The sequence below is a fragment of the Streptomyces sp. NPDC093094 genome, assembly GCF_044754345.1.
GTDB lineage: Bacteria > Actinomycetota > Actinomycetes > Streptomycetales > Streptomycetaceae > Streptomyces.
The window spans coordinates 1-115,019 of record NZ_JBIVOX010000006.1 but is presented as its reverse complement, the minus strand read 5'-3'; the positions used below and the strand labels follow the sequence as shown (position 1 = coordinate 115,019).

General features: G+C 73.3%; 95 protein-coding genes and 7 pseudogenes (1 of these 102 running past the window's edge). 65 read left to right on the top strand and 37 right to left on the bottom strand.

The genetic code is table 11. The features are described 5' to 3' along the window. Positions 1–679 carry the 5' portion of a long-chain fatty acid--CoA ligase gene (locus tag ACIQGV_RS14070; RefSeq protein ID WP_402494294.1) on the bottom strand. Its footprint begins 809 nt before the window's first position, so 679 of the gene's 1,488 nt are visible here — the first part of the coding sequence; it begins with the start codon at positions 677–679; its stop codon lies beyond the left edge, outside the window. A 150-nt stretch (positions 680–829) separates the two neighbouring features. Between ACIQGV_RS14070 and ACIQGV_RS14065 the strand changes: the two genes are divergently transcribed. Further along, complete coding sequence (locus ACIQGV_RS14065; protein WP_402494292.1) at positions 830–1,999, top strand: PucR family transcriptional regulator; 1,170 nt, start codon at positions 830–832, stop codon at positions 1,997–1,999. A gap of 51 nt (positions 2,000–2,050) precedes the next feature. After that, positions 2,051–2,920, top strand: coding sequence for a GNAT family N-acetyltransferase (locus tag ACIQGV_RS14060; RefSeq protein WP_402494290.1), 870 nt, complete (start codon positions 2,051–2,053; stop codon positions 2,918–2,920). 31 nt (positions 2,921–2,951) lie between these two features. On the opposite strand, the gene ACIQGV_RS14055 is transcribed toward ACIQGV_RS14060, so the two are convergent. After that, complete coding sequence (locus ACIQGV_RS14055) at positions 2,952–3,386, bottom strand: cyclic nucleotide-binding domain-containing protein (protein WP_402494288.1); 435 nt, start codon at positions 3,384–3,386, stop codon at positions 2,952–2,954. A 165-nt stretch (positions 3,387–3,551) separates the two neighbouring features. On the opposite strand from ACIQGV_RS14055, the gene ACIQGV_RS14050 reads away from it, so the two are divergent. From ACIQGV_RS14050 to ACIQGV_RS13940, 23 genes are all read left to right on the top strand, one after another. Next, positions 3,552–4,457, top strand: a complete 906-nt coding sequence (locus ACIQGV_RS14050) for a universal stress protein (protein ID WP_402494286.1) — start codon at positions 3,552–3,554, stop codon at positions 4,455–4,457. Between the two features lie 18 nt (positions 4,458–4,475). Next, positions 4,476–4,982 (top strand): flavodoxin domain-containing protein, encoded by a 507-nt coding sequence (locus tag ACIQGV_RS14045; protein ID WP_402494284.1) that lies wholly within the window; start codon positions 4,476–4,478, stop codon positions 4,980–4,982. A 118-nt stretch (positions 4,983–5,100) separates the two neighbouring features. Then, a complete protein-coding gene (ppdK, locus tag ACIQGV_RS14040; RefSeq protein WP_402494282.1) occupies positions 5,101–7,776 on the top strand; it encodes a pyruvate, phosphate dikinase in 2,676 nt (891 codons plus the stop codon). 93 nt (positions 7,777–7,869) lie between these two features. Beyond that, positions 7,870–8,115 (top strand): DUF6400 family protein, encoded by a 246-nt coding sequence (locus ACIQGV_RS14035; protein WP_402494280.1) that lies wholly within the window; start codon positions 7,870–7,872, stop codon positions 8,113–8,115. Further along, positions 8,102–8,350, top strand: coding sequence for a hypothetical protein (locus ACIQGV_RS14030; protein ID WP_402494278.1), 249 nt, complete (start codon positions 8,102–8,104; stop codon positions 8,348–8,350). The genes ACIQGV_RS14035 and ACIQGV_RS14030 overlap by 14 nt, the downstream gene beginning before the upstream one ends. A gap of 131 nt (positions 8,351–8,481) precedes the next feature. Continuing rightward, positions 8,482–10,209 (top strand): hydrogenase maturation protein, encoded by a 1,728-nt coding sequence (locus ACIQGV_RS14025; RefSeq protein WP_402494276.1) that lies wholly within the window; start codon positions 8,482–8,484, stop codon positions 10,207–10,209. Between the two features lie 115 nt (positions 10,210–10,324). Then, entirely contained in the window at positions 10,325–11,413 is a 1,089-nt protein-coding gene (locus ACIQGV_RS14020) for a hydrogenase expression protein HypE (protein ID WP_402494274.1), read from the top strand. 113 nt (positions 11,414–11,526) lie between these two features. Further along, the gene (locus ACIQGV_RS14015) at positions 11,527–13,308 is read left to right on the top strand and encodes a nickel-dependent hydrogenase large subunit (protein ID WP_402494272.1); all 1,782 of its coding nucleotides are present in this window, start codon (positions 11,527–11,529) and stop codon (positions 13,306–13,308) included. Then, entirely contained in the window at positions 13,305–13,820 is a 516-nt protein-coding gene (locus tag ACIQGV_RS14010; protein WP_402494270.1) for a hypothetical protein, read from the top strand. Before ACIQGV_RS14015 ends, ACIQGV_RS14010 begins: the two co-directional genes overlap by 4 nt. After that, positions 13,817–14,476: a DUF5947 family protein gene (locus ACIQGV_RS14005; protein WP_402494268.1), complete on the top strand. Its 660-nt coding sequence runs from the start codon at positions 13,817–13,819 to the stop codon at positions 14,474–14,476. The genes ACIQGV_RS14010 and ACIQGV_RS14005 overlap by 4 nt, the downstream gene beginning before the upstream one ends. Continuing rightward, a complete protein-coding gene (locus tag ACIQGV_RS14000) occupies positions 14,473–15,174 on the top strand; it encodes a DUF6084 family protein (protein ID WP_402494266.1) in 702 nt (233 codons plus the stop codon). Before ACIQGV_RS14005 ends, ACIQGV_RS14000 begins: the two co-directional genes overlap by 4 nt. After that, positions 15,171–16,589: a hypothetical protein gene (locus ACIQGV_RS13995; RefSeq protein ID WP_402494264.1), complete on the top strand. Its 1,419-nt coding sequence runs from the start codon at positions 15,171–15,173 to the stop codon at positions 16,587–16,589. Before ACIQGV_RS14000 ends, ACIQGV_RS13995 begins: the two co-directional genes overlap by 4 nt. Beyond that, complete coding sequence (locus ACIQGV_RS13990) at positions 16,586–17,137, top strand: hydrogenase maturation protease (protein ID WP_402494262.1); 552 nt, start codon at positions 16,586–16,588, stop codon at positions 17,135–17,137. Before ACIQGV_RS13995 ends, ACIQGV_RS13990 begins: the two co-directional genes overlap by 4 nt. Beyond that, positions 17,134–17,247 (top strand): DUF6893 family small protein, encoded by a 114-nt coding sequence (locus ACIQGV_RS13985; RefSeq protein ID WP_402494260.1) that lies wholly within the window; start codon positions 17,134–17,136, stop codon positions 17,245–17,247. Before ACIQGV_RS13990 ends, ACIQGV_RS13985 begins: the two co-directional genes overlap by 4 nt. Positions 17,248–17,455: 208 nt before the next feature. Then, a complete protein-coding gene (locus ACIQGV_RS13980) occupies positions 17,456–17,854 on the top strand; it encodes a hydrogenase maturation nickel metallochaperone HypA (RefSeq protein ID WP_402494258.1) in 399 nt (132 codons plus the stop codon). A 3-nt stretch (positions 17,855–17,857) separates the two neighbouring features. Then, the gene (hypB, locus tag ACIQGV_RS13975; protein WP_402494255.1) at positions 17,858–18,616 is read left to right on the top strand and encodes a hydrogenase nickel incorporation protein HypB; all 759 of its coding nucleotides are present in this window, start codon (positions 17,858–17,860) and stop codon (positions 18,614–18,616) included. After that, entirely contained in the window at positions 18,613–21,012 is a 2,400-nt protein-coding gene (gene hypF, locus ACIQGV_RS13970; protein WP_402494253.1) for a carbamoyltransferase HypF, read from the top strand. The genes hypB and hypF overlap by 4 nt, the downstream gene beginning before the upstream one ends. A 31-nt stretch (positions 21,013–21,043) precedes the next feature. Further along, positions 21,044–21,349 carry a HypC/HybG/HupF family hydrogenase formation chaperone gene (locus ACIQGV_RS13965; protein WP_402494251.1) on the top strand — a complete coding sequence of 102 codons (306 nt, stop codon included), beginning with the start codon at positions 21,044–21,046 and terminating at the stop codon, positions 21,347–21,349. Then, the gene (gene hypD / locus ACIQGV_RS13960) at positions 21,346–22,476 is read left to right on the top strand and encodes a hydrogenase formation protein HypD (RefSeq protein WP_402494249.1); all 1,131 of its coding nucleotides are present in this window, start codon (positions 21,346–21,348) and stop codon (positions 22,474–22,476) included. The genes ACIQGV_RS13965 and hypD overlap by 4 nt, the downstream gene beginning before the upstream one ends. After that, positions 22,469–23,548, top strand: coding sequence for a hydrogenase expression/formation protein HypE (gene hypE / locus ACIQGV_RS13955; protein WP_402494247.1), 1,080 nt, complete (start codon positions 22,469–22,471; stop codon positions 23,546–23,548). Before hypD ends, hypE begins: the two co-directional genes overlap by 8 nt. 282 nt (positions 23,549–23,830) lie before the next feature. After that, positions 23,831–24,796: a MarR family transcriptional regulator gene (locus ACIQGV_RS13950; protein ID WP_402494245.1), complete on the top strand. Its 966-nt coding sequence runs from the start codon at positions 23,831–23,833 to the stop codon at positions 24,794–24,796. 4 nt (positions 24,797–24,800) lie between these two features. Beyond that, on the top strand, positions 24,801–25,187 hold the full coding sequence (locus tag ACIQGV_RS13945; protein ID WP_402494243.1) for a roadblock/LC7 domain-containing protein: 387 nt from the start codon (positions 24,801–24,803) through the stop codon (positions 25,185–25,187). 3 nt (positions 25,188–25,190) lie between these two features. Further along, entirely contained in the window at positions 25,191–25,619 is a 429-nt protein-coding gene (locus ACIQGV_RS13940) for a hypothetical protein (protein ID WP_402494241.1), read from the top strand. A 48-nt stretch (positions 25,620–25,667) separates the two neighbouring features. Here the strand turns inward: ACIQGV_RS13940 and ACIQGV_RS13935 are convergent, their stop codons facing one another. After that, positions 25,668–26,471, bottom strand: coding sequence for a DUF1684 domain-containing protein (locus ACIQGV_RS13935; protein WP_402494982.1), 804 nt, complete (start codon positions 26,469–26,471; stop codon positions 25,668–25,670). Positions 26,472–26,597: 126 nt separating this feature from the next. Beyond that, positions 26,598–27,059, bottom strand: a pseudogene (locus tag ACIQGV_RS13930) (nitroreductase family protein); the annotation flags it as partial. A 413-nt stretch (positions 27,060–27,472) separates the two neighbouring features. On the opposite strand from ACIQGV_RS13930, the gene ACIQGV_RS13925 reads away from it, so the two are divergent. Both ACIQGV_RS13925 and ACIQGV_RS13920 read left to right on the top strand, forming a co-directional pair. After that, positions 27,473–28,390 carry a TIGR03564 family F420-dependent LLM class oxidoreductase gene (locus ACIQGV_RS13925; protein ID WP_402494239.1) on the top strand — a complete coding sequence of 306 codons (918 nt, stop codon included), beginning with the start codon at positions 27,473–27,475 and terminating at the stop codon, positions 28,388–28,390. 192 nt (positions 28,391–28,582) lie between these two features. Next, the gene (locus ACIQGV_RS13920; RefSeq protein ID WP_402494237.1) at positions 28,583–29,569 is read left to right on the top strand and encodes a hypothetical protein; all 987 of its coding nucleotides are present in this window, start codon (positions 28,583–28,585) and stop codon (positions 29,567–29,569) included. Between the two features lie 85 nt (positions 29,570–29,654). Here ACIQGV_RS13920 and ACIQGV_RS13915 read toward each other — a convergent pair whose 3' ends face one another. After that, positions 29,655–30,383, bottom strand: a complete 729-nt coding sequence (locus ACIQGV_RS13915) for a GNAT family N-acetyltransferase (protein ID WP_402494235.1) — start codon at positions 30,381–30,383, stop codon at positions 29,655–29,657. 432 nt (positions 30,384–30,815) lie between these two features. Here ACIQGV_RS13915 and ACIQGV_RS13910 point away from each other — a divergent pair, with 432 nt between their 5' ends. The 3 genes from ACIQGV_RS13910 (at position 30,816) to ACIQGV_RS13900 (ending at position 33,528) form a co-directional block, all read left to right on the top strand. Continuing rightward, positions 30,816–32,180, top strand: coding sequence for a rhodanese-like domain-containing protein (locus ACIQGV_RS13910; RefSeq protein ID WP_402494234.1), 1,365 nt, complete (start codon positions 30,816–30,818; stop codon positions 32,178–32,180). A 221-nt stretch (positions 32,181–32,401) separates the two neighbouring features. Continuing rightward, complete coding sequence (locus tag ACIQGV_RS13905; protein WP_402494232.1) at positions 32,402–32,785, top strand: rhodanese-like domain-containing protein; 384 nt, start codon at positions 32,402–32,404, stop codon at positions 32,783–32,785. Then, positions 32,782–33,528, top strand: a complete 747-nt coding sequence (locus ACIQGV_RS13900) for a sulfite exporter TauE/SafE family protein (protein ID WP_402494230.1) — start codon at positions 32,782–32,784, stop codon at positions 33,526–33,528. Before ACIQGV_RS13905 ends, ACIQGV_RS13900 begins: the two co-directional genes overlap by 4 nt. 19 nt (positions 33,529–33,547) lie before the next feature. Here the strand turns inward: ACIQGV_RS13900 and ACIQGV_RS13895 are convergent, their stop codons facing one another. Continuing rightward, positions 33,548–33,835: a metal-sensitive transcriptional regulator gene (locus tag ACIQGV_RS13895; RefSeq protein ID WP_402494228.1), complete on the bottom strand. Its 288-nt coding sequence runs from the start codon at positions 33,833–33,835 to the stop codon at positions 33,548–33,550. Positions 33,836–33,916: 81 nt separating this feature from the next. Between ACIQGV_RS13895 and ACIQGV_RS13890 the strand changes: the two genes are divergently transcribed. Beyond that, positions 33,917–34,504 carry a rhodanese-like domain-containing protein gene (locus ACIQGV_RS13890; protein WP_402494226.1) on the top strand — a complete coding sequence of 196 codons (588 nt, stop codon included), beginning with the start codon at positions 33,917–33,919 and terminating at the stop codon, positions 34,502–34,504. Between the two features lie 324 nt (positions 34,505–34,828). Here the strand turns inward: ACIQGV_RS13890 and ACIQGV_RS13885 are convergent, their stop codons facing one another. Together ACIQGV_RS13885 and ACIQGV_RS13880 are read right to left on the bottom strand one after the other, a co-directional pair. Then, positions 34,829–36,907: a SpoIIE family protein phosphatase gene (locus ACIQGV_RS13885; RefSeq protein ID WP_402494224.1), complete on the bottom strand. Its 2,079-nt coding sequence runs from the start codon at positions 36,905–36,907 to the stop codon at positions 34,829–34,831. Positions 36,908–37,102: 195 nt separating this feature from the next. Beyond that, positions 37,103–38,863, bottom strand: a complete 1,761-nt coding sequence (locus ACIQGV_RS13880; protein WP_402494222.1) for a SpoIIE family protein phosphatase — start codon at positions 38,861–38,863, stop codon at positions 37,103–37,105. A gap of 211 nt (positions 38,864–39,074) precedes the next feature. On the opposite strand from ACIQGV_RS13880, the gene ACIQGV_RS13875 reads away from it, so the two are divergent. After that, positions 39,075–40,172 carry a hypothetical protein gene (locus ACIQGV_RS13875; RefSeq protein WP_402494220.1) on the top strand — a complete coding sequence of 366 codons (1,098 nt, stop codon included), beginning with the start codon at positions 39,075–39,077 and terminating at the stop codon, positions 40,170–40,172. Positions 40,173–40,423: 251 nt separating this feature from the next. Here the strand turns inward: ACIQGV_RS13875 and snpA are convergent, their stop codons facing one another. Further along, a complete protein-coding gene (gene snpA, locus ACIQGV_RS13870; protein WP_402494218.1) occupies positions 40,424–41,107 on the bottom strand; it encodes a snapalysin in 684 nt (227 codons plus the stop codon). 183 nt (positions 41,108–41,290) lie between these two features. Here snpA and ACIQGV_RS13865 point away from each other — a divergent pair, with 183 nt between their 5' ends. Then, positions 41,291–42,337, top strand: a complete 1,047-nt coding sequence (locus tag ACIQGV_RS13865; protein ID WP_402494216.1) for a LysR family transcriptional regulator — start codon at positions 41,291–41,293, stop codon at positions 42,335–42,337. A gap of 548 nt (positions 42,338–42,885) precedes the next feature. On the opposite strand, the gene ACIQGV_RS13860 is transcribed toward ACIQGV_RS13865, so the two are convergent. Continuing rightward, a complete protein-coding gene (locus tag ACIQGV_RS13860) occupies positions 42,886–43,467 on the bottom strand; it encodes an SUKH-4 family immunity protein (protein WP_402494214.1) in 582 nt (193 codons plus the stop codon). A 155-nt stretch (positions 43,468–43,622) separates the two neighbouring features. On the opposite strand from ACIQGV_RS13860, the gene ACIQGV_RS13855 reads away from it, so the two are divergent. Next, positions 43,623–44,993 (top strand): pyridoxal phosphate-dependent decarboxylase family protein, encoded by a 1,371-nt coding sequence (locus tag ACIQGV_RS13855; protein WP_402494212.1) that lies wholly within the window; start codon positions 43,623–43,625, stop codon positions 44,991–44,993. Between the two features lie 119 nt (positions 44,994–45,112). Then, complete coding sequence (locus ACIQGV_RS13850; protein WP_402494210.1) at positions 45,113–46,357, top strand: serine hydrolase domain-containing protein; 1,245 nt, start codon at positions 45,113–45,115, stop codon at positions 46,355–46,357. A gap of 104 nt (positions 46,358–46,461) precedes the next feature. Here the strand turns inward: ACIQGV_RS13850 and ACIQGV_RS13845 are convergent, their stop codons facing one another. The 6 genes from ACIQGV_RS13845 to ACIQGV_RS13820 form a co-directional block, all read right to left on the bottom strand. Beyond that, positions 46,462–47,538, bottom strand: a complete 1,077-nt coding sequence (locus tag ACIQGV_RS13845; RefSeq protein WP_402494208.1) for an aldose epimerase family protein — start codon at positions 47,536–47,538, stop codon at positions 46,462–46,464. 153 nt (positions 47,539–47,691) lie between these two features. Continuing rightward, entirely contained in the window at positions 47,692–48,822 is a 1,131-nt protein-coding gene (locus ACIQGV_RS13840) for a LacI family DNA-binding transcriptional regulator (RefSeq protein WP_402494206.1), read from the bottom strand. 117 nt (positions 48,823–48,939) lie between these two features. Then, complete coding sequence (locus ACIQGV_RS13835) at positions 48,940–49,995, bottom strand: ABC transporter permease (RefSeq protein ID WP_402494204.1); 1,056 nt, start codon at positions 49,993–49,995, stop codon at positions 48,940–48,942. Further along, a complete protein-coding gene (locus ACIQGV_RS13830) occupies positions 49,992–50,969 on the bottom strand; it encodes an ABC transporter permease (protein WP_402494202.1) in 978 nt (325 codons plus the stop codon). Before ACIQGV_RS13830 ends, ACIQGV_RS13835 begins: the two co-directional genes overlap by 4 nt. Then, positions 50,966–52,714: a sugar ABC transporter ATP-binding protein gene (locus tag ACIQGV_RS13825; RefSeq protein ID WP_402494200.1), complete on the bottom strand. Its 1,749-nt coding sequence runs from the start codon at positions 52,712–52,714 to the stop codon at positions 50,966–50,968. The genes ACIQGV_RS13830 and ACIQGV_RS13825 overlap by 4 nt, the downstream gene beginning before the upstream one ends. Positions 52,715–53,720: 1,006 nt before the next feature. Beyond that, on the bottom strand, positions 53,721–54,806 hold the full coding sequence (locus tag ACIQGV_RS13820) for an ABC transporter substrate-binding protein (protein WP_402494198.1): 1,086 nt from the start codon (positions 54,804–54,806) through the stop codon (positions 53,721–53,723). Positions 54,807–55,420: 614 nt separating this feature from the next. On the opposite strand from ACIQGV_RS13820, the gene ACIQGV_RS13815 reads away from it, so the two are divergent. Continuing rightward, positions 55,421–58,696 carry a LamG-like jellyroll fold domain-containing protein gene (locus tag ACIQGV_RS13815; RefSeq protein WP_402494197.1) on the top strand — a complete coding sequence of 1,092 codons (3,276 nt, stop codon included), beginning with the start codon at positions 55,421–55,423 and terminating at the stop codon, positions 58,694–58,696. 225 nt (positions 58,697–58,921) lie between these two features. Then, the gene (locus tag ACIQGV_RS13810) at positions 58,922–60,076 is read left to right on the top strand and encodes a S1 family peptidase (RefSeq protein WP_402494196.1); all 1,155 of its coding nucleotides are present in this window, start codon (positions 58,922–58,924) and stop codon (positions 60,074–60,076) included. A 106-nt stretch (positions 60,077–60,182) separates the two neighbouring features. Here the strand turns inward: ACIQGV_RS13810 and ACIQGV_RS13805 are convergent. From ACIQGV_RS13805 to ACIQGV_RS13790, 4 genes and pseudogenes are all read right to left on the bottom strand, one after another. After that, positions 60,183–60,617, bottom strand: a pseudogene (locus ACIQGV_RS13805) (AbfB domain-containing protein); the annotation flags it as partial. 60 nt (positions 60,618–60,677) lie between these two features. After that, positions 60,678–62,972, bottom strand: a pseudogene (locus ACIQGV_RS13800) (AbfB domain-containing protein); the annotation flags it as partial. Between the two features lie 242 nt (positions 62,973–63,214). Further along, entirely contained in the window at positions 63,215–64,462 is a 1,248-nt protein-coding gene (locus ACIQGV_RS13795) for a hypothetical protein (protein WP_402494194.1), read from the bottom strand. A 95-nt stretch (positions 64,463–64,557) separates the two neighbouring features. Further along, a complete protein-coding gene (locus tag ACIQGV_RS13790) occupies positions 64,558–66,162 on the bottom strand; it encodes an endo-1,3-beta-xylanase (RefSeq protein WP_402494192.1) in 1,605 nt (534 codons plus the stop codon). Between the two features lie 354 nt (positions 66,163–66,516). Here ACIQGV_RS13790 and ACIQGV_RS13785 point away from each other — a divergent pair, with 354 nt between their 5' ends. The 6 genes from ACIQGV_RS13785 to ACIQGV_RS13760 all read left to right on the top strand — a co-directional run bounded on the left by ACIQGV_RS13785 (position 66,517) and on the right by ACIQGV_RS13760 (position 73,265). After that, complete coding sequence (locus ACIQGV_RS13785) at positions 66,517–67,800, top strand: extracellular solute-binding protein (protein WP_402494191.1); 1,284 nt, start codon at positions 66,517–66,519, stop codon at positions 67,798–67,800. A gap of 292 nt (positions 67,801–68,092) precedes the next feature. Next, positions 68,093–69,046 (top strand): carbohydrate ABC transporter permease, encoded by a 954-nt coding sequence (locus tag ACIQGV_RS13780; RefSeq protein WP_402494190.1) that lies wholly within the window; start codon positions 68,093–68,095, stop codon positions 69,044–69,046. A gap of 39 nt (positions 69,047–69,085) precedes the next feature. Further along, positions 69,086–69,994: a carbohydrate ABC transporter permease gene (locus ACIQGV_RS13775; RefSeq protein ID WP_402494189.1), complete on the top strand. Its 909-nt coding sequence runs from the start codon at positions 69,086–69,088 to the stop codon at positions 69,992–69,994. 27 nt (positions 69,995–70,021) lie between these two features. Continuing rightward, positions 70,022–71,749 (top strand): glycoside hydrolase family 43 protein, encoded by a 1,728-nt coding sequence (locus ACIQGV_RS13770; RefSeq protein WP_402494187.1) that lies wholly within the window; start codon positions 70,022–70,024, stop codon positions 71,747–71,749. A gap of 130 nt (positions 71,750–71,879) precedes the next feature. Then, positions 71,880–72,884: a LacI family DNA-binding transcriptional regulator gene (locus ACIQGV_RS13765; RefSeq protein ID WP_402494186.1), complete on the top strand. Its 1,005-nt coding sequence runs from the start codon at positions 71,880–71,882 to the stop codon at positions 72,882–72,884. Positions 72,885–72,956: 72 nt separating this feature from the next. Beyond that, positions 72,957–73,265, top strand: coding sequence for a UBP-type zinc finger domain-containing protein (locus ACIQGV_RS13760; RefSeq protein ID WP_402494184.1), 309 nt, complete (start codon positions 72,957–72,959; stop codon positions 73,263–73,265). On the opposite strand, the pseudogene ACIQGV_RS13755 reads toward ACIQGV_RS13760, so the two are convergent. Further along, positions 73,249–73,645: pseudogene (locus ACIQGV_RS13755) on the bottom strand (hypothetical protein); the annotation flags it as partial. The gene ACIQGV_RS13760 and the pseudogene ACIQGV_RS13755 sit on opposite strands and share 17 nt — an antisense overlap. A gap of 44 nt (positions 73,646–73,689) precedes the next feature. Beyond that, positions 73,690–74,598, bottom strand: a complete 909-nt coding sequence (locus ACIQGV_RS13750; RefSeq protein WP_402494183.1) for an oxidoreductase — start codon at positions 74,596–74,598, stop codon at positions 73,690–73,692. Between the two features lie 69 nt (positions 74,599–74,667). Between ACIQGV_RS13750 and ACIQGV_RS13745 the strand changes: the two genes are divergently transcribed. Next, positions 74,668–75,705 (top strand): DUF5937 family protein, encoded by a 1,038-nt coding sequence (locus ACIQGV_RS13745; protein ID WP_402494181.1) that lies wholly within the window; start codon positions 74,668–74,670, stop codon positions 75,703–75,705. An 84-nt stretch (positions 75,706–75,789) separates the two neighbouring features. Beyond that, positions 75,790–75,975, top strand: a pseudogene (locus tag ACIQGV_RS13740) (NADP oxidoreductase); the annotation flags it as partial. On the opposite strand, the gene ACIQGV_RS13735 reads toward ACIQGV_RS13740, so the two are convergent. Next, entirely contained in the window at positions 75,972–76,490 is a 519-nt protein-coding gene (locus ACIQGV_RS13735) for an SRPBCC family protein (RefSeq protein WP_402494180.1), read from the bottom strand. The pseudogene ACIQGV_RS13740 and the gene ACIQGV_RS13735 sit on opposite strands and share 4 nt — an antisense overlap. 364 nt (positions 76,491–76,854) lie before the next feature. Beyond that, complete coding sequence (locus ACIQGV_RS13730; RefSeq protein ID WP_402494178.1) at positions 76,855–77,901, bottom strand: LacI family DNA-binding transcriptional regulator; 1,047 nt, start codon at positions 77,899–77,901, stop codon at positions 76,855–76,857. A gap of 258 nt (positions 77,902–78,159) precedes the next feature. Here ACIQGV_RS13730 and ACIQGV_RS13725 point away from each other — a divergent pair, with 258 nt between their 5' ends. The 4 genes from ACIQGV_RS13725 to ACIQGV_RS13710 all read left to right on the top strand — a co-directional run bounded on the left by ACIQGV_RS13725 (position 78,160) and on the right by ACIQGV_RS13710 (position 83,294). Further along, complete coding sequence (locus ACIQGV_RS13725) at positions 78,160–79,524, top strand: extracellular solute-binding protein (protein ID WP_402494176.1); 1,365 nt, start codon at positions 78,160–78,162, stop codon at positions 79,522–79,524. A gap of 21 nt (positions 79,525–79,545) precedes the next feature. Further along, positions 79,546–80,496: a carbohydrate ABC transporter permease gene (locus tag ACIQGV_RS13720; RefSeq protein WP_402494175.1), complete on the top strand. Its 951-nt coding sequence runs from the start codon at positions 79,546–79,548 to the stop codon at positions 80,494–80,496. A gap of 2 nt (positions 80,497–80,498) precedes the next feature. Then, a complete protein-coding gene (locus ACIQGV_RS13715) occupies positions 80,499–81,401 on the top strand; it encodes a carbohydrate ABC transporter permease (RefSeq protein WP_402494173.1) in 903 nt (300 codons plus the stop codon). A 69-nt stretch (positions 81,402–81,470) separates the two neighbouring features. Next, a complete protein-coding gene (locus ACIQGV_RS13710; protein ID WP_402494171.1) occupies positions 81,471–83,294 on the top strand; it encodes a glycoside hydrolase family 2 protein in 1,824 nt (607 codons plus the stop codon). 52 nt (positions 83,295–83,346) lie between these two features. Here ACIQGV_RS13710 and ACIQGV_RS13705 read toward each other — a convergent pair whose 3' ends face one another. Beyond that, positions 83,347–85,029 (bottom strand): RICIN domain-containing protein, encoded by a 1,683-nt coding sequence (locus ACIQGV_RS13705; protein ID WP_402494170.1) that lies wholly within the window; start codon positions 85,027–85,029, stop codon positions 83,347–83,349. A 589-nt stretch (positions 85,030–85,618) separates the two neighbouring features. Between ACIQGV_RS13705 and ACIQGV_RS13700 the strand changes: the two genes are divergently transcribed. Further along, positions 85,619–86,968, top strand: coding sequence for a PucR family transcriptional regulator (locus ACIQGV_RS13700; RefSeq protein ID WP_402494168.1), 1,350 nt, complete (start codon positions 85,619–85,621; stop codon positions 86,966–86,968). A 17-nt stretch (positions 86,969–86,985) separates the two neighbouring features. Here the strand turns inward: ACIQGV_RS13700 and ACIQGV_RS13695 are convergent, their stop codons facing one another. Then, the gene (locus ACIQGV_RS13695; RefSeq protein WP_402494167.1) at positions 86,986–88,194 is read right to left on the bottom strand and encodes an acyl-CoA dehydrogenase family protein; all 1,209 of its coding nucleotides are present in this window, start codon (positions 88,192–88,194) and stop codon (positions 86,986–86,988) included. A 309-nt stretch (positions 88,195–88,503) separates the two neighbouring features. On the opposite strand from ACIQGV_RS13695, the gene ACIQGV_RS13690 reads away from it, so the two are divergent. From ACIQGV_RS13690 to ACIQGV_RS13665, 6 genes are all read left to right on the top strand, one after another. After that, positions 88,504–89,070 carry a flavin reductase family protein gene (locus ACIQGV_RS13690; RefSeq protein ID WP_402494166.1) on the top strand — a complete coding sequence of 189 codons (567 nt, stop codon included), beginning with the start codon at positions 88,504–88,506 and terminating at the stop codon, positions 89,068–89,070. A 199-nt stretch (positions 89,071–89,269) separates the two neighbouring features. Continuing rightward, the gene (locus ACIQGV_RS13685; RefSeq protein WP_402494164.1) at positions 89,270–90,244 is read left to right on the top strand and encodes an amidohydrolase family protein; all 975 of its coding nucleotides are present in this window, start codon (positions 89,270–89,272) and stop codon (positions 90,242–90,244) included. A gap of 56 nt (positions 90,245–90,300) precedes the next feature. Continuing rightward, on the top strand, positions 90,301–91,368 hold the full coding sequence (locus ACIQGV_RS13680; RefSeq protein ID WP_402494163.1) for an amidohydrolase family protein: 1,068 nt from the start codon (positions 90,301–90,303) through the stop codon (positions 91,366–91,368). Between the two features lie 80 nt (positions 91,369–91,448). Further along, positions 91,449–92,078 carry a DUF6518 family protein gene (locus tag ACIQGV_RS13675; RefSeq protein ID WP_402494162.1) on the top strand — a complete coding sequence of 210 codons (630 nt, stop codon included), beginning with the start codon at positions 91,449–91,451 and terminating at the stop codon, positions 92,076–92,078. A gap of 110 nt (positions 92,079–92,188) precedes the next feature. Then, on the top strand, positions 92,189–93,142 hold the full coding sequence (locus ACIQGV_RS13670) for a YhjD/YihY/BrkB family envelope integrity protein (protein WP_402494160.1): 954 nt from the start codon (positions 92,189–92,191) through the stop codon (positions 93,140–93,142). A 164-nt stretch (positions 93,143–93,306) separates the two neighbouring features. Then, a complete protein-coding gene (locus tag ACIQGV_RS13665) occupies positions 93,307–94,527 on the top strand; it encodes a serine hydrolase domain-containing protein (RefSeq protein ID WP_402494159.1) in 1,221 nt (406 codons plus the stop codon). A gap of 60 nt (positions 94,528–94,587) precedes the next feature. Here ACIQGV_RS13665 and ACIQGV_RS13660 read toward each other — a convergent pair whose 3' ends face one another. The 6 genes from ACIQGV_RS13660 to ACIQGV_RS13635 form a co-directional block, all read right to left on the bottom strand. Next, the gene (locus tag ACIQGV_RS13660; protein ID WP_402494158.1) at positions 94,588–95,388 is read right to left on the bottom strand and encodes a GNAT family N-acetyltransferase; all 801 of its coding nucleotides are present in this window, start codon (positions 95,386–95,388) and stop codon (positions 94,588–94,590) included. 81 nt (positions 95,389–95,469) lie between these two features. Beyond that, positions 95,470–96,090: a hypothetical protein gene (locus tag ACIQGV_RS13655; RefSeq protein ID WP_402494156.1), complete on the bottom strand. Its 621-nt coding sequence runs from the start codon at positions 96,088–96,090 to the stop codon at positions 95,470–95,472. Beyond that, on the bottom strand, positions 96,087–97,610 hold the full coding sequence (locus tag ACIQGV_RS13650; RefSeq protein WP_402494155.1) for an ATP-binding protein: 1,524 nt from the start codon (positions 97,608–97,610) through the stop codon (positions 96,087–96,089). The genes ACIQGV_RS13655 and ACIQGV_RS13650 overlap by 4 nt, the downstream gene beginning before the upstream one ends. An 89-nt stretch (positions 97,611–97,699) precedes the next feature. Further along, on the bottom strand, positions 97,700–98,383 hold the full coding sequence (locus ACIQGV_RS13645; protein WP_402494153.1) for a response regulator: 684 nt from the start codon (positions 98,381–98,383) through the stop codon (positions 97,700–97,702). Between the two features lie 23 nt (positions 98,384–98,406). Beyond that, on the bottom strand, positions 98,407–99,960 hold the full coding sequence (gene murJ, locus ACIQGV_RS13640) for a murein biosynthesis integral membrane protein MurJ (RefSeq protein WP_402494979.1): 1,554 nt from the start codon (positions 99,958–99,960) through the stop codon (positions 98,407–98,409). Between the two features lie 113 nt (positions 99,961–100,073). Continuing rightward, the gene (locus ACIQGV_RS13635; protein ID WP_402494151.1) at positions 100,074–101,261 is read right to left on the bottom strand and encodes a lipid II:glycine glycyltransferase FemX; all 1,188 of its coding nucleotides are present in this window, start codon (positions 101,259–101,261) and stop codon (positions 100,074–100,076) included. Between the two features lie 217 nt (positions 101,262–101,478). Here ACIQGV_RS13635 and ACIQGV_RS13630 point away from each other — a divergent pair, with 217 nt between their 5' ends. Beyond that, complete coding sequence (locus ACIQGV_RS13630) at positions 101,479–102,681, top strand: Ig-like domain-containing protein (RefSeq protein ID WP_402494149.1); 1,203 nt, start codon at positions 101,479–101,481, stop codon at positions 102,679–102,681. A 33-nt stretch (positions 102,682–102,714) separates the two neighbouring features. Here the strand turns inward: ACIQGV_RS13630 and ACIQGV_RS13625 are convergent, their stop codons facing one another. After that, positions 102,715–103,176 (bottom strand): hypothetical protein, encoded by a 462-nt coding sequence (locus tag ACIQGV_RS13625; RefSeq protein ID WP_402494148.1) that lies wholly within the window; start codon positions 103,174–103,176, stop codon positions 102,715–102,717. A 287-nt stretch (positions 103,177–103,463) separates the two neighbouring features. Continuing rightward, positions 103,464–104,459, bottom strand: a complete 996-nt coding sequence (locus ACIQGV_RS13620; RefSeq protein WP_402494147.1) for an Acg family FMN-binding oxidoreductase — start codon at positions 104,457–104,459, stop codon at positions 103,464–103,466. 173 nt (positions 104,460–104,632) lie between these two features. Between ACIQGV_RS13620 and ACIQGV_RS13615 the strand changes: the two genes are divergently transcribed. Next, positions 104,633–105,169, top strand: a complete 537-nt coding sequence (locus ACIQGV_RS13615; protein ID WP_402494146.1) for a MarR family winged helix-turn-helix transcriptional regulator — start codon at positions 104,633–104,635, stop codon at positions 105,167–105,169. 22 nt (positions 105,170–105,191) lie between these two features. On the opposite strand, the gene ACIQGV_RS13610 is transcribed toward ACIQGV_RS13615, so the two are convergent. Then, positions 105,192–105,938, bottom strand: a complete 747-nt coding sequence (locus ACIQGV_RS13610; protein ID WP_402494144.1) for a DUF4142 domain-containing protein — start codon at positions 105,936–105,938, stop codon at positions 105,192–105,194. 395 nt (positions 105,939–106,333) lie between these two features. On the opposite strand from ACIQGV_RS13610, the gene ACIQGV_RS13605 reads away from it, so the two are divergent. Both ACIQGV_RS13605 and ACIQGV_RS13600 read left to right on the top strand, forming a co-directional pair. After that, positions 106,334–106,825, top strand: a complete 492-nt coding sequence (locus tag ACIQGV_RS13605; protein ID WP_402494142.1) for an SRPBCC domain-containing protein — start codon at positions 106,334–106,336, stop codon at positions 106,823–106,825. Positions 106,826–106,910: 85 nt separating this feature from the next. After that, positions 106,911–106,994 (top strand): annotated as a pseudogene (locus ACIQGV_RS13600) (cytidine deaminase); the annotation flags it as partial. A gap of 4 nt (positions 106,995–106,998) precedes the next feature. Here ACIQGV_RS13600 and ACIQGV_RS13595 read toward each other — a convergent pair. Then, positions 106,999–107,172: pseudogene (locus tag ACIQGV_RS13595) on the bottom strand (ATP-binding protein); the annotation flags it as partial. A gap of 365 nt (positions 107,173–107,537) precedes the next feature. On the opposite strand from ACIQGV_RS13595, the gene ACIQGV_RS13590 reads away from it, so the two are divergent. Both ACIQGV_RS13590 and ACIQGV_RS13585 read left to right on the top strand, forming a co-directional pair. Continuing rightward, positions 107,538–107,900: a hypothetical protein gene (locus tag ACIQGV_RS13590; RefSeq protein ID WP_402494140.1), complete on the top strand. Its 363-nt coding sequence runs from the start codon at positions 107,538–107,540 to the stop codon at positions 107,898–107,900. After that, positions 107,897–109,528, top strand: coding sequence for a cation acetate symporter (locus ACIQGV_RS13585; protein ID WP_402494138.1), 1,632 nt, complete (start codon positions 107,897–107,899; stop codon positions 109,526–109,528). Before ACIQGV_RS13590 ends, ACIQGV_RS13585 begins: the two co-directional genes overlap by 4 nt. A 92-nt stretch (positions 109,529–109,620) precedes the next feature. Here the strand turns inward: ACIQGV_RS13585 and ACIQGV_RS13580 are convergent, their stop codons facing one another. Continuing rightward, the gene (locus ACIQGV_RS13580) at positions 109,621–110,427 is read right to left on the bottom strand and encodes a FadR/GntR family transcriptional regulator (protein ID WP_402494136.1); all 807 of its coding nucleotides are present in this window, start codon (positions 110,425–110,427) and stop codon (positions 109,621–109,623) included. Positions 110,428–110,653: 226 nt separating this feature from the next. On the opposite strand from ACIQGV_RS13580, the gene ACIQGV_RS13575 reads away from it, so the two are divergent. From ACIQGV_RS13575 to ACIQGV_RS13565, 3 genes are read left to right on the top strand one after another with little or no spacing between them, the layout of a single operon-like run. Next, a complete protein-coding gene (locus ACIQGV_RS13575; protein ID WP_402494134.1) occupies positions 110,654–111,496 on the top strand; it encodes a fumarylacetoacetate hydrolase family protein in 843 nt (280 codons plus the stop codon). A gap of 41 nt (positions 111,497–111,537) precedes the next feature. After that, positions 111,538–112,464, top strand: coding sequence for a VOC family protein (locus tag ACIQGV_RS13570; RefSeq protein ID WP_402494132.1), 927 nt, complete (start codon positions 111,538–111,540; stop codon positions 112,462–112,464). A 25-nt stretch (positions 112,465–112,489) separates the two neighbouring features. Then, a complete protein-coding gene (locus ACIQGV_RS13565) occupies positions 112,490–114,103 on the top strand; it encodes a bifunctional 3-(3-hydroxy-phenyl)propionate/3-hydroxycinnamic acid hydroxylase (protein WP_402494977.1) in 1,614 nt (537 codons plus the stop codon). Positions 114,104–115,019: the final 916 nt, after the last annotated feature.

Sequence of the window (115,019 nt, the reverse complement as noted above, 5' to 3'; positions counted from 1 at the left end):
GGGGGATCAGGGTGAGCGAGGCGCCGCTGCACAGGGCCACGCTCATCGTGCAGATCTGGCCGAAGATGTGGAACAGCGGCAGACAGCCGACCACGACGTCCTGCGGCGTCATCTCCTGCACATAGGTCATGTTGGTCTCGGTGTTGTGCCGCAGCCCCGCATGGGTGAGCGCCGCACCCTTGGGACGGCCGGTGGTGCCGGACGTGTAGAGGAGGACGGCCACGTCGTCGCCGTCCGTCCGCGCGACCTCCGCCGCCGGCTCGTGCCCGCTCAGGCGCGCGGCGAAGGCCGCGGGCTCGACGGGGAAGTGCCGTACCCCGGCGTCCTCGGCGCCCTGCGCGCCCTCACCCGGTGCCTGGTGCCACTCCCACAGCAGCGCCGCCCCGGAGTCGGTGAGGTGGTAGGCGGTCTCACGTGCCTTCAGCAGCGGGTTCATCGGTACGACGACCGCCCCGGCGCGCAGTGCGCCGTAGTAGAGGACGACGAACTCGGGGACGTTCGGCAGCATCAGGGCGACCCGGTCCCCCGGCCGCACCCCCTCGGCCCGCAGCAGCGCGGCGGCCCGGGCGCTGGCCTCGTCCAGCTCCGCGTACGAGACCACCCGGCCGCCGAAGCGGAGCGCGGGCCGTTCGGGCTGCCGCGAGGCCGTCTCCACGAGGAACTCCGCCAGATTTGCCATGGTCCGCCTCCACGAATGGTGCCGTCGAAATCCGCAGTTAACGTCGACGACATGGTGCTGTCGTCCTCGGCACCCGCCTATGGCCGATGGGACAGCGTCTCCCGCCCGGGATTGTTCCCCGCCACAATGAACCGGCGTTAACCTGGGCCGATGGACCTTTCGGGAGTGGCGTCCGCACTGCATGCGCGGTTGCCGGAACTGGGTGAGCGCATCGCCGGGCGCATCCGCGCGGACGTGAAGGCGTACCAGGACGAGTCGCTGATCCCCTTCGAGTCCCTGCGCCGCTCGTGCACCGCCAACGCCGACCTCGTCCTCGGTCACTTCAGCCGCACGGACGCCGCGGATCCCAGTCCGGCGCGCGAGACCGGGCGGATCCGCGCCGAACAGGGCGTGCCGCTGGCCGACACCCTGCACGCGTACCGGATCGGCTTCGAGCTGCTGTGGTCGGAGATCGTCGAGGAGTCACGGACGCATCCCGAGGTCTCCGACGCCCAGCTGGTGTCCCAGTCGGCCGACATCTGGGCGCTGTTCGGCCTCTACGCCGAGGCGGTCGCGGCGGCCCACAGGGAGACCTCCGCCGAACTGACGCTGCAGCGCGAGGCACGGCGCTCGGCGCTGGTGGAGGCCCTGTTCACCGGCGTCATCGCCGACCGCACCACCCTGTGGGAGGCCGCCCGCGAACTCGGTCTGCCGGAGGCCGGTCCCTACGCGGTCGCCGTCGCGTCGGCGGCCGCGCCCGGCGCGGAGCCGCTGACCGGCGTCGAGAGCGCGCTGCGCGGGTCCCAGCTGCCCTCCGCCTGGCGGCTGCTGCCCGACCAGCAGATCGGTGTGGTCGCGCTGACGGCGCCGGACGCCGAGAAGAACTGTGTGCGCGTCCTGCGCCGCGCCCGCGCCCGCGTCGGCCTCAGCCCCGGCTTCGCCTCCCTGCGGGACGTCCCTCAGGCGCTGCGCTTCGCCCGGCTGGCCCTGGCCGGGCTGCCGGGCTCCGGGCCCGGCGTCGCACGGTTCGACGACAACCCCCTGGCCATGCTGGTCGCCGCCGCCCCGGCCGAGGCGGCCCATCTGGTGGAGACCGTCCTCAGGCCCGTGCTGGACCTGCCTGCCGTGGAGCGCGGCCGGCTGCTGGAGACACTGGAGCACTGGTTCGCCGCGGCCGGCTCCGCCGCCGGCACCGCCCGCACCCTCTTCGTCCATCCCAACACCGTCCGCTACCGCCTCCGCCGCGTCGAGGAGCTCACCGGCCGCTCCCTCACGGACCCCCGGACGGCGGCGGACCTCGCCGCGGCCCTGGCCGCGGTGCGCAGCACGGGCCCGGGGTGAGTGCGCGACCCCGGTGCTTCCCGCCGTCCGGTCCGTCGGAGACCATGCAGCATGCGCGCGGACGACTGGCACCTCACCCATGACATGGAAGACTTCCTGGCCGGAGCGGAGGACTTCCTGCGGTCCCGGCCCGCACGGCACCTCATGCCGCTGACGGTGACCGCGAGACTGCGCGCACGCGGCGCGGACACCCCCGGTGCCGGGCCCGCCCTCTTCGGCCGGCTGGAGCGGGCGGGCGAGGTGCACGCGACCTTGCACCGGCTCCCGTCCCGGGGCCTGGGCCTCACCCCTCTCACCCCCGGGCAGGCCGACGCCCTCGCCGCGCACCTGGCCGGCCTCGGGCACCGCCTGCCGTACGTCAGTGCCGACCACGACACCGCCACCGCCTTCGCCGAGGCATGGCGGCGGCACACGGGCGCGACGGCGGCCGTGCGCACCCGGCTCTGCCTGTACCGTCTCGGCACGCTCACCCCGCCCGACCCGCACCCGGCGGGCCGGGGCCGGCCCGTGGGCGAGCGGGACCACGGGCAGCTCCTGCGCTGGTGCGGCGAGTTCGCCGAGGACGTCGGCGAAGCCGTCTCCGTCGACGCCGGATCCTGGGCGGGCACCCGCTTCGCCGACAAGACCTACACCTTCTGGGAGACCCCCGACGGCACGCCCGTCTCCATGGCGGGCGTCAACCCGACGGTCGCCGGTGTGGCCCAGGTGGACCCCGTCTACACCCCGGCCCGCCTCCGCGGCCGCGGTTACGCGGGCGCCGTGACGGCCGAGGTGAGCCGGACCGCCCTGGCCGCGGGCGCCCGGGAGGTCGTCCTGTTCACGAACGCGGCGAACCCCACCAGCAACGCCCTCTACCAGCGCATCGGTTACCGCCTGATCACCGACTGGACCGTGTACGACTTCACGCCTGCCGCCGGCTGAGGTCCGGCACCGCCGACCCGGCCGTACGGCGTCAGCGGCCGACCAGCCGGGTGCGGGTGGCGTGCAGCCGGCCGGCGAGCGCCCCGCCCACCCACTGGGCGACGCTCCTGCCGAACCAGGGGTCGGCCTCGCACAGGGCACGGACGGTCGGGGCGTCGAACTCGTAGGCGCGCACCGGTGTCGCCGCCTCGGCCCCCAGGTGCCACACATGAGGCCCGAACAGCCAGGACCATCCGACGAGTTCGTTGTGCCCGAGGGAGCCGATCACGGCGGCCGGGCGGCCCGGCACCTTCATGTCCAGGTCGACCGTGCCGGTCCGGACGATCCAGAAACGGTCGGCGAGGTCACCCTCCTCGAACAGACGGGCGCCCGCGGGGAACGCCACCTCACGGGCTGTGCTCAGCAGCCGCTGCCGGTGCCCGGCGGGCAGCGCCCGCGGCATGCTCGTCATGACGGGTGCGTTCATGGCACGCCTCCACATGTCCGGTGACCTGTCACCTCCAGCGTCGGCGCGCACCGGACCGGCGCACAGGGGCCACCCGGCCCCGGCCGGGGACCTGCGGCCCCTGTGCGCGCCGCAAGGACACCGCGAGGCTGGAAGCACACGGTCCCCGAAGGAGGTGCAGCCGTCATGACCGGCACGGTGGTCGCAGGGCTCGACGGTTCCCGCGAGAGCCGGGCCGCCGCCGAGTGGGCGGCCCGCGAGGCGGTGCTGCGCGGTCTGGCACTGAAGGTCGTGCACGTCAGCGAGCCGCTCCCGCAGCCCATGGCCCAGGCCCCGCTCCTCGGGGCGGAGACCCGGGCGCACTGGTCCGAGCGCGTCCCCCGCGAGACGGCCGAGGGGCTCAGGCTGCGCCATCCCGGCGTCGAGGTCGGCATGGAGCGGCTGTCCGGACGTGCCGCGGAGCTGCTCGCCGCCGAGGCCCGGGACGCCGACCTGCTCGTCCTCGGATCCCGCGGGCTGGGCGGTCTGCGGGGCTTCCTGCTCGGGTCCGTGAGCCAGTCCGTCCTCGCGCACGCCGAACGGCCCGTGGTGCTCGTACGGGCCGGCGAGCAGGCCGCCGACGAGCACGAGTTCGACCCCGCCGGGATACCGTCGGCCGCCACGGCGTTCCGGCCCGTGGTCGTCGGCGTCGACCCCGCGGGCCCCGCCGAGGCCGTGCTCGCGTTCGCCTTCGAGGAGGCCGGCCGCCGCCGCGCCTCCCTGCGGGCGGTGTCCGGCTGGAACCTGCCGCCGTACTACCTGTACGGCCTGTCGGCCGACGCCGGACTGCACGACGAGCTCGTGCGCCGGCAGACGGCGCTGCTGTCCGAGGCGCTGCGTCCCTGGCGCGAGAAGCACCCCGCCGTCGACGTGGTGGAGGAGTCCCCGTCGGGGAGCGCCTCCCTGCGTCTGGTCGAGGCCGCGCGCACGGGGTCCCTGGTCGTCGTCGGCCGCCGTGTCCGCCGCACCCCCCTCGGCCCGCACATCGGCCCCGTGGCACACGCAGTCCTGCACCACGCCGCGTGCCCCGTGGCCGTCGTTCCCCACCGGTGACGACGAAAGGAGCCGGTCATGACCATGAAGGTGCTCGTCGCCTACGGGACGACGAACGGTTCCACCAGGCGCATCGCCGAGACGATCGCCGGCGTGCTGGACGCGGAAGGGCTGACGGCCCGGGCCGTACCGGCCGGTGCCGTCGACGACGTGACGCCGTACGACGCCGTCGTGGCCGGCGGCGGTCTGTACGCCGGGCGCTGGCACAAGGACACCCGCCGGTTCGTGCGCCGCAACCGGAGTGCCCTGGCCGAGCGCCCCGTGTGGCTGTTCAGCAGCGGCCCGCTGGACCCCTCCGCGTCCGAGCGGGACATCCCGCCCGTGCCCGGTGTGCGCAAGGCCATGGAACGCATCGGAGCCCGGGAGCATGTCACTTTCGGAGGCTGTCTGGAGGAGGGCGCCCGGGGATGGGTCGCCCGCATGATCCTGCGCGGCGGCAAGGGCGGGGACTTCCGCGACTTCCCCCGCATCGAGCGGTGGGCGGCCCGGGTCGCCCGCGAGATCACCGCGCCCGTCGCCCTCTGAGGGCCCGCCCGGCCCGCCCGCGCCGCCCGGCCCTCCCCGCCGGCCGGGCGGCCCGTGGCGGACCGGGCCGGACGGGACCACGCTGGAACGAAGGAGCAACCGGTTCAGGAGGTCCTCCATGGAAGCGCCCGTCAAGTACGTGTACGCCTTCGAGGAAGGCAACCGGGACATGGCCGACCTGCTCGGCGGCAAGGGGGCGGGCCTGGCGGAGATGACCCGGCTGGGCCTGCCCGTGCCGCCCGGGTTCACGGTCACCACCGACGCCTGCAAGGTCTATCTGGTCACGGGCGAGGAACCGCCCGAGCTGGGCGTCGAGGCCGGGCGGGCGCTGGCGGAACTGGAGCGGACCATGGGCCGCGCCCTGGGCGCGCGCGACGACCCGCTGCTGGTCTCCGTCCGTTCCGGCGCCCGCTTCTCGATGCCGGGGATGATGGACACCATCCTCGACATCGGGCTGAACGACCACTCGGTCACCGGCCTCGCCGAGGCCGCGGGCGACGAACGCTTCGCCTGGGACTCCTACCGGCGCCTCGTGCAGATGTTCGGCCACACGGTGATGGACGTGCCCGAGGACCTGTTCGAGCAGGCGCTCGCCGCCCGCAAGGCCCGCAGCGGCGTGACCGGGGACCACGAACTCTCCGCCGGTGAACTGAGCGCCCTCACCGAGGAGTTCAAGGAGATCGTCCGGGAGCGGACGGGCGAGGACTTCCCGCAGGAGCCCGCCGAGCAGCTCGCCCGCGCGATCCGCGCGGTCTTCGACTCCTGGAACGTCGAACGGGCCCGTGTCTACCGCCGCCGCGAGCACATCCCCGACGACCTCGGTACCGCCGTCAACGTCCAGGCCATGGTCTTCGGCAACCTCGGGCACGACTCCGGGACCGGCGTCGCCTTCACCCGCGACCCGGCCACCGGCGAACGGGGCGTGTACGGCGACTACCTGCCCGACGCCCAGGGCGAGGACGTCGTCGCCGGTGTCCGCAACGCGCTGCCGCTGACCGAGCTGGAGACGCTCGACCCGCGGGCCTACGCCGAGTTCACCGGACATCTGCGCACCCTGGAGAACCACTACCGCGACCTGTGCGACGTCGAGTTCACCATCGAACGCGGCAGGCTCTGGATCCTCCAGACCCGCGTCGGCAAGCGCACCGCCCAGGCCACGTTCCGGATCGCGCACGAACTGCGCGAGGAGCGCACCATCGGCGAGGACGAGGCGCTGACCCGGGTGGACGGCGCCGCGCTCACCCGGCTGATGTTCCCGCGCTTCGAGGTCACCCCCGCCGACGTGCCCCTCGCCCACGGCGTGCCCGCCTCGCCGGGCGCGGCGGTCGGCGTCGCGGTGTTCGACTCCGCCGAGGCGATCCGCAGGGCCGCCGCCGGCGAGGACACCGTGCTGGTCCGCCGGGAGACCACCCCCGACGACCTGCCCGGCATGATCGCCGCACGCGCGGTGCTCACCAGCCGGGGCGGCAAGACCAGCCACGCGGCCGTCGTCGCCCGGGGCATGGGCAAGGTGTGCGTCTGCGGCGCCGAGGAACTGACCGTGGACACCGTCGCACGCCGCTTCACCACCTCCGCCGGCGCGATCATCCAGGAGGGCGACACCCTCTCGGTCGACGGCACGGCCGGGACCGTCCACCTCGGCGCGCTCGCCCTCACCGCCTCCGACGTCGGCCGCGCCCTGGAGACCGGCACCGCGACCGGCCCGCTGACCGAGGCCGTCCTGGCGGCGCTCGCGCACGCCGACACGGTGCGCCGGCTGGAGGTCCGCGCCAACGCCGACACCGCCGAGGACGCCGCCCGGGCCCGTGCGCTCGGCGCCCAGGGCATCGGCCTGTGCCGCACCGAGCACATGTTCCTCGGCGAGCGCAGGGAGCTGGTCGAGGCGATGATCCTCGCGCGCGACGGCCTCGCCCGGGAGGCCGCCCTCGCCGCGCTGCTGCCGCTCCAGCGCGCCGACTTCACCGCGATCCTCGACGCCATGGACGGTCTGCCCGTCACCATCAGGCTCATCGACCCGCCGCTGCACGAGTTCCTGCCCGACCGCACGGACCTCGCCGTCCGTCTCGCCCGCTCGCCACGGCCCGATCCGCACGAGCGCGACCTGCTGGCCGCCGTCGAGCGGATGCACGAGCAGAACCCCATGCTCGGACTGCGCGGCGTACGCCTCGCACTGGCCGTGCCCGGACTGACGGCGATGCAGGTACGGGCGATCGCCGAGGCGGTCGTCCGGCGCCTGCGCGACGGCGGCAGCCCGCACGCCGAGATCATGATCCCGCTCGTCGGGACGGCCGAGGAGCTGCGCCTGGCGCGCGCCGAGGCGGAGCGTGTGCTCGCGGAGGTCACCGCCGAGACCGGCGTACGGCTCGACTGCCCCGTCGGCACGATGATCGAGCTCCCCCGCGCCGCCCTCACCGCCGGCCGCATCGCCGAGGCCGCCGACTTCTTCTCCTTCGGCACCAACGACCTCACCCAGACCACCTGGGGCCTGTCCCGCGACGACGCCGAGGCGTCCTTCTTCCCGCTGTACCTGGAGAAGGGCGTCTTCCCCGTGTCGCCCTTCGAGACAATCGACCGGCAGGGCGTGGGCCGGCTGGTGGAGCTGGCGGTGACGGAGGGCAGGGCGGTCGCCCCCGGTCTGACGACGGGTGTGTGCGGCGAGCACGGCGGAGACCCCGACTCCATCCACTTCTTCCACCGCGTCGGTCTGGACTACGTCTCCTGCTCGCCCTTCCGGATCCCGGCGGCACGGCTGGAGGCGGGGCGGGCGGCCGTCGGCCCCGCGGCCCCGGCGTGACCGGGACGGGAGCCGCCGGGGGCGGCCCCGCCCGCTGTGACTTCTCCCACCCGCTCTTGTCGTGGCGAGAAAGGCTTGCCTAAGTTCGTCCGCATGTCCTCGCACGACCCCGCTCAGACCGAGTTCTCCGTCGACCTCACCGCCCAGGAGATGCTCCGCCGGGCCCATGTCCTGGAGGCCCTCGGCCCCGACTGGGACCCGGGCGCCGCGCTGCGCGGCGAGGAGGAGGCGTACGACCTGCTGTACTCCGGCCTCGACGAGGAGCAGCAGCGCCTGTACGACGAGCTGGTCGCGGCCGGTGTGCTCCCGCGCCGAGGAGGCGGGCATGCTGCCGCTTGACCCGCAGGCGGACATCGGCCGCCGCGCCTGGGTGGCCTGCCCGAACTGCGACGACCGCCGCGGCTGCGGCCCCTGCGCACAGGGACGCAGCTGCTCCGAGCACTGGCGCTATCTGCTGTCCCACACCGGCAGCCTGCTCCACCTCCAGTGCCGTTCGTGCACCCATGTGTGGACGCACGAGACGGGTTTCGGCGCCACGCGCTCGCTCTGGCAGCGGCTGACCGGCACGGGGTGAGGCCGGTCGGCGGATCGGTCCCCGCTTTCGGATGACCCCGCCGCCCGCCGCCGCCCGCCCCGGGCCGCCGTGACGGAGGATCACGGTCGGCGGTCACTGCCCGGCCGCCCCTCGTCAGCCGGGAGGCGGCCGTGCGGATCCTGCTCGTGGCCAGCGCGTTCAACAGCCTCACCCAGCGGGTCCACGCCGAGCTGCGCGACCGCGGCCACGAGGTCCCGGTGGAGCTCGCGCTGCCGGACCGCCCGCTGGCGGACGCGGTCCGCCGGCACGCGCCGCAGCTCGTCGTGGCGCCCATGCTGAAGACGGTGATCCCCGAGGAGGTGTGGGCCGCCCACACCTGCCTCGTGGTCCATCCGGGGCCCGTGGGCGACCGGGGCCCGTCCTCCCTGGACTGGGCGATCCACGAGGGCGCCGGCCGGTGGGGCGTCACGGTCCTGCAGGCCGGCGCGGAGATGGACGCGGGCGACGTCTGGGCCGCCGTGGCCTGCCCGGTCCCCGAGGTGGGCAAGAGCGACCTGTACCGGGGCGAGGTCGCCGACGCCGCGCTCGCGGCCGTCCTGCTGGCCGTGGAGCGCTTCGCGAGCGGCACCCATGTGCCGGACCGGCAGGACGCGGCGGGCCCGGGCGGCGTTCCCGTGCACGTGCGGCCGTATCTCGACCAGAGCGTGCGGCGGATCGACTGGGCCGCGGACTCCACGGCGGCCGTCGTGCGCAAGCTGCGGGCGGCGGACTCGCAGCCCGGCGTGCTGGACGTGCTGCTCGGTGACGAGTGGTACCTGCACGGCGGTCACCCCGAGAGCGAGCTGCGCGGCAGGCCGGGGGAGCTGCTGGCGACCCGGGCCGGGGCGGTCTGCCGGGCCACCGCCGACGGTGCCGTGTGGATCCCCGAGCTGCGGCCCCGGCGCCGTGCCGGGCAGCCGCCCACGTACAAGCTGCCCGCGGTGCGGGCCCTGGGCGACCGGCTCCCGTCCCTGCCGGACCTCGCGCCGCCCGTGCTGCCCGGCCCGCAGGAGCGCCGCTGGACGGACATCCGCTACCGGGAGGCCGGGGACGCCGGTTTCCTCTCGTTCTCCTTCCCCGGCGGTGCGATGAGCACCGGCCAGTGCCGCCGGCTGCTGGCCGCCTACCGGGAGGCGTGCGGCCGTCCCACGTCGGTGCTGGTGCTCGGCGGCGAGCGGGACTTCTTCTCCAACGGGATCCATCTCCACGTCATCGAGGCCGCCGCGGACCCCGCCGCCGAGTCGTGGGCGAACATCAACGCCATCGACGACCTCGTCGAGGCCGTGCTGGACACCACCGACCGGCTCGTGGTGTCGGCCGTCGCGGGCAACGCCGCGGCGGGCGGGCTGATGCTCGCCCTGGCGGCCGACGAGGTGTGGTGCCGCTCCGGCGCCGTGCTGAACCCCCACTACCGGCTGATGGGGCTCCACGGCTCCGAGTACTGGACCTACACCCTGCCCCGCCGGGTCGGTCCCGCGGCGGCCGGACGGCTCATGCGGGAGGCGCTGCCCGTGAGCCCGGCCGGTGCCCTGCGGCTCGGACTGGTCGACCGGGTGATCGACTGCGGCCCCGGCGGGTTCGCGGCGGAGACCGGCGCCCTGGCGGCACGGCTGGCCTCCCTGCCCGCCACCGCGTCGCGCGTCGCCGCGAAGAAGGCCGAGCGGGACCGGCGGGAGAGCAGCACACCGCTGGCCGCCTTCCGGGAGGCCGAGCTGATCCGGATGCGCCGCGTCTTCGACGACCCCGCCGCCCCCTACCACGCGCTGCGCCGGGCGTTCGTCCGCAAGGAGCGGCCGCGGGACACCCCGGCGCACCTCGCCGGCCCCGGGTTGCGGAATCCGCTCCGACCCCCTGTGTGACCTGCGTCACCGGAATGGGGTCGTATGACATCTCATTGCGCCCGATCGGCTGATACGAAGAGAGGCGAAGGCCGGAACGAGGCTTTCATCCCTTACCTCCCCAGGAGGCGGTCCCATGACTGAGGCGACGCCGGACACGGTCGGCGCTGCGGACGCCACAGGCGCGCCCGCCGACGAGACACCCACGATCCACATCCTCTGGATCAACGCGGGGCTGAGCTGCGACGGCGACTCGGTCGCGCTGACGGCGGCCATGCAGCCGAGCATCGAGGAGATCGTCCTCGGCGTGCTGCCGGGCCTGCCGAAGATCCAGGTGCACTGGCCGCTCATCGACTTCGAGTGCGGTCCGGTCGGCGGCGCGGACACGTTCATCGAGTGGTTCTTCAAGGGCGAGCGGGGCGAGATCGACCCGTTCGTGCTGGTCGTCGAGGGGTCCATCCCCAACGAGGCGATCAAGCCCGAGGGCTACTGGTGCGGCTTCGGCGACGACCCCGAGACCGGCCAGCCCATCACCACCAGCGAGTGGATCGACCGGCTCGCCCCGAAGGCCCTGGCCGTCGTCGCCATCGGCACCTGCGCCACGTACGGCGGGATCCACGCGATGGCCGGCAACCCGACGGGCGCGATGGGTGTCCCGGACTACCTCGGCTGGGACTGGAAGTCCAAGGCCGGCATCCCCCTCGTCTGTGTCCCCGGCTGCCCGATCCAGCCCGACAACTTCGCCGAGACCCTCACGTATCTGCTCTACCAGGCGACCGGCGCCGCACCGATGATCCCCCTCGACGACAAGCTGCGCCCGGCGTGGCTGTTCGGCGCCACCGTGCACGAGGGCTGCGACCGCGCGGGCTACTACGAGCAGGGCGAGTTCGCCGAGTCGTACGACTCGCCGAAGTGCCTGGTGAAGATCGGCTGCTGGGGCCCGGTGGTGAAGTGCAACGTGCCCAAGCGCGGCTGGATGAACGGCATCGGCGGCTGTCCCAACGTCGGCGGCATCTGCATCGCCTGCACCATGCCCGGCTTCCCCGACAAGTTCATGCCGTTCATGGACGAACCCCCCGGCGCCAAGCTGTCCAGCACCGGCAGCGCCGTCTACGGCTCCCTGGTGCGCAGACTGCGCACGATCACGGCCCGGACGGTGGACAAGGAGCCCAAGTGGCGCCGTACCGGGGAGAAGATCAGCACCGGATACCGGCCGCCCTGGTGACGTCCCCCCAGCTGACCGCGCGTGACCCGCACAGCTGACCACGAGTGACCCGCTTCTGCTTCGTGCACTCCCACACCCGAACCTCCCGCGCAACGAAGGGCACGGCAACGACCATGGCAAGGACGAAGGCGGCCGGAGACGGCACCGGTCTGGTGGAGATGTCCTGGGATCCGATCACCCGGATCGTCGGCAGCCTGGGCATCCACACGAAGATCGACTTCAAGCAGAAGCGGGTCGCCGAGTGCTACAGCACCTCGTCGGTCTTCCGCGGCTACAGCGTCTTCATGCGCGGCAAGGACCCGCGCGACGCCCACTTCATCACCAGCCGCATCTGCGGCATCTGCGGCGACAACCACGCCACCTGCTCGGTGTACGCGCAGAACATGGCGTACGGCGTGAAGCCCCCGCACCTCGGTGAGTGGATCCTCAACCTGGGCGAGTCCGCGGAGTACATGTTCGACCACAACATCTTCCAGGAGAACCTGGTCGGGGTCGACTACTGCGAGAAGATGGTCAAGGAGACCAACCCCGGCGTCCTCGAACTCGCCGAGCGCACCGAGGCCCCGCACGCCGCCGAGCACGGCTACCGCACCATCGCCGACATCATGCGCTCGCTCAACCCGCTGGAGGGCGAGTTCTACCGCGAGGCCCTCCAGGTCAGCCGCTACACACGGGAGATGTTCTGCCTCATGGAGGGGCGCCATGTGCACCCCTCCACGCTCTACCCGGGCGGCGTCGGCACGGTCGCCTCCGTGCAGCTGTTCACCGACTACATGAGCCGCCTGATGCGGTACGTGGAGTTCATGAAGCGCGTCGTGCCCCTGCACGACGACCTGTTCGACTTCTTCTACGAGGCCCTGCCCGGCTACGAGGAGGTCGGCCGCAGGCGCGTCATGCTCGGCTGCTGGGGCGCCCTCAACGACCCCGAGTACTGCGACTTCACCTACGCCAACATGACGGACTGGGGGCGGCGCATGTTCGTCACCCCGGGCGTCGTCGTCGACGGCAAGCTCGTCACCAACGACCTCACCGAGATCAACCTCGGCATCCGCATCCTGCTCGGCAGCTCCTACTACGAGGACTGGCAGGGCCAGGAGCAGTTCGTCACCCACGACCCGCTCGGCAACCCCGTCGACCCGCGCCACCCCTGGAACCAGCACACCATCCCCGCCCCGCAGAAGCGGGACTTCGACGACAAGTACAGCTGGGTGATGTCCCCGCGCTGGTTCGACGGCAAGGACCACCTCGCCCTGGACACCGGCGGCGGCCCCATCGCCCGCCTGTGGTCCACCGCCCTGTCCGGGCTCGTCGACATCGGCTACGTCAAGGCCACCGGCCACAGCGTGGTCATCAACCTGCCCCGCACGATGACCAAGCCGGAGACCACCTTCGAGTGGAAGATCCCGCAGTGGTCCAACGCGCTGGAACGCAACCGCGCCCGCACCTACTTCCAGGCGTACTCCGCCGCCGTCGCCCTGCACTGCGCCGAGAAGGGACTTGAGGAGGTCCGCGCCGGACGCACCCAGACCTGGGAGAAGTTCGAGGTCCCGGACGAGAGCATCGGCTGCGGCTTCACCGAGGCCGTGCGCGGCGTCCTCTCCCACCACATGGTCATCCGCGACGGAAAGATCGCCAACTACCACCCGTACCCGCCCACTCCGTGGAACGCCAGCGTCCGCGACAGCTACGGCACCCCGGGCCCGTACGAGGACGCCGTGCAGAACACCCCGATCTTCGAGGAGAACTCCCCGGAGAACTTCAAGGGCATCGACATCATGCGCGCCGTCCGCAGCTTCGACCCCTGTCTGCCCTGCGGCGTCCACATGTACGTCGGCGGCGGCAGGACCGTGAAGACGATGCACGTGCCCACCGGCCTGAGCGGACTGGGCGGATGAGCGCGGCGACGACGGCGCGGCCGGTGACCGCGGAGCAGACCGGACGGCGCGTGGAGGAGGCGCTCGGCCGGCTCACCGGGAGTGGCGACCCGGCCGCGGCCGCCGCGGCCGAGGAACTCGTGCGCTCCCTCATGGACTTCTACGGCTGCTCCCTCGCCCGCGTCCTGCACCTGCTGGCCGACCAGCCCGGCGAGCCGCACTCCCGGCTCCTCGGCGACGAACTCGTCGCGAGCGTGCTGGTCCTGCACGACCTGCACCCCGAGGACCGCGACACCCGGATCGGCCGGGCCCTCGACAGCGTCCGCGAACACGGACTGACCGTCGCCGGGTTCGACGAGGACACCGGCACCCTCCGGCTGCGGGCCACCGCCTCCGGCGGCTGCGGATGCGGCTCCGGCACGGGCGCCCGGGAAGCCGCCGAGGCCGCCCTCGCCTGCTTCGCACCCGAGGTCAGGGCCGTCGAGGTGGCATCCGCGCCCGCCCTGCTCCAGATCGGGACGAAGATCCCGTGACCGCCCCCGCGACCGGGCTGCGCCGCTTCCGCGCCGAACGCCCGCCCCAGCCCGAACGCTGCGAACTGTGCGCGGCCCCGGTCCCCGAGGACCACCGCCACCTCGTCGACACCGGCCGCCGCGCCCTGGTCTGCGCCTGCGCGGCCTGCGCCGTGCTCATGGAGCAGCCGGGCGCCGCCGCGGGACGTTTCCGCACGGTCCCGGGCCGCTGCCTCACCGACCCCGGACACCGCCTCGACCTCCGGGCCTGGGAGACGCTCCAGATCCCCGTCGGGGTCGCCTTCTTCTTCCGCAACGCCGCCCTCGACCGGCTCGTCGCCCTCTATCCCAGCCCGGCCGGAGCCACCGAGAGCGAACTCGAACCGGCCGCCTGGAACGAGGTCCTCGGCGGCACCCGGCTCGCCGCGCTCCTGCGCCCCGACGTGGAGGCACTGCTGCTGCGCCGCGGCGACGACGGCATCGAGTGCCATCTCGTGCCCGTCGACATCTGCTACGAACTCGTCGGCCGGATGCGCCTGCTGTGGCAGGGCTTCGACGGCGGGGCCGAGGCCCGGGCCGCCCTGGACGCCTTCTTCGCGGACGTCCGCCACCGTGCCCGGCCCCTGGACGAGGCCGAGGGAACCGTCCGGTCCCCGGACGAGGCGGAGGCGCCGTGACCGAGTTCTCCTTCGCCTGCACCGGCGTCCGCGCCGACCGGCACGCCGCCGGACCCACCCTCGTCTTCCGGCTGCGCGTCACCGCCTCCGGCGGCACCCCCGTGCACGCCCTCGCCCTGCGCTGCCAGATCCGCATCGAACCCGCCCGCCGCGGCTACGGCTCCGCCGAGGCCGACGGGCTCACCGACCTCTTCGGCGAACGCTCCCGCTGGGGCAGCACGCTCCACCCCCTGCAGTTCGCCCAGGTCCCGCTGATGGTCTCCGCGTTCACCGGCGAGACCGAGGCCGATCTCGTCGTCCCCTGCACCTACGACCTGGACATCGCCGCCACCCGCTACCTCGGCGCGCTCGCCGACGGCGAGGTCCCGCTGCTGATGCTGTTCTCCGGCACGGCGTTCACCGGCCCGGCGGGCTTCCGGGTGGAACCCGTCCCCTGGGACCGTGAGGCGGCCTTCAGGATGCCCGTCGCCACCTGGCGGGAGATGATCGAGCAGCACTTCCCCGGCTGCGGCTGGATCCGGCTGCCCCGCGAGACCATGGACGCCCTCCTCGCCCACCGCTCCCGGCACGCCCTGCCCTCCTGGGAGGCCACGGTCGAGGCGCTCCTCGCCGCGGGCCCCGCCGGGCACACGGCCGGCGCCGACCCGCTGAGCGCCCTCACCGGCACCACCGGCACCACCGGAAGGACCGGACCGTGACCGTGACCGCCTTCGCCCCCGAGACCGAGCAGCGGTTCGCCCTCGCCCGGCAGGTGGCCGACGCCGTCCTGTTCGAGGGCTATGTGCTCTACCCGTACCGGGCCTCGGCCGCCAAGAACCGGCTGCGCTGGCAGTTCGGTGTCCTGGTGCCGCCCGCCTGGGGAGCCGGGTGCGAGGAGCACGAGTTCCAGCACACCGAATGCCTGATGGAACCCCGGCCGGACGCGACGCTCTCGGTCGAGGTGCGCTTCCTGCGCGCCCGCCGCCGCACCGTGCAGCGCCTGCGCCCGGACGGCGGGTACGACACCGTCCCCGAACTCCGCCTCGACGACCGGGTGCTGGTGCCCTGGGACGAGGGCGCCGAGGAACGCACCGAGCTGGTCGTGCCGGTCACGGACCTGCTCGGCGAAGGCGTCGTCCGGCCCTTCCGGCTCCCCGCCCACGAGGACACCGAACCCGTCCTGGACCCCTCGGGCCGCACGGTCGGCCGGCTGGTCCGGCGCAGCGAGCCGCTCAGCGGCGCGGTCACCCTGCGCGCCCGCGAACTCGACGGCCCCTACCGGACGATGCGGCTCACCGCCGTCGTCGAGAACACCAGCGACTGGACCCCCGCCGCGGGCCACGGCGCCGACCGGGAGGCGGCCCTGCCGCACTCCCTCGTCGCCGCCCACCTCCTGATGGCGCTCAGCGCCGGGTCGTTCCTGTCGATGACGGACCCGCCCGAGTGGGCCAGGGGCGCGGTCGCCGCCTGCCGCAATCTGCACACCTGGCCCGTCCTCGCCGGGGAACCGGGCCGCGCGGACCTCGTGCTCTCCTCGCCGATCATCCTGGAGGACCACCCCGCCATCGCACCCGAGAGCCCCGGCGCGCTCTACGACGCCACCGAGATCGACGAGATCCTCGCCCTGCGCACCGCCGCCCTCACCGACGAGGAGAAACGCGAGGCCAGAGGCACCGACGCACGGGCCGCCGCGGTGATCGACCTCGCCGACTCGATGCCCGCGGAGGTGCTGGAGCGGCTCCACGGCGCCGTGCGGGGGCTGCGGGAGGTCACCGGCGACACCGGTGGCGGCTTCCCCGACGAGCACGGCGTGCCGCAGCCCGACACCCCCTGGTGGGATCCGGCGGGCGACGCCGGATTCGACCCGGCGCACGACCAGGTCGTCGTGGACGGCCGGGCGCTCGCGGCGGGCAGCCGTGTCGAACTGCGTCCGGGGCTGCGTCACACGGACGCGCAGGACCTGTTCCTCCGGGGCCGCACCGCGGTCGTCGAGGCCGTGCTGCACGACGTCGACGGCACGGTCCACCTGGCGGTCACGATCGAGGACGATCCCGGAGCCGACATCCGGCGGGAGCAGGGCCGGTTCCTGTACTTCCAGCCGGACGAGGTCATGGCCCTGGAGGGCGACGCATGAGCCGCGACCCGCTGCCCGCCCCCCGCACGCTCGTCGCCGGCATCGGCAACATCTTCCTCGGCGACGACGGCTTCGGCGTGGAGGCCGCGCGTCTGCTCGCCGCCCGTGACCTGCCGGACCACGTCGAGGTCGTGGACGTCGGCGTACGCGGCGTCCACCTCGCCTACCAGCTGCTGGACGGCTACGACACCCTCGTCCTGCTCGACGCCACCGCGCGCGGCGAGAGCCCCGGCACCCTGTACGTCGTCGAGCACGAGGGCCGCGGCGGCACCGGCGCCGCCGTCCCCGTCCTCGACGGCCACCGCATGACCCCCGACACCGTCCTGGCCCTGCTGGACACCCTCTGCGCGGGAACCGGCGCGAAGCCGCCGGGGCGCGTCCTGGTCGTCGGCTGCGAACCTGCCTCGGTCGACGAGCGCATCGGTCTCAGTCCGCCGGTCGCCGACGCCGTGCCCCGGGCCGTCCGGGCGGTCGAGGAACTGCTGGAGGGCGGTGTGCCGGTCCTGGCACGGGCCGCCGAAGGTTTCACACGAGGAGACACGGGATGAAGAAGATCATCGCCGCCGGTGCCGCCGGCGCCGCCCTGGCCGCCGCCACCGCCGTGGCCGTGCAGGTGCTTCCCGACGTCAGGCGCTATCTGCGGATCCGCCGTATGTGAAGCGGACCCGCCGTACGCGAAGCGGACCCGCCGTACGTGAGCGGATCTCCCTTGTGCGAGTACGTGAGCACGCGACCCCGTGGCCGTGCCGGGGCGCCGTCGGCCTTGCGTCGAACGGCGTACCCGCCGGTCCGGCTCCGGCGTGCCGGGCGCTCGGGCCGGGGCCGCTCGCCTTGAATGAGGCCCGGCCCCGGGAGGACGAGGACCTATGCACGAGATGTCCGTCGCGCTGGCCGTGATCGACCAGGTGGAGACGGCCGCCGCCGAGACCGCGAACGTCACCGCGGTGCGATCGGTACGGCTCAGGGTGGGCGAACTGGCCGGTGTCGTACCCGACTCCCTCACCTTCTGCTTCGGACTCGCCTGCGCCGGAACGCTGCTGGAGGGCGCCGAGCTCGTCACCGAGCCGGTGCCCGGGCGGGCCCGCTGCACACCCTGCGCGCACGAGTGGCCCGTCGGCATGCCGCCGCGGCTGAGCTGCCCCGTGTGCGAGGGGACGGCCGTCGAGCTGGTCTCGGGCCGGGAACTGCAGATCGCGGCCGTGCACTGGGAGGACGGCGACCCCGTGCGCCCGGCCGCCCGCGAACCGATCCCCGAGGAGTGCTGAACCATGTGCCGTGCCGTCGAACTGCAGCAGGCCGTGCTCGCGAAGAACGACGCGACCGCCGCCCTCCTGCGCACCCATCTCGCGGACCGGGGCACCACGGTCGTCAATCTGCTGTCCAGCCCCGGCAGCGGCAAGACCGCGCTCCTGGAGCGCGAACTGCTGCTGGCCCGGGAGCGCGACGTCCCCGTCGCCGCGCTCACCGCCGACCTCGCCACCGAGAACGACGCTGCACGCCTCGCCCGTTCCCGTGTGCCGGTCAAGCAGGTGCTCACCGACGGGCTGTGCCATCTGGAGGCGGCCATGCTCGCCGGGCACCTCGACGGATGGCTGCCCGAGGACACCCGGCTGCTGTTCGTGGAGAACGTCGGCAACCTGGTCTGCCCCGCCGGCTACGACCTGGGGGAGACCCTGCGGGTGGTGCTCGCCTCCGTGACCGAGGGCGAGGACAAGCCGCTCAAGTACCCCACCGCCTTCGGCCTCGCCCATCTCGTCGTGGTCACCAAGACCGACATCGCCGAGGCGGTCGAGTTCGACGAGAAGACGTTCCGCGCGAACGTGGAGCGGGTCAACCCGGGGGTGGACGTGGTCCTCACCTCCGCGCGCCGGGGGCAGGGCGTCGGCACCCTGCTGGACCGCGCGCTCGCCGCCGCGCAGGGCGCACCGCCGCACAGGCCCGTCATGGCCGGCCACGCGCACACCGGCCACCCGCACGCCCGTACAGGTGCGGCCGACGCGCCCGCCCCGGCGCCCGCCCGCCCGTGAGTGCTCCCGCCCGGCCCGGTGCCCGCACCCCGGACCGTCCGCACCGGCGCCGCGTCCTCGTCCGCGGCGTCGTGCAGGGCGTGGGCTTCCGGCCGTACGTCTACGGACTGGCCACCGAGCTCGCCCTGGTCGGGCATGTGACCAACACACCGGACGGCGTCGTCGCCGAGGTCGAGGGCACCGCCGCGGCCGTGGCCCGGTTCTGCGACCGGATCGCCGTCCAGGCGCCCCCGCTGGCCCGGGTGGAGTCGGTGCACCACCAGGAACTGCCCGCCGCCGGGGGCGAGGCGTTCACCATCCTCGCGTCCCGCTCCGGCGGGCCCGCCCGCACCCTGGTCTCCCCGGACACCGCCACCTGCGCGGACTGCCTCGCCGAACTGGCCGACCCCGCCGACCGCCGCCACCGCCACCCCTTCGTCAACTGCACCCACTGCGGGCCGCGTTTCACCATCGTCACCGGTGTGCCCTACGACCGGGCCGGCACCACCATGGCCGGGTTCCCGATGTGCCCCGGCTGCGCCCGTGAGTACGAGGATCCCGCCGACCGGCGCTTCCACGCGCAGCCGGTCGCCTGCCCGGCCTGCGGGCCACGGCTGCGTCTGGTCGTGCCGGGGGCCGGACCGGACGCCGCTCCGGCCGACCCGGTCCGGGAGGCGCGCGCCCTGCTCGCCCGCGGCGCGATCCTCGCCGTGAAGGGACTCGGCGGTTACCACCTCGCCTGTGACGCCACCGACGCCGCCGCGGTCGCGCTGCTGCGGCGGCGCAAGGCCCGCGGGGACAAGCCCTTCGCCGTCATGGCGAGGAGCACGGCCGACGTCGAGCACCTCGTCCGCCTCGGCCCCGAGGAACGCGATCTGCTCGAAGGCCCGGCCCGGCCGGTCGTCCTGCTGCGGCGGCACCCGGACCGGGCGCACCCGCCGACGGGGCACGCACGGACCGCGCCCGGCGGGGCGGCCTTCGCGCCGCGGCCCGCCGAGGCCGTCGCGCCCGGCAGCCCCGACCTCGGGGTGATGCTGCCGTACACCCCCGTCCATCACCTCCTGCTCGGTCTGCCCGGCGACCCGGACGGCCCGCGGCTGCTCGTCATGACCAGCGGCAACGTCTCCGGCGAGCCGATCGTCACCGACGACGCCGAGGCGCTGGAACGGCTCGCGCCGCTGGCCGACGCCTGGCTGACGCACGACCGGCCCATCCATGTGCCGTGCGACGACTCCGTGGTCCGTGTCTGCGACGGAGAACCTCTGCTGCTGCGGCGCTCCCGCGGCTACGCGCCCCTGCCGGTCGCCCTGCCGCTGTCCGTGCGGCCCGCCCTCGCCGTCGGCGGGGACCTGAAGAACACCTTCTGTCTCGCCGAGGCACGCCGGGCATGGCTGTCGGCGCACATCGGCGACATGGACGACCTCGCCACGCAGCACGCCTTCGAGGGCGCCGTCGCGCAGCTGGAGTCCATCACGGGCGTACGGCCCACGAGCCTGGCGTGCGACCGGCATCCCGGGTACCGCTCCGCGCGGTGGGCGGAGCGGAACGCGGCCGGCCGGAGCGTCGTACGCGTCCAGCATCATCACGCCCACGTCGCCGCCGCGATGGCCGAGCACGGGCTGGACGGCACCCGCCCGGTGATCGGGGTCGCCTTCGACGGCACCGGCCACGGCGACGACGGCGCCGTGTGGGGCGGGGAGTTCCTGCTGGCGGACTACGACGGCTTCACCCGGTTCGGCCATCTCGCGTACGTGCCCCTGCCCGGCGGCGACAGCGCGGTGCGCCGGCCGTACCGCATGGCGCTGGCCCATCTGCGCGCGGCCGGGCTCGCCCGCTCCGCCGACCTGGCCTGCACGACCGCCTGTCCGCCCGAGGAACTGCCGCTGCTGGAAAGGCAGTTGGAACGGAACCTGAACTGTGTTCCCACCTCCAGCATGGGCCGGCTCTTCGACGCCGTGTCCTCGCTCGCCGGGGTCTGCCACCGGGCGGGCTACGAGGCCCAGGCCGCCGTCGAGCTGGAGGCCGCCGCACTGCGCGCACCGGCCGGGGACACCACCGCGTACCCCTTCGGGCTGCTGGACGACGCGTGCGTGACGGCCGATCCCGCGCCCCTGGTGGCGGCGGTCGTCGCCGATCTGCGGGCGGGTGCCGGACAGGCCGTGGTCGCGGCCCGCTTCCACCGTGGCGTGGCCGCGCTCGTGCACCGGATGTGCGGGCTGGCGCGGGAGCGGCACGGGCTGGACACGGTGGCCCTGACCGGCGGGGTCTTCGCCAACACGCTGCTGTCCTCGGCGTGTGCGGCGGCGCTGCGCGAGGACGGCTTCACGGTCCTGCGGCACCGCCTGGTGCCGCCGGGCGACGGCGGTCTGGCCCTGGGCCAGCTGATGGTGGCCGCCCGGACCACGACCCACGACTGAACGACCCGCGAAACACAGCGAGGAGAGGCCCATGTGCCTGGCGGTACCCGGCAGAGTGCTGGACATCGACGAACGTGACGGCACCCGGATGGCCAGCGTCGACTTCGGCGGCGTGGTCAAGGAGGTGTGCCTGGAGTATCTGCCGGACCTCCAGGTCGGCGAGTACGCCATCGTGCACGTGGGGTTCGCCCTGCAACGGCTGGACGAGGAGTCGGCGAAGCAGACGCTGGAGCTCTTCGCCGAACTCGGCATGCTCCAGGAGGAGTTCGGCGACGCCTGGGAGATGGCCGCGGCGGAGGCGGGCCTGGAACCGCGGGAGGAGGTGCGCGACCGGTGAAGTACATCGACGAGTTCCAGGACCCGGAGCTGGCCCGCCGGCTCCTCGACGACATCCACGCCACCGTCACCCGGCCGTGGGCGCTGATGGAGGTGTGCGGAGGGCAGACACACAGCATCATCCGCCACGGTCTCGACCAGCTGCTGCCCGACGAGGTCGAGTTGATCCACGGGCCGGGCTGCCCGGTCTGTGTGACCCCGCTGGAGGTCATCGACAAGGCCCTGGAGATCGCCTCCCGCCCCGAGGTGATCTTCTGTTCCTTCGGTGACATGCTGCGCGTGCCGGGCACCGGCAGGGACCTGTTCCAGGTCCGCGGCGAGGGGGGCGACGTACGCGTGGTGTACTCGCCGCTGGACGCCCTGCGGGTCGCGCAGCAGAACCCGGACCGGGAGGTGGTGTTCTTCGGGATCGGCTTCGAGACGACCGCGCCGCCCAACGCCATGACGGTCCATCAGGCCAGGAAGCAGGGCGTCCGCAACTTCAGCATGCTGGTCTCCCACGTCCGGGTGCCTCCCGCGATCGAGGCGATCATGTCGTCGCCGAGCTGCCGGGTGCAGGGCTTCCTCGCGGCCGGGCACGTGTGCAGCGTGATGGGGACGGGGGAGTACCCGGAACTGGCCGAACGCTTCCGGGTGCCGATCGTCGTGACGGGCTTCGAGCCGCTCGACATCCTGGAGGGTGTGCGCCGCACCGTCCGGCAGCTGGAGCGCGGCGAGCACACCGTGGACAACGCCTACGCCCGCGCCGTGCGGTCCGGCGGCAATCCCGCCGCCCGGGCCATGCTGGAGGACGTCTTCGAGGTCACCGACCGTGCCTGGCGCGGTATCGGGGTGATCCCCGGCAGCGGCTGGCGGCTGTCGCCGAAGTACCGCGACCACGACGCCGAGCACCGCTTCAGCGTCGAGGACATCCGCACCGAGGAGCCCGCCGCGTGCCGCAGCGGAGAGGTCCTGCAGGGCCTGCTCAAGCCGCACGAGTGCGAGGCGTTCGGCACCCTGTGCACACCTCGGACACCGCTGGGCGCGACCATGGTCTCCAGCGAGGGCGCCTGCGCGGCGTACTACCTGTACCGGCGGCTGGATCTCCCCGCCGGCTCGAAGGCCCGGGAGGCGAGCCCCGTTGTCTGACACCACCGAACTGCCCGCCGGACCGCCGGACGTCGAGGCGTGGACGTGCCCGGCGCCGCTGCGCGACCGCTCGCGCGTCGTCATGGGGCACGGCGGCGGCGGAGCCCTCTCCGCCGAACTGGTCCAGCAGATCTTCGCCCCCGCCTTCGGCGGCGAGGTGCTCTCCCAGATGGGCGACGCCGCGGTCCTGACCCTGGGCGGGACCCGGCTGGCCTTCTCCACCGACTCCTACGTGGTGCGGCCGCTGTTCTTCCCCGGCGGGTCCATCGGCGACCTGGCGGTCAACGGCACGGTCAACGACCTCGCGATGAGCGGGGCCCGCGCCGCCTACCTCTCCTGCGGGTTCGTCCTGGAGGAGGGCGTCGAGCTGGACGTCGTCGACCGGGTCGCCAAGGCGCTGGGCGCGGCCGCGCGCACCGCCGGCGTGGAGGTGGCGACGGGTGACACGAAGGTCGTGGAGTCCGGGCACGGCGACGGCGTCTACATCAACACCGCCGGCATCGGCGTCGTCCCGGCGGGTGTCGACCTGCGTCCGCAGCGGGTCGTGCCCGGAGACGTCGTGATCGTCAGCGGCGCCGTCGGTGTGCACGGGGTCGCCGTGATGAGCGTCCGCGAGGGGCTGGAGTTCGGCGTCGAGATCGAGAGCGACTGCGCGGCGCTCGGCGGGCTCGTCGAGGCGATGCTCGCCGTCACCCCGGATCTGCACGTGCTGCGCGATCCCACCCGTGGCGGACTGGCGGCCACCCTCAACGAGATCGCGGCCGCCTCGGGCACGGGGGTCGTCCTGCAGGAGCGCGACGTGCCCGTTCCGGCCGCCGTGGCGAACGCCTGCGCCATCCTCGGTCTGGATCCCCTGTACATCGCCAACGAGGGCAAGCTGGTCGCCTTCGTCCCGCGCGAGCACGCCGACGCCGTGCTGGAGGCGATGCGGGCCCATCCGCTGGGCGCGGACTCGGCGGTCGTCGGCGAGGCCGTCGAGGCCCACCCCGGCATGGTCGTGGCCCGGACCGGGCTCGGCGGCACGCGGGTGGTCGACCTGCCGATCGGGGAGCAGCTGCCGCGCATCTGCTGAACGGACCCGTCCGGCCCGGCAGGAGCCGGACTCCGGGCCGCCGGCCTGCCCGGCCGGCGGCCCGCTCTTTCGGTGCGGCCCTTCCCGCCGAAGCCGTCCATGTCCCGACCCGGATCGGTCAAATGACCACCGGGCTGAGGTCGTCGTCCGGCGTGGAATGTCAACTACCGCCAGGAGTGGTCAAGTTGGGTTGAGCGCAGCTCGAAATGTGGCGCCCGGCTGATACACATACCCCCCTCAGTGCGACGCATCAGGCGTGTGTGCGACAGGCCAAGGGGAGCGATGGCGGGCGTGCGGGATTCCCTCGGCGTGTTCGGCCGGACCCGGCTGGCCGAGGCGCTGGGCTCGTGCGGCGGCGAGGGCTTCACCGGCGAGCTGAAGGTGACCGGTGCGCCCGGCGGCGCCTTCCATCTGCGCGACGGCCTCGTCGTCGCCGCCGAGAGCCCCGGAGCGCCCGGCGCCGAGGCCCTGCTGCTGCGCACCGGCCGGGTCGACGCGGAACAGTGGGCCGAGCTGGTGCGGGAGACCGGAGGCGAGCGCTGGCCGGCCGCCGCCCTGGTCGCCCGCGGTCTCGCCGGCGCCGCGGAACTCCGGGTGCTGTGCGTGATGGCGCTGCAGGACGCCGCGTTCGCGATCATCGCCGGCCGGGTCGACGACTGCGAGCGCGCCCCGGTGGCCGGGCCGCCGCCCGCCGCGGTCACCCTCGGCGAGCCGCCCGCCCGGCTGCTCCAGGACGCAGCCCGCAAGCTGACCGCCCTCGACGCCCTGCCGTACCCCGTCCGCCCCGACCGGGAACGCCCTGTGCCGGGGACCCTCCCGCAGTCCCGGCTCAGTGCCTTCCAGGGCGAGCTGCTGGCGCATGCCGACGGCCGCCGCACCACACGTGACCTGGCCTTCCGGACGGGCCGCGGGGTGTACGCCGTCACCGTCGAAGTCGCCTGGATGCTCGCTCTGGGGTTCCTGAAGTGTGCGGCGGAGCCCGCCCCGATCCCGGTGCGGCTGCCGGCCGACAGCGTCGTGCGACGTCATGTCCCGGCACCGCCGGTGCCCGCCCCGGCCGCACCCGGACCCGCCCCCGCGGCCCCCACCGCTCTGCCCCGCCGGACCCCCGGCGCCAGCGGCATCACCGAAGCGCTCACCCCGCAGCAGAGCGGGGCGAGTTGGAAAGGGTTCCTCCGTCTGTGGAGCGCGGACCGCAACCGCGTGCCGCAGCAGCCGGGGCACCATGATCAGCAACTGGAGAACTGAGCCCATGAACCATGAAGCGCTGGCGCTGGAGATGCGCGGGCTGCGTGAACAGGTGACAGGCATCACCGACACAGCCGTCGCGGCCGTCGACGGACTGCTCATCGCGGCCGACACCGCCGACGCCATCGATCCCGAGGGGCTCGCCGCCCTCGCCGCGGCCGGCCTCGGCCTCGCCCGGCGCACGGCCCTGGCGAGCTCCCGGGGGTCCCTGCGCCGGCAGGTGACCTACGGCAGCCACGGCTGCGCCGCGGTGTACGCGATCGGCGACACCGCCCTGATGGTCGTCCTCGGCGACGAGGGCCTGGACGTGGACCGGCTGCACCGTGCCTCGCAGCCGACCCTGGACCGGATCGGCAGCATCCTGACCGCGAAATCCCCTGAGGTGGTGTGAGCGATGACGACCAAGCGCATGGGTCCCGGCTTCTCCGACCAGATCCTCGGTCTGGTGAAGACACTGCGTGCCGACGCCCCCGACTGCCTGGCGGCCGGAGTGGTCGACATGGCCACCGGAATGCTGCTGTCCTACGACACCGTCGACAATCATCCGCCCGAGGTGCTCGACCTGCTGGCGGGCGCGACCCTCGACCTGTTCCAGGGGCGCACCGTCGTGATGATCGAGGACATCTTCAAGGAACGCCGAGGAGTCAGCACCGACAACCACTTCTTCCAGGAGATCCTCGTCAACAGCGAGAACCTGACCCATCTGTTCCTGCGCATGAACGAGCAGCAGGACGTGGTCGCGGTGGTGGTGTGCCGCAAGTCGGTGAACGTGGGCATGCTGTTCGCCCAGGTGCGGAGGGTGGTGAAGGAGTACGGCCTCTGAGGCGGTACGGCGGACCGGCGGGCCCCGCACGGGGCCCGCCGCCGGGCTTCATCCCCGGCGCTCGCGCGGGATCTTCTCGCCGGCCTCGACCGCGACCGGGAGCCGGTTCTCCGCGGGCGGCAGGGGGCACGTCGCGAAGTCGGTGTAGGCGCAGGGCAGATTGACGGCACGGTTGAAGTCCAGCACCACGGAGCCGTCGGGCCCGGGAGCGTCGATGTGCAGGGCGCGATCGGCCGCGTAGGTCGTCACCCCGGAGGTCGCGTCGGTGAACAGGACCAGAAGGCTGCCCGGCGTGTGCCCGTCGAACGCCGTGAGGCTCAGCGCCCGGCCGCCGATCGCGAAGCGGACCTCGCCGGGTGCGTCGTAGACATGCTCCAGCCCCTCGACGGCGGCGCCCACCGTGGTCGGCCGCGGTGCGGCGAACGGCGTGTAGGTGCCGGTGACGACCCAGCGGGCGTCCGGCGCGTACGCGGGCGTCCCGGTGAACCCGGTGCGCAGCGGGTGCTTCGGATGCCGGGGCCGGACCACGTGGCGCCCGCCGCGCCTGGCGACCTCGATCACCGCGTCGCCCCACACCGCGTCGACGCCGCCGCGTTCCGGTACGGAGCCGAAGGAGTGCTGTCCCCGTACCACGGCGCCGTCGACGACGAGTTCCTCGCCCTCGCCGAGGACGACGGTGACTTCCTCGTCGTCGGCCGACCACACGCCGGGGGCGTCGGCGAACCGCCGTGGTTCGCCGTCCGGCCAGTGCAGTCCGGTGACGGCGAGGAAGCCGTGCTCATGGGCGAGCCGTTCGTCCTTCTGCCGGTGCCACGCCTCCCACTGCGCGGCGAAGGCGCCGGCGCCGGCCACGAACGGGTCGCCCCACCGCTCCGCGAAGAAGGTCTGCTCGGCGGGACGCCGCTCCCGCGCGGCGGTCTCGCGGTCGCGCAGGCTCCGCGGGAGGAGGTCCGCCGCGGCCAGCGCCCCCACCGCGGTGACGGAGAGCGGCCGGAAGCCGTCCGGCACTTCCAGCGAGGCGCTCAGCTCCTTCGCGTCGAAGCCGCTCATCTGATGGGCGTGCAGCCCCAGGGCGTGTGCCTGCAGGGCCAGTTGGGCGACCGCCAGACCGGTGTCGTAGGCCGCGCCCCGGTGTGCCGTGCCGTTCTCCTGCCGCTCCTCGGCCACCGCCGCGATCAGCAGTGAACTGTTCGCCGCCCACAGCCTGTTGGCGGGTACGAGCGCGGCGAGGATCCGCTCGTACGCCGTGTCGCCGCGCCGTCCGACCAGGAAGCGCCAGGGCTGCCCGTTGCGGGCGGAGGGCGCCCAGCGGGCCGCCTCCAGCAACGACATCAGTTCCTCGTCGGCGATCGTGTGCGCCGCGTCGAACGAGCGCGGGCTCCAGCGCTCGGCGAGCAGCGGATGGACGGCCACAGCGGTGCCGGCGGTACGGGACGACATGCGCGCTGCCTTTCTTCCGGTTCATGGGACGTGTTCTCGGGGTGTCCGCGGGAGTTCCCCGGGGACGGGTTCCCCCACGAGCGGGGAGACCTGCCCCCGTTTCGGTCAGGAATCCGTCGTGGCCGTGGGGGAGTCGCCCTCGGGGTGTGACCGGCGGTGACGGAGCCGGGCGGCTGGTCCATGGCTCTCCCTGGTACGGGTACGGCGGTGCCCGGCCGGGACCGGGCCGGTGGCCGGCGCGGTGGAAGGACTGCCGGAGTGCTGCCAGACAACCACGCGCCGCAGGCCGCGGACCGGCTGCCGCCGCCGGTTTTCATCAGGTGGCAACAAAGACACATCGCGTTACGCGGCAGCCACACACTTGTCGTACGCGGACCGGAATGACGCTCGCGAGCAGGCCCGTTGTGCTGAACGTGACCACAGGCATAGCGGTTCCTCTTCAGCATCGGATCGACGAGATCGCGGGACTCGCACGGGAGGCCCATGAGGCCGGGGTGCGGTCGGCGTGGTTCGGGCAGACCTTCGGCTACGACGCCGCCTCGCTGGCGGCGATCGTCGGCCGTGAGGTGCCCGGACTCCAGGTCGGCACGGCCGCGATCCCCGTCTTCGGCCGCCACCCGCTGCTCGTCTCCAGCCAGGCGCAGACCGCCCAGGCGGCCACGGGCGGCCGTTTCCACCTCGGACTCGCCCTGGGCACGCGGCAGTTGACGGAGGCCGGCTTCGGCATCCCGTACGAGCGGCCCATCCGCAGGCTGCGGGAGTTCCTCACCGCCCTGCGTCCGCTCGTCGAGACGGGCAGCGCCGACTTCCACGGAGAGCTGCTCACCGCGGCCACGCCGCTGCCGGCCGTGGTCCCCGGGGCCCTCCCGCCCGTGCCGCTGCTGGTCGCCGCCATGGCACCGCAGGCGCTGCGAGTCTCCGGCGCACTCGCGGACGGTGTCCTGCCGTACCTGGCCGGCCCGCGCGCCCTCGCCGAGCACATCGTCCCGGCCGTCACGGCGGCGGCACGGGCGGCGGGCCGGCCGGCGCCGCGGATCGTGGCGTTCGTGCCCGGGGTGGTCACCGCCGACCCCGCCGCCGTACGGGAGGCCGCGGCCGAGGCGCTCGCGTTCTACGAGCGCTTCCCCTCCTACCGGCGCGTCATCGAACTGTCCGGCGCGACCCGGGCCGCGGACCTGGCCGTGATCGGCGACGAGGAGACCGTCGCGGCCGCGGTGCGGCGCTACCGGGAGGCCGGGGCGACGGAGGTGGTGTTCGCCGCGACGGACCTCGCCGGCGAGGACAGCCGGCGCCGCACCTGGCGTCTGCTGGGAGAACTGGCGGCCGCCTGAGCGAAGGGGGCCTGTCCGAGGGAGGGGGCTGTCCGAGGGAAGGGGTGTTCGGGCGGACGGCGCCGTGCGGCGCGGGGCCGTGGGGTACCGGGCCGCTCGCCGCGACGCCGCAGGCCCGTGCCCGGTGCCGGTGGCCTGGGGCATGATGACCGGCGTACCACGACTCGGCCCCGTTCGGAGGAACACCTCAGCGTGAAGTCCCCAGCCGGCGATACGCCTTCACCCCAGGAACTGATCGGACAGGTCCCGGAGTTCGCCGGGCTCGCCCGGTCCGCGACACTGCTGCGTCCGTCGGCAGGGGCGCCCGGACCCCACGACAGCTCCGTCGGCGGGCCGTTCCTGTGGCCGTCCGCCGACCCCTGGCCCGTGTGCCGGGCGCCCCGTCTGGTGCGCAGGAGGGAGAAGCTGTCGGACCGCGACCGGGAGCTGTGGCAGGAGGCCGACCGCAGGACGAAGGAGCGCCGGCAGGCGCGCGGCGGCGGCGCGTACGAGGTCACCGAGGAGGACGCGAGGACCCAGGAACGCATCATGGCGGGCGCCGGCGCGCTCGACATGGTCACCTGGGAGCGGATACGGACGGTCTCCGAGCCGCACGACACGCCGCCTCCCCTGATCCCGGTGCTCCAGCTCTTCTCCCGGGACGTGCCCGGTCTGCCCTTCCCGCCCGGCACGGACCTGCTCCAGCTGATGTGGTGCCCCGACGACCACGCGGAACCTCCGGGACAGCCGCGGTACTGGGGACCGGACGCCGGGATCATGTTCCGCTCCTCCGCCGCGGCCGGGACGGACCGGATCCTGGAGCCGCCCCGGCCGGACGAGGCGAAGGACGGCTACGTCCCCGCCCCCTGCGTCCTGGATCCGCTCGGCGCCGTCGATCTGCCGGAGGAGGACGAACTCCCCGAGGAGCTCGCCGAGACCGCCCTGACCTGGGCGGAGGACCACGGTGCCGACTACGCCCGGACGCTCGGCTGCCTGCCCGGATGGAAGGCCGGCGGCTGGCCGAGCTGGCATCTCACCGACTTCGTCCCGCTCGACTGCGCCTGCGGCGCCCGGATGCGTCTGCACCTCACCCTGGACAGCGGCGGCGACCCCGGGCTGAACGTGGGCCGCTTCGGTGAACTCCGTGTGTTCGTCTGCCCGTCGGACATCACGCACCCCCTCCGGCTCAACATCCAGTGAGAGAAGCGGCGGCCGCCGCCGGACGGGGCGGCCCGCGGATCGGCGCGGTCCCCGGACCGGGCCCGGCCTCTGCCCGCGTCGGCCGCTATGCCGGGACGAGCTGTTCGTCGAGGTCCGCGGGCCGGGGGGCCTGGGCGCCCGGTGCGGCACCCAGGGGCGCGGGGGAGCGCGTCCCGCTCAGACGGAGCTCGATGACGGCGCGCACGGCCGGCCACTCCTCGTCGAGGATCGAGTAGAACGCGGTGCTGCGCACCACGCCGTCCAGCCCCCGCGAGTGCGCCCGGCGGACGCCCTCGCAGAGGACGCCGAGACGTTCGATCGCGGCGCGGGAGCGCAGGTTGCGGGCGTCGGCGCGAAAGGAGATCCGCCGCACCCGCCAGGTCTCGAAGGCGTGGCGGAGCAGGAGCAGCTTGGCCTCGGTGTTGATCCCGGTGCCCCGGGCGTGTGCGGCGAGCCAGGAGTTGCCGATCTCGGCGGCGTCGGGGACCGCGGTGGCCGGGTCGCCGTGGGGCACCCCGGACACGGCGGGCCACACCAGCGGCCCCTTCCAGTAGTCGAGCTCCTGGAAGCGGGTCGCGCCGACGACCCGTCCGTCGTCCGTACGGATCACCGCGAACGGCACCGCCCGGCCCGCCGCCTGTTCGGCCAGGGCATGGTCCACATAGCCGCGAGCCGGGTCCAGGCCGTGCGGCACGGGGGTGAACGCATAGGAGGCGCGGTCCTCCGCCCCGGCGCGCGCCAGACCTTCGGCGTGGTGCGGAGCGAGGGGCTCCAGCCGCGTGAGGCGGCCGGTGAGTGCGACGGGTACGGGCACGGGGCCTTCGGTCTTTCTGGGAAAAGGGGGTGCTGGTGCCTGTCACCGGATGCCCGGTGCGAAGGGGGAGACAAAGGATGCGTCAGACGCCCCGTTGTGCGAGGAACGGCGGCGTGAAGGACAGTAGAAGGCCCGATGGCGGAAACGCGCAAGACCCGAGTTGTGGTGTCGGCCGCCGGTTCACCCGGGCGCGGCGTCCCGGGTGCGGGGGAGCGGTCCGCCGCCCGGCGCCGGGGGCCGTCCAGGACCCCCCTCGTGGACGGAACGGGCAGGTCACCCGGCATGTGACCGGTTTCGGCGGGAGCCCCTTCACCGGCCTGACCGCCGAGCCCGCGACGGGCCGTCCCCTCACCTCGAAAATACCCCCCGGGGTACTCGTGCTACGGTCGGATATACCCCGGGGGGTAATCACTGGCTGGAAGGGAGTTCCTCGTGTTCTTCGTCGACACGATCGAGGTGTCGGGGCTCGGCAACCGGAGCTATCTCGCGGGCGGCGACCGGACCGCCGTGGCGGTCGACCCGCCACGCGACATGGACCAGATCCTCACCGCGGCCGCCCGGCGCGGGGTGCGGATCACCCATGTCGTCGAGACCCACGTGCACAACGACTACGTCACCGGGGGCCTGGAACTCGCCAGGATCACGGGCGCCGTCTACCTCGTCCCGGCAGGGGCCCGGGTCGCTTTCGCCCGCGTGCCCGTCCATGACGGCGACCGCCACGAGATCGACCCCTTTGCCGGGCTCGCCCTGCGGGCCATGGCGACGCCCGGCCACACCCCGCACCACACCTCCTACGTGCTGGAGGAGAACGGCACGGCCGTCGCCGTGTTCACCGGCGGTTCCCTGCTGATCGGCACGGTCGGGCGCCCCGACCTGGTCGAGCCCCGCCTGACCGAGGGGCTGGCCCGCGCCCAGCACGCGTCCGCGCGCCGCCTGGCCGCCGAGCTGCCCGAGGAGACGGCCGTACTGCCCACGCACGGCTTCGGCAGCTTCTGCTCCGCCGGCCCTGCCCGGGCCGGTGCGACGACCATCGGCGCGGAGAAGACGTCGAACGAGGCCCTCACCCGGGACGTCGACACCTTCGTCGCCGACCTGCTGGCCGGGCTCGACGACGTGCCCGCCTACTACGCGCACATGGGCCCGGCCAACTCCGCCGGTCCCGAGCCGGTCGACCTCACCCCGCCCGCCGTCGCGGACGCCGACGAGATCGCCGCGCGGCTGGCGGCGGGGGAGTGGGTGGTGGATCTGCGCAACCGTGTCGCCTTCGCCGAAGGCCATGTCGCCGGATCGTTCAACTTCGAGGCCGACGGGCAGCTCGCCGCCTATCTGGCCTGGCTGATCCCGTGGGGCAGGCCGGTGACGCTGCTGGCGGAGTCGCCGCAGCAGCTCGCCGCGGCGCAGCGGCAGCTCGCCCGGGTCGGCATCGACCGGCCGGCCGCGGCCGCCACCGGCGGCCCGTCCGACTGGCTGCGCGAGGGCGGGACGCCCGCCTCCTTCCGCCGCGCGCAGTTCGCCGACCTCGCGGCCGTGCGCCCGAAGCGGGACGTGGTCGTGCTCGACGTCCGCCGCGCCTCGGAACGGGCGGACGGACACATCGACGGCTCGGTGCACATCCCGGTCCACACCCTGCACCGGCGCCTCGGCGAGGTGCCCGAGGGCGAGGTGTGGGTGCACTGCGCGGGCGGCATGCGCGCCGCGATCGCCGCGTCCCTGCTGGACGCCGCCGGCCGGGTCGTCGTCGCCGTGGACGACTCCTTCGAGGCCGCCGGGCGAGCCGGGCTGACCCTGCGCCGCTGAGCCTCACCGGACTCCTGCCCGCGCCCCCGGCGGAGAGCGGGCCCGCGCCCCCGGCGGAGAGCGGGCCCGCGCCCCCGGCGGAGAGCGGGGCCGTGGAGCCGTACCGGGCCCCGGTCCTGCGCCGTACCCCGATCCTTCCCTGCCCCGCCCATGACGGCGGGCGGTGCCCCGAGTCGTGCCGGCGTGCGCGCCGTCGACGAGAACCGCGACGAAAGACCGAGATGAACATGTTCCGAACAGGCCGGAGCGGCCCCGGCCGAACGACCGTCCAGGAGGCGGCGGCACGCACCGGGCACGGGGAGTCCGGCGCCGCGGACGCCGTACTGCTCGACGTCCGCGAGCCCCACGAACGGCAGGCCGGGCACGTGCCCGGGTCCGTGCATCTGCCCCTGTCCCTGCTGGTGGCCGGGGCCGCACTGCCCGATCGTGCGCAGGCACGGCCCCTGGTCGTGATCTGCCGCTCCGGCAGCCGTTCCCGGCACGCCGCCGAACTGCTCGCCGCCCGTGGCGCCGAGGCCGTGGACGTCGTCGGCGGACTGAGGGCATGGGCCGGGGCGGGCCTGCCGGTCGTCGACGCGCGCGGCCGGAACGGCACGGTCGCGTGACCGCCCTGCTGCTCGCGCTGACCGCCGGGGCCGTGATCGGCCTCGCGCTGGGGGCGCTCGGAGGCGGCGGCAGTGTGCTGGCCGTCCCCGCCCTGATCTACCTGCTCGGCTTCACCCCGGCCGCGGCCACCACGGCGAGCCTGGTCATCGTCACCCTCACCTCGGTCACCGCGCTGTCCGCGCACGCCCGCGACGGCCATGTCCGCTGGCGTACGGGACTGCTGTTCGCGGCGGCCGGAATCGGCCCGGCGATGCTCGGCGGCGTCCTGGCCGGCCGGCTCACCGAGGCCGCCCTGACGGCGGCGTTCGGTGTGGTGGCGGCGGTCGCCGCGGTCCGTGTGCTGCGCGGTGTCCCGTCCGGGGACACCGCCGTGCCGGTGCGGCCGGGCCGCGCGGCGGCCGCGGGCGCCGGGCTGGGCGCCGTCACCGGAGTCCTCGGTGTCGGCGGCGGCTTCCTCGCCGTGCCCGCGCTGCTGGGGGTGCTCCGGCTGGGGATGCGCAGCGCGGTCGGGACCAGCCTGCTGGTCGTCACCGTCAACTCGCTGGCGTCGCTGGTGACACGTGCCGGTGCGGGCGAGCCGCTCGACTGGGCGGTCGTCGCCCCCTTCGCCGGTGCCGCGATCCTCGGCGCGTGGGACGGGCGAAGGCTGGCCGCGAAGGTCCCGGCGCGCACACTTCGGCGGATCTTCGCCGGCACCCTGCTGGCCGTGGCCGCGCTGATGCTGGCCGACGCGGCGGTGTGAGACGTGCCGCGCCCCCCGGTCAGGCCAGGGACAGGAACAGCTTCTCCAGGCGCGCGCGCATCTGCTCGGTGTCCTCGCTGTTCCTGCGGCCGGAGTCGATGTCCGCCAGGCACTGCTGAAGGCCCGTGGCGATGATCGCGAAGCCCGCCCGGTCGAGCGCCCGTGACGCGGCGGCGAGCTGGGTGACGACGTCCTCGCAGTCGCGGCCCTCCTCGATCATCCGGATCACCCCGGAGATCTGGCCCTGCGCGCGCCGCAGCCGGTTCAGCACGGACTTCAGGTCCGCACCCTCGAGCTCCAGTTCCACGACCACTCCTCGAAAAATACCCCTAGGGGTACTGTACGTCCCGGTTCGGGACAGCCTAGACCACCAAGGAACACACCTGTCATGGCCCATTCCCCCCGCCCCCTCTCCCTCGGCACCGAGCAGGCCCGCACCCGGCTGCACGAGCTCACCGTCATCGACGTGCGCACACCCGCCGAATACGCCTCCGGCCACCTCCCCGGAGCCCTGAACATCCCCCTGGACCGGATCCGGCGGGCACTTCCGGAGATCCGGCACGCCGCCGGGCGCGGCACGCTGCTCGTCGTGTGCGCCTCCGGTGCCCGCTCCGCGAACGCGTGCGGGCTGCTGGCCGAGCAGGGCGTCCCCGCCGCCACCCTGACCGGAGGCACGGGTGCCTGGGCCGCCGCGGGCCACGACCTGCACCGCCCGGCCGCCTGCGGCACACGGGCGGGCTGGAGCATGGAACGCCAGGTGCGCTTCACGGCCGGTGCCATGGTGCTCCTGGCGCTCCTGCTCGGTCTCCTCGTGCACCCGGCCTTCTCGTTCCTCGCGGCCGCCGTCGCGGGCGGACTGGTCCTCTCCGCGCTCACCGACACCTGCGCCATGGCGGTCGTGCTCGGCAAGCTGCCCCACAACCGTCCCGGAGCGGCCGACCTGGAGTCCGCCCTCGCGGCCCTGCGCGGCCGCTGAACCGCGGGGGCTCCCTCGGAGGGCCGGCGCCGCCGGGGCGCGCGGAAGAGGACCTCGGCCGGCACGGCCGTGGCCCCCGGGTCGCCGCCACCGGCGGAGGGACACCGGTGAGCAGGAGGCCGACCGGCTCCCGCCCGCCGGCCACCGGCTCCGCGACCGGGTCCGGGCCGATCAGGGTGAACGGCACCCATCACAGCCGCTCCCGGCGCGACGGCCGGCCGGGCACGGAGAACTCAAGGGGTGCCCGAGCACTGCAGGACCGCGCGGCCGCCGTCCGGGGGCGTGCCCCGCGAGGCCGGTGCCCCGGACGCCGGTGGGACCCCCTCAGGCCGACGGCCGCCGGCGGGCGGGGAGATGGGCGATGAGCAGGGCGATGTCGTCGTCGGCGGACGCCGGCACGAGCCGGGCCAGCAGGCCGTCGCACATCGCGTCGAGGGAGTGGAAGGGCTCGGCGAGGGCGTCCGTGAGTTCGGCGAGACGTTCGTCGATGTCGCTGCCGCGCGACTCGACGAGCCCGTCGGTGTACAGCACGAGGAAGCTGCCCGGCTCCAGGGTGATGTCGGTCGTGGTGTAGCGGGTGCCACCGACCCCGAGAGGGACGCCGGGCGGCAGGTCGAGGAGGCGGACGGCGCCGTCCGGAGCGACGACGGCGGGCGGGGGATGCCCGGCCCGGGTGAGACGGCAGTGGCCGGTCGCCGGGTCGACGACGGCGTACAGCAGCGTCGCGAGCATCGGTTCGGCCAGGTCGTCCAGCGTCGCCTCCAGCTGGTCGAGGATCTGCCGCGGCTCCAGGTCGAGGCGGACCAGCGCACGGACACTGGCGGAGAGCCGGCCCATGACGGCGGCGGCGGCGATGCCGTGGCCCATGACGTCCCCGATGAGCAGGGCCGCCTTGCCGCCGGGCAGACGCAGCACGTCGTACCAGTCGCCGCCGACCTCGTTGGCGTCACTGGCGGGCAGATAGCGGTGGGCCACCTCGATGCCCTCCGGCGCGGGGATGTGCTGGGGCAGCATGCTGCGCTGGAGGGTCACGGCGGTGTCGTGCTCACGGTGGTACAGGCGGGCGTTGTCGATGCTGATCGCGGCGCGGGCGGCGAGCTGGGTGGCGAGGGCGACGTCGTCGCCGTCGAACGCGGCGGCCTCGCCGACGCGGTAGAAGGTGGCCATGCCCAGCACGAGGTCGCGGGCGACGAGCGGGACCATCATGAGCGAGTGCACCCCGAGCGTCAGCAGCTGGGCGGGCCGGGCGGTGTGGCGGCCGGCGGCGGCGATGGCCCCGGCGTCCAGGCGGGCCAGCAGGAACGGGTGCCGTCCGGTGAGGGCCTGGGTGTAGGGAGCCCCGCTGGGGAAGACCAGGGTGCGGCCGAGCGGGGCGAGGATGTCGGTGACCGCGGAGCCGGTCAGCGGGGCCTTGCCCAGGCGGCGCAGACCGACTCCGCCGGTCAGCCCCGGGCCCGGATCGGCGCCGTGGGCGAGGCTGTCCAGTATGTCGACCGTGGCGGCGTCGGCGAGCCTGGGCACGGTGAGATCGGCCAGTTCCTGCGCGGTGCGCTCCAGGTCCAGGCTGGAGCCGACCCGTATCGACGCCTCGCTGAGCAGGGCGAGACGGCGCCGTCCCGCCTCGGCCTCGATGTAGGCGCGCTGCTGGTCGGTGATGTCGAGCAGCGAGGCGATGACACCGATCGGCCGCTCCCCGGGGTCCTCGACACGGACGTAGGAGCACGACCACACCCGGTCGCGGTCGGGGTCGGCCGGGGTGCGGCCGACCCGGCGGCGGTCGAGCACCGGCTGCCCGGTGTCGAGGACGCTGCTCATCGCCTCCTCCATGTCGTGGGCGTTGACCTGCGGGAGCAGCTGGGACAGCCGTCTGCCGATGTGGGCGGACTCCGGCAGGCCGTTCATCCTCTCCAGGGCCCGGTTGACGCGCAGGAACCGCAGTTGTGTGTCGAGCACCGCGATACCGACCGGGGAGCGGGCGAACAGCCCGTCCCACACGGCCGAGGAGCCCCGGATCCGGCGGGCCGCGTGCGCGTCGGCGGCGAACACCATGACCGCGGACGTGTCGCTGCGGCGGTCGGTGACCGGACCGGCCCAGATCTCCAGCTCGACCGGGTGCCCGTTCGCGTGCCAGGCGGTGACGGTGCCCATCACGCCCCGCCCGCCGGCGACCGCCTCCCACAACGACCGGCCCAGAGTGCGGTCCGCGCCGGGGTGCAGCAGTTCGGCGATGTGCCGTCCGACCACCTGCTGGGGGGTGTGGCCCAGCAGGTCCTGCGCGGCGCGGTTCCAGCGCACGACGGTGCCGTCGGCGCTGGTGGCCACCTGCGCCATCGCCAGCGCGCCCATCCATCCGCCGGCGTCCCGGGCGGCACCGCTGACCAGTTCCTCCACCGGCTCGCTCACGGGCCGCCTCCTTGTCGCCGACGGGCAGCGCGCCCGCGGGCGGGGGACCGCACGGGCACACGCGGCCGTCGGCCCCGCTGCCACCTCACCATGGTCACCCCGCCGGCACCCGAGCGCCCCTTCGGCCCGCAGGGCCGTCCGGGCCGTCCGGGCGGGGCGGCCGGGGTGGCCCGGGGCGGCCGGGCGGGGCGTGTGTCAGGACGGCAGGTCCTGCTCCGCCCAGACGACCTTCCCGGCCGGGGTGCGGCAGGCCCCCCAGCGCCGGCACAGCATGTTGATCAGCTGCAGCCCCCGGCCTCCCTCGTCGCTGAGGTCGGCGTGCTGGATCTGCGGCAGGTCGGGGCCGGTGTCGGACACCTCCACCGACAGCCGCTCGTGCCGCACCAGCCGCAGCTCACCCGGGGCGTTGCCGTAGCGCAGGGCGTTGCCGACCAGTTCGCTCACCACCAGCTCGGTGCTGTCGACCAGGTCCTGCAGCCCCCACTTCACCAGCAGCCCGCGCACGGTGCGGCGGGCCTGTGAGGCGGCCGATCCGTCGGGCGGCAGCGTGCACACGTACGCGTCGCTGTCCGGGGTGAGCGCGACCGTGCCCGCGACGACCACGACGGCGTCGTCCGAGGGGTCGCCGCCCTCCTGCCCCCGGACCGCGTCGCAGACCGCCGCCGCCTGCGGTTCGGCCGTGCGGGCGGTGCGCAGCAGAGCGGCCAGCTGGTCCTCCACGTCCGCCGTGCGCGATCTGATGAGCCCGTCGGTGTACAGCAGCAGCCGGCTGCCCGGGGGCACCACGCACTCGATCGGGTCGTACGGGATCACACCGGTGCCCAGCGGTGCCCCGACCGGCGGCTCCAGGAACGACACGGTGCCGTCCGGGGAGGTCAGCAGCGGCGGCAGATGGCCGGCGCTGGCGATGCGGAAGGTGCTGCCGTACGGGTCGTACACGGCGCACAGACAGGTGGCGACCTGGTCCTCCTCCAGGTCCCGGACGGCGAGGTCGAGGCGGGCCAGGACCCGCTCGGGCGCGATGTCGAGTGCCATGAGCGTCCGTGCCACCGTGCGCAGCCGGCCCGTGGTCGCCGCCGCGGCCAGTCCGCGGCCCATCACGTCCCCCACCATCACCGCGCTGCGGCCGCTGGGCAGCGCCACCACGTCGAACCAGTCGCCGCCGACCCCGGCCGGGTCCGGCGTGGGGGTGTAGCACGAGGACACCTCCAGCCCGGGGGTGCGGGGGGTGGCCCGGGGCAGCAGGGTCCGCTGGAGGGTGACGACCTGGATGCGCTCCCGTCCGTACAGCCGGGCGTTGTCGATGTACACGGCCGCCTTCGAGACCAGCTCGGTGGCCAGCGCCAGATCGCCGCGGGTGAAGGAGGGACGCCTGCCCGCGCGGATGAAGTCGGCCAGCCCGAGCAGCATGCCCCGCGCGATCAGCGGGACCGCCATGTACGAGTGGACGCCCGCCCGGCGCATGAGGTCCGCCGCCGCCCGGCCGGGGGCCACCGCCGCGTAGTCGGCCGGGGACATCCGGTTGAGCATGACCGGCCTGCGCGAGGTCAGGCACTGGGCGGACAGGCGCTGAGGGGTGTACACGGACAGCTGGCCCACGGGATCGGGGGCGAGATCCAGCCCGTCGACCTCGGACACCGCCATGGCCCGCAGCAGGGGCGCCCCGCTCCCCGTGCTGCGGTCGCCCTCCTCGAACCGGAGCACCGACTCCAGCAGGTCCACCGCACAGCCGTCCGCGAGTTCGGGCACGGTGAAGTCGGCCAGCTCCTCGGCTGTACGGCGCAGGTCCAGCGTGGTGCCGATGCTCAGGCCCGCGGCGTTCAGCCAGGCCAGCCGGTGGCGCGCGGTGAGGGTGTCGGCGACCGGCGAGAAGACGTCGCGCAGTGCCCGGTGCCCCCTGAGGAACCGGTGCACCGGCCCCTGCGCACCGTCGGCCGCCCGCTGTCGTCCGCCCACGGCACCTCCGTCACGTTCTCCTTCCACCGATTCTGCCCGTGGCTCCGCCGCCGCGCCTGTCCCCCGCCGGAACGCCTTCCGGACCGCGGGGCCCGCACGGCGGACCCCGGCCGCCCCCGGATCTCCGGGAGCCCCTCCTGGCACGTACGGAACCGTCCGGGCGGCCGCTGCCCTCTCTGAGGGCGGGCTCGCCCTGTTGAACGACGTACGAATGGGGGTTGTTGTGAGCCAGGTGCTCTATCGCGAGCGGTCGTGGAACCCGCTGGCGCGGACCGTCGAGCTGACGGACGACGGGCTGCGCAGGGGCGGCCGGGACATGCCGTCGGACGAGCTGAACCTCGCCGCCATGGCCGAGGCGTTCCGGCGCGGGTACTGGCTCGGCGGCGGCGGGACGGAACGCCCGCTGGGGGATCTGGCGGCCGGGCCCGGCGTCGTCCCCGTGACCCGTGTCACCGGTACCACGAGGCCGCTGAAGGCGCGGCGGGCCGCGGAGTTCGCGCGTGCGCTGGGGGAGTTCGCCGTACGCCGCTGCGGCGGCGCGGACGAGGTGGCGGCGCTGGCCGCCCGGGCCCGGACCGAGGGCGTACCCCTGTGGATCGCCCGGCGGTTCGCGCCGGGACCCGCCGGGCCGATCGCCGTCGCAGTGGAACGCAGTCTGGTCCGGGTCGACGTGTGGGGCCCCGACGCTCCCGTCGTACGGATCAGGGCGCCGTACGGTTTCCGGCGCGCGGGTCACGACCGGTCGCACGGGCTGCGGCTGAGCGTCGGCGGCGCCCCCGCGGAGGTCGGCTTCAGGAGGAGGCGTGAGTCCGGGGACCGGGTGGAGATCTCGCTGTCCGGGCGGCGATGGGAGCTGCGGCGGGAGGACACGAAGAGTTCGTGGCTGCTGCGCGACGACCGGCGCGTCGCCCTGCTGACCCGTCCCCGGCGACGGCGGAGGCCCGAGCCCGGCGGCGTCCTGCTGCCGCTGGGCCCGGTGCGGTACGAGGGTGCCGACCCGCTGGACGCCGTCATGGCGCAGGCCGTCGCCGTCGCCTTCGGGATCGGGGACACCACGGGCGCGGCGCGCTTTCGCGACGAGCGGCGGCGCCGGTCCAACGGCGGGGACCCGGTCGCGGCCGACGAATGGTGGGAGCGCCCCTGGTTCAGCAACCTCGGCAAGGGGCGCGACGACAACGAGTTCGGCGGCGCCGACGGCTGGGGCACGGACGGTGACGGAGGCGGTGACGGAGGCGACTCCGGCGGGGGAGACGGCGGAGGAGGCGACGGTGGAGGAGGCGACGGCGGCGGCGGGGGAGGCGGTGACTAGGAGGCAGGGGCGGAGGCGGGGCGGCCGGGAGGCGGTGGCGGCCATGACGCGGGCAGGGCGCCGGCCGCGCCCCGGGCACGCCGCGCACTTCGCCGTCACGCACCGGCTCTCACGCACCCGGCCTCCCTGTGCCACGACGGTACGGACCGCGGGTCGGCGCCGCGGTCCGTACCGTCAGGTCCCGGCGGGCGGGAGGGAAGGCGTGCCCGTCCGGGTCACCGGTGTCAGCGGGACCTGAGCACCGGAGCCGGTTACTGCTTCACCTGGGCCAGAGCCTTGGCGAGGCCGTTGGCCCAGAGCTGGTTGACCCGGGCGCGCTCGGTGGCGTTCGGGTACCGGTTGGTGCAGGACGGGCCGGGGCCGCCGCCCGACATCAGTTCGCTGCACGGCCCGCTGTAGTGGTCGGGCAGACCCAGCACATGGCCGGTCTCGTGCGTCGTGACCCGGATCGAGTCGTACCGCTGGTTCTGGGCGTAGTCGAGGAAGATGTACCCCCGGCCGTGGCCGTTGGTGGAGGCGTAGGACCCGCGCGAGTCGTTGCCCTCGTAGAAGCTGAAGTCGGCGCTGCCCGACGTCGCCTGGAGCTTCACGTTCGACACCGAGCTGTTCCAGATCGAGGCGGCGCTCGATATCTGGGAGCGGAAGCTCGGGGCCTGGTTCGGGTTGTAGTAGACGGTCACCGCCGCCAGGGCCGACCGGCCGGCCTGCCGCTTCGCGACCGACTTCACCACGGCCTCGAAGAACGCCTTGTTCGCGGCGTTCTCCGAAGAGCCGACGTATCCGGCGGCCGCCGTGCGGGCCGGGGCCGTGGTGGGGCTCTGGGCGCTCGCCGGGCCGGCCGAACCGAGCGCGGCGGAGGCCAGACCGAGGCCGAGCGCGAGGGCCAGAAGTCTCCTGGACCTCTTCGGGGTGGTGCTCGTGCCGGACTGCTGCATGTGGGGGGCTCCTACTCGTCCCGTGGGGTTGAACGATCGGTCGCCCATGAGTCTCGAACAGTTCAACGGGCCTGCGGATGATGGCATTTGGGGATAGCACGGAGCTATCCGCGGCCGACTCGTCCGCTTTCGTTGGAACTTGAACATCTGGTGTGGTGTCCCGCATCGCCCTACGCTCCCTCCATGGAGCTCGAGGTGAGGCACCTGCGCGTTCTCTGTGCCATCGCCGACACCGGCAGCCTGCACAAAGCGGCTCGGGAACTCGGTATGGCACAGCCCTCGTTGAGCACCCAGCTGCGGCGTATCGAGACCGCGCTCGGGGCCCAGCTCTTCGTGCGTGCCCGCACCGGCTGCCGGCCGACCCTGCTGGGGCTGGACGTCCTGGGCCGGGCCCGGCCGCTGGTGGCGGAGTTCGAGGCGATCGTCACCGAGGCCAGGGCGGCGGCCGCCCGCGCCGCGGACGGGTACCGCCTGCGCATCGGCGCCACCGCGAGCAGGGCCATCCCCGGCTGGCTGCGCCGGCTGCGGGCACGGGAGCCCCGCATCCAGCCGGCGCTCCAGATGAACGTCTCCGCGAGGTCCCTGCTGGACATGGTCGCCGCGGGCCGGCTCGACATGGCCTTCGTGCACGAGGTCGAGGGCAGCCCGCTGCGCGTCCCGCAGGGCCTGTGCCTGCGCGTGCTCGTCGAGCGCGAGCCGCAGTTCGTGACCCTCGCCGCGGACCATCCGGCGGCCTCACGGCGTCAGGTGCGGCTCGCCGATCTGGCCGGGGACCGGTGGATGGTCGATTCCACGGTCGACGGCGAGTGGGACGGCCTGTGCCGGGTCCTGCGCTCCGCGGGCCTCCAGCCGGAGATGCTGCACGGCGACTACCTCACCGCGTACTCGCTGGCCGCCATCGGCGAGGTGGTCACCGTCAGCCAGCCCACGGCCCACCCCCGCCACGGCCTCGCGATCCGCCCGCTGGAGGGCGATCCGATCGGCGTACGTCTGCTGCTGGCGGCCCGCACGGAGGCCGAGCTGGACGAGGTCTACCCGGAGCTGGAGGAGGCGTACTGGTCGGTCGTCCGTGAGGCTCCGGCCTATGTGGAGTGGCTGGAGCGGGCGCGCACACCGGGCGTACGGCGCGGTGTCCGTCCGGATCCGGCCCCGCGGATCCGGCAGGTCGTGGCCGGGCCGCGGACGCCGTCCGACCGCCGGCCGGCATCCGTCCCGGGCCCATGGCCCTGACCGGCGTCCCGGGCCGCCGCCCTTCCGGGCCGTCGCCCTTGCGGGCCGTCGGCCTTGCGCCCTTCCGGCCTTGCGCCCTTCCGGGCTTGCGCCCTTCCGGCCTTGCGCCCTTCCGGGCTTGCGCCCTTCCGGGCTTGCGCCCTTCCGGCCTTGCGCCCTTCCGGGCTTGCGCCCTTCCGGGCTTGCGCCCTTCCGGGCTTGCGCCCTTCCGGGCTTGCGCCCTTCCGGGCTTGCGCCCTTCCGGGCTTGCGGTCCTGATCGGTGTTCTGGGGTGTGGGTCCTGGCTGTCTTCGCGGGCTGTCGGTTCTGATTGCCGGCTTCCTGGGCCGCGCGTCGATCGGTGTTCCGGGCGCCGGTTCTGGCTGTCTTCGCAAGCCGTCGGTTCCGACCGCCGGTCTTCCGGGCCCGTGGCGCTGACCGGTGTTCCGGGGTCCGGGCCCGGCCTCCGGGGTCCGGTCCTGGCCGGGGTGTCGGTCCTGGCCGACGCCCCGGAGCGTCCGGACCGGGTCCCGGAACACCGGAGCGTCAGTGCCGGCCGGTGTCCGTGCTCATTCGAGATCCTCGAAGACGCCGTCCCAGAACGCGGAGTCCTGCACGTTCGGGTCGCGGGCGACCAGGCGGTCGCGCAGCTCTGCCGCGGCGGCCGCCCTCGCGTCGTCGTCCGAGTCCAGGGCCCCGCCCGCCTCCGCGATCATGCCGAGCAGCACGGCCAGGTCCTGGAGGGACTCGGCGGCGGGCCCCTGCCAACCCTCCGCGTGGTCCCAGCCGTTGGGGTCGTAGTGGGTGATGCCGCCGTCCGCCGCGTCGAGCATCAGATGCTGGTCGCCCCAGAGCGCCACGGTGAAGCAGAAGTTCTCGGGCGGGGAGTCGTCGTCGGGGTAGCGGTTCCCGTAGAGCTCGTCGGCGTCGAACGGGTGCAGCCCGTCCTTGTCCCGCACACACCTCGTGTCGATCCCCAGGTCGTCCAGACGGACCGCCGGAAAGCCGACCGTGAGCAGGAACTCCCTGGACGGGGCGTGGGTCAGTTCGGCCGGCAGAGCGGCCTCCGCGGGGCGCCACAGCGATCCCTGGCCCAGCCGTTCCTCCAGCCATGCCGCATCCGGTGTCCCCGGTGTGCCGTTGCTCTTCACTGTGTCGCCCCCATGCGTCGCGCGTCGTCCGGCCGTTGCCGCCCCAGTCAATCGCACGGCCGACGGCGCCGGACGCGAGGGGCCGGTGATCAGGGATCCTCCAGGGACATCCGTCCGGCTTGCACGCCGACGGCCCCCGTCCCATAGTGCGAGGTATGGACGCGCGCGAGAAGGCGCTCTTCCAGGCCCACGGACATGCCGTGCGCTGGCTGGCCGGCCTGTCCGACCGGCCCGTTCCCGCGCGCGCCGGGGTCGAGGAGATCGTGCGCGCGCTGGGCCCGGACCTGCCCGACGGTCCGACGCCGCCCGACGAGGTCGTCGATCTCCTGGCCACCGCCGGCGAACCCGGCCTCACGGGCTTCCCCGGCGGCCGCTTCTACGGATTCGTCGTCGGCGGCACCCTTCCCGCCGCACTCGCCGTCGACTGGCTGGTCAGCGCCTGGGACCAGAACTGCGTGATGCGTGCCGCGTCCCCCGCCTACGCGGCGGCGGAGGACATCGCCGCCGCGTGGCTGCTCGACCTGCTGCGACTGCCCGCGGACAGCGGGGTCGGCTTCACGACCGGTGCCACCATGGCGAACTTCACCTGCCTCGCCGCCGCGCGGGACGCCGTCCTCGCCCGTGCGGGCCGCAGCGCGGCCCGTGACGGGCTCGCGGGCGGGCCGGCCGTGCGGGTCGTCGTCGGTGCCGACCGGCACATGTCCGTCGATCTGGCCCTGCGCTATCTCGGCCTCGGAGCGCCGGACCCCGTGGAGTCCGACGACCAGGGACGCATCCGGCCCGACGCCCTGCGGCGGGCCCTGGCCGACGGCCCGGCGGGGCCCACCGTCGTGGTCCTTCAGGCGGGCGACATCCACACCGGCGCCTTCGACCCCTTCGGGCCCGCGATCGGTGCCGCCCGCGAGGCGGGGGCCTGGGTGCACATCGACGGGGCCTTCGGGCTCTGGGCCGCCGCGAGCCCGCGCCACGCCGGCCTGACCGCGGGATGCGAGGACGCCGACTCCTGGGCCACCGACGCCCACAAGACCCTCAACGTCCCCTACGACTGCGGTCTGGCCGTCGTGCGCGACGCGGACGCGCTGCGGTCGGCGATGGGCCTCCAGGGTGCCTATCTGATCCACGACACCCGCGGCGACCCCGTCGACACCGTCCCCGAACTCTCGCGCCGCGGACGGGCCTTCCCCGTCTGGGCCGCCCTGCGGTCGCTCGGCCGCTCGGGAGTGTCCGACCTGGTCGGACGACTGTGCCGGCATGCCGCGTCCTTCGCCCGGGGCATCGCCGGGATCGACGGTGCGACCGTGCTCAACGACGTGGTCTTCACCCAGGTCTGCGCCGCCTTCGAGGACGACGCCCGCACCGACCGGGTCATCGACCGGCTCCTCGACGACGGCACCACCTGGATCAGCGGATCCACCTGGCGGGGCCGTCGTGTCCTGCGCATCTCCGTCAGCAACTGGTCCACCGGGGACGACGACGTCGCCCGCACCCTCGACGCCCTCCGCCGGGCGGCGTCCCGGCAGCGGTGAACAGGCCCCGGCAGCGGCCGCGGCGACCCGGGCGGCACACGCGGGCCTGACGGGTGATGTTCGCGCGGGTCGGCCGCCCGCGGCCCGCCGTGCAGGGGGCTCCGGCCAATACTCCGGCCATGAGACCAGCCCGTTCCCTGCCACGGCGGCGCCTCGCCGTGGCCACCGCACTCACCGCACTCACCACGCTCGTCGCCCTCGGCACCCCGGCCGTGGCCACCCGGGGCGCCACCGCCGGACACGGTCACCACCGGCCCTGCGCCGACTCCCGGAAAGCACCCGACCGCGGCCCGGCACGCGACATCCTGCGGATCGCGGAGCAGGCCAAGGCGGACATGGGCCTCAAGTCGGTGATCCTGCGGGTCACCGTCGACGGCCGGGACGTCCTCACCACCGCCCTCGGCGAGTCGATGACGGGGGTGCCGGCCGACCCCGCCATGCACTTCCGCAACGGCAACATCGCGATCAGCTACCTGGGCACGGCCCTCCTGCGGCTGGTCGACCAGGGCACGGTCCGCCTCGACGATCCCGTCGCGCGCTGGCTGCCCGGCCTCCCGGACGCGGAGCGGATCACCCTGCGCATGCTGGCCTCCTCCACCACCGGCCTGCACGACTACGTCAAAGCGCCCGGCTTCCAGCGGGCCGTCGTCGCGAACCCGTTCCGTCGGTGGACACCCGAGGAGCTCGTGTCGATCTCCACGAGCCGGGAACCGTGGTACGCCCCGGGCACCAACTGGAACTACTCGCACGCCAACTTCGTCCTCCTCGGCGCCGCCCTGGAGAAGATCACCGGTACCCGGCTGGACGTCCTGCTCCGGCGCCAGATCACGGGCCCGCTCGGACTGCGCGAGACGCGCAACAGCTTCACGCCCGACATCCCGGCACCCGTGCTGCACGCCTTCACCGCCGACCGCGGGACGTACGAGGAGTCCACCTTCTGGAACCCCTCGTGGACCACCGCCCCCGGCGCGGTGCAGACCACCGACATCTGCGACCTGGCCCGCTCGGCCTCCGCGATCGGCTCGGGCGAACTGCTCTCCCGGTCCTCCTACCGGGAACTGCTGGACCCGGGGACGGTGGGCCTCGGCCACGCCACCGCCACCTGCCCGGCGCAGGTCTGCATCGCGCAGACCGAGGCCACCCACTACGGCATGGGCGTGATCGTCCTCGGTGACTGGATCGCCCAGCACCCCCTCTTCTTCGGCTACTCCGCCTCGATGGACTACCTCCCGTCCGAGCGCCTGGCCATCGCGGTGTCGACCACGCAGGATCCCGGCGCCCCCGGCGGCCACAGCGCCCACACCATCGCCCAGCGCATCGCCGCCGCCCTCGCCCCGGACCACCCCGTCCCCGACTTCGGCTGACACGCGGCCGCGCCGCTGCCCGGATCCCCGGGCGGACCTCCGTCCGCCCGGGGATCCCCCACGTCAGGGTTCCGTCAAGGCCGTGGCCGCCGCCGTGAGAGCCGTCAACCGGCGCCCACCGCCGTGAAGCGGTACTCGGTACGGCGGCGGGCCTTCGTGCCGGGCCGCAGGACGGCGCTCGGGTAGTCCGGCCGGTTGGGGGCGTCGGGGAGATGCTGGGTCTCCAGACAGATCGCGCCGTGGCGGCGCAGCGGGCGTCCCTCGGGATCGGCGAGCGAACCGTCGAGCTGGTTGGCGGTGTACACCTGGAGGCCGGGAGCCGTGGTCCACACCTCCAGCACGCGGGCCCTGCCGGGGGCGGCCAGCCGTGCGGCACGGCGCAGCGGGACGGACTCGCCCTCGGACAGCACCCAGCAGTGGTCGTAGCCGCCCGCCTCCCGGATCTGGTCGTCGTCGGCGAGGACGGCGTCGCCCAGGCGGCGGGGCTCGGTCAGGTCGAAGGGGGTGGCCGCGACGTCCTTCGGCGGGCCGAGCGGAATGCCCCCGGAGTCGACGGGGAGGTAGTGGATGCCGTCCACCTGGAGGGTGTGGCCGAGCACGTCCTCCCCGTCGCCCGCGAGATTGAAGTAGGCGTGATTGGTGAGGCTGACGACGGTCGGGCGGTCGGTGACGGCGCCGAACTCCAGGGCGAGGGTGCCGGCGGCGTCGAGGGAGTAGGTGGCCGTGACGTCGAGCGCGCCGGGGAAGCCCATGTCGCCGTCGGGGCTGTGCAGTTCCAGACACAGCGCGACCGTGTCGCCGTCGGTGACGGGTGTCGCCCGCCACACCTTGGTGTCGAAGCCGCCGGGCCCGCCGTGCAGGGCGTGGCCCCGGTCGTTGACGGGGATCCGGTGTGCCGAGCCGTCGAGGACGAACCGGCCGTGGGCGAGACGGTTGGCGTAGCGGCCGATCAGAGCCCCGAGGTAGGGACTCCGGTGTGCGTACTGGTCGAGTGAGGGGAGCGAGAGGACCACGTTGCGCGTGCGGCCCTCGGGGTCGGGCACGCCCAGGGCGTGCAGGACGCCTCCGTACGTGAGCACCTCGGCGTACACCCCGGAGGGGGATTCCAGTCGCCAGAGTTCGACGGTCTCTCCGGTGGGGGCGGTGCCGAAGGGCCGGCTGTGTATGCCGGGTCGGGGCATGGTGAGTCCTCGGGACGGCGAAGGGGAAGGGGGCGCGGTGCGGGACGGACGGCGGCAGGGCCGTCGCGGGGTCGTCGTGGTGCCGGCGGCACGCGGAGGGCGTGTCCCCGGCCCGCGGCGTGAGGGGTGTGCGGAGTGAGGGTGTGCGCGGGGTCAGCCGACGTCGGCGGGCCCCGGGGTGCCGTCCGCGGTGCGGCCGGCGTCGTCGGCGGGTGCGGCGGGTGCGGCGGGTGCGGCGGGTGCGGCGGATGTCGGCGGCGAGGCGGTCACGGTGTGCGTGCCGCCCGTGGACTCCCGGACGACGAGCCGGTAGCCGGGCCGGATGCGCCGGGGTTCGGACACCGGGCCACCGGTGAGCCGTTCGACGAGGCGGTCGACCGCGTGCCGGGCGATGGCCTGCTTGTCCGGGGAGACCGTGGTGAGGCTGGTCGTGGCGTAACGGCTCTCCTCGATGTCGTCGAAACCGACCACCGCGATGTCCTCGGGGACCCTGAGACCGTGTTCCGTGAGGGTGCGCAGGGCACCCAGGGCGATGAGGTCGTTGTAGGCGAAGACCGCGTCCGGCCTCGCCCCCCGCTCCAGCAGGGCGGCCATGGCCGCCGCGCCGTCGCCGCGGCCGTAGCCGTCGGTGGCCACGACCAGCGTCTCGTCCGGCTCCAGCCCCGCGGCGACGAGTTCCTCGCGCCAGCCCCGCAGCCGCAGATGGGCCGGCTGCCGCTCGCGGCCGGTGCGCGAGCCGAGGAAGGCGACACGCCGCCGCCCGAGGCCCAGCAGATGCCGGACCGCGCAGCGGGCGGCCGCCACGTTGTCGATGGCGATCTGGTCGTACGGCGCGTCGTACTCGCGCTCGCCGAGCAGCACCAGCGGCGACGTCTCCTGCCGGGCGAGGAGGTCCTCGTTCTCCAGGTGGATGGGGCTGAGGATCAGCCCGTCGATGACATGGGAGCGGAACTCCTGGCTGACCAGCAGTTCCCGCTCGCGCAGTCCCGCGGTGTGGTCGACGAGCACGGTGTAGTCGTGCTGGGCGGCCGCGTCGATGACGGCGCCGGCCAGCTCGGCGAAGTACGGGTTGCCGAGCTCGGGCACGGCGAGGGCGATGATGCCGGTGCGGCCCTTGCGCAGATGCCGGGCGGTGAGGTTCGGACGGTAGCCCAGCTCGTCGATGGCCTGCTGCACCCTGGCGCGCATCTGCGGTGTGACGTGGGGATAGTTGTTGACCACGTTGGAGACGGTCTTGATCGACACGCCCGCCCGCTGCGCGACGTCCTTGAGGCTGACCCCCACGAAACTCCTCCGGTTCGGCTCTGAACGGTTCCTGATCGGCCCAGGGCCGGTGCGGTCCTGGCTTCCTGCCGGGCCGCACCGGCCCGGTGGACGGGCACCTCGTGGGACCCGTCGGCGTCAGAGCGTTCTTCTGCTGCGTGAAATGTACCGCTGTGTGACGACCACCAGAATCAGGAAGCCGCCGCTGACCACCGACTGGTACGAGGAGTTGAGCGAGCCGATCTGGTTGATCAGGTTCTGGATGACGGCCAGCAGCAGGACGCCCCACAGGGTGCCGCTGACCGACCCGGCCCCGCCGACCAGGAGCGTGCCGCCGATGACGACGGCGGCGATCGCGTCGAGCTCCATGCCGGTGCCGATGATGGTCACCCCGGAGGAGAGCCGGGCCGCGTTGACGGCGCCCGCGAACCCGGCGAGCAGGCCGCTCAGCACGTACACCGTCACCTTGGCGCGGGCGACGGGCAGGCCCATGAGGGTGGCGGCGTCGTTGCTGCCGCCCACGGCGAACAGCGTCTGCCCGAAGGAGGTGCGCTGAAGGAGCAGACCGCCGGCGCCGAACAGGACGAGCGCGACGACGATCGGGTAGCCGAAGCCGCCGACGGTGCCCTGGCCGAACTCGGCGAACGCCGAGCCCTTGGGGACCAGATAGGTCGTGGCGCCTTCGTCGGTGATCGCCAGCAGCAGACCGCGGGCGCCCAGCAGGGAGGCGAGGGTGACGATGAACGGCGCCATCCCGGCGCGGGCGATGAGCAGCCCGTTCAGGGTTCCGATCGCGCCGCACACCACGAGCGGGACGAGCAGTGCCGGCAGCAGCCCCCACTGCGACGCCCACGCGGCGAGCACGCCGCCCAGGGCGAAGACCGAACCGACCGACAGGTCGATGCCGCCGGTGATGATCACGAGGGTCATGCCGAGTGCCACGATCGCCAGGAACGACGCCTGCACGAGCACACCGCGGGCGTTGTCGAGGCTGGCGAAGGTCGGATAGGCGAAGGAGCCGATCAGGACGACGACGATCAGGACCGCGAGGACGCCCTGGCGCTGGACCAGCGCGGCGAGACGGTCCCGGCCGGAGCCCTCGGAGGCGGCCCGGACCTCGGCGGATCCTCCCCCGGCCGGGGCGGGTGCCGGCGCGCTCGTCTGCGGAGCGGTGACGGATGGCGTGGAGTTCATCGGGATCGACGCTCCCGTGCGACGTAGACGGCGGCCACGATGATGGCGGCCTGGGCGATCTGGGCGGTGGAGTCGGGCAGGTCGTGCTTGACGAGGGTGGCGCGCAGCAGCTGCATCAGGAGCGCACCGGCCACGGTGCCCAGGACCCGGATGGAACCTCCGCTGAGCGGTGTCCCGCCCACCACGACGGCGGTGATGGCGGACAGCTCCATGAGGGTGCCGAGCGAGGAAGGGTCGCTCGCGGTGAGACGGGCGGTGGCGAGCACACCGGCCAGGGCGGCGAGCATTCCGCACAGGACGTAGACCCCGGTGAGGACGCGCTTGACGGGCAGTCCGGCGAGACCGGCCGCCTTGCGGTTGCCGCCGATGGCGACGACCTGGCGCCCGAACGTCGTCCGGTGCACGAGGAAGGCGACGGCGCCCGCGAGGACACCCGCGATGAGGACGACCAGCGGGACGCCGAGGAAGCTGTTCGTGCCCAGGGCCAGCAGATCGGGGTTGACGATCTGCTTGAGCTGGCCGTCCGCCATCACCAGGGCCAGGCCGCGTCCGCCGACGAACAGCGCCAGCGTGGCGACGATGGGTTGCAGTCCCACCACCGACACCAGGGTGCCGTTGATCGCGCCGACCACGGCACCGGCGAGCAGCGCGACGACCAGGGCGGGCACCAGGCCGTAGCCCAGATAGAGCGGCAGCAGCGCGGCGGCCAGGGCCATGGCGGAGCCGACGGACAGGTCGACGCCCTCGGTGCCGATCACCAGGGCCATGCCGAGGGCCACGATCACGATCGGGGCGACCTGGATCAGCTGGGTGCGGAGGTTGTCGACGGTGAGGAAGTGCTCGGTGAAGAAGGCGTTGAACAGCAGGAGTCCGGCCACGGCCGAGTAGACGCCGTACTCCTGGAGCCATGCGACGGCGTTCGCCCGCGTGGCGCGGCCGGCGGCGGCCGGTGCCGCGGTGGCCTGGGTGGTCATCGGGGGTCCTCCTCGGTGCCCGGTTCCGGGTCCTGTCCCGGGGCGGGGGGTGCGGTGGTGTCGGACGGGGGCGCGGCGTCCGGGCCGGTGCCGGGTTCCGTGCCCCCGGTGCGGGGCGCCGGGGTCTTCGCGAGGGGCGCCGGGCCGCCGGAAGCCGCTTCACGGGCCGGCTCGTCCTGCGGCGCGTGGTCGGCGAGGGCGGCCAGCAGGGCGTCCTCCGACACCTGCTCACCGACCAGTTCGCCCGCCGTGCTGCCGCTCCTGAGGACGACGATCCGGTCGGCGCCCTCGACCAGCTCCTCGATGTCGGAGGAGATCAGCAGGACGGCGAGGCCCTCCTGGGCCAGTTCGTCGATCAGCGCCTGGACCTCGGCCTTGGCGCCCACGTCGATGCCCCGGGTGGGCTCGTCCAGCAGCAGCACCTTCGGCTCCAGGCACAGCCAGCGGGCGAGGAGCACCTTCTGCTGGTTGCCGCCGGACAGCTCGCCGACCTTCTGCTCGGGACTGGACGCCTTGATCCGCAGCCGCTTCATGAAGACGTCCACGACCCGGTCCTGCTGCGCGCGCGAGACGACACCGGCGCGGGAGAGGCGGGGCAGGGCGGCGAGGACGATGTTCTCGCGGACCGAGAGACCGGGGACGATGCCCTCGGCCTTGCGGTCCTCCGGCAGCAGGCTGACACCGGCCCTGATGGCGCTCGCGGAGGTGAACCGGCCGACCTCGGACCCGTCGACGCGGACCTCTCCGGAGTCCAGGGGCAGCGCGCCGGCCAGTGCCTTGGCGGTCTCGCTGCGGCCGGACCCGAGCAGTCCGGCGAGGCCGAGGACCTCGCCCGGGTGGAGCTCCAGCGAGACGCCGTGCAACTGGTGACGGCGTGTCAGCCCGGTCGCGGTGAGCACCGGCCGGCGCTCGATGTCGTGGCCCTCGGCCCCGAAGCTCGTCACGCCGTGGCGGCGCACCTCGGAGATCTCCCGGCCCAGCATCATGGAAACGAGCTGCATACGGTCCAGTTCGGCGAGCTCGCCGGTGTGGACGTGCCGTCCGTCGCGCAGGACCGTGACCCGGTCGCAGATCCGGTAGAGCTCGTCCATGCGGTGGCTGACGTAGACGACGGCGATGCCGCGCCGCCGCAGGTCGCCGATGACACGGAACAGCGTCTCCACCTCGCGCGGTTCCAGGGAGGAGGTGGGCTCGTCCATGACGACCACCTGGGCCTCGACGGACACCGCCCGGGCGAGCGCGACCATCTGCTGCGTGCCGAGGCCCAGGGTGTGCAGCGGCAGACGGGGGTCGACGGTGATGCCGAAGCCGTCCAGCAGCGCCGCGGCCTCGGAGTGCATCCGCGTGAAGTCGATCAGCCCGATACGGTTCCTGGGCTCGCGGCCGAGGAAGATGTTGCGGGCCACGCTCATCAGCGGGACGAGGTTGACCTCCTGGTAGATGGTGGAGATGCCGGCCGCCTGCGCCTCGAAGGGGCGCGCGAACTGCACCGGCTTCCCGGACAGCAGCAGTTCGCCGCTGTCCGGCCGGTGCACGCCGGTGAGCACCTTGATGAGCGTGGACTTGCCCGCGCCGTTCTCACCCACGAGCGCGTGGGTCTCACCGGCGCGCAGGGTGAACGAGACGTCGTCGAGGGCGACCACGCCGGGGAAGCGTTTCCCGACGCCGCGGGCCTCCAGCACCGCCTGGACGGCCGGCGGCTTCTTGCCGCTCGCCGCGGACGCTGCCGCTTCGGGGAGTGCCATGAACGTGGCCTTCCGGAGAGAGAACTGGGACGGAATGGTGGACGGGCCGCGGCGTGCCGACCGGGGAGGGAACGAGTGACCGGGCCTTGCGGAGGGTGCGGGACGTGAGGTGACGGACACGGGAGACCGCCGGGCGGAGAGGCCGCCGCGAGGCGGGGAGTCCGGGCGGAGGGGAACGAGGGGAACGAGGGGGTGGAGAGGGAGGGGCGGAGGGGCGCAAGGAGGAAGGGGCGGAGAGGGAGGGGCGGAGGGGCGAAGGACGAAGGGGTGGAGAGGGAGAGGCGGGAAGGGAGCGAGGCGGGAAGGGAGCGAGGCGGGAAGGGAGCAAGGCGGGAAGGGAGCGAGGCGGGAAGGGAGCGAGGCGGGAAGGGAGCGAGGCGGGAAGGGAGCCAAGACGGAAGCGGCGGCAGAAGGTCCCGCCTCCGGCTCCGCCGTGAGGCTCCCGGCTTCGGCCCCGCTCCGGCTGCCGAAGGGTTCGCCCCCCGGCCTCGGCCGGAAGTCTCACCACCGGTCCCGGGTGTCGCCCGCCCGGCTTCGGGACTCACTTCCGCCGACGGGATTCGTCTCCCCGCCTCCGCCTCGGGATCTCGCCCTTCCGCCTCGGCTCAGCGCCTCGGCCCCTGCCCCGGTCCCGGCCCCTGCCTCGGTCCCGGTCCCGGCCCCTGCCCCGGTCCCGGCCCCTGCCCCGGTCCCGGCCCCTGCCCCGGTCCCGGCCCCGGTCCCGGCCCCTGCCCCTGCCCCGGTCCCGGCCCCTGCCCCGGTCCCGGCCCCTGCCCCGGTCCCGGCCCCGGTCCCGGCTCCGTCCTCTGCTCCGGCCCTGATCGGCCGGACCTCGCTCCTGCCGCCCAGGGTGGAGGCGGGACGCGTCGTCCACGGCGCGGGGAGGCCGGGCGGGCATCCCGTTCCCGCCCGGGTGGCCCTGCCGTCGTCCGGACCGGGCCGGCTGTGAGGGAGGGAGCCCTTCCCGCCGGCCCGATCCGTCCGGACCACGCCCTCTGCGACGGGGTCAGTACGCCCCGCCCAGGGACGCCTTCGCGTTGGACGGGTCGTACGCGCGGTCCGAGATGATGACGTCCTCGGGGATGCCCTCGCCGGAGTAGAACTTCTGCGCCGTCTCGAAGGCGAGCGGCCCGAACCGCGGGTTGGACTCGATGACGGCGTTCAACTCGCCGTTGGCCAGCGCCTGCACGGCGTTGCGCGTGCCGTCGATGGAGACGATCTTGACGTCCTTGCCCGGCGTCTTGCCCGCGGCCTTGAGCGCGGTGACGGCGCCGAGGGCCATCTCGTCGTTCTCCGCGTAGACGGCCGTGATGTCGGGCTTGGACTGGATCAGCTGCTCCATGACCTGCTGGCCCTTGTCGCGGGCGAACTCACCCGTCTGCTGCGCGACGATCTCCAGGCCCGGGGCCGCGGCCTTGACCTGGTCGACGAAGCCCTTGGTGCGGTCGGTGGTGACGCTGTTGCCGGAGGAGCCGAGCAGGATCGCGACCTTGCCCTTGCCCCCGGTCGCCTCGATCATCGCGTCGGCGGCCCGCTTGCCCTGCTCGACGAAGTCGGAGCCCAGGAAGGCGAGATAGTCCTTGCAGGCGGTCGCGTTGACCTTGCGGTCGATGGTGAGGACGGGGACCTTCTTGGCGGCCGCGGCCTGGAAGGCCGGCTCCAGCCCGTCGGAGTTGAGCGGGGCCACGATCAGGAACTGCGCGCCCTGCGCCAGCATGTCCTGGATGTCGCTGATCTGCTTGGGCAGCTGGGACTGCGCGTTGGTGGTCAGGAGCTTCTTCACACCGAGCTTCTTCGCCTCGTCCTTGATGGACTGGGTCTCGGCGATGCGGAAGGGGTTGGCCTCCTTCTCCGACTGCGAGAAACCGACGACCGCGTCCTTGAGGTCGAGCTTCGGGGCGCCGTACGTGGTGAGCGTGCAGCCGGTGCCGGCGGGCGCGGAGGGCGTCTTGACCGCCTGCGCCCCCTGGCTGCTGTCGCCGCCCGCGTTGTCCGTGGTCTCCGACTTGGAGCAGCCGGACAGAGCCAGTGCGGCGGTGGCGGCGACGATGCAGGCGACGGAGAGCGTGCGGGATCTGTGCGGAAGGGTCATCGAAGGACACTCCTTGGCGGGGGACAGCGTCGCCGAGCGGCGTGCGGTCGCGCGGGGTGGGAAGGCTGAGGCGGTCGTCGGCGAAGCACCGGCGAATCCGGGTTGCGCAGGGCCCCGATCACACCCGACCAGGGCCCTGACCTGGGAGGATCAGGGCTGTGAGCAGCCGTTCGACATATCGGCCGCTGCGGCTTTACAACGTTATAACCAGCCCGTGGCGGGTGCGGCAAGACCCTGGCGCGACGTTTCCGGAACGTGTTTCGACAGCCGGCCGGCGGCCGGTGCGCGTGACATGACGAGCCGTCGGACGAGTTGCTGCGCAGGGTCTGGACAGCCTTCCGGTGGCGTGCTGTCATTCCGCTGCGCACAGTTTTCCAACGTTGGAATCACAGGATTCCAACGTTGGAAACCCAACGGCCCGCTCCCTGCCGATGCCTTCCGGCACCGGTGTGCGGGCTGTCCGCGGCATCGTCGGCCGACCGGCCGGCGGGACTGTGCCGTCACCGCCGGGTCCCCGCGCCCCGAGGCGAACACGGAGCCTTGCAGGGGCACTTCAGCCGACACGGCTCCTCAGGGTTCCGGCTCCGAATCCCCTCTCCACGAGGAAAGACTCGATGACACCACGAAACACCCGCTCCCGAACCGGAAGACGAGCGCTGCTGACCGCGGCGGCCGCACTGCTGCTGTCCACCGGCGCCCTGGTCCCCGTGGCGTCCGCCGCGCAGCCGGCCGCTCTCGCCGCCGCGGGCGCCCGCGACGCCGCCATCGAGGTGCACGGCCTGAAGGGCGAGTACTTCAGCATGTCGGCCCCCGGCGCCCGGGACTTCGGCACGCTCGGCGGCACCGCCCTCGAACCGCAGATCAACTTCTCCGGACTGACCGGCACCTTCCAGTCCCTGACCGGGCGGTCCGAGCACACCACCGCACGCTGGACCGGCCGGATCGAGGCCCCGGTCACCGGCGACTACACCTTCTACGGCATCGGGGACAACGGCTTCCGGCTGTTCATCGACGGCGAGCCGGTCATCGACCACTGGGTGCCCGACTGGGACCGGGAGCAGACCAGCGCCGCGGTCCGCCTCACGGCGGGGGAGAAGCACGACTTCCGCCTGGAGATGTTCCAGGACGTCGGCGGCGCGAACATGTTCCTGCGCTGGTCGACCCCGACCATGCCCAAGCAGCTGGTGCCGCAGACGGCGTTCACCCCGCCGGACGACTTCGAGGTCTACCCCACGGAGCCGACCGTCCCGGCGAACGGCCGCCAGCTCCGGCTGAGGTTCGAGCATCCGGTCAGCGGACTGGCCGAGGTGAAGGACCACCTGACCGTCGAGGCCGACACGACGCCCATGCCCGTCAGCTCGGTCCGGCAGGCGCCGGGCGACCGGACCACCGTCCTGGTCGACCTCGCCGAGCCGATCCAGCAGGGCCAGCAGGTCCGGGTCGACTACGACGGCCGCGGCGGTCTCAAGGACGGCGACACGACCGTCCCGCGGATCCTGCGCTTCGCGGACAACGCCTCCACCCACCGCCTCACCACCACCTGGGGCGACAAGCTCGACGAGAAGCGCCCGCTGCCCGAGTACCCCCGCCCGCAGCAGGTCCGCGCCAAGTGGAAGAACCTGAACGGCCCCTGGCAGTTCGCCGGCGCGAAGGCGGGCGAGGAGCCGGTCTTCGGCAAGGACCTCGGCGAGCGGATCGTCGTGCCCTTCCCGGTGGAGTCGCAGCTCTCCGGGATCGAGCGGCACGAGGACCACATGTTCTACCGCCGCACGATCGACGTGCCCAAGGGCTGGAAGGTCGGTGCGGGCGGCAAGGGCAACCGCCTGATGCTCAACTTCGGGGCCGTCGACAACGAGGCCCGGGTCTGGGTCAACGGCAAGCAGGTCGCCCGGCACACCGGCGGCTACAACGCGTTCAGCGCCGACATCACCGACGCGCTCAAGGGCGGCGGACCGCAGGAGCTGGTCGTCGCCGTCACCGACACCGGCGGCGCGAACCAGCCCAAGGGCAAGCAGTCCACCAACCCCGGCGGCATCTTCTACACCCAGTCGTCCGGCATCTGGCAGACGGTCTGGATGGAGCCCGTCGCACCCGTGTCCGTGGAGAGTCTCGTCACCACGCCCGACATCGACACCGGCACCCTGGCGGTGACCGTCGGGTCCGCGCGGGCCTCGGCCGGCGCGCGCGTGGAGGCCGTCGCCCGCGACGAGCGGGGAAAGGTCGTCGGCAAGGTCACCGGCCCCGCGGGCCGCGAGCTGCGGCTGCCCGTGGCGAACCAGCATCTGTGGAGCCCGGACGACCCCTACCTCTACGACCTGGAGGTGAAGCTGACCGACGGGAAGTCGACCGACCGTGTCGACAGCTACTTCGGCATGCGCGAGATCGGCCTCGCCGACGTCGGCGGGTATCGGAAGCTGGTCCTCAACGGCAAGCCGGTCTTCTCGCTGGCCACGCTCGACCAGGGCTTCTGGCCCGACGGTCTGTACACCCAGCCCAGCGACAAGGCCCTCGCCTTCGACCTGGAGGCCCACAAGAAGCTCGGCTTCAACGCCGTGCGCAAGCACATCAAGGTGGAGTCGCCGCGCTGGTTCTACCACGCCGACCGCCTCGGCCTGCTGGTCTGGCAGGACTTCGTCTCCGGCGACATCACCAATGCCACCGGGCAGAAGGCATTCGTCGACCAGGGCCGCGAGATGATGCGCCAGCACCACAACTCCCCGTCGGTGATCGGCTGGACCGTCTTCAACGAGGGCTGGGGCGAGTGGGACCGCACCGAGACCGGCAAGACAGCCGAAGAGGTGAAGGCGGCCGACCCGTCCCGCATCACGAACGCGCACTCCGGTGTCAACTGCTGCAACTCCAAGGGTGACTCCGGCAAGGGCGACATCGTCGACCACCACGACTACAACAACACCGACCCGGCCTTCCCCGACGCCCGCCGGGCCGCCATGGACGGAGAGCACGGCGGCTTCACCCTGCGCACCCCGGGCCACATGTGGCCGGGCGCCCCGACCGTGATCTACAGCGGTGTCGCCGACAAGGAGGCGCTGACCCGCAAGTACGTGGAGAACACCGAGAAGTACTACCTGGAGGCGGCGGGCGCCGAACTCTCCGGCTCGGTCTACACCCAGATCTCCGACCTGGAGAACGAGCTGAACGGTCTGTACACCTACGACCGCCGCGAGATCAAGGTCGACCCGGCCCGGGTCAGGGAGATCAACCTCAAGGTCATCGCCGCGGGCGCCGCGGCCGGTGACCGGGCCCCGCTCAAGGACGGCGGCGCCTGGAACCTGGACGAGGGCAGCGGCACCACCGCCGCCGACTCCGGCCCGGCCGCCCGGCCCCTCACGCTGAACGCGGGCACGACCTGGACGGACGGGGTGAAGGGCGGCGCCCTGAAGTTCGACGGACAGGGCCACTTTGCCCAGACCGCCGGCCCGGTCCTCGACACCACCAAGGACTACACCGTCTCCGCCTGGGCCACGCTCGACTCCCTGCCCGGCAACTACGCGACCGTCGTCAGCCAGGACGGACGCCGCCAGGAGAACCCCTTCTACCTCCAGTACGGGCAGGGCGCCTTCGCCTTCAGCACGCCGGGAGGCAACCGCGCCCGGTACGTCACGACGCCCGAACTCGGCCGCTGGTACCACCTGGTGGGCGTGCGGGACAACGCGAAGAACGAGATCCGGCTGTATGTCGACGGCAGGCTCGTCGCCACGGCGACGCCCGGAACCGCCGATGTCGGTTCCGGTCCGTTCGCGGTCGGCCGGGCCAAGTGGGGCGGCGGGAACGTCGACTTCTGGAACGGCTCGATCGACCAGGTGCACGCCTACGACCACGCGCTTTCCGCCGAGGAGGTGAGCGTGCTCCACGCCGCCGAGAAGCAGTAGGCGGCTTCAGTCCGGGGGCGGCGCGGTGCGGACCGCGCCGCCCCCGCACCCCGGTCCGCGCGGGAGTCCGCGCGGACCGGGGTCTCGGCGTGCCCGGGGACGGGCGGGAGAGGTGGCTGACGGACGGCCGAATCTTGGTATGGACCTGCCAAGGGGGACGGCTCTATTTTCGGACAGCGCCCTGAGAGCGCTCTCATGCCTTCCACCCCACACCAGGAGGCCCCCGTGAAACGCACCGCCCCCCTGCGTGCCGCCATAGCGGCGCTGCTGCTCGCAGCCGGACTCGGCACCGCCCACGCCGGCGCCGCGAGCGCCGCCCCCGCCGCCCCGCGGGCCGGGGCCGCCGACTCCGTGTCGCCGGGCATGCTCGACGCCATGCGCCGCGACCTCGGCCTGACGACGGCCCAGGCGAAGGAGCGCCTGCGGGCCGAACGGACCGCCGTCGGCATCGAGAAGGCCGCCCGCACGGCCGCCGCGGGCGCCTACGGCGGCTCATGGTTCGAGGCGTCCTCCGGGCGGCTCGTCGTCGCCCTCACCGACCGCGCCAAGGCCGCGGAGGTGCGCGCCCTGGGCGCCGACACCCGGCTCGTCCGGCACAGCGCGGCCTCCCTGGACCGGGCCAAGACGCGGCTGGACTCGCTCTCCGCCCCGGCCGGTGTGGCCGGCTGGCACGTCGACCCCGAGGCCAACTCGGTCGTGGTCACGGTCGTCCGCTCCGAGCGGACCTCCCCGGCCGTCCGGACCTTCCTCGACCGGGCCCGCGAGCGCGGCCCGGTCACCGTCGCGCAGACCGCGCAGGCCCCGCGCACCTACGCGGCCGGCACGGTCGGCGGCGACCCGTACTACACGGGCAACGTCCGCTGTTCGATCGGGTTCTCGGTGCACGGAGGCTTCGTCACCGCCGGCCACTGCGGACGCGCCGGAGCGGCCGTGCGCGGCTGGGACGGGTCCGCCATGGGCACCTTCCAGGGCTCGTCGTTCCCCGGCGACGACTACGCCTATGTCAGCATCCACAGCGGCTGGTGGACGGTGCCGGTGGTCCTCGGCTGGGGCACGATCCCGGACCGCCTCGTCAGAGGCTCCGCGGAGGCGCCGGTGGGCACGTCGATCTGCCGCTCCGGCTCCACGACCCACTGGCGCTGCGGCAGCGTCCTGGCCAAGAACGAGACGGTCAACTACAGCCAGGGCGCGGTCCACCAGATGACGAAGACCAGCGTGTGCGCCGAGGGCGGTGACTCCGGCGGCTCGTTCATCAGCGGCGACCAGGCGCAGGGCGTCACCTCCGGCGGCTGGGGCAACTGCTCCAGCGGCGGCGAGACCTGGTTCCAGCCGGTCAACGAGATTCTCGCCCGCTACGGCCTGACCCTGCACACCGCCTGACCGGGCCGGACCGACCGGGTCCGGACCGCGACGGCCGGGGCCTGCCGGGGACGGTGACGCCGTCCCCGGCAGGCCCCGGCGTGTTTCGGGAAGGAGTTCGGCCCGGTCAGGGGGCCCAGGGCGCCTCCAGGCTCCAGCTGCTGTCGGCGGTGAGCGTCTGCGGACGGTCGAACCCTCCCGACCCGCCGCCCGAGGCGGTGTACACCGCCGACTCGAAGTGCCGCAGGTACGAGCCCGGGAAGTTCAGCGATTCGAGGGTGACCCCCGTGCCGCCGAGGCCGGGCCGGGCGCAGAACGTGGCGTCCTGACGGAACAGGGCCGTACCGTCGTCCGCGGCCGTACGGATCCTGCTGTCGGCGTGCCGCAGGAACCGGCCCGGGTAGTTCACCGACTCGAGCGAGTAGCAGGACGAGTCGGCGAGTCCGCGCCGCACGGTGAACGTGGCGTCCTGCTTCAGCAGGGCGCTGCTGCCGGAGTCGACCACCTCGGTCCACCCCAGGCTGTCGGCGTGCCGCAGATAGCGGTTGGTGTGCCCCCAGGTCGTCACCCGCAGCGACCGCCGGACGTCCGTCGGCAGGACCACCGAGCTGCGCCACAGGGCGGGGTCGGCCGTGTTCCAGGTGGCGTCCGCGCCGAACGACGACGCCGTGTCCCACGGGTTGGGTCCGCCGCTGCGGGCGAGGTACACGACGTCGGCGTAGTGGCGCAGATACGAGCCGGGGAAGTTCAGCGACTCGAAGGACGTGCCGCCCGCCGCGAGACCGGCGCGGGCGCACCAGGTCGCGTCGGCCGCGAACGAGCCGCCGGTGTCGGCGTCGGTCCGGACCCGGCCGGAGGCGTGACGCAGATAGCGGCCGGGGAAGTTCACGGACTCGAAGGAGTGGCAGCGCGCGTCCGCGAGGCCCGCCACGGTCCGGAACGAGGCGTCCTGCCGGGCCCCGTCGGGGGAGGCGGTGTTCAGGACGTCGGTGCGGGCGGTGGAGTCGGAGTGCCTCAGGTAGCGGTCGGTGTGGCCGGGGGTGGTGACCCGGAAGGACCGGACGTGTCCGAGGACCAGCCGGGGCGAGGCGTTGAGATTGCGCGAGGCGGCGATGAGCGCCCCGTGCGCCGCGCGCAGCCGGGCGGTGTCGACCTTCTGCACCCGGCGGTCGTAGGTGAGCAGCCCGTTGTACTCGCCCTCGACGTCGGTGATCTCGGTGTAGACGAAGGCGGACACGCCCTTGGTGGTCATCAGCTGCTGCGCGTCGCGGACCATTCCGGTGTAGCGGTCGTTGAGCTGTGCGGCGCCGGAGACCTGCTCGTAGGCGAAGAACTGCCCGTTGGGGCTGTACTCGTGGCCGGGGTTGCGCAGTCCGATGCCGCCGAACTCGCCGAGCACCGAGATCCTCGTCGCCGACGGGCGCGGGCCGTCGGGCCCGGTGTAGACGTGCCAGTCGATGATGTCGCCGGTTCCCGGATCACCCTTGGAGGCGCAGCAGTTGTATCCGCTGTGCGGGTTCATCAGCCGGCTCGGGTCGTAGTTCTCCAGGTCGGTGGTGACCCGCCGGGTCTCGGCCAGGTCCCATTCGCCCCAGCCCTCGTTGAAGGGGACGTAGGTGACGACGGCCGGCGAGAAGCGGTGCTCGTCGATGATCTCGCGGGCCTCGGTCTCGAACTGGGATGTCTGCGCCGGGGTGCGGTTGGCGTCGAAGGCGAGGGTGGAGGGGATGTCCTGCCACACCAGCAGTCCGAGGCGGTCGGCGTGGTAGTACCAGCGGGCCGGCTCGACCTTGATGTGCTTGCGCACCATGTTGAAGCCCAGCTCCTTGTGCTTCTGCAGGTCGGAGGCGAGGGCGGCGTCCGTGGGCGCGGTGTACAGGCCGTCGGGCCAGAAGCCCTGGTCCAGGGTGCCGATCTGGAAGACGAACTCTCCGTTCAGTGTCGGCCGCATCACCCCGTCGACCAGCTTCTTGCCGATCTCGCGCATACCGAAGTAGCTGGTGACGGTGTCGACGGAGGCCCCCGAGGCGTTGCGCAGGGTGACTCTCATGTCGTACAGGAACGGATCGTCGGGCGACCAGCGCCGGGCGTCGGGCACGGGGACGGCGAACTCGGTGAACCCTCCGGTGGCACGGCCGACGACCTGGGTGCCGTTCATGGCCTCGGCCAGGACGGTGTGGCCGGTGACGTCGCCGCGGGTGAAGACCCGCACCCGTGCGGTGCTGGTGGCGAGGTCGGCCCGGATGTCGACGGAGTAGACCGACGACTGGGGCGTGGGCTCCAGCCAGACGGTCTGCCAGATGCCCGAGGTGGGGGTGTAGAAGATGCCGCTCGGGTTGTTCACCTGCTTGCCGACGGGCTGCTTCTCCCCGCGGCCGTCGGTCGGGTCGTAGACGCGTACGACCAACTCGTTGGATCCCGACCGCAGTTGCGGGGTGATGTCGACCTCGAAACGGTCGTAGCCACCCCGGTGACCGGTGACCCGGGTGCCGTTGACCCAGACGGTGGCCTCGTAGTCCACGGCGCCGAAGTGCAGTTGCACACGGCGGCCGGACCAGTTCTGCGGGACGGTGAAGGCGCGGCGGTAGAACATCAGGTCCCGGTTGTCGTTGCGCATGATGCCGGACAGCGCGGATTCCACCGGGTAGGGAACGAGGATGCGCTCGGGCAGGGTCTGGCCCAGGGGCGGGGCCGCGTTGCGGTCGACGTTGCCCGCGCCGTCCGCGGGCGGGTTGAGGAACTCCCATTCCCCGTTCAGGGACTGCCAGTCGGGCCGCGTCATCTGCGGCCTCGGGTATTCCGGCAGCGGGTCGGTCGTGGACACCTGACTGGTCCACGGGGTGGTGAGCGGCGGCGTCTTGGGTGTGACGGCGGCGGAGGCGGTGGTGGTACCGGTGAGAACGAGACCTCCGGCCATCACCAACAGGGCCGCCAGACAGGCGACGATGCGTCGCATCGAACTCCTCCTGGACTGTGTGGAGTTGGCGAGCGAGCGGTGCGAGACGGGGATGAGTGGATCCCCCGGAAACCTGGTACGGACCAGGGCGCTGGGGAACCTAACATGAAACAGTCCTCAACGGAATCACTCAGGACCGGAAGGGAATCAACATTTTCCACCGCCCTTGGTGGGCTCCCGCCACCCACCGCCTCCGGTGGGGGTCAGCGGCAGCGGGCGGTGAATCCTCCTGCCGCCAGCCCCTGGCAGAACGTGGTCCTGGCCGGTCCGTACCGGGAGAGCCGGCCGTCGACGAACCACATGGTGTCCGGGGCGAAGTCGAAGCTGCCGTCGTCGACGCCGTCCCAGCCGTAGCGGAAGTCGAGGTTGATGTAGACGACCGACTGGATCACCCCCCTGAGGTCGTGCTGACCGCTGAGGTTCGGGATCGGGCCCTGGTAGTTCATGAGGGAGAACAGGCGTTTCATCCACACGTCGGCGCGCTGCTGTTCCAGTCCGTCGGTGGTGCCGCCGTCGGCGGTGAAGTTCATCAGGCCGGCTTCGGAGAGCACGACCGGCTTGCCGTGGTCCTTGGCGAACTTCACCAGCTTGAGCACATTGGCGTCGTGATCGAAGTTGCGCCACACCGCGGCGGGGTTGCCGTGCGAGTCGGTGCCGACGTAGGCGTTGCGGCACTGGCTCGCGCCCACGTCGTAGTTCTGCGGAGGGGTGCCGTTGTACCGGTACCCCCGGTCGTACACGGGCAGGCACAGTTCGTGCGCGAACACCGACACGCCCATCCGGTCGACGGCGGCGTCACCCGGGTACAGCGCCTCGAACTCGCCCCGGACCGGGTGGTACACGAACTCCAGGTTGTGCGCCTTGGACCGGCTGTCGAGGTGGCCCGCGAGACGGTTGAAGGCGTTCTTGTACGAGGAGCAGCTCGCGTCGGTGCAGTGGTAGAAGCTGCTCACCTCGTAGTCCAGGCGCAGCTTGAACCGGGCGCGGGGACGGGCGTCGGCGAACGCCAGCAGCCGGGCCAGGGAGGCGGTGTGGCCGCCGGCGGCGATCTCCGCGGTGACGGCCCGCGATCTGGCCGCCTTGGCGTTCTCGTCGCCTCCCGGGAAGCCGGGCGGGTTGTCCTTCCAGCTGATGCCGACCTGGACGGTCCTGCCCTGGTCGGCGAGGGCGGTCGCGTACCGGCGGTGGGTGTCGGAGACCCAGTCGCCCTTGCGCAGTTCGTAGTAGACCGAGCCTCCGTCGGCGTCGCGTCCGAAGGTCTCGAAGTCGTTCCAGGCGCCGGCGCCGGACTGGCCCAGGAGCAGTTCGGGGGGCCCGGCCGCGATCCCGGTCGTCCCGGTCGCCGCCCCGGCGTCCGTCCCGGTGGGCAGCAGCAGAAGGGCGGTCAGGGCCGCGGTGGCGAGCGTTCTCGCCATGGCCGTCGTGCGCCGTACGCGCCGTACGAGGGGCATCGTGTGCTCCGTTCTGGTGCGAGGGGGGTGGAGGCGCCGGGTGCCTGCCGTACGCGTACGAAGCGCTGCGGGCACCCGGTCGCGGCGGGGCGTGCTCAGGCGGCCTTCCAGGTGAAGGCCGGCGTCGTCAGCTGGCTGGTCTGGGTGGCGGGCTGGTAGTTGAACGAGTAGGTGAGGGTCCCGCCGGACGGCACCTGCACCGGCAGTTCCCAGCGCCTGTCGGCGGAGTCGTAGGAGAGGAAGTAGTTCAGCGGGGCGCCGCCGTTCACCCGGTACTGCACGGTGACGAACGTCGCCTGGAAGCCCTGCGGGGCGAACCACACGGAACCGCCGGTGACGCCTTGGGTGTAGCTCCCGTCACCGGGTGTCGGCGTCGGCGTCGGCGTCGGAGTGGGGGTGGGGGTGGGTGTCGGCGTGGGCGTGGGGGCCGGTCCTGAGGAGCCGTTCGTCCAGATCGGCTTCCTGATCTCGGCCAGGAACGCGTTCAGGACGGTCGGGTCCGCCTGCACCCGGGAGTCGCCCCAGTTGCCGTTCGCGCACCCGGGTCCGCCGGCCTGTGCCCCCGCGGCGCACTGCCACTGGGTCTGCGCGTCCCAGTCGGTGTTGATGTAGGCGGCGGCCCGGATGACGTCCCTGTTGCGGTTCACCCAGTCGAAGTAGCCGGCGTGCCAGCCGTCCCAGATCGCCTGGCCGCTCGACGGGGCCGGGTTGTTGCGGAAGATGCAGCTCGTGGTCCGGCCGCCGGTCCTCGCGCCCTGGGGTGCGGCCTCGGCGACCATGGCCGGCTTGCCGTGGGACCGGGCGAAGTCCAGCAGCCGGTTCTGCAGCCCGACCGGGTCGGTGTCGTACGAGCCGCAGCCCCACTGGGTGCTCACCGAGCGGGAGTTGTAGAACGAGGAGAGCCCGACCCAGTCGACGTACCGGTCACCGGGGTACCAGTCGTCCAGGTGACCGGGGTCGGTGACGACGTAGTTCCACTCCGGATGGTCGGTGTGGGTGTTCACCGGCCACGCGGCGCTCTGCCAGACGGTGGCGACCCGGCTCGCGCCCAGCGCGTCGATACGGCCCTTGATGTACCGGAACGCCTGCTTGTAGTAGTCGGAGTTGTAGCAGTTCCAGGGGCCGTCGAACTCGTACCCGATGCGCAGCAGGACATCCCGGTCGTAGCCCTTGAGCCGGTTGACCATCTCGTCGACCTCGGCCCGGTACCGGGTGATCAGACTCGGGTTCCCGGCGGTGACGTCGGCGTCGTCGCGGCCGATGACGGCGCGCAGCGGCTGGTTGTTGCAGCCGGTGGTGGCGTCCGACAGATACAGGCCGACGGCCAGGGCGGAGCCCGGGTACTCCCGCAGGGTGCGGGCGAAGTCGACGGTGCCCGCGCCCCAGTCGGCCGGACCGGACATGCCCGCGAGCGGTGCGGGTGAGCCGCCGAGGACGAGGTTGGTGTAGAGCGTGACGCCGCCGGGCGCGGGTGCCCCCAGTGACGGCCTGTCCAGCACGTCGGCGCGGTAGGCGGAGAGGGTGTCGCTGTCCTGGCCCATGACCAGCATGACCTTGCCGTCGGCGGGTACGCCCCGGCCGCCGGCCGCGGCGGTCCCCGCCTCGGCCTGCGCGGACAGCCCGAGGCCGAGCAGTGCGACCGCGGCGGCGGCCGCGCCGAGTGCTCTCGCGGCTCGTCCGCGTCGTCTGAAGAACGTCATCGGTGTCTCCGGTTCGTGGGGTCGCGGCGGAGGTCCCGCCGGAGCCGGCCGGCGGGAAGCCGGCGGCGCTCGCATGGTGGGCGCGGCACCCGCACCGGTCAACCTGCCACGAAACTTTCGTGAATTCCCGCAGCTCACAAGGAGTCTGCTACGAAATGTTGACGCCTTGGATCTTCAAGGTTCACAAACTTGCAGGTCAATTACCCTTCGGGAGTCGGCCGCGCCCTCGGGCCGTCGCGGCCGTGACCCCCGATCGGGAATTCCAGGGCTGTTTTCGCGAAACTCTTGACAGAAGTTTCGGTCTGCCGGGACCTTGATGCCACTCATCCCGCACCCCTGTCCCGGAGGATCACCATGGGCCGTACGCGTGCCCGCAGAACCGCCGCGGCGCTCCTCGCCGCCACCGCCCTCGTCTCCGTCGCCGCCTGCGGCACGGGCGGCTCCGACGCCGCCGACGGGAAGATCACCCTGACCGTCGCCACCTTCAGCGACTTCGGCTACAAGCCCCTCATCGAGGAGTACGAGCGCACCCACCCCGGCGTCGAGATCAAGGAGCGCATCTCCCAGTTCGACCAGCACCACAACCAGTTGTCCACCCAGATCGCCTCCGGCAGCGGCGCCGCCGACGTGGTCGCGATCGAGGAGGGCTATCTGCCGAAGTTCCGCGCGGTGAAGGACAAGTTCACCGACCTCGCCGACCACGGGGCGCTGGCCCGCAAGGACGAGTACCTCGACTGGAAGTGGCAGCAGGCCACGCTCGGCACCTCCGACTTCGTCATGGGCTACGGCACCGACGTCGGCAGCCTCGCCATCTGCTACCGCAAGGACCTCTTCGCGCAGGCCGGGCTGCCCACCGACCGCACGGAGGTCGGCAAGCTCTGGCCGACCTGGGAGGACTACTTCGCCACCGGTGAGAAGTTCCGGGAGAAGGTCGACGACAAGGCGTGGTTCGACAGCTCGGGCAACATCTTCACGGCGATGATGAACCAGACCGAGTTCGGCTTCTTCGACGCGCGGGACACCTACATCGGGGACAGGAACCCCAAGGTCCGCGAGTTCTTCATGGCGACGGCGAAGGCCACCGCAGAGAAGCAGTCCGCCAGCCTCCAGCCCTTCAGCCAGCAGTGGAACGCAGGCATCAAGCTCGGGCGGATGGCGACCATGACGTGCCCCGCCTGGATGACCGGCCAGATCGCGACGGCCGCCGGTGAGGGCAACGCCGGCAAGTGGGACATCGCCGCGGTCCCGGGCGGCGGCGGCAACTGGGGAGGGTCGTTCCTCACCGTGCCCAAGCAGGGCAGGCATGTGAAGGAGGCCGCCGAGCTGGCCGACTTCCTCACCTCCGCGGCGTCCCAGAAGAAGATCTTCACCGGCCCGGTCGGCGCGCTGCCCTCCCTCGTGCCCGTCCTGGAGGACGCCGAGGTGCGCGGCACGCGCTCGAAGTACTTCGACGACGCCCCGACGGGCGAGATCTTCGCCGGTTCCGCGCGGAACCTGAAGCCCAACTACCGCGGCACCAAGGACCAGCAGGCCCGCATCCCCTTCGGGAACGCGCTCCAGCTCGTCGAGCAGGGCAAGGCGGACCCGGAGGAGGCATGGGACAGGGCCCTCGACGAGGCGGCCAAGAACCTCCGCTGACCCGGCCGAGCGGCCGGCGCCCCCGCCCCGCCGGCCGCCGCCCTTCCCCTTCCGAGCCGCCCCGCCGGCCGTCGGCCCTCTCCTTCCGAGCCGCCCCGCCGGCCGTCGGCCCTCTCCTTCCGAGCCGCCCCGCCGGTCGCCGGCCGCCTTCTTCGAGTCGCGCCCGCCCGTCGGCCGTTCGCCGCCTCCTGCGCGGTGTCCCCGCCGGCCGTTCGCCCCCTTCGAGCCGTCCCCGCGCCTCTGCCCCCGAGCCCGTCACTCCTCCAGCCGCCCTCGACCCCGGAGATCCGCCATGGCGCTCCCGACCACCCCCGCCGCCTCACCCGTGCGCACCGGCACCCCGCCGGCCCGTCGGCTGCGACCGGAGCGCCGTCTGCTCCCCTACCTGTTCATCGCGCCGTTCTTCGTCGTGTTCGGCGTCTTCGGGCTGTACCCGCTGCTGCGGACGTTCTGGGTCTCCCTGCACGACTGGGACCGCCTCACGGGAGCGGGGGAGTGGGTCGGCCCGGACAACTTCACCCGGCTCCTCCAGGACTCGGACTTCTACACCGCCACCTTCAACACCCTCAGCATCTTCGTCCTGTCCACCGCGCCGCAGCTCCTCGCCGCCCTCGCTCTGGCCTGGCTGCTGGACCGCAGACTGCGTGCCACGAGTGCCTGGCGGGCCCTCGTCCTGGTGCCGCAGTACGTGTCCGTGGTCGCGGTCGCGCTCGTCTTCTCGCAGCTGTTCGGACGGGACTTCGGCGTCGTCAACTGGGCACTGGAGAACCTGGGGCTGATCGGCGAACCCGTCGACTGGACGGCCGACACCTGGAGTTCGCACCTCGCCATCAGCTTCATGGTCATGTGGCGCTGGACCGGCTACAACGCGCTGATCTTCCTCGCCGCGATGCAGGCCGTGCCCCGCGACCTGTACGAGTCGGCGCAGATCGACGGCGCGGGCCGCTTCCTGACGTTCCGCAAGGTCACCCTTCCGGCCATCCGGCCCACCATCGTCTTCACCGTGGTCATCTCGACCATCGGCGGCCTCCAGCTCTTCGCCGAGCCCTTCCTCTTCGACCAGCAGGGCAACGCGGAGGGCGGTGCCGAGCACCAGTTCCAGACGCTGACGCTGATGCTCTACAAGTACGGCTTCATCAACAACGACGCCGGATACGCCTCCGCCGTCTCCTGGGTGCTGTTCCTCGTCATCGCCGTCGTCGCCGCCTTCAACTTCCTGCTCGCCCGACGCTCCCAGCGCGGCTGACCTCCGCCCCGCCGACCCCCGCCGACCAGGAGAACTCCCTTGGCCGTCACCACACCCACCCGGGCCCCCGCCCAGGACCGCACACCCGCGTCCCGCCGCCGCGCCGCCCGCCCGCGCGGACCCGGCGGCCACGACAAGGCCGGCCCGCTCGCCCACGCCGTCCTCGCCGCGATCACCGCCGCCTCCGTCTTCCCGCTGTACTGGAGCTTCGTCGTGGCCTCGCACGACGACAACTCGGTGCTCGCCGGGACCACCCCGCCGCTCGTACCCGGCGGCCACCTCGTCGAGAACATCCGGCGCGTCTTCGAACTGTCCGCGTTCTGGCAGGCGCTCGGCAACTCCCTCGTCGTCGCCGGCACCACCGCGGTCAGCAACGTGCTGCTCTCCTCACTGGCCGGCTTCGCCTTCGCCAAGCTCCGCTTCCGGGGACGCGACCCGCTGCTGGTCTGCGTGGTGGTGACCGTCATGGTGCCCACCCAGCTCGGCATCATCCCGCTGTACATGCTCGTCACCGACATGGGGCTGTACGGCAAGCTGTCCGCGCTGATCGTGCCCGCGCTCGTCTCCGCCGTCGGGGTGTTCTGGATGCGCCAGGCGATCGAGGAGAACATCCCGGACGAGCTGATCGAGGCCGCCCGCATGGACGGCGCGGGACTGCTGCGCACCTACTGGCACGTGGTGGTGCCGGGCGTGCGGACGACGGCGACCGTGCTCGGCATGTTCACCTTCATGTTCGCCTGGAACGACTACTTCTGGCCGCTGATCGCCCTGCCGCCGGAGAACGGCACCGTGCAGATCGCCCTCAACCAGCTGGCCGCCGGCTACTACACCGACTACACGCTGATGCTCGCCGGTGTCGTCGTCTCGGTGCTGCCCGTCCTCGTCGTCTTCACCCTGCTCGCCCGCCGCATCGTGTCCGGTGTGATGGCCGGCGCCGTCAAGGGCTGAGCGCCCCCGAGCCCCTGGGAGAGAACCATGACCGCCGCCTGGCCCACCACCGCCGAACAGGACCGGTCCGACCGGCCGCAGAGCCCGCCGGACCGGGGCCCGGCCATCGTCAACCCCGTGCTTCCGGGATTCCACCCCGATCCGTCCGTCCTGCGGGTCGGTGACGACTTCTACATCGCCACCTCCACGTTCGAATGGCTGCCGGGAGTCGCCGTCCACCACTCCCGCGACCTCGTCGACTGGCGTCCCCTCGGCGGTCTCCTGCGCGAGCAGCGGCTGATCGACCTGGCCGGACGCCCGGACTCGGGCGGGATCTGGGCGCCCTGTCTGTCGTACACGGACGGTCTCTTCCATCTCGTCTACAGCGACGTCACCAATCTCTCCGGCGCCTTCAAGGACGTACGCAACCTCGTCGTGACCGCCCCGTCCCTCGACGGGCCCTGGTCGGACCCGGTCCCCTTCCCCTCGCACGGCTTCGACCCCTCCCTGTTCCACGACGACGGACCGGACGGCGACGGACGCAGCTGGGCACTGTGGATGGAGTGGGACCACCGGCCCGGCCGGCACCCCTTCGCCGGGATCCTCCTCCAGGAGTGGGACCGCCGGGAGCGCGGTGTCACCGGCCCGGTGCGCCGCATCTTCACCGGCACCCGGCTCGCCCACACCGAGGGCCCGCATCTGTACCGCCGGGACGGCTGGTACCACCTCGTGACCGCCGAGGGCGGCACGTCCTGGTCCCACGCCGTCACCGTCGCCCGGTCGCGCGAGGTGACCGGACCCTACGAGCCCGACCCGGCGGGCCCGCTGCTGACGTCGGCGGGACACGAGAAGCTGCCCCTGCAGAAGGCCGGCCACGGCAGCCTGGTGGAGACGGCGTCCGGCGAGTGGTACCTCGCCCACCTCATGGCACGCCCGCTCACCCCGCTCGGGCCGTGCGTCCTCGGCCGGGAGACCGCCCTCCAGCGCGTCGAATGGACCGCCGACGGCTGGCCCCGCATCGGCGGCACGCAGCCGACCGGACAGGAGGGCGGCGCGCTGCCGCGCACCGTTGTGCCCGCGCCGGGGCTGCCCGCCGCGCCCGCACCGCCCGAGCCCGTCCGTGACCGCTTCGACCTGCCCCGGCTCGGCCCCCGCTGGGCGACGCTGCGCCGCCATCCCGACCCGTCCTGGCTCAGCCTGACCGAACGGCCGGGCCGGCTCAGGCTGCGCGGGGGCCAGTCGCTCGGCTCGACACACGGGCAGAGCCTGGTGGGACGCCGCCAGCAGGCACCGGACTTCACCTTCACGACATGCGTGGACGCCGACCCCCGCTCACCGCTCCAGATGGCCGGCCTCGTCCACTACTACAACTCCACCCTCTGGCACTACCTCCATCTGACCTGGGACGAACGGCTCGGCCGGGTCCTGCGGGTCGGGCTGTGCACCCACGGCGTCTACACCGAGCCCACCGCCGCGGTGCCCGTCCCCGACGAGCCGGTCGAGCTGACGCTGACCGTCCTCGGGGCGCGGGGGAACTTCGCCTGGCGCACCCGGGACACGGGACGGAGGGCCGTCGGACCCGACCTCGACGTCACCCTCCTGTCCGACGAGAGCGCCACGCTCGGCGATCCCGCCACCGGGCACTTCACGGCCTGGGGCTTCACCGGAGCCTTCGCCGGCCTGTGCGCCCAGGATCTCACCGGCTCCGCCATGACCGCCGACTTCGCCTGGTCGGAGTACCGGGAGACCTCCCCGGGCCGCCTCGCGGCGGAGTGAGGCGCGTGGGCGCGGCATGGCAGACTCGGCCGTCACGGACCACGGAGCGGCGCAGCACGTACCACCAGCGGAACGGACACCTCGGATGACAGCGGACAGGCACGAAGCCCCGGGCAGAGTCACCCTGAACATGATCGCGTCCGAGGCGGGTGTCTCCGTGTCCACCGTCTCCAAGGTCCTCAACGCACGAGCCGACGTCTCCACGGAGACCAAGGAGCGCGTCGAGGAGGTCATGGACCGGCTCGGGTACCAGCGGCGCCCCGCCCGGCGCCGCGGAGCCGTCGTCGACCTGGTCCTCAACGAGCTCGACAGCCTGTGGTCGGTGGAGATCATCCGCGGTGTCGACGAGGTGCTCCACGAGGCGGGCGCGAGCATGGTCCTCTCGGCGGTGCACGGGCGCAGCGCGGACACCCGCGAGTGGATCGACCAGATCGCCGCGCGCCGCAGCAACGGGGCGATCCTCGTCGTCTCCGACCTGACCGCGCAGCAGCGCAAACGGCTCGCCGCGCTGGAGGTGCCCTTCGTGCTGGTCGATCCGGTGGGCCAGGCCGACGCGCTGGTGCCCACGGTCGGCGCCACCAACTGGGCCGGGGCCATGAGTGCCGCACAGCACCTCATCGGCCTCGGACACACCCGGATCGCCCATCTGGCCGGCCCCCGTCAGGTGCTGTGCAGCCGGGCCCGGGCGGACGGCTTCCGCGCGGCGATGGAGGCGGCCGAACTGCCCGTGCCCGACGGGTGGGTGCCGTACGGCGAGTTCAACGACATCTCCGGCAGGCGGCAGATGGACCGGCTGCTGGACGAGGCGGAGGCCGCCGGGGAGCAGCCGCCCACGGCGGTCTTCGCGGCGAGCGACCTCCAGGCGCTCGGCGCGTTCGAGTCGCTGCGTTCGCGTGGCCACGCCATCCCGGACGACATGAGCCTGGTCGGTTTCGACGACCTTCCCGTCGCGCGCTGGACCCACCCGTCCCTCACCACGGTCCGCCAGCCGCTGCTGGAGATGGCCTCCATGGCGGCCAACACCCTGCTGCGCATCATCGACGGCGAACCGGCCGATCAGCTTCGCCTCGAACTCGCGACGCAGCTCGTCGTACGGTCCAGCACGGCGCCCCCGCCCGGTCACCGGCCCGCCTGACCCGGACCGCATCCGGTGACCCCCCGCGGGACGAAGCGGAAAGAGAACGGGGCGGGACGAGAGGAGCGGGTCGTGACGGTGTGGCGGGTCGCCTCCGACGGCGGCCGTACGGAACCGAGGGCCTGTGCCCATCTCGACGTGCCGGACGCCCCGGCGGACGTGCCCCGCAGCTGTGCCCGCTGCGAGGCCCGGGGCCGGTCGTGGCGACGGCTGCGGTGGTGCGCGGCCTGCGGGCACGTCGGCTGCTGCGACAGCTCGCGCGGGGCGCACGCCCACGCCCACCACGCCGAGACCGGTCACCCGGTGGCCGTGTCCCTCGCGCCCGACGAGGACTGGGCCTGGTGCTTCACCGACGAGGTCTTCCTCACCCGGAGAACTTGAGGCGCCAGCCGGTGTCCGTCGTCGGCCCCGGGACGTTCGCGCGGCGGTAGGCGGTAGGCGGTAGGCGGTAGGCGGTAGGCGGTAGGCGGTCCCGCCCCACCGGCAGAACGTGCCGGTGCACCAGGAGCGGTTCTCCCACGCGTACGGCGTCCCCTTCGGCACGGCGTGGAACATCAGGGGGAACACGGGTCCGGCGGGCGGGCGGGCGGGCTCGTGGCGATGTCGCCGTCGAGGAGCACGAAGCCGTGATGGCCGGGGCCGTCGACGTGCGGCGTCGGGTCCCAGCCGCTCATCATGGTCGCGCGGTGGGAGCCGAAGAGGCAGCCGTTCGACTTGTACCGGTCCCACACGTACGCCGGGTCGCCTTTGGCGGTGAACCTGCCGATGCAGGGCGGGGGTGCGGTGCGGTGCGGCCGACGCCCCGTCAGCCGGACGTCCTGTGGGCGGAGTCGAGCAGGGCCAGCTCCTCGTCCGACAGACGAAGGCTTCCCGCGGCCACGTTGTCCTCCAGATGGGCGGGATCGCCGGTACCGGGGATGGCCAGCACATGCGGGCCCCGGTGCAGCGTCCAGGCGATCCGCACCTGGGCGGGAGTGACACCGCGCCCCCGGGCGACGGCGAGCACCTCGGGATGTTCGGCGCCGACCGCCCCGGCCTGCCGGCCCGTGGCGGCGATGGCGTAGAACGGCACGAAGGCGACCCCCTGCGCACCGCAGGTGCGGACGAACGCGTCCTGGTCCGGACGCACCCCGAGCCCGTACATGTTCTGCACGCACACCACCGGCGCGATGGCCCGGGCCTCGTCGAGATGGTGCGGGTGGACGTTGGACAGGCCCAGATGACGCACGAGGCCCGCCTGGCGCAACTCGGCCAGCACACCGAAACGTTCGGCGATCGAACCGGTCCCGACGATCCGCAGGTTCACCACGTCCAGATGGTCGCGGCCGAGCTGCCGCAGATTCTCCTCGACCAGTCCGCGCAGCTGCTCCGGGCCCGCGTGCGGCAGCCAGGCCCCCGACGGGTCGCGCGGCTGGCCCACCTTGGTGGCGATCACGAGGTCGTCCGGGTACGGGGCCAGGGCCCGGTTGATCAGTTCGTTGGCCGAGCGCAGCGGCGAGAAGTAGAAGGCGGCGGTGTCGATGTGGTTCACACCCAGTTCGACCGCGCGGCGCAGAACACGCACGGCCTGCTCCCGGTCGCGCGGCACGGCGTCGGCGACGAGCGCGCTGCCGGTCTGCGGCAGACGCATCGCCCCGAAGCCGATCCGGTTGACCGTGCGGTCTCCCAGTGTCCAGGTTCCCGAGGCCGCGGCGGTGATCGTCTCAGAGGTCATGGCGGGATGATCTCCGCACGCTAGGGTGGCCGCCATCGATTCAGGCATACGTGAATCCCGGAGGCGGCCGTGCCGGCGGAGCTGGAGTTCTCGGTCGCGGACCTGGCACGGACGCGGTTCGCCGTCTCCCCGATGTGGCAGGTGGGCACGAGCTTCCGTCTGCTGGTCTCCGGCGCCGCGGATCCCCTGCACCGGCGCTGGCTGGAACAGGTGCGGCCCCGGTTCACCGCCGCGGGCCTGCACCAGGGATGGCTGGCCGAGCTGATCCCGCCCGCGGGCTACGTCCCGGACTTCCTCAATCCCGCGCCCACCGGGCCCGGTCCGGCCCTGGCCGAGGAGCTGGACGCGGTCCTGGCCGCCCCCGCCGACCGGGTCCGCAGGGACCTCGGTCATCTCGCCCGCCACCAGGGTGCCCTCGGCCCCAGGGCGCGGTCGCTGCACGCGGACCCGGCGTCCCGGTCGGCGCGGCTCGCGGAGGAGATCGAGACCTACTGGGAACTGGCCCTCGCCCCCTACTGGTCGCGCATCCGCGCGGTGCTCGACGCCGACATCCTCCACCGGGCCCGTCAGGTCGCCGGACACGGCGCCGGACGTCTGCTGAACGAGCTGCACCCGCTGGCCAGTTGGGACGACAACGTGCTGCGCGTGGTGCGTCGCCGGCGGACCCTGTCGCGGGACACGGCGGGGCCGGGGCTGCTGCTGATCCCCTGTGCCTTCAAGGGGCCGGGCCTGTCGACCCGGGTCTCGCCGCCGGATCCGCCCCAGCTCGCCTACCGCGCCCGCGGTGTCGGCACGCTGTGGGAGCGCCGTACCGTCACCGGCGGCGCCGCGCTCGCCGCCGTTCTCGGGCGGTCGCGCGCCCGGCTCCTCGCCGAACTCGACACGCCGTCCACCACGACGGAACTGGCCCGGCGCACCGGCATCTCCATGGCCGGGGTCTCGCAGAACCTGACCGCGCTGCGCGACGCCGGCTTCGTCACGGCGCACCGGGCCGGACGCGTCGTGCTGTACGCCCGTACCGCCGTGGGGGAGTCGGTGCTCGCGGCCGGGTCCGGCGACGGGCCGGGGTCCACGGCGGGCCGGTCGATCGACGGGCCGGTCGGCTGAGGACCGGTCGGCTGACGGACCGGTCGGCTGACGGGGCGGCCCGCGACCGCCTGACGCACCGGCCGTCCGTCTCGACGGGGCGGCGTGGACTGCGGATCGGCGGCCGGCGGCGGGCTCGGGCGGGCGGGGCTCCTGGAGGCGGCCGCCGCGCTGTTCGCCGGGCTGTGGGCCGGCGAAGGCGCGGACGTGCAGGCGATCGCTCCTCGGCCGGCCCACGCGACCGGCCCTGCCGTCCGGGAGACGGAGGACGGCGCGAAGGCGGCCTCCTAGACGCTCTCCCCGGCGCTCTCCTGCTCCAGCTCCCGCTTGAGATTGCGCAGGGTCCTGGCGATGTTGCGGGCCTGGAAGTCGGCGAAGGTGCTGCCCGCGGTGGCGATCCGGTCGAAGAGGTTCGCGGCGAACGTCGGCCACCGCCGGCGGTCGTCCGTCCAGGTCTCGGTCACACGGGTGCCGTCACCGGCGGGCTCGAAGCGGTACTCCCAGGTGGCGATCGGAGCCCGCAGGCGCGGCCGGGTCAGCCCGATCTCGTGCACCCGGAAGGCGAAGGTCCGCTCCGGGTCCGCCGCGGTGACCGTGCACCGCGTCACCCAGCGGAACCTCCCGCGCCTGTTCCGTCCGACGAACGTCTCCCCGGCCGTGACCGGGCCCTGCGCGGTTCCGGGAGCCGTCCCCAGGTTCTCCGGACTCCAGCGGCCCATGTCGGAAGGACGGCTCACCGCGCGGTACGCGACCGCGGGCGCGACGTCGATGACGATGCTGTCGCTCACGCTGAACACACGGGCCACGGCGCTGCCTCCCGACCTGGCACAAGGAGTTACTGTCGAGTAGGGATCATTGCACGGGACGGGCGCGGCAACCAGGGGCGAGGACGCCCCCGGCCCTGCCGCGTCCGTCACACCGCCGTCCTGCGCGTGCCCCACCGCGTGTGCCGAGGCCCGGCCCCGCCCGGCCCCGCACGAGGCAGCTCCCTCGTCTCCGCCGTCTCCGCCGCTTCCGCCGTCTCCGCCGCTTCCGCTGTCTCCGCCGTCTTCGCGGGCTCCGCCGCTTCCGCTGTCTCCGCCGTCTTCGCGGGCTCCGCCGCTTCCGCCGTCTCCGCCGTCTTCGCCGTCTCCGCGGGCCCTGTCGTCTCCGCGGCCGCTCCCGCGGCCCTCACCGCCCCGCCGGTCCCTCCGTGCTCTCGCGCAGCACCAGCCGGTGCGGTACCACCAGGTCGCGCGGCGGGCGGTCGCCGGGGCCGTCGGACTCGCCGGTTCCCGCCGCCTCGTCCATCCGGTGCTGAAGCAGCTCGACGGCCAGCTTGGCCACCGCGGCCTTGTCCGGCGCCACCGTGCTCAGCGTCGGCACGCTGAAGCGGCCGCCCTCCACGTCGTCGAAGCCGATGACGGCCACCTCCTCGGGCACCCGGATGCCGTGCTCGTGCAGCGCCCGCAGTGCGCCGAGGGCGAGCTGGTCGTTGAGGCACAGCAGCGCGTCCGGCCGTGCGCCGTCCTCCAGCGCCCGGTTCACCGCCGCGGCGCCGTCGGGCATCCGGAACGACGCGACGGGGACCACCCCGGCCGGGTCGTGGGCGATGCCCGCTTCCGCGAGGGCGCTGCGGTAGCCGCGGGTGCGTGCCTCGGCCGTGCCCAGGCCGGTGCTGTCACGGCCGCCGACGGCCAGGATCGTACGGCGGCCGAGGGCGATCAGGTGCTCGGTCGCCTCGCGTGCGGCCTTCTCGTTGTCGATGGCGACATGGTCCGCGCCCTCCTCCAGCAACTCGCCGAGCAGCACGGTGGGCGGGGCGCCCGCGCGGTCGCGCAGGTCGTCGGCCGTGAGGGCGAGCGGGCTGAGGATGACCCCGTCGACGAAGGCGGAGCCGAATCCGGCCAGAGCCGACAGCTCGTGGTCGCGCTCGCCCCCGGACTGATGGATCAGCACGGTCAGCGACCGCGCCCCGGCCTCGCGCACGACGTGCCGGGCGAGTTCGGCGAAGTAGGGCACGTCCAGCTCGGGGACGACCAGGGCGATGATGCCGGTGCGTCCCTTGCGGAGGTGACGCCCGGCCAGGTTCACCCTGTAGCCGAGGTGTTCGATCGCCTCCTGCACCGCACGCCGGGTCCGCTCGGAGACATGGACGTAGTCGTTGATCACGTTGGAGACCGTCTTCTCCGACACCCCCGCGTGCCGTGCGACGTCCTTGATCCTGGGTCGTGCCACCGAGACCTCCCTGCCCCTCACGCCCGCCGAGTCTATGTCCCGGCACGTCGCGGGCCTGAGTCCAGCCCTTCGAGGCGGCCCGGCATCGGTCCGGACCATGTGCCCGAGGCTCTTTACAGCCAATGTACATCGATGTAAAAACGAGCCACCGCATCGATCCACTCGGTGCGACCCGCCGCATGCCGCCCCCGGTGGGGCCATCTCCCCGTGGCCCCACCGCCGTTCCGGCACGCGTGTCCGGCCGTCGAAAGGTCCGCGATGTCCTCCCGTCACCCCGTACCCGAAGCAGCGCCACCCTCCGACCGGCCGCGCGGCCTGTCCCGCCGCCGGCTGATGCGCCACACCCTGGCCGCGGCGGGAGCACTGGCCGCCGTGGGACCGCTGTCCGGCTGCTCCTCGCCGGCCGCGGCCTCGGGCGCCTCCGGCCTCAGCGTCTGGGACCTCTTCCAGGGCGGCGACGGCATGCTGATGGACGACATGATCGCGGCCGTCTCCCGCGGCCGGCACGGCTTCGACGTGCAGCGGACGATCCTCGACTGGGGCCCCTCCTACTACACCAAACTGGCCATGTCGGCCGCCGGGGGCCGCGCCGCCGACATCGCCGTCCTGCATCTGTCCCGGCTCGCCGGCTACGCGCCCGGCGGCCTCCTGGACCCCTTCGACCTGGACCTGCTCGCCGAGTTCGGCGTCACCGAGAAGGACTTCACCCCGGCCGTCTGGCAGCGGACCCGGCACGACGGCGTCGTCCACGCGATCCCGCTGGACGTCCACCCCTTCATCGTCTTCTACGACAAGGAGGCCGCCGGCACCGCCGGACTGCTCGACTCCTCCGGCGAACTCGCCCCGATGGGCTCGCCCGAGGCGTTCCTGGACGCCGGCAAGGCGCTCGCGGAGGCGACCGGACAGTCGGGCATCCTGTTCGGCCACGTCACCGACACGGCGCAGAACTGGCGCCAGTTCGCCGCCCTCTACGCCCAGACCGGCGCGTCCTTCACCCTCCCCGGCGGCGGACCCCCCGAGATCGACGTCGACGCCGCCGTGCGCGTCGTGACGTTCATGCAGCAGCTCTTCGACGGACGGACCAACCCCAACAACCTGGACTACACCGGCGCGATGGCCGGATTCATCGGCGGCCGCGGCGGCATGGTCATGCTGGGCGAGTGGGAACTGCCCACCCTGAAGAAGTCCGGCATCCCGCTCGGCGCCGCGCCCTTCCCCACGGTCTTCGGTGAACCGGCCGTCTACACCGACAGCCACAGCTTCGTCCTGCCGCACCAGAAGAACCCCGACCCGGCCCGCCGCCGCGAGGCCCACCGGTACGTCGCCGAGATCGTCAAGCAGTCCCTGACCTGGGCGAGCGCCGGCCACATCCCCGCGTACCAGCCCGTGGTCGCCGAACCCGCCTACGCCGCCCTCGACCCGCAGTCCTCGTACGCGCGGGCCGCCGAGGTCGCCGTGCTCGATCCGCCCAACTGGTTCGCCGGAGCGGGCTCGAACTTCCAGAACCGGATGTGCCAGCCCCTGCAGTCGGCCCTGCTCGGCAACACCACCCCCGAGAAGGCCGTACGGCAGATGGTCGCCGAGGCCGACACGCTGCTGCGGCAGCCCGATCCGGTGGCCTGACCCACGAGAGGAGTGACCGCCATGACCACCACCGCACCCCACGGCGCGAAGGCCCCCGCCGGCGCCGCCGCGCCCCCGGCCGACGCCCCTCGCCGGCCCGGCCTCCGCGGATTCCGCCCGACCGCCGGCAACGGACTGGTCTTCGTCATGCCGTTCCTGCTGCTGTTCGCCCTCTTCATGGTGTGGCCGATCGCGCAGGGGCTGTGGATGAGCTTCACCGACAGCTCGCTCGCCCTGCGCGACACCGCCTTCGTCGGCCTCGACAACTACACCGAGGCGTTCGGCGACCCGGACGTGTGGAGCAGCCTCGGCAACACCGTCCTGTTCACCGTCGTCTCCTCCGTGCCCCTGGTGCTCGTCGCCCTGGCGATGGCCCTGCTGGTGCACAGCGGGCTCGCCGGACAATGGGCCTGGCGGCTGGCGTTCTTCGCCCCCTACCTGCTGCCCGTCACCGTGGTGACCCTCGTGTGGGCCTGGCTCTACCAGCCGGAGATCGGCCTGGCCAACCAGTTCCTCGACACCTTCGGCATCGGGCCCGTCGGCTGGCTGTCCGACGAGGCCGTCGCGATGTGGTCGATCGCCGCGCTGACCGTGTGGTGGACCGTCGGCTTCAACTTCCTGCTCTACCTCGCCGCACTCCAGTCCCTGCCCACCACCTTCGACGAGGCCGCCGCCCTGGACGGCGCGGGCGCCTGGCGCCGGCTGTGGTCCATCACCCTGCCCCAGCTGCGCAGGACCACCGTGCTGGTGGCCATGCTCCAGATCCTCGCCTCGCTGAAGGTGTTCGACCAGATCTACATCCTCACCAAGGGCGGCCCGAACGGCTCGACCCGCCCCGTCCTGGAGTACGTCTACGACGTCGGCTTCACCGGCTACCGGCTCGGCTACGCCTCCGCCGTCTCGTACCTCTTCTTCGCGCTCGTCGTGGTCGTCTCACTCGTCCAGCTGCGCCTCTTCCGCCGGGAGGACTGACCGTGTCCGTCACCGCACCCCCTCTGCGCCGCCCACGGCGCCGGCCGGCCCCGGAGCGCGACGGCTCCCCGCTGCTCCTCGGCCACGGCCGGGTGCCGCGCGTCCTGGCCGGCACCGCCCTCACCGTCCTGGCGGCCGTCTGGCTGCTGCCGTTCGTCTGGGCGGTCGCCACCTCCGTGCAGAGCGAGCAGGACGTGGCCACCCCGGGACTCTCGCCCTTCAAGGGCGCCTTCACCGCGCAGGCGTACCGGCAGATCCTGGAGCGCGGCAACGTCACCCTCTGGGCCTTCAACAGCCTGCTGATCGCCTCGCTGGTGACGGTCCTGACCGTGACCGTCTCCACCCTCGCCGCCTACGGGCTCTCCCGCGGCACGTTCCGCGGCCGCCGTGTCCTGCTCGGCGTGACGGTGGCCGCCGTCATGGTCCCGCCGCAGCTGCTCGTGGTCCCGCTGTTCAAGCAGATGCTGCTGTTCGACCTGGTGGACACCTACGCGGCCGTCGTCCTGCCGCAGGTCGTCGCGCCGATGATGGTGTTCATCCTCAAGCGCTTCTTCGACGGCATCCCCCGGGAACTGGAGGACGCCGCCCGCATCGACGGCGCGTCCGAGTTCCGGGTGTTCCTCTCGATCGTGCTGCCGCTGTCGCGGCCGATCGTCGCCGCCGTCGCGATCTTCGTGTTCATCGGCGCCTGGAACAACTTCATGTGGCCGTTCATCGTCACCAACGACCCCGATCTGATGACCCTCCCGGTCGGCCTCGCCACCGTGAAGGACGCCTTCGGCATCCAGTACGCGCAGTCCATGGCCTCCGCCCTGCTGGCCGCGCTGCCGCTGATCGTGGTGTTCCTCCTCTTCCAGCGCCGCATCGTCGACTCCGTGGCCACCACCGGCCTCGGCGGTTCCTGACCCCCGCCCTCCCGCCCCACCGCAGCCACGGCGGCCCGTGTCCCGGCCGCCCGAACGACTGGAGCATGTGTGCCCACTCACTCCGTACCGCGCCCGGAGTACCCGCGACCGCAGTTCGTGCGGCGCGACTGGCTCAACCTGAACGGCGCCTGGCAGTTCGAGACCGACCGGGGGGACAGCGGCCTCGAACGCGGACTCCTCGGCCGTGAACTGCACGACGAGATCCTCGTCCCCTTCCCGCCCGAGTCCGAGCTGTCCGGCATCGGCGACACCGACTTCCTGAACGCCGTCTGGTACCGCCGGGAGGTCACGCTGCCGGCCGACTGGGCCGGTCGGCGGGTGCTGCTGCACTTCGGCGCCGTCGACCACGACACCACCGTGTGGGCCGACGGGCGCGAGGTCGTCCGGCACCGCGGCGGCTTCACCCCCTTCACCGCCGACCTCGGCGACATCGCGGGCTCCGGCGAGCCGGTCGTCATCACCGTCCGGGCCCGCGACCCCAGGTCGGGCCCCCAGGCGCGCGGCAAGCAGGCCGTCCGGTACGCCAACCACGACTGCAACTACACCCGGGTGACCGGCATCTGGCAGACCGTCTGGCTCGAACCCGTCCCCGAGGTCCATCTGCGGCGCCCCCGGATCACCCCGGACCTCGCCGGCTCCGCCTTCCACGTCGAACTGCCGCTGTCCGGCAACCGCCCCGGACTGCGGGTGCGGGCCGTGCTCGGTGACGCCGACGGCGAGGTCGCCCGCGCCGAGGCCCGCGCCGATCTGGACCTCGCCCCCCGTCTTGTGCTGCCCGTCCCCGACGGCAGGCGCCGCGAATGGGGGCCCGGGGACCCGCACCTGTACGACCTGCGCCTCGAACTCGTCGACTCCGCCGGGCAGGTCGTCGACACCGCCGACAGCTACGCGGGCCTGCGCGCCGTGGGCGTGCGCGGCAAGGCCGTCACCCTCAACGGCCGCACGGTCTTCCAGCGCCTGGTGCTCGACCAGGGCTGGTACCCGGACGGCCTGATGACCGCGCCGACCGACGAGGCCCTCGTCCGGGACATCGAACTGGCCATGGAGGCCGGCTTCAACGGGGCCCGCCTGCACCAGAAGGTCTTCGAGGAGCGCTTCCTCCACCACGCCGACCGCCTCGGCTACCTGGTGTGGGGCGAGTTCGGCGACTGGGGCTGCGAGGTCGGCGGCTCCTCCGGCGACAACCAGCAGCCCGACGCCTCCTACGTCGCCCAGTGGCTGGAGGCCCTCGAACGCGACTACTCCCACCCCTCGGTCATCGGCTGGTGCCCGCTGAACGAGACGTACCAGAAGCTGCACGACCGCATCACCCGGCTCGACGACGTCACCCGCGCGATGTTCCTCGCCACCAAGGCCATGGACACCACCCGCCCCGTCGTCGACGCCTCCGGCTACGCCCACCGCGTCGCCGAGACCGACGTCTACGACGCCCACCACTACGAGCAGGACCCCGAGGCGTTCCGCACGCTGATGTCCGGCCTCGACAAGGACGAGCCGTTCGTCAACTCCTACGAGAACGGCGCCGCCTACTCCCAGCCCTACCGCGGACAGCCCTACTTCGTCAGCGAGTTCGGCGGCATCTGGTGGGACCCGGAGGCGGCCGCCGCGCAGTCGGGCGAGGACCGCACCGAGTCCTGGGGCTACGGCGAACGGGTCCGTGACGAGGACGAGTTCCACGCGCGCTTCGCCGGGCTCACCGGGGTGCTGCTGGCGGACCCGAACATGTTCGGCTACTGCTACACCCAGCTCACGGACGTCTTCCAGGAGCAGAACGGCGTCTACCGCTTCGACCGGGGGACCAAGCTCGACGTCGACCGTGTCCGGGCCGCGCAGCTGCGGCCGGCCGCGATCGAGGAGCGGGCCCGGGAGTAGCCGGGCCGTGCGGTGCCTTCCCGGTCGCGCACCGGGGAGGCACCGCAGGAGGTCAGACCCGCTCCAGCCGCCAGATCTGCGGCTGGAGCCCGTTGCACGTCCACTGCCGGACATCGGCCCCGGGCTCGCGCGAGCCCCCGGCCACGTCCAGGCACTGGCCGCTGGAGCGGACCACCAGCCGGTAGTAGCCCCGGCCGACGTTCTCCAGCCGCCAGTCCTGCGCGGACTGCCCGTTGCAGTACCACTGCCGGACGTCCGCGCCCGGCGTGGGGGAGCCGTTCTCCACGTCCAGGCACAGTCCGCTGTTGCGCGCGGTCAGCGTGAACCGGCCGTCGCCGCGCGCCCGCAGGGTCCACTGCTGCGGACCGAGCCCGTTGCAGGTCCACTGCTGGACGTTGCCGCCGGGCGCGCGGGAGTCGGCGGCCACGTCCAGGCAGTGGCCGCTGCCCGCGCTCACCAGCCGGTACAGTCCGCCGTCCACGACCCCGGCCGCGTCACCGCTGCCGGTGAGCGGACCGCTGCCGAACCAGGCCCGGCACACCGTGCCGTCGAAGTCCGTGGCGATCTCCAGGACCCGGCTGCCGTCCGCCGACGGCAGCAGCGGGGTGCTGTAGTTCTGGCAGTAGTTCACCTCGGGCGCCGGCACGGTCACCGGCGACGGGATCTCGTACCAGGGACCGCTGCCGTTCTCGGTGTTGGCGAGGATCGTGCGGCCGCTGTCGGCGGCGGGCGTGCCGTCGCGGTTCAGCAGCCGCTGCCCGATGAGCAGGATCCGCCCGTTCGGCCCGCCGCCGGGCGACGGGGCCCAGGCCACGGTCGGCGCGGCGCGGAGGTACTTGCCGTCGACGGTCTCCGGCCGGATCCCCAGCGAGGCCGGGTTCCCCCAGTTCCAGCCGTCGGCGGAGGTGCGGTAGTGCACCACGCACTGGTACTGGCCGCCCGGGTTGCAGATCTCGTAGCCCATGAAGTAGGTGCCGTTCGGCAGCCGGCGCACCACCGGCATGCCCGGCCGGTCCGGGGCCCAGGTGCTCGCGACGGTGTCGTGGTGGCCCTGCCAGTGCACCCCGTCGTAGGTGCGCGCGGCCACCAGTTTCTGGCTGTGCGCCGGGTCCGTCTCGTCCGAGTAGTGGCAGACGAGCGCCCCGTCGGCGGCCACGGAGAACTCCGGCTCCCACAGGCCGCCCGTGCCGCCCGCCACCGCGCAGGCGGACAGATAGGACCAGCTGCGTCCGACGTCGTTGCTGCGCCAGATCCGCAGCGCCATGCGGCGGTTCGGCTCGTCCTGCCCGGCGGAGGAGGCCCACAGCAGGGTGCCGGCGGGCAACGCGCCGATCTGCCGGGGGAGTTCGAAGAGGGTGGCGCAGCACAGGCCCTGGCCGGCGGCGGACTCGGGGTCCACGACCCGGCCGACCTCGCGGAAGGTCGCCCCGGAGTCGGTGCTCTCGTGGACGGCGCCGATGCCGTTGTTGCCGTCGAAGGTGACCACGCTCGCGAGGACACGGCCGTTGGCGGAGCCGTTGTGGGCGAGCCGGACCGCCCGCGGGTACATTCCCGGGCCGGCCCGCAGGGGAGTGCCCGTGGCGGTGGGGGCGAGGCTGTCCGCCGCCGGCGGGGCGGGAGCCGGTGGGGTGCCGGCGACGGCCGGGCCGGCGAGCACCAGGCCCAGCGCCGCGGCCAGGCCGGACAGCGCGGCCCGGACCCGGGCGCGGCGCCGGCGTCCGATGGGGTGCGGCATACGGAGGATCAACGCGGTCTTCCTTCCTGTGGGGGAGGAGGGATCCGCGTCAGGCTAGAGCCGGATATACATCGATGTAAACAGCTGTGCGGGCAGGACTGCGTCCGATCAACATCCCTTTTGCGGAGCCGAGTTGATCGGGTGCACACCTCTCGTGCCGGTCGGACGCACACCTCTTGTGCGAGTCGGGTGCACACCTCTCGTGCCGGTCGGGCGTCGCCGATCGGCCGGCCCCGTGCGCGGCGCGGAGGCCGGGCCGGCGGGCCGCGTGCGCCCCGCCGCCTTCGACGGTGAGTGCGGCCCGCGCGGCACCGGGCTCCTCCGGCGCCCGGGCCGGAGGCCACGGGAGCGCGGAAATGGCGTTAAGGCAATGGATTGGCGATATTCATCAGGAATGGCGTTTCCCTGTTAGGGTGCTCGGCCATGGCGGAACCCGGGCCGAAGGTGCCGCCGGGTGGCCCATCGCGGAATGCCGCGCCGACGCCGTACGGGGAAGGTTCCTCCAGCCCGGCGGACGCAGCGGACCGTGCCGCCGCACCTGCTGACGAGACGACGGCGAGGAAGACGCCATGACGGCAAGGAAGACGCCATGACAGCCCACCCCCGCCCAGGCCCCGACGGCTGGATCCACCGGCTCGCCCCCACGGGCGCCGGCCCGGCGCATCCGCCGGCCAGCTCGGAGCGGACCGTCGCCGAGGCGACCGAGGCCCTGGGCGAGGAGCCCGTGGCCTGGGCGGTCGACCTCGGCCACCGGCTGGCGGAGGTCATCACCCGGGAGCTGCCGGAACTGGGTGAGGGCCCGGACCTGTTCCGCACCCTGCGGATGGGCACCGAGTCCGTCGTCCTCCAGGCGCTGCTGCTGCTCACCGGCAGACAGGTCTCGGCCGGAGCCACCGAGGAGGCCCTGCTGGGCGACCGCGAGTTCGCCCGGCGCCGGGTCGGCCTGGACAAGGTGCTGCGCGGCATCCGCGTCTCCCACGCCGAGCTGTCCCGTGCCCTGATGTCCGCCTGCCAGGAACTCGCTCCGGCCGCCGAGCACGCCCGGCAGTTCCGCCGTATCTCGGAGGCCCTGCTCGCCTACGTGGAGGACTTCGCCTCCGGGATGACCGCCGAGTACCTCGCCGAGCACGACCGCTGGGTCGCCAGCGGTGCGGCCGCCCGTGAGGAGACCGTCCGCCAGATCCTCGGCGGCGAACCCCTGCGGGAGGAGACCGCGACCCGTGCCCTCGGCTACCCCCTGCGCGGCCGTCACCTCGCCCTGGTCGTCTGGCACGACACCGAGCTGGCCGCTCCCACCACCGACCTTCAGCAGGCCGCGGCCCACTTCCTGCGCCGGCGGCACTGCACGACCACCCTGCTCGTGCCCACCGGGCGCACCAGCCTCTGGGCCTGGGGCGCCCCGGCCCCCGCGGCGGCCGGGGCCGACGACGAGCAGCCGGGGCCCCTCGACCTCCCCGGCATCCGCATCGCCTGCGGAACGCGGCGCGAGGGACTGTCCGGCTTCCGGCGGTCGCACCAGGAGGCCGAGGCCGCCGCCCGGGTCATGCGGCTCAGCCCGCGCACGGACCCCGTCGTCGGCTACCCCGACGTGGCCCTGGCGTCCCTGCTCTCCGCCGACCTCACCGCCACCCGGCGTTTCGTGCACGACGAACTGGCCGGGCTCGCGGCGGACACCCCGCAGGCGGACCAGCTGCGCGAGACACTGCGTCACTACCTGCGCAGCGAGCGCAGCCTCGTCGTCTCCGCGGCGCGGCTGCACGTCGCCCGCAACACGGTCACCTACCGGGTCAAGCGCGCCCAGGAGCTGATGGGACACGACGTCGCCGCCCGGCTCCCGGAGGTGCTCGCGGCGCTGGAGGCCGCCCACGCACTGGGCGCCGCCGTGCTCGGGCCCGTCCGCGGCGGACAACCCCATGGCCCGGCCTCCCTTCCCTCCTGACCGGTCCGGCGGGCGGATCAGATCAGCGGAGTGACCTGCTCCTCGATGCCCAGCAGCGCACGCCCGTACAGCTCGGTCGAGATCGCCGGGTTGATCACCGCGTGCCGGCTGCCGGTCTCCTGATCCCGCCAGATCCGCTGGAGCGGGCTGCCCTCGGCGAAGCTGCCCGCGCCCTGGACGCTGAGCAGGACGTCGAGCGCCTCACGCGCACGCCGCGCGACATAGCCGGTGTCCATGCGGGAACGGGCCCGCTCCAGGAGGGGCATCTGCTCGCCCTCGGCCGCCCAGGAGTCGATGGAGTCCGCGGCGCGCAGCAGGTGCAGCTCCGCGGTGTCGATCAGCTGGGCCGCCTCGGCCAGCTGGATCTGCGTGGAGGGGGAGTCCTTCGCCTGCTCGTAGAACGTGTACGAGATCCCCTTGCCCTTGGCGAGCGAACCGCTGACGACGTCCAGTCCGGCCTTCGCCAGACCCACCTGCGGGCCCGCCAGGACCAGCGCCAGCATCGGCACCAGGGCCGACCGGTACAGCGCCTCGTCCTTGAACTCCGTGCGGTAGACGCCCTGGACGGCCCGGGTCACCGACATGATCCGGTGGTCGGGCACGAAGACCTCGTCGGCGACCAGCGTGTTGCTGCCCGTGCCGCGCATGCCCGCCACGAACCAGGTGTCCTCGACGGTCAGTTCGGACAGCGGGATGAGCGCCATGCCCTGGTCGACCTGGCGTCCGGTGGCGTCCACGATCGGGAAGCCCAGCGCCGCCCACTGGCTGTGCAGGCTGCCCGAGGCGAAGCCCCAGCGGCCGGTGACGACCTGGCCGCCGTCCACGGCCCTGCTGGTCGCGCTGGGGGCCAGCACGCCGCAGGTCCGCGCGTCGGGGCCGTTGCCCCAGACCTCCTTCTGGGCCTGCTCCGGGAGCAGGCCGACCGTCCAGTTGCTGACGTTGATCAGCGTGGTCACCCAGGCGGTCGACCCGCAGCCGCGGGCCAGCTCCGAGACGACCCGCAGGAAGGTGCGGAGGTTCGTCTCGTGGCCGCCGAGGCGCCGGGGCACCGTCAGCCGGAACAGCCCGGCCTCGGCCAGGGCCTCGATGTTCTCCTCCACCACACGGCGCCCCTGCTCCGTGCGGGCGGCGTTCTCGCGCAGGAGCGGGACCAGGGCCGCGGCACGGGCGATCAGCGCCTCGTCCTCGGTGCCGACGGCCGGCGTGAGGGATGGGGTCGTGGACATGGGTACCTCCGTGGATCAGCGGCTCGGGCGGCGCGGCCCGTTGCACGGAGCAGCGCCGATGCCGCGATTCCACGCCACCTTCCGGCCGCTGTTCTCGCGCCGGGACCGCAAAAGTCCCGCCGCCGTTTGGCCCGCCGGACCAAACGGGTCCCCGCTTGTGCCCGTGGCGCAATCGGCGCGTCGGCGTTTGGCCGCCCAGCCCATGCCCACCGTCCGGGGCAGGGGTTTCACTCGGGGAAACCCGCCCCGGTCCCGGCGCGTGCGCCGTGGCGCACGCGCCGTCGCGGACCGTCACTCCAGGAGGCCGCCGTGCCCGCATCCACCGCCGCCGCCCCGCCTGCGCCGTCCTCGCCCCCGGACGCCGCCGCCTTCCGGACCGTGCTGGGCCGGGTGCCCACGGCGGTCGGCGTCGTCACCGCCGTCACCCCCGAGGGCCCCGTCGGGGTCACGGTCGGCAGCTTCACCTCCGTGTCCCTGGACCCGCCCCTGGTGGTCTTCTACTGCGGACTGCACTCCGCCACCGCCGCCGCGCTCGTGGAGGCGGGCGAGTTCTGCGTGAACGTGCTCTCGGAGCAGCAGGAACATGTGTGCGCCGCGTTCGCCGGCCGTTCCGCCGACCGGTTCTCCTGCTGCACCTGGCGTCCGGCCGAGAACGGAGCGCCCCGGCTGGACGGGGCCGTCGCCTGGATCGAGTGCCGGGTCGAGGACAGCTTCCCCGCCGGGGACCACCTCGCGGTCGTGGGCCGCATCCAGCGCCTCACCGCGACCACCGGTCCGGAGAACCCGCTGGTCTTCCACCGCGGCCGGCTCACCCGGCTGGACCACGCACGCGACCGGCACGCGCCCACGCAGCGCTTCGACTGGTGGGACGCCTGACCGGCCCCGAGAGGTGCCGCGGCGCCCCGGGAGGCGACCCGGCACATCGCGGGGCACCGTGACGCACAGAGGCGCACCCCGCCCGCCGGAACTCTGAGAAACCCCGGGAAGCCCCGGGAAGCCCCCGATCGGTCCTCGTGCCCCGACGAGGGCCCGTCCCGGGACACCACCACCGACCCCACGGAGAAGAGCCACCCCGATGCCGGCGCCCGACGAGCAGCTCATCGATGTACACGCCCATTTCGTCACCCCCTCCTACGTGGAGGCGGCCGTCGCCGCGGGACACACCCGGCCCGACGGCATGCCCGGCTATCCGCACTGGTCCGCCGAGGAACATCTCGGCCTGATGGACAGGACAGGCATCCGTGCCTCGCTGCTGTCCGTCTCCTCGCCCGGCACCCACTTCGGTGACGACCGCGCGGCCCGTGCCCTGTCGCGCGAGGTGAACGAGTACGCCGCCGCCGTCGTGCGGGAGCACCCCGGCAGGTTCGGCCACTTCGCCTCCCTGCCGCTGCCCGACATCGACGGCTCGCTCACCGAACTGGCCCACGCCCTGGACGTCCTGGGCGCCGACGGGGTCACCGTCGAGACCAACGCGCACGGCACCTACCTGGGCGACGCCCGGTTCGAGCCGCTGTGGCAGGAGCTGGACCGGCGCGGGGCGGTCGTGTTCGTCCACCCGACGTCACCGCGCTGCCACGAGGCCGTGTCCGTCGGCCGGCCCCGCCCGATGCTCGAGTTCATCTTCGACTCGGCCCGTACCGTCAGCGACCTGGTGTTCAACGGAGTCCTCACCCGCCACCCGGACATCCAGTGGGTGTTCACCCACGGCGGGGGCACGCTGCCGGTGCTGGCCGACCGCCTGGAACTCTTCCGCACGGTCTTCCACGACTCCGCCCCCGGCACGCCGCCGGTTCCCGAGCAGCTGCGCGCCCTGTGGTTCGACATGGCGGGAACCCCCTTCCCCCACCAGGTCCCGGCGCTGAGCGCCGCCCTGGGCACCGAGCGGCTGCTCTACGGCAGCGACTACTGCTGGACGCCGGCGGCGGCCGTCGACGCCCAGATCGCCTCCGTGGACGGGGCGCCCCAGCCGCAGGGCGACACCTGGCGGGCCCTCACCACCCGCAACGCGACCCGGCTGCTGCCCCGTCTGGCCGGCCCGAGCAGGACCTGAACCTTCCCCGCCCCCGTCCGCCTTCCGTGCGCAGCATCGTCCTCCGGAGCCCACACATGCCCTCCTCCACCGTCGTACTGAACAACGTCCGGGTCTTCGACGGCACCCGGCTGACCTCCCCGACGAGCATCGCGTTCGCGCGGGGTGCCGTCGTGACCGGGACCCCGTCCGGCGCGGAGACCCTCGACTGCGGCGGGGCCACCCTGCTGCCGGGCCTCTTCGACACGCACGTCCACCTGCTGGCCCCCGACGACCTGGACGCACTCGCCGCGCACGGGGTCACCACGGCCCTGGACATGGCCTGCTGGCCGCACCAGCGCGTCGACTCCTTCCGCGGGCGGGTGCCGGACATCCGCAGCGCGGGCGTCCCGGCCATCGGGCCCGGCGGCAACCACGCCCGTATGCCCGGCATGCCGTCCGAGGCGGTCCTCACGGACGCCGGGCAGGCCGCGCCCTTCGTCGCCCGGCGGGTCGCGGAGGGCGCCGACTACATCAAGGTCGTCATCGAGGGGGACCTCCTAGGCCAGGACGTGATCGACGCCGTGGTCCGTGAGGCCGCGGCGCTGGGCAGGCCGAGCGTGGCGCACGCGTCCTCCGTCGACGCGTACCGCAGGGCGGTCCGGGCGGGCGCCGACATCATCACCCATGTCCCGCGCGACGGTGTGCCCGACGAGGACACCCTCGCGGAGATGGTCCGGCGCCGGCAGGTCGCGGTTCCGACGCTGGCGATGATGGAGGCCAGTTCGGTGATCTTCCCCGCGCCCGAGCAGGCGTACGCCCACAGCCGGGACACCGTCGCCGCCCTCCACGCGGCGGGGGTGCCCGTCCTGGCCGGCACCGACGCGTTCTCCGGGCCCGGACCGATCCCGGACCCGGTGCGCCAGGGATCCGGCCTCCACCGCGAGCTCGAACTGCTGGTGGACGCCGGGCTCACCGAGGCCGACGCGCTGCGCTCCGCCACGGTGCTGGCGGCCCGTCACTTTGGACTGCCCGACCGCGGTGTCCTGATGCCGGGTCTGCGCGCGGACGCGGTCCTGGTCGACGGCGACCCGCTGACGGACATCCGGGCGACCCGCAAGGTCCGCCGCGTCTGGTCGGCGGGAGTCCCGGTCACGCTCCGCTGACCGCCGCGCGCGGGCCGGCCCTTCATGTACACCCACTGTGTATACATGCCGCGTATACGTCGTGTGTATAGTTCCTCGGCATGACTGCTCTGCTTCTGTCCCGCCGGGACACCCCCGCCCCGGTCCTCGCCGCGACCGCGCTGTTCGGCCTGGTGCTCGGCTGGGCCACGTACGCCCTGCACGGCACGGTCCCCTTCCTGGAACGGGCGACCAACTCGGTGTCCACCTGGATCATCTGGACGGCCGTGGCCGGTGCGCTGATCCGCTCGCGGGCGCTCGCCGCCTGGAGCGGGGCGCTGATGATGGTGCTCACGTGCGCCGGCTACTACACGGCTTCCGCGCAGGGCGGCACGTTCGGCGCCGGAGGACTGGGGACCGCCGCCGTGTGGACGGCGGCGGGGCTGGCCGGAGGGCCCCTGCTCGGCTGGGCCGGGTGGGCGGTGCGGCGCGGGCCGATGTCGGCGCGGCCCGTGGCCGGAGCGGTCGTCGCGATGATCCTGCTGGGGGAAGGGCTCTGGCTCGGGCCGACGCTCCACTATTGGGGCGAGGCGACCGTCTTCCTCGCCGCGGGTGCGCTGCTCACCGCGTTCCTGACCGTCTTCCTGGCGCGGGCGGGCGTGCCCCGGTACTGGCTGTGCGCCGTGCTCGCCCCCGTCGGCGGTCTCCTCTTCCACCTCGCCGAGAAGCTGGTGCTCGCCGGCCTCCTCTGACCGGCGGCGCGGCCGGGCCGCCTCTTCGGACCAAGGCCGCGTGTCGCGCGAGCGGCTTCCCGCCCTTCGGGGGTTAGCGTCAGGCGCCCGGCGGTTCACGGTCTCACTCCATGGAGGGCGGCACGGCGAAGATCAACCGGGAGCGTCTCGTCAGGACGCTCACGTTCTGGCTGCGCCCGGCGTTCGCGCTGCGCGTCGTCAACCGCTTCCAGAAGATCGTCGGCTTCGACCGTTCGATGGCTCTGGCGTCGAGCGCTCTCACCGCGCTCGTTCCGCTCGTCATCCTGGCCTGCACCTTCCTGGGCGACGCGGTCGATGCCGATGCCGCGGACCGGATCATCCGGCGCTACGGCCTCAACGGCGCCGGCGCCGACGCGGTCAGGTCCCTGTTCTCCGTGCCCGACGACGCGGAGACGAGCGGCGTGGGCGCCTTCGGGGCGGTCTTCCTGATCATCTCGGTGCTCAGCTTCGCCCGGGCGTCCCAGCGGCTCTTCGAACAGACCTGGGAACTGAAGCCCCTCAGCGTGCGCAACTCCCGCAACGGCCTGTGGTGGATCCTCTCCCTCGGCGTCTACGGCCTGCTCACCGGATGGATCTCCGCCGTCCTGGGCGGCCGCGAACTGGGGCTGGTGGCCACGCTGTGCGACGCGGTCGTGACCGCCGTGTTCCTCGTCTGGAGCGGCTGGATCCTGTCGGCGAAACGCATCCCCTGGCCCGGCCTCGTCCCCTTCGGTGTGACCGCGGCGATCCTCACCGCGCTCTACTCCGTGGGCGCGTCCCTCTATCTGCCGCGGCTGTTCAACGTGTACGCCGACCGCTACGGGGTCGTCGGCGCCGTCTTCGCCCTGCTCTCCGCCCTCTTCGCCGTCATGCTCGCCCTCGTCGCGTCCGCCGCGCTGGGCCGCGAGGTCCGCGAGGAGCTCCTCGGCATCCACCAGGGCCGGCGCCCCTCCGAACACGAAGTCCGCCGCCAGTGGGACACCGTCGTCGAACAGGCCCGCTCCCGCTGGCGCCACGCCCGCGAGGACGCCGCCTCCCGCCGCACGAACCCCCCCGACAGCTGACGCCCTGACGGCTGACGGTCCGCCGGAAGGCCCGCGGGGGAAGCCGCCGGGACGCCGCCGCGGAGGCGCCGCGCCCACCGTCGGCGCAAGTCCGCGGGGCGTCGCCGGGGCGGTGGTACACAGACGTGGCTCCTTACCCCTCGCGAAGTGGACCTCCTATGGACATGGGACGACACCGCCTGCGCACGGCGCTCCTTGCCGCGGCCCTCGTCGCCGCCGCGGCCGCCCCCGCGCTGACCGGGCCCGCCGTCGCCGCCCCCGTTCCCCGCACCGCCGTCACCCTCGGCGCCGCGCACGAACCGCCGTACGCCGCGGAGCTGACGAAGAATCTCCTCGCGCACATGCAGCGGCTCCGGATCCCGGGGGCGATCGTCTCCGTCACCACCCCGCGGGCGGGGACCTGGACCACCGCCCTGGGCACCCGCGACCTCACCACCGGGGAGCCGATCCGCACCGACGACCACATGCGGGTCGGCAGCATCACCAAGACCTTCACCGGCACGATCGTCCTCCAGCTGGTGCAGGAGGGCAGGCTGTCGCTCGACGACCCGGTGGCGAAGTACCGCAAGGGCGTCCCCAACGGGCGGCGCATCACCGTCCGCCAGCTCCTGCAGATGACCAGCGGGCTGTTCAACTACTCCGAGGACCTCGGGTTCAACGAGCGGCTCGACCAGGACCCGACGGCCGAGTGGACCCCCGAGGAACTGCTCGACATCGCGTTCCGCCACCCGGTGTACTTCCCGCCCGGCACCGCGTTCCACTACTCCAACACCAACACGGTGCTGCTCGGGCTGATCGCAGAACAGCTCACCCGCCAGCCGCTGGCGAAGCTGTACGAGCGGCGGATCTTCCGCCCGCTGGGCCTGCGTGACACCAGCTACCACCCCAGCACCACGTTCCCCCGCCCGCACCCGGCCGGCTACCAGTTCATCAGCAACGTCGACAGCCTCACCGCCCCCGTTCTGACCGGCAAGGACGCCGCGTGGGCCGACTGGTCGGCCGGCAACCCCTACGACGTCACCGGCGCGAACGCCAGCTGGGCCTCGGCCGCGGGCGCCGCCGTGTCCACCGTCGACGACCTGCGGCGCTGGGCCCCCGCCCTCGCCACCGGCACCCTGCTGGACGCCCGGACGCAGCGGGAACGGCTGACGTTCGTCCCGACCTCCGACGCCCCCGGCGCGCCGGCCTACGGGCTCGCCATTGCAGACATCCTCGGCTTCATCGGCCACGACGGGCAGATCCCCGGCTTCACCAGCTTCATGGGCTACGACCCCGCGCGCCGCGCCACCATCGTGGTGCTCGCCAACCTCAACCAGTCGCCCGACGGCACGGCACCCGCCAACGAGCTCACCAAGGAGATCATCGCCGAGCTGTTCCCGAGCTGACCCGGACCGCGAGGGCCGCCGGGGCCGCGCCCGAGGAGCCCGGCCCCGAGGGGCGCGGTGTCAGTCCGCGAGACCGTAGAAGCCCATCGGCGAGTTCGGCACGAAGCCGATGCGCGGGTACACCGGCGCCCCGGCCGTGGTCGCGTGCAGGGTGGCACGGGTCAGACCGGTGGCGCGGGCGCCCTCGTGGAGGGCCTTGCGGGTCACCGCCTCGCCGTATCCCCTGCGCTCCCACCGCGGGTCCGTCGCGACGAGGATCACGAAGAGGCGGCCCTCGGCCTCGACCGTCGCGGCGCAGGTGACCGGTACGCCGTCCCGCAGGCCCAGATACGCGTACACCTCGGTCGTCCACAGCGAGGACCCGGCCAGCCCGTCCCGGCCGTGCTCCGGCGGGAACCCGTACGCGCGCGAGTTGAGGTCCGCGTACGCCCGCAGGTGTTCGTCCGTGCTCACCCGCACGAACGTCAGCTCGGGATGCGCGGGGTCCGGGACGGGAAGGAGATCGCCCGCCATGCCGGTGCCGGGGAAGGCGTGGGCGAGTCCGGCCCGGCCGGCCAGCGCGTCCAGCTTCCCGCGGGCGTCCTCGGTGAGCAGATCGTCGAAGATCCACAGGAAGCCCGGCCGGGTCTTCGCGCGCATGATCCCGGCCGCCTGCCGCAGCTGCCGCCCGACGGCCTCCGTGTCCGCGTGGACGTCGGTCAGGGTGACGCAGTTCCAGAACGCGAACCGGGAGTCGGCCCACCGGACGGCGATGCCGGGGAGATCCCGCACGTCCGCGTCCGGATCCCGGTCGAGCACCATGGCCCGCCAGACGACAGCGAGCTGCTCCATCGATTCGACGGCGTCGGCGAGTTCCGTCATCGGTTCCCCTCCCGTGAGCGAGCGGCAAAGAGCCGGCCGGGCCAGCCTATGCGGTGGGTGCGCGGCGGGGGGCCGGTGGCGTCAGTGACGTCGTCTCAGGGCCGGGTCGAGGTCGCAGGTGCCCGACTCCGAGGCGCCGTCCTTTCCTCTGAGGCGCACCGTGACCCGGCCGTCGGAGTCCTGGCTGTAGGCGATCGTGCAGACCAGCTGGCGCACCGCCGTGCGGCGCAGTCCGTCCAGCGCGATGGGCAGGTCGATCGTGACCTGCCCGTCCGACGGGGCCGTCACCTGGACCTTCCCGGCGGTGGGAGCGGCGGGCAGCGAGGTGCGGAGCCCGGCGTGCCGGTCCTCCTGGTCGGGACCGGCGAGCAGCGCGAGGACCACCTTCTCCGTCGGCACCTGCACGTCGCCCGACCCGCTGCCCCATCCGCTGCCCGCCCCGCCGGCGTCCGGATCCACGACGCCAGGCTTGCCGTCCCCGGCGTCGTAGATGACGGTGGTGCCCGCGGACCGGACCACGGGACTCAGGCCGCCGCCGGGCGACTGGAAGAAGAGGAGCATGTCCTGGTCACCGACGAACGCCTGGACGGAGGCGGGACCGCCCGCCTCGATGACGTCGCTCTCCTGGATGCCGCACCCGCCGAGCAGCAGCACCCCCGACGCGACCGCGCCTGCCCGTCGACGCGTCCGCGCACGCCTCATCCGTCGGCCTCCTCCAGGTGGAGCGGTATCTCCACGGTGAAGACGGCGCCGCCCGCGGGAAGGTTCCCCGCGCGGATGGTTCCGCCGTGCAGCCGCACGTTCTCCTGCGTGATCGCCAGCCCCAGGCCGCTGCCCGCCGAACGCGTACGCGCCGCGTCGGCCTTGTAGAACCGGTCGAAGATGTGCGGCAGCACCTCGGGCCGGATGCCGGGCCCGCTGTCGACGACCTCGGTGATCAGCACGGGCGTGCCCGGGGAGCGCGCCTCGACGCGCAGACGCACGGTGACGGGCGCGCCGCCGTGCCGCAGGGCGTTGCCGACGAGGTTGGCGACCACGACGTCGAAGCGGCGGGGGTCCAGCCGGGCGCGGATGCCGGGCGGCAGCTCGGTGCGGATCCGGCCGTCGGTCCAATGCCGGATCTCCAGCGTCTTGCGGATGGCCTCCGCGACGTCGACCTCGTCGGTGTTCAGCTCGGCCGCGCGGGCGTCGAAGCGGGAGATCTCCATCAGGTCCTCGACGAGCACGGCGAGTTTTCCGGTCTCGGTGCTGACCAGACGGACCGCACGGGCGGTGTCGGGGTCGAGGCGGTCGGCGTCCTCGTCGAGGACCTCGGTGACGGCGAGCATCCCGGCGAGCGGGGTGCGCAGCTCGTGGGAGACGTCGGAGGCGAAGCGGCGGGCGCGTGCCTCGGCCTCGCGCAGTTCGCGCACGGAGGTCTCCAGTTTGCCCGCCGACTCGTTGAAGGTGCGGGCCAGATCGGCCAGTTCGTCGCTGCCCCGCACCGGGATCCGGGTGTCGAGTCTGCCGCTGCCCATGCTCTGGGCGGCCTTGCGCAGTTCCCGCACCGGACGCAGCACGCTGCGCGCCGCGATCAGGCCCGGGATCAGCGCGATGACGAGGCCGGGCAGGGCCCCGTCGCGGGCGGCCACCAGGAGCGCGTCGACGTTGACCTGCTCGTCGGTCATCCGCATGACGGCGTAGAGGATGAGCCCGCTGGGCAGCATGCTGCCGGGGCCGGCCCGGAAGACGGTGGGCATGGCGATGGTGAGGTAGGGGACGCCGTCCTTGACGACCCGTTCGAAGCTGCCGTTGGGGTTGGCGTGCGCGGCCCGGCGCAGCTCGGGGGTGATGACGGTGGAGACGGGGTTCTCGCCGGAGGAGGCGCGGAGCGAGCCGTACTCCGCGAACACCACCCAGGGGTGCGGCTTGCCCTTGCGGGCGATGTCCCGCAGCACGAGCTCCAGCCCCTGCTCCTGCACGGGCAGGCCCCAGCCGGTCTGCTGGACCTGGTCGCGGAACGACGAGACCGCGGTGTCCTGGGCGGTCTTCAGCAGCGCGTTGCGGGCCTCGCGGTAGGTCAGTGCGGAGGTGGTGCCCGCACTGACGGCGGCGACCAGCAGGAAGGCGAACACCAGCCGGGTGCGCAGTCCGAACGCCCTGGCCCGCGCCCGCCCCCCGGGGGCGTCGCCGCCGTCCGCGCGGCGTCGTCCGGCGCTCTTCCCGCGGGGCCTTCCCGCCACCTCCGGTCCGGCGGTCCTCGGTCCGGCGGTCCTCGGTCCGGCGGTCCTCGGTCCGGCGGTCCTCGGTCCGGCCACCTCCGGTCCGGCGGTCACAGCGGTCCGAAGCGGTAGCCGAAGCCCCGCAGGGTCTGGATGTACCGGGGGCTGCCCGCCTCGTCCTCGATCTTTCCGCGCAGCCGGGCGACACAGGCGTCGACCAGCCGCGCGTCGGCGTGGAAGCTGTGCTCCCACACGTGCTCCAGCAGCTGCTGCCTGCTGAACACCTGCTCGGGGGCCGCGGTCAGATGCAGCAGCAGCCTGAGCTCGGAGGGGGCGAGCGCGAGCCGCTTGCCCGCCTTCGTGACGGTCAGCCCCGACCGGTCGACGGCCAGTTCGCCGTACACCTCGATCGTCTGCCGGCCCGGACCGGTGCTGTCGATGCGGCGCAGCACGGCGCTGATCCGGGCCTCGATCACCTCGGTGCGGGCGGGTTTGACGATGTAGTCGTCGGCACCGGCCTCCAGGCCGATCACCACGTCGAAGTCGTCGCCCCGCGCGGTGAGCATGATGATCGGCAGCTGGCTCTGCTCGCGGACCCGCCGGCAGACCTGCACCCCGTTCATGCCGGGGAGCATCAGGTCCAGCAGCATCAGGTCGGGGCGGAACTCGGCCAGTGCGGCGAGACCGGCCTCACCGGTCGCGGCCACCCGGACCTCGTGTCCACGGCGGCGCAGACCGAGTTCGACCCCTTCGCGCACGGAAGGGTCGTCCTCGATGAGGAGCACGCGGGGCATGGGCAGTTCTCCCTCGGTGATGGTCAGGTCCGGGCCACTCTCCGGCGTACGCCGGAGAGCAGCGCGTCGAGTTCGGTGAGCCGCAGCGGACGGGCGAGCAGGGCGAAGACCAGCACGACGACGGCCCCTCCGGCGGCAGCGGCGGCCACGGCTCCGGCACGCCCGGCGCCCACCGCGGCCAGGTGGCCCAGCGCGGTGGCGGGTACGGCGGCGACGACGAGCCGTGCGTGGGCTCCGGCGGCGGACGACCGCAGCGGACGGGCGACGGCGAGCCGCCGGGCCAGCACCCGTGCCGTCACCGCCCAGCCCGCGCACAGCGCCACCGAGTACGCCGCCGCCATGCCGGTCACCGCCCAGCGGGCGGGCAGCAGTTGGGCGGCCGTCACGGACAGTCCCGCGTTGAGGACGACGATCACGAGGTTGAGCAGGAACGGCGTACGGGTGTCGGAGAGCGCGTAGAAGGTGCGGGAGAGCACGTACTGGCCCGACATGGCGACGAGTCCGGGCGCGAAGGCCATCAGGATCCCGGCCATGGCCGCGGTGTCGCCGGCGCTGGTCCTGCCGTACCCGAACACCAGGGCCATCACCGGCTGGGCGAGGGCGAACAGCATGCACGCGGCGGGCACGACGGCGGAGGCGGAGGTGCGCAGGGCGTGGGAGACGTCGTGCCGCAGGGCGGCGGTGTCCCCGTCGGCGGCGGCCGCGCTCATCCGGGGCATCAGGGCGGTCACCAGGGAGACCGTGATGATGCCGTGCGGGACCATCCACAGGACATAGGCGTTGTTGTACGCGCTGTATCCGGGGCCGCCGTCGAGGCCCGCGGTGGTGGCCAGCCGGGTGGTGACCCAGTAGGCGGCCTGGTTGGCCAGCACCAGCAGCACCAGCCAGCCGGCCGACCGCAGCGGGCGGGTCAGTCCGCTGCCGCGCCAGTCGAAGCGGGGCCGCCAGCGGAACCGGGCCGCGCGCAGCGCCGGGACGAGGGCGAGGGTCTGCACGGCGACACCGGCGGTCGTGCCCCAGCCGAGCACGGCGGTCTCCGTCGCGGTGAGCGTGTCGCCGCCGCCCAGGGCGAGGGCCAGATACAGGCCGAACACGGCCATGACGACGATGTTGTTGAGGACCGGCGCCCACATCATCGCGCCGAACCGGCCACGGGCGTTGAGCACCTGCCCGAGCAGGGTGAACAGCCCGAGGAAGAAGATCTGGGGCAGGCAGTAGCGGGCGAACGCGGTCGTCATGGACGCCTGCGTGCCGGTGTAGTCGGTGTAGCCGTCGACGATCGCGGGTGCCGCGATCACGGCGGTCGCGGTGATCACCAGCAGGGCGGTCACACAGATCGTGACGAGCCGGTCGGTGTAGGCGACGCCGCCGTCCTCGTGCTCCTTGGCCGCCTTGACCAGTTCGGGGACGAAGACGGCGTTGAGCGCGCCGCCGAGGAGGAGCATGTAGACGATGGTGGGCAGCGAGTTGCCGACCGCGTAGCCGTCGGCGGTCGGACCGATGGTGCCGATCGCCGCCGCGACCACGGCGGAGCGCACGAAGCCGGTGCCGCGGGAGACGATCGACCCCGCGGCCATGACGGCGCTGCTGCGTGCCGTGGAGGCGGTCTTCGTGCCGGTGGTGCCGCCGGGGGACGGTTCGCCGTCCGGCCGGGGGGCGGCGCTGTCCGTGCCGGCCGGAGTCGTGGCGCTCACCGGCGGTTCAGGTACGCCTGGAAGGCGCGGTAAAGCGTCTGGTTGGCGGTGCCGCCCAACGGTTTCTCCCATTCCCCCAGCGTCTCGACGACCTGTCCGCCGGTGCCGAGCTTCCAGCGCATCAGTCCGTACGCACGTTCGTCGGGGTCGAGTGTGGAGGGTACCCCGCGCATGTCGTAGACGTCAGCGCCGAGGGCGTGGGCGTCCAGCAGCATCCGCCACTGCAGGGCGTTGGACGGGCGCACCTCGCGGCGGTGGTCGGCCGAGGCCCCGGTCTGGTACCAGACCCGGCGGCCCACCGTGATCATCGTGTGGGCCGCGAGGATCTCCCCGTGGTGGCGGGCGAGGTACAGCTTCATGCGGCCCGGTTCCTCGGCGTTCAGTGCCGCGTACTGGCGCTCGTAGTAGGCGAGGGAGCGGCCGAGCCGGAAGCCGTCGCGCTGCTCGGTGATGCCCAGCAGCCGGTAGAACTCGGGGAGTTCGGCGGCGCTGCCGACCACCACCTCCACGCCCTCCTTCTGGGCGCGGCGGATGTTGCGCCGCCACTCCTGGTTGAGCCCGGACCACAGGTCCTCGGTGGTGCGTCCGGCGAGCGGCACCCGGAAGACGTGGCGCGGCTGGGCGTCCCCGTCGTCGTCCCCGCCGCAGCGGCGCCACCCCCGCGACCGCAGCCGCTCGGTGACGGCGGTGCCGAGCGGGTCGACCTCGCTGGCGAGCACGTCGCTCAGCCGGCGGCCCGGTCCGGCGAGCGACTTGAGCAGGGGGGCGTCCCAGCGCCGGTACGCGGGCGAAGGACCCATGCGCACGGCGAACACGCCCGAGCGGCGCAGATGGTCCAGCAGCGGGGTGAGCCAGCCGTCGATGTCGGGGTCCGACCAGTCGGCCACGGGACCTTCGGGAAGGTAGGCGAAGTACTTGCGGGTGCCGGGGAACTGACGCAGCAGCACCAGTGCCACGCCGCTCAGCCGGCCCGCCGCCGGATCCGTTCCCCAGCCGAGGAACTGGGCACGCCAGCCCTCCTTGACGTCGGCCCACGAGGGGCACTGCAGAAAGCCGGGGCCGAGTGCCTCGCCGGCGGGGGACGCGAGGAAGGCCCGGTAGATCTGCGGGGTGACGTGCCCCAGGAGAACGGGCCCCTTCCCCGCGCCGGGGACACGGCCGGGCGGTACGAGCAGCGCTGACACGGTCTGTGAGCCTCACTTTCTCCCCGGGTCTGCCGCGGGGACGCAAAGGACTCTCACAGCGGCCCGTGACCGCCCCGCGCGGCGAATGTGACGGGACCATGACCGTTCCTCACCAACCGCCGTCACATAGCCCCGTAGCGGCTGACCTGGACTTTTCCGGCTCTAGAGTCACGATCGTCCGCCAGTTTCCGCGGAGTTGTCCGTCACGGAGGTCCTCATGCACCGCACACGTGTGTTCGCCCATGCCCCGGTACGGGCCGCCGTTGCCGCGGCCCTGCTGGCGCCGCTCGCCGCCTGCTCGTCGGGCGGGTCGTCTGGCGACTCGCCCGCGGCGCGGTCCGACAAGTCCGGCGACCGGCCCGTCACGGTCACGGTCACCCCCGAGGGACGGCAGGCCGCCGCGGGCGAACCCGTCACGGTCACCGCCGCTCACGGCCGGCTCACCTCGGTCACCGTCACCGACGGCGAGGGGCACCGTCTTGCCGGCAAGGTCGTGAAGGGCGGCGGGAAGTGGGTCTCGGACCGCAAGGCCGCGCCCGGCACGTCGTACACGGTCGCCGCGGCGACCCGGACGGAGGGCGGCACCACCGGCAGCGCGAGAGCCTCCTTCAGCACCGCCGAGGCGGACAAGGTCAACAAGGTCGACTGGCGGCCGGGCACCGGCACCACCGTCGGCGTGGCCCAGCCGATCTCCCTCGTCTTCGACAACCCCGTCGGGAACAAGGCCGAGGTCGAGAAGCAGCTCAAGGTCACCGCCTCGGACGGCACCGAGGGGTCCTGGGGCTGGATCCGTGACTACTCGGGCAGGGACCGGGTCGACTGGCGTCCGGAGTCGTACTGGAAGCCCGGGACGAAGGTCACGCTGAACGCCGAACTGAACGGCACCGACTCGGGTCCCGACGGCGGCTGGTTCGTACGTGACTACACGACCGCCTTCACCGTCGGCACCGAGCAGATCGTCAAGGTCGACCTCGACACCCACCGGCTCAAGCTGGTGCGCGACGGCAGGACCGTCCGCGACATCCCGGTCTCCGGCGGCACGCCCGGCGGCGACAAGCGTTCCTGGCGCGGGACGGCGGTCCTCATGGCCAAGGAGGGCACGATCAACATGAACTCCGAGACGGTGGGCCTCGGTGACGCCTACGACAAGATGGTCGACTACTCGATGCGGCTGACCTGGTCGGGCATGTACGCGCATGCCGCCCCGTGGAACGCCGCCTACTTCGGCAACGCCAACCACAGTTCCGGCTGCATAGGCATGAGCGACGCGGACGCCGCCTGGTTCTACGCGCAGGTGCGGCCGGGTGACCCGTTCGAGATCTCCGGTGAGGAGACCAAGGGCGTGGTCGAGCCGGGCAACGGCTTCGGCGCGTGGAACCTGTCGTGGGCCGACTGGCAGAAGAAGAGCGCGCTGCGGTGAGGGAGGCCCCGCGGAGGGGCCTCCCGAAGGGCACTAGGCCGCCAGGACGGGCGCGGGCACCGTTCCCCGCAGCTTCTGCGGTTCCGCGGGCCGGCCGTGGCGGGCGGTGAAGACGTAGAGGCGCAGGACGAGGAAGCGGCCCGTGCCGGCGAGGGCGGACGCGCCGAGGTAGACGGCCTGCTGGGTGAGCATGCCGGGGGAGGGCTGCACGAGGTGCAGGATCCCCGTCGCGGCGCAGGTCGCCAGGTAGGCGACACCGGCCGAGCCCCCGGACTGCAGGTGCTCGCGCCATCCGGCGCGGCGCCCTTCGGCGAAGGTGTGGCGGGCGTGGAGTTCGGTGCACAGCACGGTCGAGGCGACGGTGACGAGCGCGTTGGCGGCCGCCCACGGCAGGGCCGTGGCCAGCATCGGCACCACGAAGCTGCACAGGACTCCGACACCGCCGCCGAGGATCACGAACCGGACGAAGGAGGCCACGGGGCCGGGCGACTTCATGGCGGTCTCCGATGCTCTCCGGCTTGCTCAGCGTTTCCGGCTATGTTTCGTACATTGGAAACGCTACGTTGCGTTCATTGAATCGGCAACGCACTTATTGCAAGTGGAGTGGATTTCAGCAGGTGGAGGCCACTAAATCGTTGCAATGTGAATGGGATTAACGCAACGTTTCTCGATTCGCTCGTTGCAATGATCGACGGGTGAATGCTACGGGGGTGTCGGCCTCGCGGGCCTCGCGGGCCTCGCGGGCCTCGCGGGCCTCGCGGGCCTCGCCGGCCTCGGCCGCGTCAGACGAGGTCCAGGACGTCTCCGGCCGGCCTGCGCGGAGTCGCCTCGCCGGCGGGGCCGTAGCCGAGCCGGATCAGCATGTGCACATGGCCGATCGGCGAGAGCGGGTCGCGGGCCGTGGGCCGCAGCTCGGGCCACTCCAGCGGCTGGGACATCGGAGAGGTGGCGAGCCCGTCGAGGGTCGCCCGCAGGAGCACCCGCTGCATGGCCTGGCCCGCCCGCATCCAGTCCGCGGGCCGGTCCTCCTCGGTCCCGAGGATCACGATCTGCGGCCACTGCTCGAAGCGCGCGGCCGTACGCCCCGCCGTGCGCCGGGACGTGTCGAAGTCGCGCACCGGGGCGCTCACCCCGTACTGCCGGGGACCCAGGGCGGACGACGGGATGCCGTCGGCGGCGTCCTCCGTGCCGTCCGTGCGGCCCCGCGTCCAGCCGGCGATCTCGGTGCGCAGCCCGGCGTCCATGGCCTCGGACAGCTCCGCGTCGTGCACGAGGGTGCGCAGGGTGCCGAGGTGCCAGGGCCCGGGGACGGTCAGATGCGCGCCCTCCAGGAGCGCCGCGCAGCGCAGGCCGTCGAGGACCGGGCCGGGGACGCGCTCCTCGGAGAACGGGTGGCGGCTGGTGTGCCGCAGCCGGAGCGCGGGATGCAGGGCGGCGAGGTCGTCCGGCTCGCCGGGGTCCGTGGCGGGACGCAGGGCGACCTGTGCGAGGAACCACGGATCGTCCGCGTCGGGGAGGAGGCGCACCGACGCGCTCCAGCCGCGCGCGGCGGCACCGACCCGCAGGTTGAACACGGCGGCGGCCACGCCCAGGTGCAGGGCCCGCCGGACGGGGTCGGCGCGGGGCATGGTGCGCGCGGGATCCCCGTGGACCTCGACGGTGTCGCCGCCGGCGCGGTGGAGGAAGCGCCACGGCTGGGCGTTGTGCATCGACGGGGCGGTCACCGCGTCCTCGACGAGGGCGGTCACGAGCGCGGTGCCGGGGACGGTGAGTGCCATGGGACTGTCCTGCCTGAGGGGCGCGTCACGTTTCCTTCTCCACCGTCCACGCGCGCGAGGGTGCCGGGACAGGGTCGAACGGCCCTGTTTCGGGGCCGTCAGGGGTGCGTGTGCGGTGAAATGCGCCTCCGCCCGATGAGGGTGCGGGAAGTGCGGCGAGGTAGAAAGGAGCCATGTCAGAGCGTGAGGCCCCGCCGGGGGCGATGGACGATGTCGACGCGGTGACCCGGGCGGTGCTGACCGCGTCCCGTGTGCTGGTCGCGGTCTCGGCCCGTTCCCTCGCCGCGGTCGAGGAGCGGGTCACGCTGCCGCAGTTCCGGATGCTGGTGGTGCTCTCCACACGCGGGGCCACCAAGCTGGTCACCCTGGCCGAACTGCTCCAGGTCGCGCCCTCCACCGCGATGCGGATGGTCGACCGTCTGATCGCCGCCGGGCTCGCCGACCGCCAGCCCAACCCCGACAGCCGTCGCGAGACCCTGCTCCGGCTCACCGACGAGGGGCGCCGCACCGTCGACGAGGTCACGGCGCGGCGTCGCGGCGAGATCGCGGGGATCGTCGAACGGCTCGCCCCGGACCAGCGGCTGGCCCTCGTCGAGGCCCTCGCCGCCTTCAACGACGCCGGCGGAGAACCCCCGGTGCCCGCGCGGGACGGCGTGGAACCCCACCCGCTGGGCTGGGCCGTGGACCTTCCCGGAACCCGGGACGCCTGAACCGGCCGGCCGGGGCGGGGGCTCAGCCGACGGTGGGGCTGGGCGCCGGTGCCGGGGACGCGGTGTTCACATCCAGGTCCGGGCGCGGCGTGAGCGCGACCACCGGCACGCCGGGCTGGGGCACGGGCGGTGTGAGCTGCTCCTTGGGGAGCTTGGGCGGAGCGGTCTGCTGGAAGTTGACCTGGTCGTAGTTGACCAGCCCGGTCTTCTCCAGGACGGTGATGTGGTCCAGCACCGTGTCGTTGGCGAGGTCCGCCAGCTGCCGCACGAGGGTGTTCTGGGTGCTGGCCCGGATCTTCGCGATCGCCGGGAAGATCTGGCCGTGCGTCACACGCATGATGTTGACCGCCGTGGAGTCGAACTCCGTCCCGTTCCTGGAGGCCGCGGTCGCCACGAACTGCTGCTGCTGCGGAGTGGCCAGGTTGGGCAGGGTGACGCCGAGTTCGGGGGCGATCTGACGGCACATCCTGTCGAGTCCGGCGTGTCCCACGATCAGATGCGCGCCGGCCTCCTTCATCTCCGCCGTCGTCCCGCGCTGCATCGCCAGTTCTCCCAGCGGGTACTCCCACAGCCCCGCCGAGCGGACCTTGACCACGAAGTCGCGGTCCGCCTCGGTCAGGGGCCCGTACCGGGTGTTGGCGATGATGCGGGACGTGTCCGTGGCCGTGTTCTGCAGGCCGATCATGGCCGGGTAGGCGAGGGCGGCGAGGGTGAGCACCATGGCGCCGCAGACGAAGACGGTGCCGACCTTGTTGCGGGAGAGGGGCATGGGGACTGACTCCTGGCGTAGGCGGGCTGTGTCAGGAGGTACGGACGCGCACGCCGGATCAATCATTGCACCAGGTAAATTTTGCATCCGGTCATCCGCGGGGTGCGGGTCGCGGACCTCGGGCATGCTCCGGCAAGTCCGGAAGGCCGCGGCCGGCCCGCCCCTCGGCGGGGCCGGTCCGGGCGGAACGGGCGCGTACCAGGGGAGTCGGGCGTGGCGTACCTTCTTCCACGGGAAGCCGGTGCTCGCCGTGCCGCCGCGGCCGGACGCCCCGCGGCCGGTCCGGCCGTCCCTCGGCGGCCGTGGCGCTGCGCGTCGTCCGGCGGCCGATGCGGCACGGCCGCGCGCCGGACCGCGGAGCAGGACGGGACCGTGAGAGAGGCGGGAGACGGGACATGGCAGCGGACAGGGCGACGGCGGGCGGGGCCACGGCCGACCGGGAGCTGCGCGCCGAGATACGGATCGGCGCGCAGCCGGACGAGGTGTGGCACGCCCTCGCGGACATCCGCGCATGGCCCGGGCGGAGCCCCGAACTGACGGCGATGCTGCCCCTGAAGCCGGGAGGGCTGCGGCCCGGCCAGTGGTACGTCGGCCTGAACCGCCGCAAGGCGGTGCTCTGGCCGACCCGCAACGTGATCGTCGAAGTGGCGCCCGGCAGAACCCTGGTGTGGGACACCAGGACCAGCGGCGCCCGGTGGATCTTCGAGCTGGAGAGCACGCCCGGCGGGACCCTGCTGGTCCACCGTCGCCCCGTCACCCGCCGGCTGACCCTCCTGAGTCGGGTCTTCGCCCGCTTCGCGCTGGGCGGCGGGACGGCGCACGCCGACGAACTGGAGCACGGGATGTCGGAGACACTGAGAGCGATCAAGCACGCGGTGGAAGGCTGAGGCACAGGCGCGACGGCGCACCGGCGCCCGCACCGCCGTTCGCCCCGACATCCCACGAAGGCAGAGAAGACGACCACGCAGTCCCCCCGCGGACCACGACCTCGTCGAGGCCGCCGCGCACGTCGCCCGTACCCGCTGCCGCGGCGACCACCACACCATGGCGGCGGCGCGGGTCAGGGCGTGAGGAGCTGCTCGGTCCAGATGCTCCTGCCCTCGGGGCCGTAGCGGCTGCCCCAGCGGGTGACGGGCTGGGCCACGAGGAACAGGCCGCGGCCGCCCTCGTCGGTGGTGAGGGCACGGCGCAGCCGGGGCCGGGTGTTGCTGGGGTCGCTGACCTCGCAGATGAGCGTGGCGTCAACCCAGGGACACGGACCGGCGGCATGGACTGGGCGCCCAAGTCTGGCGGCCCGTTTGCGCCCGGAGTGCAAGTACAGGGGGCGTCCGCGCAGTTGTGGACGCGATTCGGTTACGACGCTGGCGCACACAGCGACGGATCGCCATGATGAATATGAGCGGCCTGCGGGGCAATAGCCGGGGCACGCTCACCGACGGCTCGCTCTGCGCGTGCGTCTGCCCGCCCACCTCGCGGCACGCACCGGCCCGTCCGTCTCCTCGCCGCCGCGCACCGCTGGAGCGCGCCCGACCGGACACCACGTCGGGCGACCTCGCGCTGACGCCCGGGCGGCCACTTCAACCTGCACGTGGGAGAACCATGAACGCGCTCAACTATGAGCCGCCGCGGCCCGAGCACCGGCCGCCCCGTCCCCCGGAGCACCTCGCGGAAACGGCCCGGGCCGCGCACCGGACGGCGGCTCGCACGACGGCGCGGACGACGGGCCGGTACGTGGGCGCGCACGCCGTCTGCTGGTCGCTCGTCGCGGTGCTTCCGCTGCCGGCCGGTTCCTCGCTCGCGACCCGGGTGGCGGGCGGACTGACGGTCGGGGGCCTGCTGTTCGCCCTGCTGGCCGTGGGCACTCCGCTGTCGTCGTGGTGGCTCCACCGCGCGACCCGGGGGATCACGGAGCGGGTGTCCGCCGGCGGTGCGGACGCCTCCTCGTCCGGGAGCGGCCGATGAGCGCGGGAGCCACCGTCCACACGGCCGCGACCTCGGTGACCGGCGCGGCCCCTCTGGTGGCGTTCTTCCTGGTCGTCAGCACGACTCTGCTGCTGTGCCTGCTGTTCGGCGTCGACTCGGAGGGCATCGACGACCTCTACGCGGCCGGGCGCTCGGTGGGGCCGTGGCGCAACGCGCTGGCGATGACCGGCGACACCATCACCATCCTGCTGCTGCTGAGCCTCACGGGCCTGGTCTCGGTCGCGGGCTACGACGGCGTGGCCCTGGCCGTGGGCACCATCGGCGGCTACGTCGTGCTGCTGGTCCTGGCCAGGCCGCTGCGCAACACCGGCCGCTTCACACTGGGCGACACCCTGGCCGCCAGGTTCGAGGACCGGTCGGTCCGCACGGCGGCGGCCGTGATCTGCGCCGTCGTCTGCGTCCCGCTCGCCGTGGTGCAGCTGACGGCGGCGGGCGGTGCCACGGCCGCGATGCTCGGCCTCAGCGGCACGGCGTCGGCACAGCTGTGCACGGTGTTCATCGGCGCGATGATGGTCTGCGCCGCGGCCCTGACGGGCATGCGCGGCAACACCATGCTCCAGATGATCAAGACGCTGACGGTGTTCGTCTGCATGGCCCTGCTCGTGGTCCTGCTGCTGCGCAGCACCGGATGGAGCCCCGCCGGGCTGCTGTCCGACGCGATCGACCGCAACTTCGACCCGGCGGGCTACTTCACCCCGGGCCAGCTCTACGGCACCGACCTCGCCGGACGGCTCAATCTGGTGTCCGTGCAGGTCACCGTGGTTCTCGGATCGGCCGTCGTGCCCCACATGATCATGCGGGTGAAGGCGGCCCGGCACGGCGGCACCGCGCGGCGTTCCGTCGTCCTCGCCACCGGCATGCTGACCGTGTTCGTCGCGATGGCCATCACGCTGGGCCTGGGCGCGGCGGCCCGCAGCAGCGCCCTGTCCCGGGAGCAGTTCGACCTCCAGTCGTCGACGGCCCTGCTGTCGCTGGTCCAGGAACTGGTCGCGGGACCGTCCGGTGACCTGCTCACCGCGCTGGTGGTGTCCGCGGTCTTCCTCACCGCCCTGACCGTGGTGGCGTCGCTCGCGCTGAGTGCCGCCGCGGCTCTGGTGCACGACCTGTACGTCGCCGGTTTCCGCGGGGGCCGGGTCGCGTCCTCCACCGAGGTGAAGGCCATGCGCTGGACGACTCCCCTCGTGGGGGCCGCCGCCGTGCTGCTGTCGGTGCTGGCGCAGAGCTGGAACATCCAGTTCCTCGCACAGTTCGCCGTCTCCGTGGCGGCGTCCGCGGTGCTGCCGGCTCTGGTGTACGCCCTGTTCTGGAGGAGGTGCACGCGGGCCGGTCTGCTCTGGGCCATGTACACGGGGCTCGTCTCGTGCGCCGTGCTCCAGGTCTTCGGGCCGGCCGTCTCGGGCGGGCCGGGCGCGCTCTTCCCGTCGGCGGACTTCGCCTGGTTCCCGATGGCGACCACGGGTCTGGTGTCCATTCCGGTGGGATTCGCCGCCGGCTGGATCGCGAGTGTCCGCACGGCCCGGACCAGGTCGCCCGAGGACGCGACCCGCTACGCGGCCCTCGCGGCCCGCGCCCTGGTGGACCGGCCCGAGGAGGCCCGCGTCCCCTGACCCGGGCGGACCCGCGCGACCGGCCCCGGCCGGGCCTTCACAGGGAGGCCCGGCCGGGGCTTTGGCGTGGGTGCGGCCGGTTCCCCGGACGGTCAGGGCTGCGCACCGGGCTCCTCCGCGGAGGCGGGGGTCGTGTTGTGCTCGTGGATCAGGCGCAGGGCCTCCTCGCGGTCGCGCCGGTCGAGGGCGTCGACCAGGGCGCGGTGCAGGGCGTGCCGGTCGGTGATGTACTCGCCCAGCGGCTGGTCACCGGTCGGCAGCACCGACAGGGTGTGGGACTCGATCAGGTCCAGCAGGTTGGTGTAGAGCGAGCTGAGCAGCACGTTCGGGCTGATCGCGGCGATCGCGGCGTGCAGCCGCCAGTTGGCGTGGACGAAGGCGACCGGGTCGGCGGCCGTCACGGCGTGCTCCATCGAGGTGATGTGGCGGCGCAGCCCGGCGATGTCGGCCGGTGAGGCGTGCCAGAGGGCGTCCTCGATCAGCAGGGGGTCCAGCGCGTCGCGGATACGGACGGCGTCGGCCACGTCGTTGGCCCGCGCGTCCAGCGCGAGGACGGAGTTGCCGAGCCGGACCATGGGGGACTGCTCGGCGCTGAAGAGACCGCCGCCGGGTCCCGGCTTGACCGTGACCAGGCCGCGGGCCTGGAGCAGGCGCAGTGCCTCGTTGAAGGTGCCGACGGACACCTCGCACAGGGTGCGCAGCTCCTCCTTGGTGCCCAGCCGGGAGCCCGGCGGAACGCTCTCGATCAGCTCGGTCACACGCTGCGCCGCCCGTTCGGCGCGGCCCGACGCCGTCTGCCGGGGCGGGCTCTCGGGCCGCGGACCGGGCCGGCCGGTGCCGTCCGCGGTGGCGGCGCCCGCGGCCGTCGCGTGCGCGGGGCGGTCGGGTGTGGGGGTCACGTCAGCTCCTCAAGATCATCATATTCATCATGTTCAATTTGCTCGGATCCCTTGACGGTGCAGTTCACGCTCACGCAACATCAAGGTAATCATCATGCTGAATTGCTGATGGGTGGGCAAGGGCACCGCTGTCGCTGGCGGTCCGCAAGCCTGCCCCAGCGGTCCGAGCGGTCCTCCCCGACGTGGCATCGGGTGACCCGCCCCCATTCCCTTCGGGAGAATCATCGTGCGTATCGCCAACCTCTCCGGCCGTCTGGCCCTCATTGTCGACGGCAGGGCCGTGGACGTCGAAAGGGCCAGTGACGGCAGTTTCTCCGCCGACCCGCAGAGCGTCTACGAGCGCTGGGAGGTGTTCCGCGCCTGGGCCGCCGCCAGTGAGCTGCCCGAAGGCGTGCCCTTCGACCCGGCCGACCTCGGATCACCGGTTCCCGCCCCCCGGCAGACGCTGGCGATCGGCCTCAACTACCGCGACCACGCCGCCGAATCCGGGTTCGCGGCCCCCGAGGGACTCCCGCCGGTCTTCACCAAGTTCGTCACCAGCATCAGCGGCCCCGTCACCGAGGTGAAGCTGCCCGCCGACGGCCACACCGACTGGGAGGTCGAACTGGTCGCCGTGATCGGCCGCCGCGCCGAGCACGTCGCCGAGGCCGACGCCTGGAGCCATGTCGCGGGCCTCGCCGTCGGCCAGGACATCTCCGAGCGCGTCTCCCAGCTGGCCGGTCCCGTGCCCCAGTTCAGCCTGGGCAAGTCGTACCCCGGGTTCAGTCCCATCGGCCCCTGGCTCGTCACCCCCGACGAGTTCGCGGACCCCGACGACCTCGAACTGCGCTGCACCGTCAACGGCGAGGAGGTCCAGAAGGGCCGCACCCGCGACCTGATCTTCTCCGTCCCCGCCCTGATCGCCCGGCTGTCCGCGGTGCTGCCGCTGCTGCCCGGAGACGTCGTCTTCACCGGCACCCCGGCCGGGGTGGGCCTCGGCCGCGACCCGCAGCGCTGGCTGTCGGCCGGGGACGAACTCGTCAGCACCGTCGAGGGAATCGGCGAACTCCGCCAGACCTTCGTCGCCTGAACCCTCCGGACCGACGGACAAAGGAGTCGAGGAGTCCCCCCATGGCACTGCACCGTCTGACCTCCATCACCATGGGGGTCCCCGACGTCGCCGGCACGGCCGCCTACTACACCGACTTCGGCCTGGTGCCGGACGGCGAAGGCTGGTTCACCACCCGCGACGGCGGACGCCAGCTGCACATCGTCCGCACACCGACCCGCCGTCTGGTGGAGGTCCGCGTCGGTGTCGACACGCCCGACGACCTGGCCCGGGCGGCCGCCCGGCTGCGGAGGCTGGGCGCCGAGCCCCTCGTCGAGGGAACCACGCTGACCGCCCACGACAGGGCCACGGCCGTACGAGCCGTCCTGGAGGTCACGCCCCGCGTGGTGCAGGAACCCGTCGCCGCGGCCCCCGCCAACGGACCCGGCCGCGCCGACCGCACCGGCGCCCGCGCCGCCGGCGTCCTGCGCACCGGCCCCGTACAGCCCCGCAAGCTCGGTCACGCCGTCCTCGGCACCACCGACCTCGGCACCACCGCCGCGTTCTTCCGCGACGGGCTGGGCTTCAAGGTGTCCGACCACATCAAGGGACACGGTGTGTTCCTGCGCTGCTCCACCGACCACCACAACATCCTGGTCCTCGCCGCGCCGGTCGCCTTCCTGCACCACACCTCCTGGCAGGTCGACGACGTCGACGAGGTCGGCCGCGGCGCCGCCGCGATGCTGGAGGACCACCCCGAGCGGCACGTCTGGGGCCTGGGCCGCCACCACGCCGGCTCCAACTTCTTCTGGTACCTCAAGGACCCGGCCGGCAACTTCAGCGAGTACTACTCCGACATGGACTGCATCGTCGACGACCAGCTGTGGACGCCGGAGGTCCTGGAGGGCGCCAGGGGACTGTTCAACTGGGGCCCGCCGCCCCCGCCGTCGTTCCTCGCCCCCGAGGATCTCGCCGCCCTGATGACCGGCACGCACAGTGAGTCGAGGTAGCACCGTGACGAGAAGCCCTTCGAAGATGTACGACGTCGCCGTCGTCGGCTTCGGCCCCGTGGGCCAGCTGCTGGCGCTCCTGCTGGGCCGGGCCGGCCACGACGTCATCGTCCTGGAGCGCTGGCCCCGCCCCTACGAGCTGCCCCGCGCCGTGCACTTCGACCACGAGATCGGCCGGATCTTCCAGGCCGCCGGAGTCGCGGAGGAGGTGCGCGCGGTCACCGACCCCGTGCCCGACTCCTACGAGTGGCGCAACGCCGCCGGCGAACCGCTGGTGCGCATCGACTGGTCCGGCGACGGCATCTCGGGCTGGCCGACCGCCAGTTTCTTCGGCCAGCCCGAGCTGGAGGCCGTCCTCGCCGGGGCGGCCGAGAGCCTGCCCACCGTCACCGTACGCCGCGACTGCGAGGTCACCGACCTCGAACCCGGCGACGACCACGTCCGGCTGACCACCGGCCGGGGCGCCGGCGCGGGCCAGGTCCGGGCACGGTACGTGATCGGAGCCGACGGCGCGAACAGCTTCGTCCGTTCCGGGATGGCCACGTCCGTCACCGACCTCGGCTTCTTCCACGACTGGCTCATCGTCGACGTGGTACCGCACGAGCGGGCCGAATGGTCCCCGATGAACTGGCAGTTGTGCGATCCGCAGCGGCCGACGACCATCGTCTCGGGCGGCCCCGGCCGGCGCCGCTGGGAGTTCATGAGGCTGCCGCACGAGAGCATCGGCGACCTCAGCTCCGAGGAGGCGGCCTGGCGTCTGCTGGAACCGTGGGGGCGTACACCGGAGAACACCACCATCGAACGGCACACCGTCTACACGTTCCAGGCGCGGTGGGTCGACCGGTGGCGCGAGGGACGGCTGATCCTGGCGGGCGACGCCGCCCACCAGATGCCGCCGTTCGCGGGCCAGGGCATGTGCTCGGGCCTGCGGGACGCGCTCAACCTGGCGTGGAAGCTGGACCTCGTCCTCGGCGGACAGGCCGACCCGGCCCTGCTCGACACCTACACCTCCGAGCGCAGCGAGCACGTCCAGCACGCCATCGGGATGTCCCTGGCCCTGGGCCAGGTCATCTGTGTCCTCGACCCCGACGCCGCCGCGGCCCGGGACGCCCGGATGACCGCCGCGGGCGCCGACCCCCGCCACGCCCTGCCGCCGGCCCCTCCGCCGGTCCTGGGCGACGGTGTCCTCCAGCGGGCCCCCGACGGCAGCCGGGCCCGCGGCGTCGGCCACCTCACCCCGCAGTTCGCGGTCACCCACCGGGGCCGCACCGCCCTGCTGGACGATCTCACCGGCGGCGGGTTCACGGTGCTGACCGACGGCACCGCCCCGCTCGACGCGCTCGACGCCCCGGAACGGGCCTTCCTCGCCGCCATCGGCGCCACGCTCGTCCCCCTCCACGCCGACGGCGCCCCGCCCGAGGGATACCAGGACGCCCCCGGCGGCTATCTGTCCCACCTGCGCGAGCACGGTCACGCGGCCGCCGTGGTCAGGCCCGACTTCTACCTGTTCGGCGCCGCGGCCGACGGAGCCGGGCTGAAGGAACTCGTCGGCCAGCTGCGCGAGCAGCTCCAGCAGCCCGCCGGCGCCGCCGACCGCCGCCCGGTGCCCGAGTCCCTGACCACCGTGGCCGAACAGTAGGAACCGGCCCCCGCGGACAGGAGCGCGGCAGCCGCCGGCAGCGGCGGCCGTCACGGGCAACCCGCGGTGCGGGCCACCGCACCGCGGACGATCCCGGACGGCAGCGACGCGGCCCACCGCAGCCGGCGGTGTGCGCGCCCGCACAGCCCGCACGCCGTCACGCCCGGCCCCCACGAACCGGCCGCAGCCCGGCCCACCGGCCCACCGCCCCACCGGCTCACCGCCCCACCGGCTCACCGGCTCACTGGCTCACCGGCTCACTGGCCCGCTGGCCCGCTGGCCCGCCGGGCCACCCGGCCCACCGGCCCACCGGGGCCACCGCCCCACCGGCTCACCGGCTCACTGGCTCACCGGCCCCCCGGCCCACCCGGCCCCCCGGCCCACCCGGCCCACCGGCCCACCCGGCTACCCGGCCCACCCGGCTACCCGGGCCACCGGCTCACCGGCTCACCGGCTCACCGGCCCCGGGCCCCCGGCCCCCCGGCTCACCGGCTCACCGGCTCACCGGCCCCGGCCCCCGGCTCACCGGCTCACCGGCCCCGGGCCCCCGGCCCCCCGGCTCACAGGCCCGCCGGGCCACCCGGGCTACCGGCCCGCTGGCCCCCCAGGCCACCGGGGCCACCGGCCCACCCGGGCCACCGGCTCACCGGCCCACCAAGGCCACCGGCCCACCCGGCCCACCGGCTCACCGGGCCACCGGGCCACCAGGGCCACCGGCTCACCGGGCCACCAGGGCCACCGGCTCATCGGGCCGCCGGGCCACCCGGGCCGCCGGGCCGGGTGCATCCCCGGTCGTGGGGGGGGGGGCCGCGCGGGGGGGGGGGCCCGGCCCCCGGGGGGGGGGCCCGCCCGGGGGGCCGGGGGGGGGGGGGGCCCGCGGGGGGGGGGGGCCGGGGGGGGCGGGGGGGGGGGGGGG

Coding starts and splice junctions, on each gene's coding strand:
- ACIQGV_RS14065 (WP_402494292.1), top strand. CDS start 830: ATGGACCTTTCGGGAGTGGCGTCCGCACTGCATGCGCGGTTGCCGGAA.
- ACIQGV_RS14060 (WP_402494290.1), top strand. CDS start 2,051: ATGCGCGCGGACGACTGGCACCTCACCCATGACATGGAAGACTTCCTG.
- ACIQGV_RS14055 (WP_402494288.1), bottom strand. CDS start 3,386: ATGAACGCACCCGTCATGACGAGCATGCCGCGGGCGCTGCCCGCCGGG.
- ACIQGV_RS14050 (WP_402494286.1), top strand. CDS start 3,552: ATGACCGGCACGGTGGTCGCAGGGCTCGACGGTTCCCGCGAGAGCCGG.
- ACIQGV_RS14045 (WP_402494284.1), top strand. CDS start 4,476: ATGACCATGAAGGTGCTCGTCGCCTACGGGACGACGAACGGTTCCACC.
- ppdK (WP_402494282.1), top strand. CDS start 5,101: ATGGAAGCGCCCGTCAAGTACGTGTACGCCTTCGAGGAAGGCAACCGG.
- ACIQGV_RS14035 (WP_402494280.1), top strand. CDS start 7,870: ATGTCCTCGCACGACCCCGCTCAGACCGAGTTCTCCGTCGACCTCACC.
- ACIQGV_RS14030 (WP_402494278.1), top strand. CDS start 8,102: ATGCTGCCGCTTGACCCGCAGGCGGACATCGGCCGCCGCGCCTGGGTG.
- ACIQGV_RS14020 (WP_402494274.1), top strand. CDS start 10,325: ATGACTGAGGCGACGCCGGACACGGTCGGCGCTGCGGACGCCACAGGC.
- ACIQGV_RS14015 (WP_402494272.1), top strand. CDS start 11,527: ATGGCAAGGACGAAGGCGGCCGGAGACGGCACCGGTCTGGTGGAGATG.
- ACIQGV_RS14010 (WP_402494270.1), top strand. CDS start 13,305: ATGAGCGCGGCGACGACGGCGCGGCCGGTGACCGCGGAGCAGACCGGA.
- ACIQGV_RS13990 (WP_402494262.1), top strand. CDS start 16,586: ATGAGCCGCGACCCGCTGCCCGCCCCCCGCACGCTCGTCGCCGGCATC.
- ACIQGV_RS13985 (WP_402494260.1), top strand. CDS start 17,134: ATGAAGAAGATCATCGCCGCCGGTGCCGCCGGCGCCGCCCTGGCCGCC.
- ACIQGV_RS13980 (WP_402494258.1), top strand. CDS start 17,456: ATGCACGAGATGTCCGTCGCGCTGGCCGTGATCGACCAGGTGGAGACG.
- hypB (WP_402494255.1), top strand. CDS start 17,858: ATGTGCCGTGCCGTCGAACTGCAGCAGGCCGTGCTCGCGAAGAACGAC.
- ACIQGV_RS13965 (WP_402494251.1), top strand. CDS start 21,044: ATGTGCCTGGCGGTACCCGGCAGAGTGCTGGACATCGACGAACGTGAC.
- ACIQGV_RS13950 (WP_402494245.1), top strand. CDS start 23,831: ATGGCGGGCGTGCGGGATTCCCTCGGCGTGTTCGGCCGGACCCGGCTG.
- ACIQGV_RS13945 (WP_402494243.1), top strand. CDS start 24,801: ATGAACCATGAAGCGCTGGCGCTGGAGATGCGCGGGCTGCGTGAACAG.
- ACIQGV_RS13940 (WP_402494241.1), top strand. CDS start 25,191: ATGACGACCAAGCGCATGGGTCCCGGCTTCTCCGACCAGATCCTCGGT.
- ACIQGV_RS13905 (WP_402494232.1), top strand. CDS start 32,402: ATGAACATGTTCCGAACAGGCCGGAGCGGCCCCGGCCGAACGACCGTC.
- ACIQGV_RS13890 (WP_402494226.1), top strand. CDS start 33,917: ATGGCCCATTCCCCCCGCCCCCTCTCCCTCGGCACCGAGCAGGCCCGC.
- ACIQGV_RS13875 (WP_402494220.1), top strand. CDS start 39,075: ATGGGGGTTGTTGTGAGCCAGGTGCTCTATCGCGAGCGGTCGTGGAAC.
- snpA (WP_402494218.1), bottom strand. CDS start 41,107: ATGCAGCAGTCCGGCACGAGCACCACCCCGAAGAGGTCCAGGAGACTT.
- ACIQGV_RS13865 (WP_402494216.1), top strand. CDS start 41,291: ATGGAGCTCGAGGTGAGGCACCTGCGCGTTCTCTGTGCCATCGCCGAC.
- ACIQGV_RS13855 (WP_402494212.1), top strand. CDS start 43,623: ATGGACGCGCGCGAGAAGGCGCTCTTCCAGGCCCACGGACATGCCGTG.
- ACIQGV_RS13850 (WP_402494210.1), top strand. CDS start 45,113: ATGAGACCAGCCCGTTCCCTGCCACGGCGGCGCCTCGCCGTGGCCACC.
- ACIQGV_RS13845 (WP_402494208.1), bottom strand. CDS start 47,538: ATGCCCCGACCCGGCATACACAGCCGGCCCTTCGGCACCGCCCCCACC.
- ACIQGV_RS13835 (WP_402494204.1), bottom strand. CDS start 49,995: ATGAACTCCACGCCATCCGTCACCGCTCCGCAGACGAGCGCGCCGGCA.
- ACIQGV_RS13830 (WP_402494202.1), bottom strand. CDS start 50,969: ATGACCACCCAGGCCACCGCGGCACCGGCCGCCGCCGGCCGCGCCACG.
- ACIQGV_RS13825 (WP_402494200.1), bottom strand. CDS start 52,714: ATGGCACTCCCCGAAGCGGCAGCGTCCGCGGCGAGCGGCAAGAAGCCG.
- ACIQGV_RS13820 (WP_402494198.1), bottom strand. CDS start 54,806: ATGACCCTTCCGCACAGATCCCGCACGCTCTCCGTCGCCTGCATCGTC.
- ACIQGV_RS13815 (WP_402494197.1), top strand. CDS start 55,421: ATGACACCACGAAACACCCGCTCCCGAACCGGAAGACGAGCGCTGCTG.
- ACIQGV_RS13795 (WP_402494194.1), bottom strand. CDS start 64,462: ATGCCCCTCGTACGGCGCGTACGGCGCACGACGGCCATGGCGAGAACG.
- ACIQGV_RS13790 (WP_402494192.1), bottom strand. CDS start 66,162: ATGACGTTCTTCAGACGACGCGGACGAGCCGCGAGAGCACTCGGCGCG.
- ACIQGV_RS13785 (WP_402494191.1), top strand. CDS start 66,517: ATGGGCCGTACGCGTGCCCGCAGAACCGCCGCGGCGCTCCTCGCCGCC.
- ACIQGV_RS13780 (WP_402494190.1), top strand. CDS start 68,093: ATGGCGCTCCCGACCACCCCCGCCGCCTCACCCGTGCGCACCGGCACC.
- ACIQGV_RS13770 (WP_402494187.1), top strand. CDS start 70,022: ATGACCGCCGCCTGGCCCACCACCGCCGAACAGGACCGGTCCGACCGG.
- ACIQGV_RS13765 (WP_402494186.1), top strand. CDS start 71,880: ATGATCGCGTCCGAGGCGGGTGTCTCCGTGTCCACCGTCTCCAAGGTC.
- ACIQGV_RS13750 (WP_402494183.1), bottom strand. CDS start 74,598: ATGACCTCTGAGACGATCACCGCCGCGGCCTCGGGAACCTGGACACTG.
- ACIQGV_RS13725 (WP_402494176.1), top strand. CDS start 78,160: ATGTCCTCCCGTCACCCCGTACCCGAAGCAGCGCCACCCTCCGACCGG.
- ACIQGV_RS13720 (WP_402494175.1), top strand. CDS start 79,546: ATGACCACCACCGCACCCCACGGCGCGAAGGCCCCCGCCGGCGCCGCC.
- ACIQGV_RS13705 (WP_402494170.1), bottom strand. CDS start 85,029: ATGCCGCACCCCATCGGACGCCGGCGCCGCGCCCGGGTCCGGGCCGCG.
- ACIQGV_RS13700 (WP_402494168.1), top strand. CDS start 85,619: ATGACAGCCCACCCCCGCCCAGGCCCCGACGGCTGGATCCACCGGCTC.
- ACIQGV_RS13695 (WP_402494167.1), bottom strand. CDS start 88,194: ATGTCCACGACCCCATCCCTCACGCCGGCCGTCGGCACCGAGGACGAG.
- ACIQGV_RS13685 (WP_402494164.1), top strand. CDS start 89,270: ATGCCGGCGCCCGACGAGCAGCTCATCGATGTACACGCCCATTTCGTC.
- ACIQGV_RS13680 (WP_402494163.1), top strand. CDS start 90,301: ATGCCCTCCTCCACCGTCGTACTGAACAACGTCCGGGTCTTCGACGGC.
- ACIQGV_RS13675 (WP_402494162.1), top strand. CDS start 91,449: ATGACTGCTCTGCTTCTGTCCCGCCGGGACACCCCCGCCCCGGTCCTC.
- ACIQGV_RS13670 (WP_402494160.1), top strand. CDS start 92,189: ATGGAGGGCGGCACGGCGAAGATCAACCGGGAGCGTCTCGTCAGGACG.
- ACIQGV_RS13665 (WP_402494159.1), top strand. CDS start 93,307: ATGGGACGACACCGCCTGCGCACGGCGCTCCTTGCCGCGGCCCTCGTC.
- ACIQGV_RS13660 (WP_402494158.1), bottom strand. CDS start 95,388: ATGACGGAACTCGCCGACGCCGTCGAATCGATGGAGCAGCTCGCTGTC.
- ACIQGV_RS13655 (WP_402494156.1), bottom strand. CDS start 96,090: ATGAGGCGTGCGCGGACGCGTCGACGGGCAGGCGCGGTCGCGTCGGGG.
- ACIQGV_RS13645 (WP_402494153.1), bottom strand. CDS start 98,383: ATGCCCCGCGTGCTCCTCATCGAGGACGACCCTTCCGTGCGCGAAGGG.
- murJ (WP_402494979.1), bottom strand. CDS start 99,960: ATGGCCGCGGGGTCGATCGTCTCCCGCGGCACCGGCTTCGTGCGCTCC.
- ACIQGV_RS13630 (WP_402494149.1), top strand. CDS start 101,479: ATGCACCGCACACGTGTGTTCGCCCATGCCCCGGTACGGGCCGCCGTT.
- ACIQGV_RS13625 (WP_402494148.1), bottom strand. CDS start 103,176: ATGAAGTCGCCCGGCCCCGTGGCCTCCTTCGTCCGGTTCGTGATCCTC.
- ACIQGV_RS13620 (WP_402494147.1), bottom strand. CDS start 104,459: ATGGCACTCACCGTCCCCGGCACCGCGCTCGTGACCGCCCTCGTCGAG.
- ACIQGV_RS13615 (WP_402494146.1), top strand. CDS start 104,633: ATGTCAGAGCGTGAGGCCCCGCCGGGGGCGATGGACGATGTCGACGCG.
- ACIQGV_RS13610 (WP_402494144.1), bottom strand. CDS start 105,938: ATGCCCCTCTCCCGCAACAAGGTCGGCACCGTCTTCGTCTGCGGCGCC.
- ACIQGV_RS13605 (WP_402494142.1), top strand. CDS start 106,334: ATGGCAGCGGACAGGGCGACGGCGGGCGGGGCCACGGCCGACCGGGAG.
- ACIQGV_RS13590 (WP_402494140.1), top strand. CDS start 107,538: ATGAACGCGCTCAACTATGAGCCGCCGCGGCCCGAGCACCGGCCGCCC.
- ACIQGV_RS13585 (WP_402494138.1), top strand. CDS start 107,897: ATGAGCGCGGGAGCCACCGTCCACACGGCCGCGACCTCGGTGACCGGC.
- ACIQGV_RS13570 (WP_402494132.1), top strand. CDS start 111,538: ATGGCACTGCACCGTCTGACCTCCATCACCATGGGGGTCCCCGACGTC.
- ACIQGV_RS13565 (WP_402494977.1), top strand. CDS start 112,490: ATGTACGACGTCGCCGTCGTCGGCTTCGGCCCCGTGGGCCAGCTGCTG.